This window comes from Plantactinospora sp. KLBMP9567 (assembly GCF_033446045.1).
Lineage (GTDB): Bacteria > Actinomycetota > Actinomycetes > Mycobacteriales > Micromonosporaceae > Plantactinospora.
Genome location: NZ_JAWQRR010000034.1, coordinates 1 through 114,411 on the forward strand (window position 1 = coordinate 1; position 114,411 = coordinate 114,411).

104 protein-coding genes, 2 tRNA genes and 6 pseudogenes (1 of these 112 only partly in view) are annotated in these 114,411 nt (G+C 67.7%); 62 read left to right on the top strand and 50 right to left on the bottom strand.

What is annotated here, in order from left to right:
* From R6Y94_RS25155 to R6Y94_RS25170, 4 genes are all read left to right on the top strand, one after another.
* Positions 1-435: glycosyltransferase (locus R6Y94_RS25155; protein WP_318398322.1), on the top strand; the 435-nt coding region annotated here is incomplete at its 5' end.
* Positions 432-1,457 (top strand): glycosyltransferase, encoded by a 1,026-nt coding sequence (locus R6Y94_RS25160; RefSeq protein ID WP_318398323.1) that lies wholly within the window; start codon positions 432-434, stop codon positions 1,455-1,457. The genes R6Y94_RS25155 and R6Y94_RS25160, both read left to right, overlap by 4 nt.
* Positions 1,458-1,536: 79 nt before the next feature.
* The gene (locus R6Y94_RS25165; RefSeq protein ID WP_318398324.1) at positions 1,537-3,018 is read left to right on the top strand and encodes a glycoside hydrolase family 130 protein; all 1,482 of its coding nucleotides are present in this window, start codon (positions 1,537-1,539) and stop codon (positions 3,016-3,018) included.
* Positions 3,019-3,296: 278 nt separating this feature from the next.
* Positions 3,297-4,523 carry a low temperature requirement protein A gene (locus tag R6Y94_RS25170; protein ID WP_318398325.1) on the top strand — a complete coding sequence of 409 codons (1,227 nt, stop codon included), beginning with the start codon at positions 3,297-3,299 and terminating at the stop codon, positions 4,521-4,523.
* 304 nt (positions 4,524-4,827) lie between these two features.
* On the opposite strand, the gene R6Y94_RS25175 is transcribed toward R6Y94_RS25170, so the two are convergent.
* The 5 genes from R6Y94_RS25175 to R6Y94_RS25195 form a co-directional block, all read right to left on the bottom strand.
* Positions 4,828-5,724, bottom strand: coding sequence for a hypothetical protein (locus tag R6Y94_RS25175; protein ID WP_318398326.1), 897 nt, complete (start codon positions 5,722-5,724; stop codon positions 4,828-4,830).
* A 236-nt stretch (positions 5,725-5,960) separates the two neighbouring features.
* A complete protein-coding gene (locus R6Y94_RS25180) occupies positions 5,961-6,560 on the bottom strand; it encodes a VanZ family protein (RefSeq protein ID WP_318398327.1) in 600 nt (199 codons plus the stop codon).
* Between the two features lie 327 nt (positions 6,561-6,887).
* A complete protein-coding gene (gene abc-f / locus R6Y94_RS25185; protein WP_318398328.1) occupies positions 6,888-8,525 on the bottom strand; it encodes a ribosomal protection-like ABC-F family protein in 1,638 nt (545 codons plus the stop codon).
* A gap of 367 nt (positions 8,526-8,892) precedes the next feature.
* Positions 8,893-9,936 carry a hypothetical protein gene (locus R6Y94_RS25190; RefSeq protein ID WP_318398329.1) on the bottom strand — a complete coding sequence of 348 codons (1,044 nt, stop codon included), beginning with the start codon at positions 9,934-9,936 and terminating at the stop codon, positions 8,893-8,895.
* 837 nt (positions 9,937-10,773) lie between these two features.
* Complete coding sequence (locus tag R6Y94_RS25195) at positions 10,774-11,790, bottom strand: NlpC/P60 family protein (protein ID WP_412102881.1); 1,017 nt, start codon at positions 11,788-11,790, stop codon at positions 10,774-10,776.
* A 735-nt stretch (positions 11,791-12,525) separates the two neighbouring features.
* On the opposite strand from R6Y94_RS25195, the gene R6Y94_RS25200 reads away from it, so the two are divergent.
* Genes R6Y94_RS25200 through R6Y94_RS25235 form a run of 8 tightly spaced genes read left to right on the top strand, consistent with a single transcriptional unit; the run spans position 12,526 to position 20,910 of the window.
* Positions 12,526-12,846 carry an NADH-quinone oxidoreductase subunit A gene (locus R6Y94_RS25200; protein ID WP_318398519.1) on the top strand — a complete coding sequence of 107 codons (321 nt, stop codon included), beginning with the start codon at positions 12,526-12,528 and terminating at the stop codon, positions 12,844-12,846.
* Positions 12,837-14,249 (top strand): hypothetical protein, encoded by a 1,413-nt coding sequence (locus R6Y94_RS25205; protein WP_318398331.1) that lies wholly within the window; start codon positions 12,837-12,839, stop codon positions 14,247-14,249. Before R6Y94_RS25200 ends, R6Y94_RS25205 begins: the two co-directional genes overlap by 10 nt.
* Positions 14,209-15,174, top strand: a complete 966-nt coding sequence (locus tag R6Y94_RS25210) for an NADH-quinone oxidoreductase subunit H (RefSeq protein WP_318398332.1) — start codon at positions 14,209-14,211, stop codon at positions 15,172-15,174. Before R6Y94_RS25205 ends, R6Y94_RS25210 begins: the two co-directional genes overlap by 41 nt.
* A gap of 9 nt (positions 15,175-15,183) precedes the next feature.
* Positions 15,184-15,747, top strand: coding sequence for an NADH-quinone oxidoreductase subunit J (locus R6Y94_RS25215; protein ID WP_318398333.1), 564 nt, complete (start codon positions 15,184-15,186; stop codon positions 15,745-15,747).
* Positions 15,744-16,049: an NADH-quinone oxidoreductase subunit NuoK gene (nuoK, locus tag R6Y94_RS25220; protein WP_318398334.1), complete on the top strand. Its 306-nt coding sequence runs from the start codon at positions 15,744-15,746 to the stop codon at positions 16,047-16,049. The genes R6Y94_RS25215 and nuoK overlap by 4 nt, the downstream gene beginning before the upstream one ends.
* Positions 16,046-17,980, top strand: coding sequence for a proton-conducting transporter membrane subunit (locus R6Y94_RS25225; RefSeq protein ID WP_318398335.1), 1,935 nt, complete (start codon positions 16,046-16,048; stop codon positions 17,978-17,980). The genes nuoK and R6Y94_RS25225 overlap by 4 nt, the downstream gene beginning before the upstream one ends.
* A 3-nt stretch (positions 17,981-17,983) precedes the next feature.
* The gene (locus R6Y94_RS25230; protein WP_318398336.1) at positions 17,984-19,492 is read left to right on the top strand and encodes an NADH-quinone oxidoreductase subunit M; all 1,509 of its coding nucleotides are present in this window, start codon (positions 17,984-17,986) and stop codon (positions 19,490-19,492) included.
* The gene (locus R6Y94_RS25235; protein ID WP_318398337.1) at positions 19,489-20,910 is read left to right on the top strand and encodes an NADH-quinone oxidoreductase subunit N; all 1,422 of its coding nucleotides are present in this window, start codon (positions 19,489-19,491) and stop codon (positions 20,908-20,910) included. Before R6Y94_RS25230 ends, R6Y94_RS25235 begins: the two co-directional genes overlap by 4 nt.
* A 186-nt stretch (positions 20,911-21,096) precedes the next feature.
* On the opposite strand, the gene R6Y94_RS25240 is transcribed toward R6Y94_RS25235, so the two are convergent.
* Complete coding sequence (locus R6Y94_RS25240; RefSeq protein ID WP_318398338.1) at positions 21,097-21,888, bottom strand: C39 family peptidase; 792 nt, start codon at positions 21,886-21,888, stop codon at positions 21,097-21,099.
* A 477-nt stretch (positions 21,889-22,365) separates the two neighbouring features.
* On the opposite strand from R6Y94_RS25240, the gene R6Y94_RS25245 reads away from it, so the two are divergent.
* Entirely contained in the window at positions 22,366-23,535 is a 1,170-nt protein-coding gene (locus R6Y94_RS25245) for a D-alanyl-D-alanine carboxypeptidase family protein (RefSeq protein WP_412102872.1), read from the top strand.
* Between the two features lie 20 nt (positions 23,536-23,555).
* On the opposite strand, the gene R6Y94_RS25250 is transcribed toward R6Y94_RS25245, so the two are convergent.
* The 4 genes from R6Y94_RS25250 to R6Y94_RS25265 form a co-directional block, all read right to left on the bottom strand.
* Entirely contained in the window at positions 23,556-23,837 is a 282-nt protein-coding gene (locus tag R6Y94_RS25250) for a hypothetical protein (protein ID WP_318398339.1), read from the bottom strand.
* A 5-nt stretch (positions 23,838-23,842) separates the two neighbouring features.
* On the bottom strand, positions 23,843-25,675 hold the full coding sequence (gene ltrA / locus R6Y94_RS25255) for a group II intron reverse transcriptase/maturase (RefSeq protein WP_318398340.1): 1,833 nt from the start codon (positions 25,673-25,675) through the stop codon (positions 23,843-23,845).
* 582 nt (positions 25,676-26,257) lie between these two features.
* On the bottom strand, positions 26,258-26,911 hold the full coding sequence (locus tag R6Y94_RS25260; protein ID WP_318398341.1) for an IS630 family transposase: 654 nt from the start codon (positions 26,909-26,911) through the stop codon (positions 26,258-26,260).
* A 465-nt stretch (positions 26,912-27,376) separates the two neighbouring features.
* Complete coding sequence (locus R6Y94_RS25265) at positions 27,377-28,075, bottom strand: IS110 family transposase (protein WP_318398342.1); 699 nt, start codon at positions 28,073-28,075, stop codon at positions 27,377-27,379.
* Here R6Y94_RS25265 and R6Y94_RS25270 point away from each other — a divergent pair.
* Together R6Y94_RS25270 and R6Y94_RS25275 are read left to right on the top strand one after the other, a co-directional pair.
* Complete coding sequence (locus R6Y94_RS25270) at positions 28,074-28,562, top strand: hypothetical protein (RefSeq protein WP_318398343.1); 489 nt, start codon at positions 28,074-28,076, stop codon at positions 28,560-28,562. The two genes, R6Y94_RS25265 and R6Y94_RS25270, sit on opposite strands and share 2 nt — an antisense overlap.
* Before the next feature lie 55 nt (positions 28,563-28,617).
* The gene (locus tag R6Y94_RS25275; protein WP_318398344.1) at positions 28,618-29,706 is read left to right on the top strand and encodes a hypothetical protein; all 1,089 of its coding nucleotides are present in this window, start codon (positions 28,618-28,620) and stop codon (positions 29,704-29,706) included.
* 190 nt (positions 29,707-29,896) lie between these two features.
* On the opposite strand, the gene R6Y94_RS25280 is transcribed toward R6Y94_RS25275, so the two are convergent.
* Positions 29,897-30,409, bottom strand: coding sequence for a DNA cytosine methyltransferase (locus R6Y94_RS25280; protein ID WP_318398521.1), 513 nt, complete (start codon positions 30,407-30,409; stop codon positions 29,897-29,899).
* A gap of 31 nt (positions 30,410-30,440) precedes the next feature.
* Entirely contained in the window at positions 30,441-30,896 is a 456-nt protein-coding gene (locus tag R6Y94_RS25285) for a hypothetical protein (RefSeq protein ID WP_318398345.1), read from the bottom strand.
* A 575-nt stretch (positions 30,897-31,471) separates the two neighbouring features.
* Between R6Y94_RS25285 and R6Y94_RS25290 the strand changes: the two genes are divergently transcribed.
* The gene (locus R6Y94_RS25290) at positions 31,472-32,269 is read left to right on the top strand and encodes a PPOX class F420-dependent oxidoreductase (protein WP_318398346.1); all 798 of its coding nucleotides are present in this window, start codon (positions 31,472-31,474) and stop codon (positions 32,267-32,269) included.
* Between the two features lie 187 nt (positions 32,270-32,456).
* Here R6Y94_RS25290 and R6Y94_RS25295 read toward each other — a convergent pair whose 3' ends face one another.
* Both R6Y94_RS25295 and R6Y94_RS25300 read right to left on the bottom strand, forming a co-directional pair.
* Positions 32,457-33,233 (bottom strand): tRNA(His) guanylyltransferase Thg1 family protein, encoded by a 777-nt coding sequence (locus tag R6Y94_RS25295; RefSeq protein WP_318398347.1) that lies wholly within the window; start codon positions 33,231-33,233, stop codon positions 32,457-32,459.
* Positions 33,234-33,240: 7 nt separating this feature from the next.
* Entirely contained in the window at positions 33,241-33,702 is a 462-nt protein-coding gene (locus R6Y94_RS25300) for an AAA family ATPase (protein ID WP_318398348.1), read from the bottom strand.
* Positions 33,703-33,828: 126 nt separating this feature from the next.
* On the opposite strand from R6Y94_RS25300, the gene R6Y94_RS25305 reads away from it, so the two are divergent.
* The gene (locus R6Y94_RS25305) at positions 33,829-33,999 is read left to right on the top strand and encodes a hypothetical protein (RefSeq protein ID WP_318398349.1); all 171 of its coding nucleotides are present in this window, start codon (positions 33,829-33,831) and stop codon (positions 33,997-33,999) included.
* A 277-nt stretch (positions 34,000-34,276) separates the two neighbouring features.
* Here R6Y94_RS25305 and R6Y94_RS25310 read toward each other — a convergent pair whose 3' ends face one another.
* The 6 genes and pseudogenes from R6Y94_RS25310 to R6Y94_RS25335 form a co-directional block, all read right to left on the bottom strand.
* Positions 34,277-35,530 carry an MFS transporter gene (locus tag R6Y94_RS25310; protein WP_318398350.1) on the bottom strand — a complete coding sequence of 418 codons (1,254 nt, stop codon included), beginning with the start codon at positions 35,528-35,530 and terminating at the stop codon, positions 34,277-34,279.
* A gap of 25 nt (positions 35,531-35,555) precedes the next feature.
* Positions 35,556-36,686 carry a DNA glycosylase AlkZ-like family protein gene (locus R6Y94_RS25315; protein WP_318398351.1) on the bottom strand — a complete coding sequence of 377 codons (1,131 nt, stop codon included), beginning with the start codon at positions 36,684-36,686 and terminating at the stop codon, positions 35,556-35,558.
* On the bottom strand, positions 36,679-37,377 hold the full coding sequence (locus R6Y94_RS25320) for a hypothetical protein (protein ID WP_318398352.1): 699 nt from the start codon (positions 37,375-37,377) through the stop codon (positions 36,679-36,681). Before R6Y94_RS25320 ends, R6Y94_RS25315 begins: the two co-directional genes overlap by 8 nt.
* An 82-nt stretch (positions 37,378-37,459) precedes the next feature.
* Entirely contained in the window at positions 37,460-39,319 is a 1,860-nt protein-coding gene (locus R6Y94_RS25325) for a YncE family protein (RefSeq protein ID WP_318398353.1), read from the bottom strand.
* 7 nt (positions 39,320-39,326) lie between these two features.
* Positions 39,327-40,904 (bottom strand): site-specific integrase, encoded by a 1,578-nt coding sequence (locus R6Y94_RS25330; protein WP_318398354.1) that lies wholly within the window; start codon positions 40,902-40,904, stop codon positions 39,327-39,329.
* Positions 40,901-41,155 (bottom strand): annotated as a pseudogene (locus tag R6Y94_RS25335) (site-specific DNA-methyltransferase); the annotation flags it as partial. The pseudogene R6Y94_RS25335 and the gene R6Y94_RS25330, both read right to left, overlap by 4 nt.
* Before the next feature lie 311 nt (positions 41,156-41,466).
* On the opposite strand from R6Y94_RS25335, the gene R6Y94_RS25340 reads away from it, so the two are divergent.
* Together R6Y94_RS25340 and R6Y94_RS25345 are read left to right on the top strand one after the other, a co-directional pair.
* The gene (locus R6Y94_RS25340) at positions 41,467-42,159 is read left to right on the top strand and encodes a response regulator transcription factor (RefSeq protein ID WP_318398355.1); all 693 of its coding nucleotides are present in this window, start codon (positions 41,467-41,469) and stop codon (positions 42,157-42,159) included.
* Positions 42,156-43,607, top strand: coding sequence for a HAMP domain-containing sensor histidine kinase (locus tag R6Y94_RS25345; RefSeq protein WP_318398356.1), 1,452 nt, complete (start codon positions 42,156-42,158; stop codon positions 43,605-43,607). Before R6Y94_RS25340 ends, R6Y94_RS25345 begins: the two co-directional genes overlap by 4 nt.
* A gap of 270 nt (positions 43,608-43,877) precedes the next feature.
* Here the strand turns inward: R6Y94_RS25345 and R6Y94_RS25350 are convergent, their stop codons facing one another.
* From R6Y94_RS25350 to R6Y94_RS25360, 3 genes and pseudogenes are all read right to left on the bottom strand, one after another.
* A complete protein-coding gene (locus R6Y94_RS25350) occupies positions 43,878-45,959 on the bottom strand; it encodes an MMPL family transporter (protein WP_318398522.1) in 2,082 nt (693 codons plus the stop codon).
* Positions 45,960-46,119: 160 nt separating this feature from the next.
* Positions 46,120-46,338 carry a hypothetical protein gene (locus R6Y94_RS25355; protein WP_318398536.1) on the bottom strand — a complete coding sequence of 73 codons (219 nt, stop codon included), beginning with the start codon at positions 46,336-46,338 and terminating at the stop codon, positions 46,120-46,122.
* Between the two features lie 30 nt (positions 46,339-46,368).
* Positions 46,369-46,627, bottom strand: a pseudogene (locus tag R6Y94_RS25360) (transposase); the annotation flags it as partial.
* Positions 46,628-46,751: 124 nt separating this feature from the next.
* Here R6Y94_RS25360 and R6Y94_RS25365 point away from each other — a divergent pair.
* Both R6Y94_RS25365 and R6Y94_RS25370 read left to right on the top strand, forming a co-directional pair.
* Complete coding sequence (locus tag R6Y94_RS25365; protein ID WP_318398357.1) at positions 46,752-47,189, top strand: IS3 family transposase; 438 nt, start codon at positions 46,752-46,754, stop codon at positions 47,187-47,189.
* 463 nt (positions 47,190-47,652) lie between these two features.
* Positions 47,653-48,882 (top strand): monooxygenase, encoded by a 1,230-nt coding sequence (locus tag R6Y94_RS25370; protein WP_318398358.1) that lies wholly within the window; start codon positions 47,653-47,655, stop codon positions 48,880-48,882.
* 238 nt (positions 48,883-49,120) lie between these two features.
* Here the strand turns inward: R6Y94_RS25370 and R6Y94_RS25375 are convergent, their stop codons facing one another.
* Entirely contained in the window at positions 49,121-49,786 is a 666-nt protein-coding gene (locus R6Y94_RS25375; protein ID WP_318398359.1) for a response regulator transcription factor, read from the bottom strand.
* A gap of 556 nt (positions 49,787-50,342) precedes the next feature.
* On the opposite strand from R6Y94_RS25375, the gene R6Y94_RS25380 reads away from it, so the two are divergent.
* A complete protein-coding gene (locus R6Y94_RS25380; RefSeq protein ID WP_318398360.1) occupies positions 50,343-50,567 on the top strand; it encodes a hypothetical protein in 225 nt (74 codons plus the stop codon).
* A gap of 372 nt (positions 50,568-50,939) precedes the next feature.
* Here the strand turns inward: R6Y94_RS25380 and R6Y94_RS25385 are convergent, their stop codons facing one another.
* Positions 50,940-51,266 carry a hypothetical protein gene (locus R6Y94_RS25385; protein WP_318398361.1) on the bottom strand — a complete coding sequence of 109 codons (327 nt, stop codon included), beginning with the start codon at positions 51,264-51,266 and terminating at the stop codon, positions 50,940-50,942.
* Between the two features lie 259 nt (positions 51,267-51,525).
* Here R6Y94_RS25385 and R6Y94_RS25390 point away from each other — a divergent pair, with 259 nt between their 5' ends.
* Positions 51,526-51,939, top strand: a complete 414-nt coding sequence (locus tag R6Y94_RS25390) for a hypothetical protein (RefSeq protein ID WP_318398362.1) — start codon at positions 51,526-51,528, stop codon at positions 51,937-51,939.
* 93 nt (positions 51,940-52,032) lie between these two features.
* Here R6Y94_RS25390 and R6Y94_RS25395 read toward each other — a convergent pair whose 3' ends face one another.
* Positions 52,033-52,317, bottom strand: a complete 285-nt coding sequence (locus R6Y94_RS25395; RefSeq protein ID WP_318398363.1) for a hypothetical protein — start codon at positions 52,315-52,317, stop codon at positions 52,033-52,035.
* A gap of 653 nt (positions 52,318-52,970) precedes the next feature.
* Here R6Y94_RS25395 and R6Y94_RS25400 point away from each other — a divergent pair.
* The 3 genes from R6Y94_RS25400 (at position 52,971) to R6Y94_RS25410 (ending at position 57,149) form a co-directional block, all read left to right on the top strand.
* Entirely contained in the window at positions 52,971-55,043 is a 2,073-nt protein-coding gene (locus R6Y94_RS25400) for a serine hydrolase domain-containing protein (protein WP_318398364.1), read from the top strand.
* Positions 55,044-55,116: 73 nt separating this feature from the next.
* Positions 55,117-56,457, top strand: coding sequence for a sensor histidine kinase (locus R6Y94_RS25405; protein ID WP_318398365.1), 1,341 nt, complete (start codon positions 55,117-55,119; stop codon positions 56,455-56,457).
* A 47-nt stretch (positions 56,458-56,504) separates the two neighbouring features.
* Positions 56,505-57,149: a response regulator transcription factor gene (locus R6Y94_RS25410; RefSeq protein WP_318398366.1), complete on the top strand. Its 645-nt coding sequence runs from the start codon at positions 56,505-56,507 to the stop codon at positions 57,147-57,149.
* Positions 57,150-57,823: 674 nt separating this feature from the next.
* On the opposite strand, the gene R6Y94_RS25415 is transcribed toward R6Y94_RS25410, so the two are convergent.
* Positions 57,824-59,101: an IS701 family transposase gene (locus R6Y94_RS25415; RefSeq protein WP_412102882.1), complete on the bottom strand. Its 1,278-nt coding sequence runs from the start codon at positions 59,099-59,101 to the stop codon at positions 57,824-57,826.
* Between the two features lie 151 nt (positions 59,102-59,252).
* Here R6Y94_RS25415 and R6Y94_RS25420 point away from each other — a divergent pair, with 151 nt between their 5' ends.
* The 5 genes from R6Y94_RS25420 (at position 59,253) to R6Y94_RS25440 (ending at position 63,019) form a co-directional block, all read left to right on the top strand.
* Complete coding sequence (locus R6Y94_RS25420) at positions 59,253-60,458, top strand: hypothetical protein (protein WP_318398367.1); 1,206 nt, start codon at positions 59,253-59,255, stop codon at positions 60,456-60,458.
* A 13-nt stretch (positions 60,459-60,471) separates the two neighbouring features.
* Positions 60,472-60,678, top strand: a complete 207-nt coding sequence (locus tag R6Y94_RS25425; RefSeq protein ID WP_318398368.1) for a hypothetical protein — start codon at positions 60,472-60,474, stop codon at positions 60,676-60,678.
* Between the two features lie 373 nt (positions 60,679-61,051).
* Entirely contained in the window at positions 61,052-61,495 is a 444-nt protein-coding gene (locus tag R6Y94_RS25430; RefSeq protein ID WP_318398369.1) for a hypothetical protein, read from the top strand.
* Positions 61,496-61,917: 422 nt separating this feature from the next.
* Positions 61,918-62,445, top strand: coding sequence for a winged helix-turn-helix domain-containing protein (locus R6Y94_RS25435; protein WP_318398370.1), 528 nt, complete (start codon positions 61,918-61,920; stop codon positions 62,443-62,445).
* Positions 62,446-62,461: 16 nt separating this feature from the next.
* Complete coding sequence (locus R6Y94_RS25440) at positions 62,462-63,019, top strand: transposase (RefSeq protein WP_318398371.1); 558 nt, start codon at positions 62,462-62,464, stop codon at positions 63,017-63,019.
* 195 nt (positions 63,020-63,214) lie between these two features.
* Here R6Y94_RS25440 and R6Y94_RS25445 read toward each other — a convergent pair whose 3' ends face one another.
* Positions 63,215-63,574, bottom strand: a complete 360-nt coding sequence (locus tag R6Y94_RS25445) for a nuclear transport factor 2 family protein (protein WP_318398372.1) — start codon at positions 63,572-63,574, stop codon at positions 63,215-63,217.
* An 86-nt stretch (positions 63,575-63,660) separates the two neighbouring features.
* Here R6Y94_RS25445 and R6Y94_RS25450 point away from each other — a divergent pair, with 86 nt between their 5' ends.
* Positions 63,661-64,512: a helix-turn-helix transcriptional regulator gene (locus R6Y94_RS25450; RefSeq protein WP_318398373.1), complete on the top strand. Its 852-nt coding sequence runs from the start codon at positions 63,661-63,663 to the stop codon at positions 64,510-64,512.
* Positions 64,513-64,811: 299 nt separating this feature from the next.
* Entirely contained in the window at positions 64,812-65,024 is a 213-nt protein-coding gene (locus R6Y94_RS25455; RefSeq protein ID WP_318398374.1) for a hypothetical protein, read from the top strand.
* 7 nt (positions 65,025-65,031) lie between these two features.
* Here R6Y94_RS25455 and R6Y94_RS25460 read toward each other — a convergent pair whose 3' ends face one another.
* The 3 genes from R6Y94_RS25460 to R6Y94_RS25470 all read right to left on the bottom strand — a co-directional run bounded on the left by R6Y94_RS25460 (position 65,032) and on the right by R6Y94_RS25470 (position 67,938).
* Positions 65,032-66,168, bottom strand: a complete 1,137-nt coding sequence (locus R6Y94_RS25460; protein ID WP_318398375.1) for a PucR family transcriptional regulator — start codon at positions 66,166-66,168, stop codon at positions 65,032-65,034.
* Positions 66,169-66,244: 76 nt separating this feature from the next.
* Positions 66,245-67,039, bottom strand: coding sequence for an ABC transporter permease subunit (locus R6Y94_RS25465; RefSeq protein ID WP_318398376.1), 795 nt, complete (start codon positions 67,037-67,039; stop codon positions 66,245-66,247).
* Positions 67,039-67,938 carry an ABC transporter ATP-binding protein gene (locus tag R6Y94_RS25470; RefSeq protein ID WP_318398377.1) on the bottom strand — a complete coding sequence of 300 codons (900 nt, stop codon included), beginning with the start codon at positions 67,936-67,938 and terminating at the stop codon, positions 67,039-67,041. Before R6Y94_RS25470 ends, R6Y94_RS25465 begins: the two co-directional genes overlap by 1 nt.
* A 466-nt stretch (positions 67,939-68,404) precedes the next feature.
* Here R6Y94_RS25470 and R6Y94_RS25475 point away from each other — a divergent pair, with 466 nt between their 5' ends.
* From R6Y94_RS25475 to R6Y94_RS25495, 5 genes are all read left to right on the top strand, one after another.
* The gene (locus R6Y94_RS25475) at positions 68,405-69,589 is read left to right on the top strand and encodes an NAD(P)/FAD-dependent oxidoreductase (RefSeq protein WP_318398378.1); all 1,185 of its coding nucleotides are present in this window, start codon (positions 68,405-68,407) and stop codon (positions 69,587-69,589) included.
* 135 nt (positions 69,590-69,724) lie between these two features.
* Positions 69,725-70,108: a DoxX family protein gene (locus tag R6Y94_RS25480; RefSeq protein WP_318398379.1), complete on the top strand. Its 384-nt coding sequence runs from the start codon at positions 69,725-69,727 to the stop codon at positions 70,106-70,108.
* Between the two features lie 222 nt (positions 70,109-70,330).
* Positions 70,331-70,714 (top strand): sigma factor, encoded by a 384-nt coding sequence (locus R6Y94_RS25485; RefSeq protein WP_318398380.1) that lies wholly within the window; start codon positions 70,331-70,333, stop codon positions 70,712-70,714.
* On the top strand, positions 70,711-71,274 hold the full coding sequence (locus R6Y94_RS25490) for a sigma factor-like helix-turn-helix DNA-binding protein (protein ID WP_318398381.1): 564 nt from the start codon (positions 70,711-70,713) through the stop codon (positions 71,272-71,274). Before R6Y94_RS25485 ends, R6Y94_RS25490 begins: the two co-directional genes overlap by 4 nt.
* Before the next feature lie 456 nt (positions 71,275-71,730).
* Complete coding sequence (locus tag R6Y94_RS25495) at positions 71,731-72,117, top strand: helix-turn-helix domain-containing protein (RefSeq protein ID WP_318398382.1); 387 nt, start codon at positions 71,731-71,733, stop codon at positions 72,115-72,117.
* A 433-nt stretch (positions 72,118-72,550) separates the two neighbouring features.
* On the opposite strand, the gene R6Y94_RS25500 is transcribed toward R6Y94_RS25495, so the two are convergent.
* The gene (locus tag R6Y94_RS25500) at positions 72,551-74,143 is read right to left on the bottom strand and encodes a carboxylesterase/lipase family protein (RefSeq protein ID WP_318398383.1); all 1,593 of its coding nucleotides are present in this window, start codon (positions 74,141-74,143) and stop codon (positions 72,551-72,553) included.
* Between the two features lie 216 nt (positions 74,144-74,359).
* Here R6Y94_RS25500 and R6Y94_RS25505 point away from each other — a divergent pair.
* Both R6Y94_RS25505 and R6Y94_RS25510 read left to right on the top strand, forming a co-directional pair.
* A pseudogene (locus R6Y94_RS25505) lies at positions 74,360-74,617 on the top strand (transposase); the annotation flags it as partial.
* Between the two features lie 411 nt (positions 74,618-75,028).
* A complete protein-coding gene (locus R6Y94_RS25510; protein ID WP_318398384.1) occupies positions 75,029-75,787 on the top strand; it encodes a hypothetical protein in 759 nt (252 codons plus the stop codon).
* A 730-nt stretch (positions 75,788-76,517) separates the two neighbouring features.
* Here R6Y94_RS25510 and R6Y94_RS25515 read toward each other — a convergent pair.
* The 3 genes and pseudogenes from R6Y94_RS25515 to R6Y94_RS45305 form a co-directional block, all read right to left on the bottom strand.
* Positions 76,518-76,772: a hypothetical protein gene (locus R6Y94_RS25515; protein WP_318398385.1), complete on the bottom strand. Its 255-nt coding sequence runs from the start codon at positions 76,770-76,772 to the stop codon at positions 76,518-76,520.
* Positions 76,773-76,891: 119 nt separating this feature from the next.
* A complete protein-coding gene (locus R6Y94_RS25520; RefSeq protein WP_318398386.1) occupies positions 76,892-78,211 on the bottom strand; it encodes a tetratricopeptide repeat protein in 1,320 nt (439 codons plus the stop codon).
* A 57-nt stretch (positions 78,212-78,268) separates the two neighbouring features.
* Positions 78,269-78,442 (bottom strand): annotated as a pseudogene (locus R6Y94_RS45305) (DNA-binding protein); the annotation flags it as partial.
* Between R6Y94_RS45305 and R6Y94_RS25525 the strand changes: the two are divergent.
* The gene (locus R6Y94_RS25525; RefSeq protein WP_318398387.1) at positions 78,435-79,463 is read left to right on the top strand and encodes a HesA/MoeB/ThiF family protein; all 1,029 of its coding nucleotides are present in this window, start codon (positions 78,435-78,437) and stop codon (positions 79,461-79,463) included. The pseudogene R6Y94_RS45305 and the gene R6Y94_RS25525 sit on opposite strands and share 8 nt — an antisense overlap.
* A 4-nt stretch (positions 79,464-79,467) precedes the next feature.
* A complete protein-coding gene (locus R6Y94_RS25530; RefSeq protein ID WP_318398388.1) occupies positions 79,468-79,923 on the top strand; it encodes a hypothetical protein in 456 nt (151 codons plus the stop codon).
* 494 nt (positions 79,924-80,417) lie between these two features.
* On the opposite strand, the gene R6Y94_RS25535 is transcribed toward R6Y94_RS25530, so the two are convergent.
* Positions 80,418-81,092, bottom strand: a complete 675-nt coding sequence (locus R6Y94_RS25535; protein ID WP_318398389.1) for a TetR/AcrR family transcriptional regulator — start codon at positions 81,090-81,092, stop codon at positions 80,418-80,420.
* A gap of 118 nt (positions 81,093-81,210) precedes the next feature.
* Between R6Y94_RS25535 and R6Y94_RS25540 the strand changes: the two genes are divergently transcribed.
* The 3 genes and pseudogenes from R6Y94_RS25540 to R6Y94_RS25550 all read left to right on the top strand — a co-directional run bounded on the left by R6Y94_RS25540 (position 81,211) and on the right by R6Y94_RS25550 (position 86,042).
* Positions 81,211-81,936: a DUF4386 family protein gene (locus R6Y94_RS25540; RefSeq protein ID WP_412102873.1), complete on the top strand. Its 726-nt coding sequence runs from the start codon at positions 81,211-81,213 to the stop codon at positions 81,934-81,936.
* A gap of 282 nt (positions 81,937-82,218) precedes the next feature.
* Positions 82,219-82,459, top strand: a pseudogene (locus R6Y94_RS25545) (IS1634 family transposase); the annotation flags it as partial.
* A 697-nt stretch (positions 82,460-83,156) separates the two neighbouring features.
* A complete protein-coding gene (locus R6Y94_RS25550; RefSeq protein ID WP_318398391.1) occupies positions 83,157-86,042 on the top strand; it encodes a tetratricopeptide repeat protein in 2,886 nt (961 codons plus the stop codon).
* 302 nt (positions 86,043-86,344) lie between these two features.
* Here R6Y94_RS25550 and R6Y94_RS25555 read toward each other — a convergent pair whose 3' ends face one another.
* Positions 86,345-86,944 (bottom strand): hypothetical protein, encoded by a 600-nt coding sequence (locus R6Y94_RS25555; protein ID WP_318398392.1) that lies wholly within the window; start codon positions 86,942-86,944, stop codon positions 86,345-86,347.
* Between the two features lie 79 nt (positions 86,945-87,023).
* A complete protein-coding gene (locus R6Y94_RS25560; protein ID WP_318398393.1) occupies positions 87,024-87,899 on the bottom strand; it encodes a nucleoside triphosphate pyrophosphohydrolase family protein in 876 nt (291 codons plus the stop codon).
* Positions 87,900-88,042: 143 nt separating this feature from the next.
* Here R6Y94_RS25560 and R6Y94_RS25565 point away from each other — a divergent pair, with 143 nt between their 5' ends.
* The 4 genes from R6Y94_RS25565 to R6Y94_RS25580 are packed head-to-tail and all read left to right on the top strand — an operon-like array spanning position 88,043 to position 90,466.
* Positions 88,043-88,288 (top strand): hypothetical protein, encoded by a 246-nt coding sequence (locus tag R6Y94_RS25565; protein ID WP_318398394.1) that lies wholly within the window; start codon positions 88,043-88,045, stop codon positions 88,286-88,288.
* On the top strand, positions 88,288-88,674 hold the full coding sequence (locus tag R6Y94_RS25570) for a helix-turn-helix transcriptional regulator (RefSeq protein ID WP_318398395.1): 387 nt from the start codon (positions 88,288-88,290) through the stop codon (positions 88,672-88,674). Before R6Y94_RS25565 ends, R6Y94_RS25570 begins: the two co-directional genes overlap by 1 nt.
* A 7-nt stretch (positions 88,675-88,681) precedes the next feature.
* Positions 88,682-89,656: an ImmA/IrrE family metallo-endopeptidase gene (locus R6Y94_RS25575; RefSeq protein WP_318398396.1), complete on the top strand. Its 975-nt coding sequence runs from the start codon at positions 88,682-88,684 to the stop codon at positions 89,654-89,656.
* 9 nt (positions 89,657-89,665) lie between these two features.
* Positions 89,666-90,466, top strand: coding sequence for a hypothetical protein (locus tag R6Y94_RS25580; protein ID WP_318398397.1), 801 nt, complete (start codon positions 89,666-89,668; stop codon positions 90,464-90,466).
* On the opposite strand, the gene R6Y94_RS25585 is transcribed toward R6Y94_RS25580, so the two are convergent.
* Positions 90,414-91,544: a nucleotide kinase domain-containing protein gene (locus R6Y94_RS25585; protein WP_318398398.1), complete on the bottom strand. Its 1,131-nt coding sequence runs from the start codon at positions 91,542-91,544 to the stop codon at positions 90,414-90,416. The two genes, R6Y94_RS25580 and R6Y94_RS25585, sit on opposite strands and share 53 nt — an antisense overlap.
* 78 nt (positions 91,545-91,622) lie before the next feature.
* Between R6Y94_RS25585 and R6Y94_RS25590 the strand changes: the two genes are divergently transcribed.
* Positions 91,623-91,937, top strand: a complete 315-nt coding sequence (locus tag R6Y94_RS25590; RefSeq protein ID WP_318398399.1) for a hypothetical protein — start codon at positions 91,623-91,625, stop codon at positions 91,935-91,937.
* Between the two features lie 131 nt (positions 91,938-92,068).
* Here R6Y94_RS25590 and R6Y94_RS25595 read toward each other — a convergent pair.
* Positions 92,069-92,263, bottom strand: a pseudogene (locus R6Y94_RS25595) (IS5/IS1182 family transposase); the annotation flags it as partial.
* 9 nt (positions 92,264-92,272) lie between these two features.
* On the opposite strand from R6Y94_RS25595, the gene xerC (R6Y94_RS25600) reads away from it, so the two are divergent.
* The gene (gene xerC / locus R6Y94_RS25600; RefSeq protein ID WP_318398400.1) at positions 92,273-93,445 is read left to right on the top strand and encodes a tyrosine recombinase XerC; all 1,173 of its coding nucleotides are present in this window, start codon (positions 92,273-92,275) and stop codon (positions 93,443-93,445) included.
* A gap of 281 nt (positions 93,446-93,726) precedes the next feature.
* On the opposite strand, the gene R6Y94_RS25605 is transcribed toward xerC (R6Y94_RS25600), so the two are convergent.
* The 3 genes from R6Y94_RS25605 to R6Y94_RS25615 are packed head-to-tail and all read right to left on the bottom strand — an operon-like array spanning position 93,727 to position 95,347.
* Positions 93,727-94,023: a hypothetical protein gene (locus R6Y94_RS25605; protein ID WP_318398401.1), complete on the bottom strand. Its 297-nt coding sequence runs from the start codon at positions 94,021-94,023 to the stop codon at positions 93,727-93,729.
* A 25-nt stretch (positions 94,024-94,048) separates the two neighbouring features.
* Positions 94,049-94,942, bottom strand: coding sequence for an IS982 family transposase (locus tag R6Y94_RS25610; RefSeq protein ID WP_318398402.1), 894 nt, complete (start codon positions 94,940-94,942; stop codon positions 94,049-94,051).
* Positions 94,943-94,966: 24 nt separating this feature from the next.
* Positions 94,967-95,347: a hypothetical protein gene (locus R6Y94_RS25615; protein ID WP_318398403.1), complete on the bottom strand. Its 381-nt coding sequence runs from the start codon at positions 95,345-95,347 to the stop codon at positions 94,967-94,969.
* 881 nt (positions 95,348-96,228) lie between these two features.
* Here R6Y94_RS25615 and R6Y94_RS25620 point away from each other — a divergent pair.
* From R6Y94_RS25620 to R6Y94_RS25645, 6 genes are all read left to right on the top strand, one after another.
* Positions 96,229-96,573 carry a hypothetical protein gene (locus R6Y94_RS25620; protein WP_318398404.1) on the top strand — a complete coding sequence of 115 codons (345 nt, stop codon included), beginning with the start codon at positions 96,229-96,231 and terminating at the stop codon, positions 96,571-96,573.
* Between the two features lie 402 nt (positions 96,574-96,975).
* Positions 96,976-97,866, top strand: coding sequence for a hypothetical protein (locus R6Y94_RS25625; RefSeq protein WP_318398405.1), 891 nt, complete (start codon positions 96,976-96,978; stop codon positions 97,864-97,866).
* Positions 97,867-97,951: 85 nt separating this feature from the next.
* Complete coding sequence (locus tag R6Y94_RS25630; protein WP_318398406.1) at positions 97,952-99,208, top strand: peptidoglycan-binding protein; 1,257 nt, start codon at positions 97,952-97,954, stop codon at positions 99,206-99,208.
* A 65-nt stretch (positions 99,209-99,273) separates the two neighbouring features.
* Positions 99,274-99,903: an ABC transporter ATP-binding protein gene (locus R6Y94_RS25635; RefSeq protein ID WP_318398407.1), complete on the top strand. Its 630-nt coding sequence runs from the start codon at positions 99,274-99,276 to the stop codon at positions 99,901-99,903.
* A 41-nt stretch (positions 99,904-99,944) separates the two neighbouring features.
* Complete coding sequence (locus tag R6Y94_RS25640; protein WP_318398408.1) at positions 99,945-101,138, top strand: ABC transporter permease; 1,194 nt, start codon at positions 99,945-99,947, stop codon at positions 101,136-101,138.
* Between the two features lie 373 nt (positions 101,139-101,511).
* Positions 101,512-101,868 (top strand): hypothetical protein, encoded by a 357-nt coding sequence (locus R6Y94_RS25645; RefSeq protein WP_318398409.1) that lies wholly within the window; start codon positions 101,512-101,514, stop codon positions 101,866-101,868.
* 531 nt (positions 101,869-102,399) lie between these two features.
* Here R6Y94_RS25645 and R6Y94_RS25650 read toward each other — a convergent pair.
* On the bottom strand, positions 102,400-103,419 hold the full coding sequence (locus R6Y94_RS25650; protein ID WP_318398410.1) for a CU044_5270 family protein: 1,020 nt from the start codon (positions 103,417-103,419) through the stop codon (positions 102,400-102,402).
* Positions 103,412-104,023: a sigma-70 family RNA polymerase sigma factor gene (locus R6Y94_RS25655; protein WP_318398411.1), complete on the bottom strand. Its 612-nt coding sequence runs from the start codon at positions 104,021-104,023 to the stop codon at positions 103,412-103,414. Before R6Y94_RS25655 ends, R6Y94_RS25650 begins: the two co-directional genes overlap by 8 nt.
* Before the next feature lie 166 nt (positions 104,024-104,189).
* On the opposite strand from R6Y94_RS25655, the gene R6Y94_RS25660 reads away from it, so the two are divergent.
* On the top strand, positions 104,190-104,396 hold the full coding sequence (locus tag R6Y94_RS25660) for an integrase core domain-containing protein (protein ID WP_412102883.1): 207 nt from the start codon (positions 104,190-104,192) through the stop codon (positions 104,394-104,396).
* A 168-nt stretch (positions 104,397-104,564) separates the two neighbouring features.
* On the opposite strand, the gene xerC (R6Y94_RS25665) is transcribed toward R6Y94_RS25660, so the two are convergent.
* From xerC (R6Y94_RS25665) to R6Y94_RS25675, 3 genes are all read right to left on the bottom strand, one after another.
* Entirely contained in the window at positions 104,565-105,632 is a 1,068-nt protein-coding gene (gene xerC, locus R6Y94_RS25665; protein ID WP_318398412.1) for a site-specific integrase, read from the bottom strand.
* Between the two features lie 586 nt (positions 105,633-106,218).
* Positions 106,219-106,291, bottom strand: a tRNA-Arg gene (locus R6Y94_RS25670).
* A 34-nt stretch (positions 106,292-106,325) separates the two neighbouring features.
* A tRNA-Ser gene (locus tag R6Y94_RS25675) sits at positions 106,326-106,416 on the bottom strand.
* A gap of 600 nt (positions 106,417-107,016) precedes the next feature.
* On the opposite strand from R6Y94_RS25675, the gene R6Y94_RS25680 reads away from it, so the two are divergent.
* Positions 107,017-108,555, top strand: a complete 1,539-nt coding sequence (locus R6Y94_RS25680) for a hypothetical protein (RefSeq protein WP_318398413.1) — start codon at positions 107,017-107,019, stop codon at positions 108,553-108,555.
* On the opposite strand, the gene R6Y94_RS25685 is transcribed toward R6Y94_RS25680, so the two are convergent.
* Positions 108,516-109,340: a CPBP family intramembrane glutamic endopeptidase gene (locus R6Y94_RS25685; RefSeq protein WP_318398414.1), complete on the bottom strand. Its 825-nt coding sequence runs from the start codon at positions 109,338-109,340 to the stop codon at positions 108,516-108,518. The genes R6Y94_RS25680 and R6Y94_RS25685 overlap by 40 nt on opposite strands.
* Before the next feature lie 217 nt (positions 109,341-109,557).
* Here R6Y94_RS25685 and R6Y94_RS25690 point away from each other — a divergent pair, with 217 nt between their 5' ends.
* On the top strand, positions 109,558-110,673 hold the full coding sequence (locus tag R6Y94_RS25690) for a globin domain-containing protein (RefSeq protein ID WP_318398415.1): 1,116 nt from the start codon (positions 109,558-109,560) through the stop codon (positions 110,671-110,673).
* A 91-nt stretch (positions 110,674-110,764) separates the two neighbouring features.
* Here R6Y94_RS25690 and R6Y94_RS25695 read toward each other — a convergent pair whose 3' ends face one another.
* On the bottom strand, positions 110,765-112,291 hold the full coding sequence (locus tag R6Y94_RS25695; protein WP_412102874.1) for a peptide deformylase: 1,527 nt from the start codon (positions 112,289-112,291) through the stop codon (positions 110,765-110,767).
* Positions 112,292-112,641: 350 nt separating this feature from the next.
* On the opposite strand from R6Y94_RS25695, the gene R6Y94_RS25700 reads away from it, so the two are divergent.
* Positions 112,642-113,421 carry an IucA/IucC family C-terminal-domain containing protein gene (locus R6Y94_RS25700; RefSeq protein ID WP_318398525.1) on the top strand — a complete coding sequence of 260 codons (780 nt, stop codon included), beginning with the start codon at positions 112,642-112,644 and terminating at the stop codon, positions 113,419-113,421.
* Positions 113,422-113,725: 304 nt separating this feature from the next.
* Positions 113,726-114,411, top strand: partial view of a class I SAM-dependent methyltransferase gene (locus R6Y94_RS25705; RefSeq protein ID WP_318398416.1) — the 5' portion only. It continues 25 nt past the right edge of the window; 686 of the gene's 711 nt are visible here — the first part of the coding sequence; the start codon lies at positions 113,726-113,728; its stop codon lies off the right edge, out of view.

Here is a 114,411-nt window from a genome sequence, read left to right on the forward strand (position 1 = left end):
CTGGGTGTCTCGCACGCCGTCGACTACCAGCCGGTCTACCACGAGGAGAGCGCGCTGGGCCGGTTGATCCGCTCCGCTGACGCCGTCGTGCTGCCCTACGACTCTCGGGAGCAGGTCACCTCCGGCGTACTCGTCGCGGCGGTCGCCGCCGGAGTCCCCGTCGTCGCGACGCCCTTCCCGCACGCCGTCGAGTTGCTCACCGACGGTCCCGGCCTGCTCGTACCCCACGAGGATCCGGCGGCACTGGCCGCCGCCATCCGACGGATCCTGACCGAACCCGGCCTGGCCAGCAGCCTCGCCGATCGCACCCGCACCAGGAGTTCGACACTCCGATGGCCTGCGGTGGCGGCCCGATACCACGCCCTCGCCGAGCGGCTCCTCACCGACAGGGTCCGCGCCGGTGGCTCGCCTGCCGTGACCGCCGCACCGGCATGACCGCAGCCGCATCCCGCGTGCCTGTGCCCGCGCCCAGTTTCGCGCACCTGGCCCGGCTGACCGACGACACCGGCCTGTTCGAACATGCCCGGAATGCCACCGTACGCCGCGAGCACGGCTACTGCACCGACGACGTCGCCCGTGGACTGGTCGTCACCAGCCGCGAACCCGATCCGCCCGACGCCGTGCTGCAACTCGCCGAGTGCTACCTGACCTTCCTCACCCACGCCCAGGACGACAGCGGCGCCTTCCACAACCGGCTCGGTCACGATCGACGCTGGACCGACGAGCCGGGTCTCGGCGACTGGTGGGGGCGGGCGGTGTGGGGGCTGGGTACCGCCGCCGCGCGCAGCCGCGCCCCGTGGATCCGCGACGAGGCCCTCGTCGCCTTCACGGTCAGTGCCGGTCGGCGATCGCCCGCGCCGCACGCAATGGCCTTCGCCGGCCTCGGCGCCGCCGAGGTACTGCATGGACAGCCGGACAACCGGGTCGCGGCCGACCTGCTGGTCGACGCCGCCGTCGCCGTCGGCGTCCCGACCGGTGACCCGGACTGGCCGTGGCCGCAGCAGCGGTTGACCTACGCCAGCGCCGCTCTCGCAGAGGTCGTCATCGCCGCCGCTGACCTGCGCGGCGACAGCAGGCTGCTCGCCGCCGGACTGCGGATGCTGGCCTGGCTGCGCGACATCCAGTTCGCCAATGGTGTGCTGTCGGTCATCCCGGTCGCCGGCTGGCGGCGCCATGCCCCACGAGCCCGGCACGACCAGCAGCCGATCGAGGTCGCCGCCCTCGCCGACGCATGCGTCACCGCCGCCGCCGTCACGGGCGACTCGGTCTGGGGAACCGGGGTGGGCCAGGCCGTCGCCTGGTTCCTCGGCGCCAACGACGGCGGCACGGCCATGTGGGACCCGGCGACCGGCGGCGGCTACGACGGCCTCACCCCGGATGGCCCCAACCTCAACCAGGGCGCGGAGTCGACCCTCGCGCTCATCTCCACCCTGCAGCACGGCCGGCGGTGGTCATGACTGGGAAGGCTGTTGAGCCACCTACCCCGCCACGGACCCGGTCGGCAGCTCCCGGCTCACCCCGCCGGCGCGAGTCGACATGACCGGACCGGACCTGGCCACCCGGCTCGACCTCACCCTCAACCCCGACCCGGCACGGGTCGTCGTCAAACTCTTCGTCCCCGGCGAGGACGCGGCCCTGGTACGCACTCGCGCCTCCGCGATCATCGAGCGCATCGCCCGCCTCGATGACGACGAAGCCGCCCGCCTGCTCCAGCAGACCCTGAAGCGCTTCGGCGGCCGGCACCACGATCTCGAGACCACTTTCCGGCACCACCACGACCTGGTCCACCACCGAATTCCCCTGACCAGCGAACTGTCACCCACGGCCCGTCTGCTCGTCGGCGCATACTTCAGCCACGAGTACGCTGTGGAAGCCGCCGCCCTGTGCAACCCGTCCATGGTGCCGCATCCGGATCAGACCGGCCTGGACCCCCACCGACTACGTGTCGCGGTCAGCCTGCGGCAGATCGGCGAGGGACACCTGTCGTCGATCGGCTTCGCTACCGCCGTACTCGGACCCGGGCACCGACTCACCGTCACCGACCGGTCGGGTCCGCTGGTCACCGGCCGCCGCATCAGCGCCCGGCACCGCAGGGACCTGCTCACCGCCGGACTCGCCGAGGAAGGCTGGGACAACGAAGTCTCCGCCACCGTGCTGGGACGCCTGCCCGAACGCTTCGACGACCACACCTTCGAACAGGTGCTGACCAGCCTTCCCACCGACCTGCTCACCCGCACCACCAGCCAGCGCACCCTCGAGCAACTGCGCCGTACCGCCTCGTCCAGCTACGCCGTGACCTTTCCTGCCGACGTCCCGCTCCAGCGACGGATCCTCTGGCCGGCCGCCCCCGCCGAGAACAACGGCATGGAGGACGCCCGCTTCGTCAGAACTACCGGCGACGACGGCGAATCGGCCTACCACGCCACCTACACCGCCTACGACGGCCGACGCGTCGCCGCCCGCATGCTCAGCAGCGACGATCTTCGCCACTTCCAGGTGACCCCGATGCGCGGGCCGGCATCCCGCAACAAGGGCATCGCACTGTTCCCCCGTCCGATCGGCGGCCGTCACCTCGCACTGTGCCGCTCGGACGGCGAAACCATCGGCCTGACCCGCCTTGACAGAGCCAACCGGTGGCAGCCTCCGGTGCCGTTGCACGCTCCGCATCGCGGCTGGGAACTGATCCAGGTCGGCAACTGTGGATCACCCATCGAAACCGAAGCCGGTTGGCTGGTACTCACCCACGGAGTCGGCCCGATGCGCCGGTACGCCATCGGCGCCCTCCTGCTCGACCTGCACCGGCCCGACCGCGTCATCGCCGAACTGCCCGGCGTACTACTCGCACCCGACGACACCGAACGCGACGGGTACGTGCCCAACGTCGTCTACTCGTGCGGCGGCCTGCTGCACGCCGGCACCCTGTGGCTGCCGTACGGAGCAAACGATGCCCGGGTCCGGTTCGCCGTCGTCTCCCTCACCGCCCTGATGGATGCGATGGACGACGTACCCGCACGGTAGATCGACGCGGGACAGAACTACCGGCATCACCTCGGCGACCGGCCCGCCCGAACCCGTACTCGAGTCCGGTGCTCAGGCATCGGTGACACCTGCACACCAGTGCCAGGAAGACGCCGGGGTAGATCCTCGCTGCCAGGGCTGACCCAAGACACGAAACCTCCTCCCTACCGTCGGTGACGGTCCGGCGGCGGCACCTTGCCTACGCTGGGATCGGAGGAGGCGTCCTGGCAGCTCATGATGTCGTTTGAGGGTATGTGGGCAGTTGAGAATCGACGCCGATGCGTGTCGGCGATGGTGCGATCGTCGACCGGATCAGGCATCCCGTGACGACCGACCGGGCGGTGGGGTTGGCGCGCCGAGCCGAGGGGCCGCAACGAGCAACCCTGTTGGAGCTGTTCCTCGATCTGGTGTTCGTCGCCGCGCTCGCCCTGACCTCGCAGAAGCTCGCCACCGACATGACCTGGGCCGGCGTCTTCCAGACCCTGCTACTGCTGCTGGCGATCTGGTGGGTCTGGTCGATCACCGCCCTGACCACCGACCTCTACCTACCGCAGCGGCCACCGATCTTCCTCATGACCATCTCGGTCATGTTCGGCACGATGCTGATGGTCGCCGCGCTGCCCGCAGCCTTCAGCCGTGACGGGTTGGTCTTCGCGGGCGCGTACGTGGCCATCCACCTTGGCCGCAGCCTCTTCCTGATCCCCGCGCTCCGGAGTCGGCAGGCACGTCGGCAGGCCGCGCGGTTCCTGTTCTGGTTCTCCGTCTCGGCCGTACCGTGGCTGCTCGGAGCCATCGTGACCGGCACCGCGCGTGGCGCACTGTGGACAGTGGCGCTCGCCCTGGACTATGGAGCGGCATGGCTTCGCTACCCCACCCCCTGGCTCGGTCGCGTCCCCAGGTCGCAGTACAGAATCGCGGCCGAACACCTGGCCGAGCGTTACCAGCAGTTCTTCACCCTCGCCCTCGGCGATCTCATCCTGGTCACCACGCTCACGTACGCCGGCTCCGGGTTCGCGGTCGACCGGACCGTCGCTTTCGTGGTCGCGTTCGCCACCACCGTGCTGCTGTGGCAGATCTACGTCCAACGCGCCGGAGCACTGCTACAGGCCGCCATCGAATCCTCCCGTGACCCGGGACGGCTCATGCGGTCGGCCCCCTACACCCACCTGCTCATGGTGGCCGGCGTGGTCGCCTCCGCCGCCGGAGCCGAAACCGTCATCCGGCACCCCAGCGGAGACACCACCTTCGGACTCGTCGGCGTCGTACTCGGCGGTCCCGCACTGTTCCTGGCCGGCCGGGCCCGATTCGAGTACGAGGTATTCAGCCGGATATCCCCATCCCGACTGATCGCGCTACTCGTGCTCGCCGTCGCCGTACCCGCGATGATGCATGTGCCGCCACTGGGAGTCGCCATAGTCGGTAACCTCGTCCTAGCCGGGATCGCCGCCACAGACCTCTTTCGCGCCCACGGTCGCTCACCCGAAGCGCCATCCCCCGCCCTCTGAGAACTCCTGAGGCAGTGATGTTGGGCGTATCCCGGATGCCGCACCGGTTTCCTGAGCGTACGGAGACGCTCGCCTCCGGGTGATATTTCGTGCGGACGAATCCCGCCACCGCGGGCCTGAGCCGCGGACTGAATGTGTTGGACGTCGTTTCACTCGAACTCACGACGGCGCCGGGGGGGGGCCCCCCGGGGGGGGGGGGGGGGGGGGCCCCCCCCCCCCCCCGGGGGGGGGGGGCCCCCCCCCCCGCCCCCGGACGAGTCCGTTCGCGTAAAGCCGGCCTCGGACGGACTCACCGAGGTCTTTGCTACTGACCGTAGGCCTTCGCGGTCCAGCCGAGCGAGCCGAGGGAGCCACCCTTGATGTCCGTGCCGACTCCGTCCGTCTTCTTGGCGTCGAAGTGCACGGAGGCCGCGCCGGCGGCGGTGATCCCGAGCAGCGGTCGGCCATTGGGGTGCGCGTCACAGTAGCCCGTGCTGAGGCTGGTGAAGGGTGCCCAGCCGCTCGCCCGCAGTACCTTCGAGGTGATCGTCGTCGGGGTGGCCCGGTTGATCCGCCACTCCTTGAGCTCCCCGTTGGTCTTGGTACCGATCAGCACGTCCACGGCGGCGCTGCCCGTTCCGCCGCTGCGCTCGTAGGTCAGGGTGTTGACCGCGTCCCAGCCGGAGGTGGTCAGCCTCACCGGCGACGAGAGCGTGAAAACGCCGTCCACATAGGTCTCGGTGTAGCGGTAGAGCGAACTGCCCGCCACGCGGTAGAGGTACGGCGACGCCGATGCGAGGATGCGGGTACCGGCAAACCCGTTCGCGAGGTGGCTGGCACTCATCGCCGTGATTCTCCAGCTGCCGTCGACCAACTCGCCCTGACGGCTCACCTTGTAGAGCCGGCCGTCGGTCGGATGGGCGGCGTACTCGGTGCTGCGGAAGATGGTGTCGTCACCGGAGCCGCCAATCTGCTGATGCGCCGACGGCACCCAGCCGAGATTGTCGTTGGCATAGGCCTTGGTGCTGGTGCTGCCGCCGGAGTACACGTAGCTGAGACGCTGCCCATCGGAGCGGTACGCCGCCGTGGAGACACTGCAGTCCGCCGGAACGTCACTGAGCGCCGCGGCCGCCGGCCCGGCGGGCACGACGACTCCGGCCACGACGAGACCGGTCGCGGCGACGGTCAGCGCGGTCGCGGCGGCCGCAATGGATCTACGCATAAGGGAGGATCCTCCAGGTAGGACGAGTTCGGGATGGCCGATGTGAGACGTCTGCCGTCTCGTCGTCCGTCACGAGTCGTTGATCATGACGGGAAATTCGTTGACTTGGCGATCTTCCCACAGACAAGCCAGGCTCGGACGTGGGGCCGGTGGCTGGGTACGTGCGGCGCGGGCCAGCGTGGTACATCCTTCGCTGAATACAGTGCTGGGCCGCTGACCGGCGTACCGTGGGCGACTCAGCGCCCCGGTGCCGTGGCCGGTCGACGTCGATCTGACGACGCTCTGGCCGCAGCGCGCCACCAGCGGCGCGACGCCAACGCGGCCAACCCGGCGCCGGCGGTGTTGAGCAGTACGTCGTCGACCGAGGACACCCGGTCCAGCCATAGGAGGTACTGCGCGGCTTCGACCAGAACCGAGCAGGCCGCCGCGAGCGCCAGGATCCGCGGTACCGACGCCAGCGCCGCGAACCGCAGCGGGGCGAGAAAGCCCAGCGCCGCGAACACCAGCAGGTTGCCGACGACCTGACCCGTCGCCGTCGACGGCCCCCCGTCGGTGAAGATCGTAAACAGATCCCGCAGCGGTACCAGGCTCACCCGACCGGGGACGGAGCCGGCCCGGTCGCCCGGCAACATGATCATCCATACCCACGGCACCGTCCCGTAGACGATGCCGACCTCGGCCAGCGACATCCGCCACGCCCACGCCGACGTGGTGCCGGTGCCACTCCGACGGCGTGCCAAAGCCCACACCGCCAGCGCGGCCAACGGCAGTACGGCCACCGTGATGAGTGCCACGCCAGTGAACGTGCCGACCCAGCCGTGCCACCCCTTGATCACGCCATCTCCGCTCCGTCCGACCGCGAAATCTACCCCGGCCCGCTCCTGCCCGGCGGCCGGCCCAGTCAACCGCTGCCAGGGCATGGACATGCCTCGACAGGGGCCCGTCCAACGCCACATCGCAACGTCCACACCCCGAGTACTCACCCGCCAGGGCTACGGGGCTACCACTGCGCCGAAGCGCTCCACCCGAACAGCCGGCCGGTCACGCCGGACCAGGAGCGGAGGCTGTGCCGCCGTTCGGGCGTGCGGGAGGGTCAGGGGCTCACCGGCACCGGTGCCGCTCCACGTCGGACGGCCCTGCAAACCGGGGCGGCCCGGTGCGAGTCAGTCGACGTCCGGGGGGCCGGTCTCCAGCAGGCGTCCCTCGGCGAGCCGCAGCCAACGGTTGACGTTGATCTCCGCAAGAAACCGCTCGTCGTGGCTGACCACCAGCAGCGCTCCCTCGTAGGCGCCCAGCGCGCTCTCCAACTGACCGACGCTGACCAGGTCGAGGTTGTTGGTCGGCTCGTCGAGCAGCAGTAGTTGCGGCGGCGGCTCGGCGCCCAGGACGCACGCCAGGGTGGCGCGCAGCCGTTCGCCGCCGGAGAGCACCCCGACCGGCAGGTGGGCCCGGGGGCCACGGAACAGGAAGCGGGCGAGCAGGTTCATCCGCTGCGCGTCCGGGGTCTGCGGCGCGAACGCGGCCAGGTTCTCCGCCACCGTACGGTCCAGATCCAACAGGTCCAGCCGCTGGGACAGGTAGGCGATGCGGCCGTCGGCCCGCTTGATCTGGCTACCCTCGGGCTCCAGGTCACCGTTGATCAGGCGCAGCAGGGTGGACTTGCCGGCGCCGTTGGGGCCGAGCAGGGCGATCCGCTCCGGCCCCCGGATCGTCAGGTCGACGCCGTCAGCGGCGAACAGGGACCGCTCGCCGTAACGGACCTGCATCCGTTCGCCGGTGAGGAGTGTGCGTCCGGCCGGTACGTTGGTGCCGGGCAGGACCAGCGAGATCTTCTGCTCGTTGCGCAACGCGCGCCCTGCCTCGTCGAGCCGGGCTTTGGCGTCGTTGACCCGCGAGGAGTGCATCTCGTTCGCCTTGCCCGCGGACTCCTGAGCGTCCCGCTTCATCGTACCGGCGAAGATCTTCGGCAGGCCGGCGTTCTTGAGGTTGCGGGAGGCGTTGCTGGCCCGGCGTGCCGCCCGCTCGCGGGCCTCCTGCAGCTCCCGCTTCTCCCGCTTGAGCTCCTGCTCGGCGTTGCGGACGTTCTTCTCCGCCACCTCCTGCGCGGCGCGCACGGCCACCTCGTACTCGGTGAAGTTCCCGCCGTAGAACCGCAGCTCGCCGCGGTCGAGTTCGGCGATGCGGTCCATCCGGTCAAGCAGTGCCCGGTCGTGGCTGACCAGTAGCAGGCAGCCGTTCCACTGCTCCAGCACGTCGTAGAGCTTGTGCCGGGCCTCGAGGTCGAGATTGTTGGTCGGCTCGTCCAGCAGCAGCACGTCAGGCCGCTTCAACAGCTGCGCCGCCAAGCCGAGGGAGACGACCTGGCCGCCGCTGAGGGTGTCCAAACGCCGGTCGAAGGCGAGCTCGCCGAGGCCGAGCCGGTCCAACTGGGCGCGGGTCCGCTCCTCGATGTCCCAGTCGTTGCCGATTGTGGTGAAGTGTTCCTCGCCGGCGTCTCCGGACTCGATTGCATGTAGTGCCCCTAGCAGCGGAGCGATCTCCAGAACCTCGGCCACGGTCAGGTCGCCGGCCAGCGGCAGGCTCTGCGGAAGGTAGCCGTGCACCCCCTGGACCGAGACGGACCCGGCGGTGGGCCGGTACTCCCCGGCGATCAGCTTGAGCAGCGTGCTCTTACCGGCACCGTTCGGCGCGACCAGCCCGGTACGGCCCGCACCGATCGTGAAGGAAAGGTTCTGGAAAACCGGGGTGTCATCCGGCCAGGAGAAGGTCAGGTTCGAGCAGACGATGAAAGGATCGGACATCGGGAAACAACCTCGGGTGTGAGGGCAGGCGGAGCCCAGCCGCCCGGCAGGGGACATGGTCTCGAAGCAACGACGACACGACCACGACGACGGCGCTCTTAGGCGCGGGCCGGTGGCGGATCACATGTCCGGTCTCACCCGGAGATGTCGTCGTCACCCACCATGTCTTGTCTCCCATGTTTGTCTGATCATTCATGTTCAGATCATTCGCGATCTACCGTAGCACCTGCGGAACTCGGCCGCCGGGCGAAGCCAGAGGTAGGGAGTTGGTTGGGGGAAGGGCGACCAACATGTGCGGCCGTCCAGCGGGTGGTCGGAGTTCCGGGCTTCTCGCGCCGTCCAACGTCTGCCGGCGGCTCGACCCGCGTCAGCGGTGCGCGGCACGGCGCCAGGCGTCGAGCAGTCGGCCGGCGGATCCGCCGACGGGGCCGACCGCGTCGGCGAGGACGGACTGGTCGGGCAGACGGGCCTCCCGGACGGCCAGCGGTGCCTGGTCGGCGGTGGCAATGGTGGCGGAGCAGACGGAAAGCAGGTAGTCCGGCACCGCCAGGGCCGGGTCGAGGCAACCGATGACCGGTGTGCCGACCGCGACGACGAGCGGGAAGACGGTGCCCGGGATCCCGATGGCCGCCTCCGCGCGGGCGGACGCCTGCACGGACGGTACGTCGCTGATCTCGTAGCGATCCCAGAGCGCGGGATTCTCGCGTGGATGTAGGCCGACGATGATCCGCTTGCCGGCCGCCTGTAGCCGGGCGGCGGCGTCCAGCAGCAGTTGGGTGCCCGGCGCCGCGCCGCCGGTCTGATCCGGATGGGTAACGCTGGTCAGCACGAGCACGGTGTCCGGCTGCGGGTTGCGTGCGGGCAGGTCGTCGGTCTGTGCCGAGCCGACGATCCGGATCGGACGGCGTGTGCCTAGATAGCTCGCGAACGCGCGCATCTCGGCCGGCGAGGACGAGGTGATGCTGTGCAGCCGTCGGCGTAGCTCGGCGGCACGTGGTGCCTCGGTCGGATTCAGGTAGGCGAGCGAGCTGGCTGCCAGAGGAAGTCGGCAAAATCGGGTGGCGGCGTCCACGGGCCAGTCGCCTGCGCCGGTGACCACGATCAGGTCGGCCCGGGGCGCGGTGTCCGGGGCGACCACGGGTACCGGATCATCGGGCTTGATCTGTGAGAGGTCGGGCACCAGCTGCGTCAGCTGGATTCCGCGACGTTCCGCCTCCGCGAGCAGGGGCTTGACATGGTACGTACCCCAGGGTTCGTTGGTAGCCACCAGCACCCGCAACCGGCGCTTCGCGGGATTGTGCCCGGCGGCCACGGCGGCGCTGCCGGTCGCGGCGAGCCCGGCGGCGCCCATAGCGCCGACGAGCAGTCCACGGCGGGTCAGCCGTGCGATGCGGCTGTCAGGATCGATCATGGGCCGAAATACTATTGGCCCTGGTCAACGGTGGAGTGAACATCGCCCGACGATCGGACCCCGCACCGCGTCCCGGTACGGATCGACAGCCGGTACGCCGATGACGGGGAGTCGACCGAGGTGTATTGGTCAGAGCCGGGCCGTTCGGTCGGCATGTGCGAGTCACCCGGGGTGGAACAGGCGCCGGATACTCGGGATCCTGTCAAGATCGTCGAGACGATCGGACAAGTTCTCCGCAACGGCGAGGCGGTCCACGACGGGCCCGAGGACCGCATGTCGAGCGGCCTGCCCGCTGGTCGCTGCGGCCGTGGTGGCCGCTGGGCGGCGGCACCGGCGAGTACGCCGATGAGGGTCTCCGGATCGAGCAGTACGGCGTCGATCTGGTCGGGGTCGACATGCTCCCGGCCCCTCGGAGACGCGCATCACCGACACCACCCGAAGGCGTCGCCGCGCCCATCGGGGAGGCGTCCCCGACCCATTGGGTTGATCGGGTCTTCAACTACCCGGCCCCAAAAACGGACATTGCGCTCGTAGCTCTTGATTTCATCGTTTAGTTACAAAATCATTCTCAACAAATAAAATTTCATCTAACCATGGACCAAGGGGTCAGAGATTCGAACTCTTCGCGGGCGCCTTCTTCGATCCTCTGCGCGCTGGTGCGATCGCCCAGCTCAGCAAGGCCACACGGAGCCCTGCACGTGGGCCACAGAGGTGACTTACACATGGCTCACATTGCCCCAGGGAAGACAGCCGGCAGACTATCTTCTGTGGTCAAGAAGGCGCGCCCGAAGGGATTCGCGTCCCTAACCATCTGATCCGTAGGCGTTCGTTCTGCGGTCAGGCCACTCGCCTGAAGCCCGCGAGGGGCATGTATTCGATGCTCGCAACCTTCACCGGCTGACCAGCCCGGGAAGCGTGCACCAGCTTGCCGTTGCCGAGGTAAATTCCGACGTGGTGCAGGTCTTCGAAGAAGAAGACCAGGTCTCCAGCTCGCGCCTCAGCTCGGCTGACCGATCTCGTCTCCTTCCACTGGTCGCCCGTGAAATGGGTGAGATGGATCCCCGCAGCTTTCCAGGCGTACTGGGTGAGTCCGGAGCAGTCGAACGAGTTCGGCCCCACAGCTCCCCACACGTACGGGTCACCCAACTGCTCGCAAGCCGTACGCACGGCGATGGCGGCCTTGCCGGTCACCGTGACCGGCGGACATTCTCCCACGTCGATGGTGAACGTCCCTCCGGCAGTCTCCCGCAGCCTCTCCAAGCGCTTAATCTCGCTGTCAATCTTTTTCTTCTTGCCTGCGAGTTCGGCGTCCTGACGCGCCTGCTGCCTGATCAGGGTGTCAAGCTTCGCCTTCTCCTCGTCGTATTTGCTCTTGACCGCGAATACGTCCGCGATCTGCTCGTGCTCCTGTCCCGCCAGATAGTTGAGCATGGTGAGACGTTCGGTCAGCGTTGCACGGTCGTCGCCGCTGACCAATGCGGCGGCTTCCGCTGCCGGACCGAGCTTGTAGTTCTTGGCAGCTAGCCCACCGATCCGGTCGAGCGCACCATCGACCTGCTGGGCAAGCGGCTTGATCTTGCGTTCCAGCTCGGCCGCCTTCTTGCGGTTCTTGACGAGCCCGTTGTGTACCTTGTTGTACTGCTCGATAACGGGCTCAAGCTGTTCCCACTGCTTATCGAGCTGGGCTTCGATCTCCTCGGGCGAGGGAGTCGCATGTGCCTGGACCGCAGGCGTGAGGCCGACACATATCGCGACCGCCACGAGGATGACCCCACGTAGCGTCCGGCGACCCGAACTGCGACGGCGAGGATGCGTTTGGCGTGGTGAAGAGGGCTGGGCTGTCACATCCGCCACCACCGGCACCGACTCCTTTGTGGTCGACCCCTGGGCTGCTTCGCAACGAGAGGACGGCGAAGACCAACGGACCTCAGGGTCGATGTCCCACCATAGGGAATCCCCCTGCGTGGGGCAAGCCAGCCTTGGATCCCCTGGACGGCGCAGAAGTGGCGCTGTGCCGATTCTCGGCAGTACGGTCCCGCTGACCCCGGTAAGGATGATCGCCTACCCGTTCGAGGTGGCCACGATCGTGGCCCTGCATTCCTTCAACCCCCGTCACGCCCATGGCTTTGCAAGGGCCCATCATGACCAGCGAGCAGGGTCTGACCATCCAGGCCACCAGGGTGATGTTCGGTAACGGTCGCGCGCCTTCACCTCGCGGTGCGGCCCGGCCTGCCGAGCGATCGACGAGGTGGAGAGCGGCGCAAGCGTTCGGCCGCACCGCTCGCCGCTGCCAGGCGGGATTCATGTGCGGGCAAAATCTCCGCTTTCAACACTCTAGTCTTGTCTGGCTGATTGACTGCGAGTTGTGTGTGAAAGGGGGATTCGACCCGGGGACGCCGGCACGGGCTCGTCACCTGCGCTGTGTGGAGCCTGGTCGGTTGCCGGGCCACCCGGCGCAGGCGGCGACCCCGATCAGGTCGTCGGTGGCGAGCATCGCGGCCGGCCGTGTTCGTCGCCGCAACGGGTGCGGTCGGGTCTCGGCTGCCGCGGCGTATCGGGGGATGTGCGGTGACGGCGCTGCTCGCACTGCTGGCGCTGGTAATGCTGGTGGTGGGCGGTGTCTACGGTGCGGCGCGGTTGGTGGCGTTGGCTCCCCGTGCGCTGACCGCGACGTCGTTCACCGGCGGTATTGCGCCGCTCGAGCACGCGGTCAGCCGATTCCATGTGCGTTGGTATCCGGTGGCGATGCTGTTCCTCGCGTTCGACATGGAAATGATCTTCATGTATCCGTGGACTCGGGTCATCTCGATCATGGGCGTGAGTGCGGTGGTGGAGATGTTCACGTTTCTGGCGGTGTTACTCGCCGGGGTGGCGTATGCGTGGCGTGAGGGCGCGTTGCGGTGGACCTGATCGGCGGGCTGCTGCGGCTGGCCGCGACACGCCCTCGTGTCCTGGTCGTGCCGATGCCGGGCGCGACCGCGGTCCGCGTGGCCGTGGAGGGTGAGTTGCGTCGGCGCGGCTGGCCGACCGCGGCGGTACCGGCCGAGGCTGGAGTGTTGTTCGTGACGGGCGGGGAGGTGCCGGGCTTCGCCGAGTTGTTGGACGAGGCAGAGCGGGGCATGATCCCACCGGCGTGCTGTGTGCGGGCCCGCCGGCCGGGTGAGGCGGCCGAAGCGCTCGACGCGGCCCGTCGGCACCTGGCGAACCTGGATGTCCAGCGCAGCGCCGCGCGTGCCCGCGCCGATGCGCGGCGCGGCGGCCCTCAGGATCGCGGCGCACAGCCGGCGGGTGGGTCCGGCGCCCCCGGCGGGCAGGACCGGCCGCACGGCGAGCCTCACCAGGGGCACGGTGAGCGCGGCGCGCACGACCCTGAGCAGGGCGGCGACCAGCATCAGCCAGCGGAGGACGCCGGTCACCACGGGCACGCGCAGCACGGCGGTACGGCGCACGGCCATGCCCGGCCGCCCGCGCAGCGCGGTGGTCACGATGGCCACGGCATGCACGGCATGGGCGGGATGGGGATGCCGGCGGGCTTGCCGATGGCCCGGCGGGGCGAGGATCGCGACGGCCTGCGGTTGGACCGGCTGCGGCTGCCGTTGGGCCCCATCCTCGCTGACTGGCCGGCGGGATTGCTGCTGCGGCTGACCGTGCAGGGTGATGTCGTCCAGCGGGCGGACGTGGAGACGGTGACCGGCTGGGACGGGGAGGGCGGGTCGTGGTGGACGGTGCCGTGGTGGCGGGCCCGGTCGGGTGAACCGGTCACCGTCGGCGAGGCGGTCCGGCGGCGTGCCGCTGCCCAAATGGACAGCCTGGGTCGGTTCTTGGCCGTGGCGGGCTGGGCTGACGCGGCCACCACGGCGCGGTGCCTTCGCGACGACCTGCTCGCCGGCACGCCGCAAGAGGTAGTGCGCCGACGGGTCGGCCGGTTCGCCCATCGCGTGGGACGTTCGTGGACACTGCGGTGGCTGACCCGCGGACTGGGCAGGCTGGACGCCGATACGGCCGCCGGCGCGGGGGTGACCGGGCCGGCGTTGCGGGCCGGCGGTGACGTGACGGACCGGTACCGGCAGTGGCTGGCCGAGGTCATCGAGGATGTCGCCGGTCTCGACGACGGATCGCCGCTCGACCCGACCAGTGCCGAGGGCCCGCGCGGGCGCCTCGACGGACGACGGCCACCGTCGGCTGCCCTGGTCGAGGTGCTGCCGGGGTTGCTGGCCGGTGCCGAACTCGCCGGGGCCCGGCTCATCGTGGCCAGCCTCGACCCGGACGTGGATGAACTCATCCCGCAACCTGTCGGGTCGGCAGGTGGTTAACCCGGCGCCGCTGTGGTCGGTGCTGCTCGCCCCCGTGGCGCTGGCCGGGTTCGCGGTGGCCGCCGTGACGGGAGACGCGGTGCTGGCCGGCCGCGCGACCGGCCGCCGGTTCGCCGTCGGCATGGCGGTGACGCCACTGGCCGAGGCGGCGCGGCTACTCGTCGCCCCGCCACGCACCACGGTGGCCCCGGACCGGCTGCTGTGGCGGTTGGGTGGGGCGGGCGTGGCGGTAGCGGCGGTCCTGGCGGTGGCGGTGGTGCCACTCGGGGACCGGGTGGTGGTTGATCTCGACGTGGGGGTGGTGTGGTTCAACGCGATGGAGGTGGTGACCTGGGCGGCGGTGTGGCTGGCCGGGTGGGGGCCGAACGCGTTGTTCCCGCTGGTCGGTGGGTACCGGTTCGTGGCGCAGGGCTTGGCCTACCAGTTGCCGTTCATGCTCGCGTTGATCACCGCCGCGACCGGTGCGCAGTCGCTGCGGATCGCGGACATCGTGGCCGCGCAACGGCAGCTGTGGTTCGTGGTGTGGATGCCGGTGGCGTTTCTGGTGTATCTGGCCGGGGTACTGGCGTTCAGCTTTCTTGGTCCGTTCGATTATCCAGCGGCCCGGGACATCGCCGGTGGGGTGCTGGCCGAGACGGGCGGCGTGGACCGGCTGATGCTGCTGGCCGGCCGGTGGCTGCTGTTGACCGCCGGGGCGGCGATGGCCGTACCGCTGTTCCTCGGCGGGGGCCTCGGCCCGTTGCTGCCGGCGTGGGTGTGGTCGCTGGTCAAGACGGTCGCGGTGTTGGCCGTGCTGGTGTACCTGCGGCGGCGGTTGCCGACGATACGCGCCGACCGCTATGTCGAGCTGGCCTGGGTCGTCCTGATCCCGGTAGCTGTGGCGCAGGCGCTGGTTCCCGCGCTCGTCGTCCTCGGCCGCGGCTAGGAGCCGGCTGTGGACGTTGTCGTGTTCTGGGTGCTGGCGCTGCTCGCGGTGGCCAGCGGGATCCTGGTCTTCCGGTTGAACTCGATGGCCCGGGTCACCTACGCGCTGCTGGCCTCGTTCCTGTTCATCGGCGGCGAGTTGATCCTGCTCGGGCTGAACTACCTCGGTGTGGTCGTCATCCTGATGATGGTCATGGAGATGGTCATCATGGCCGTTTTCATGATCGCGTACATGATGAACCCGGCCGGTCTGATGCCGATGTCGATGGTGCACAATCGGCGCGGCGCCTTGGCGATCAGCGGGGTGGTGTTTGCCGCCCTCGCCGCCGGCATCGCGGCCGTCCCACTGCCGGCGCCGACCGCGACGCGCCCGCCGGATCCGACGCTACAGCTGGGCGAGTCGCTGATGGGCGGGCAGATGCTGACCATGATGACGCTCGGTTTCGCCTTGCTCGCGACGATGGTGGCCGCCACGGTGCTCTCCACCGGGCGGGGCCGGTACGACCGGTTCGGTGAGGACCTGCAGCGGCGGATCCCGGATGATCCGGTTCCCGGCGGGGTGGGCCATCGGTGAGTCTGCAATGGTTTCTGCTGCTGGCTGCGGCGTTGTTCTCGATCGGCTTGTACGGCGTCCTGTCGCAGCAGTCCATCGTGATGATCATGATGGGGTTGGAGCTGATGCTCGGCGGGGTCATCGTCGCCGCCGGGGCGTTCTGGCACTTCCTCGCCCCAACTGCCGCGGCCGGTCAGGTGATCGTCGTGGTCGTCGTGGTGGCGATGGCGGTGGAGATGGCGATGGGGTTCGCCGTCACGACCGCGATCTTCCGGGCCCGTGAGGTGGACATGACCGACCAGGCGCGGGAGTTGAAGGGATGACGGTCCTGGCGTGGCTGCTGGTCGTGGTGCCGCTGGCCGCGGGAGGGGCGCTGGCCGTCGCCGGCCGCCGGGCCGATCGGGCCGCCCCGGCGGTGGGAGTGGTGGCCGGGATGGTGACGCTGGCCCTCGCCGGTGTCTCCGCGGTTTCGCGGCCGGCCACGTCGGCACCGCTGTTCACCGGTATCCACGCCGGTCTCCGGGTGGACGGCCTGTCCGCGGTCATGGTGGTGACCGTGGCCGCGGTGACCACCGCTGTGCTGCTGTTCAGCGTCGGGGACAGCGCACTGGCCGCTTCCCGGTTCTTCGGGCTCATGCTGCTGTTCGCCGCCGCGATGCTGATCACGGTCACCGCCACCACCCTGCCGCTGCTGCTTATGGGGTGGGAGGTCATGGGCGCCACCAGCTGGGCGTTGATCGGCTTCTGGTGGCGGCAGCCACGACGGGTTCGGGCGGCGAACACCGCGTTTCTGAGCACCCGGGCCGCCGATCTGGGCCTGTACCTCGCGGCCGGAGCCGCGCTCGCCGGCGGGGCTGCCTCGCTGCGCCTGGACGCCCTGCCGCACACGGCCGAGCCGTGGCTGACCGTGCTGACCGCAGGCATGGTTATCGCCGCGCTCGGCAAGTCGGCGCAACTGCCGCTGTCGTTCTGGCTGTCCAGGGCGATGGAGGGCCCGAGCCCGGTCTCGGCGTTGCTGCACGCGGCGACCATGGTCGCCGCCGGGGCGTACCTGCTGCTGCGGCTGCACCCCCTGCTGGCCGCCACCGGTTGGGCTGGGCCGGCGGTGGCGTGGGCAGGGGCGAGCACCGCGCTGCTGCTCGGGCTGGTCGCGATCGCCCAGACCGATCTCAAGCAATTGCTCGCCGCCTCGACCTGCGCACAGGTCGGATTCATGGTGCTTTCGGCCGGGGCCGGTGGCGTCGCCGGTGGCGTTACCCAGCTGGTGGCGCATGCGGCGACGAAGGCGCTGCTGTTCCTGGCCGCCGGGGTGTGGCTGACCGTCCTGGGCAGTACCGTGCTGGCCGACCTGCGCGGCGCGGCGCGCGTGCATCGGCTGGTCGGTGTCACGTTCACCGTGGGAATCGCGACCTTGGCTGGGCTGCCACCCCTGTCGCTGTGGGCCGGCAAGGACGAGGTGCTCGCCGCCGCGTTCGCCCGGCAGCCCGGCCTGTACGTGGCGGGGCTCGCCGCCGCGGTGCTCGCCACCGTCTACAGCGGCAAAGCCGCCTGGTACCTGCTGCGCTCTGACCCTGTCAGCGCCGAGGCTGGCCGCCGGGTCGGGAGCCCTGATGTCCCTGTCGTCACCAACGTCTCTCTCGTTGTGCTCGCCGCGGCAGCGGTGGTCCTGGGCGTGCTGGCCCTGCCCGGCCCGTCGCGGCTGGTGCGGCAGACCCTCGGCGTGCTGGGCGAGCCCGCACCTCTGGGTTGGCAGCTAGCCGCGTCCGCGGCGGTGGCGATCGTTGCCGCCGTCCTGGCCTGGCGGTGGACCGGCACCCGGGTCCCGGTGCCGTCAGTGGTGACCGGCTGGCTAACCCGCTGGCTGGACCTGGAACGCGCCGCCCACCTTCTGGTCGTGCGTCCCACCCTGGCGTTGGCGCGGGCGCTGGCCGCGTTCGACGACCGGATCATCGACAATACGGTGCGCCAGGCCACCCGCGCCGCCCTGCGGCTGGCGCGTGCCGTAGCCCGGGTCGACGATCGGGGCGTCGACGGCGCGGTGCGCCAAGCGACCCGCGGCGGGCTGCGACTCGCCCATACCGCAGCCCGGGTCGACGACGGCGGAGTCGACGGCATCGTCACCGCAATCGCCGCCGAGGCCCGCCGGCTCGGCCGGGCAGCCCGCCGGCCGCAGACCGGAGTGCTGCACCAGTACTACACGCAGCTCGTCGTGGCGCTGGCCGCGCTGGCCCTGCTTCTGCTGCTGGCCGGGTAGCCGATGCTCACCGCCATCACCTTCCTCCCGCTAGCGGTTGCCGCCGCCGTGCTGCTCGTGCCCCGCACCGTGGCGGACCGGCTGTTCGTCTGGATCTGGATCGTCACCGCCACGGTCGACCTGGCCCTGGTGGTCGTCGTCTGGGCGGTGTTCGACCCTGGCGGCGGGGTGGCGTTCGAGCAGGCCGTGGCCTGGATTCCGCAGGCCGGGGTCGGCTACCACGTCGGCGTGGACGGACTGTCCCTGCCGCTGGTCGCGGTGACCTGCGTGCTGTTCCTCTCGGTCGCCGTCTACTCGCTGCGCGAGACCCGGCGGGTCAGAAGCTACGTCGCGGTGTTCCTGTTCCTGCAGACCGTCTGTATCGGAGTGTTCGTCGCACTCGACCTGATCCTGTTCTTCCTCTTCTTCGACCTCGCGATCGTCGCGATGTTCTTCGTCATCGCCGGATGGGGTCATGGTCTCAGGGCCCGGGCAGCAGCGTTGAAGTTCTTCCTCTACACGTTCACCGGCTCCCTCGCCCTGCTACTCGGGTTCATCGGCCTGGCCCTGGCCGCCCGGCCGCACACCTTCGACATCGTCGCCCTCACCGACGCCAACCCGGTCGCCGGCCGCGACGGCTATGCCGCGCTGGTGCTGCTCGCGATCGGCGTCGGGTTGGCGATCAAAACCCCGACCGTTCCGGTGCACACCTGGCTGCCGCCCGCCCACACCGACGCACCCGCCACCGGGTCCGCCATCCTCGCCGGGGTACTGCTGAAGATGGGCACCTACGGTTTCGTCCGCATCGCCATGCCGATCCTGCCGGACGCCTGGCGCCGCTACGCCATCGTGTTCGTGGTCGTCGGCGTGATCTCGGTGATCTACGGCGGCCTCGTGGCGCTGGCGCAGACGGACTTCAAACGCATGATCGCCTACACGTCGGTCAATCACCTGGGCTACGTCGTGCTGGCCGTCGGCGCGGCCGGAACCTTGGCCGGCAGCGACGGGCGGGCACGCCAGCTCGCGGTCACCGGAGCGGTGACCCAGATGGTCAGCCACGGACTCCTCACCGGCGCACTGTTCCTGCTGGCCGGCGTCCTCTACGCCCGCCGCCGCCGCTACGATATGAATGCTTTCTCCGGCCTCGCCGCCAAGACCCCTCTGTTCGCCGGCGTCACTGCGGTGGCCGCCTTCGGCAGCCTCGGCATACCGGGACTGAGTGGGTTCATCGCCGAGTTCCAGATCCTCACCGGCAGTCTCGCCACCCAACCGGTCGCGACCGGGATCGCCCTGCTCGGCATCCTGATCACCGCCGCCCTACTCGTCTGGGCGCTGCAGCGGGTCTTCCTCGGCCCGCTGCGGACACCCGACGCGCCGGGCGCCGCCGCCGCGTTCCCCGACCTGCACCCCTCGGAACTGGTGGCGATCGTCGCGCTGCTGGTCCTGGCCCTCGCCATCGGCGTCGCGCCGAGGTTTCTCCTCGACGTAATCGAGCCCGCCAGCCGGACCCTCGTCGACCTGGTCGCCAGGTGAACCAGAACGTCGCCGCGCTCATCCCCGAGGCCGTCCTGGCCGCAGCCGCCGTCATCGGACTAATTGCCGGGTCGTGGCTGCCCCGCCGCCGGCAATGGGCCGTCCGCGCACTGCTCGCCGGAGCGTGCCTGATCGGCCTCACCGCGACCACCGTCAGCATCGCCGCCGACCGACCCGAGCTGGTGTTCGAGAACGCCTTCGCCATCGACCCGGCCACCAACGCCGGCCGCCTGATCGTGTTCGCGGCCCTGCTGCTCGTCATCTGCCTGTCGATCGACACCGTCCAAGCGCACAAGCGGGAGAGCGAGTTCTACGTCCTGCTCGCCCTCTCCGCCACCGGAGTCCTCGCCCTGGTCGGCGCCAACGACCTGCTCATGCTCTTCGCCGGCTACCTGCTCACCAGCGTCCCCACCTACGGCCTGGTCGGGTTCGCCAAAGACCACCTCGCCACCGAGGCGGCCCTCAAGTACTACCTGATCGGCGCGCTGCTGAGCGTGCTCATGCTGGCCGGTATCGCCCTGCTCTACGCCGCCGGCCACACCACCGGCTACGACGAACTGCGCCCCGCCCTCGCCGATGCCTCCTACCCACTGGCGGCGCTCGGCATCATCGGCGTGTACGCCGGACTGCTGTTCAAGATCGGGGGCGTTCCGGTGCAGTTCTGGGTGCCCGATGCCGTCGACGGCACGCCACCGCCGGTTGCCGCCTACCTGACCACCCTGCCGAAGATCGGTGGCCTGATCGCCGCCTACCGCGTGGCTCACCAGGCACTGCCGGCCAGCCAGGTGAACTGGCCCCTGCTCGCGGCCGTGCTCGCAGCGGCGTCCATGACCCTGGGCAACCTGGCCGCGTTCCACCAAACCTCCGTCAAACGCCTGCTCGCCTACTCCACCATCAACCAGGTCGGATACCTGCTCATCGCCGTCGCGGTGGCCACGCGCAGCGGCCTGGCCCAGCAGAGTCTGCTGTTCTACCTGGCCGCCTACGCCGTCACCAACCTCGGCGCGTTCGCCGTCGTCGCCCACCTACCCCACGCCTCACGCATCGACGATTACCGGGGCCTCGCCCACCGCCGCCCGCTGCTGGCAGCCGTGCTCGTCGTCTGTCTCCTCGGCCTGGTCGGCACCCCGCCGACCGCGGTGTTCGTCGGCAAGCTCGAAGTCTTCACCGCCGCGATCGACGGCGGCTACGGCTGGCTCGCTGCCCTGGCAGTCGCCAACACCATCGCCTCACTGTTCTACTACCTGCGCTGGCTCGTCCCCGCCTTCCAGCCCGCCCCGGACGATCGGCTCGCCGACCCGCTGACATCCGCCGGCCCCTGGTCAGCGCTGGCCGCCTACACCGCCGGTGCCGGAGCGCTCGTGCTCGGCCTGATCAGCGGACTCGCCCTGCCGCTGGCGGCCGGGCCACTTCGCTGACCGAACCATGGCCCGTACCCGGTGTCGACGGGAAGGGGAACATTCACCGGCGCGCGTGACTGGACACGCCGCGCTCCGTCGCGCCGCTTGCGGGGAGGCCGGTTGAGTGGACCGGCCTCCCCGGACCGCTGGACTCCACCGCGATGTCCGGCTGCCGTGGCCGGTCAAGGCGGCAGGCTGGTGTACTCAGGCGGAGTAGCCGCGGGTGCCGATCCAGTTGGCCATGTTGATCGTGCTCATCCAGTAGGTGGCGGGACCGAACAAACCCGACGAGTCCGACACCTTCACCATGCGCCCGTCATCGCTGTAGCCGACCAGGGCGATGTAGTGGCCGCCCGGGAAGTCGTGCCACACGCCGTCGGCGTCCGCCGCGCCGCCGACGCTGTTCGCCACGACGGCATAGCCGTTGCTGATCGCCCGCACGACATCGGCCTGGAGTCGATCCATCTGTGCCGGCGTCGCATCCGAGCCGGGGATCATCGTCGTGCGGTACACGTCGGCGCCGACCATGTCATTCAACACCCGGGTGGTGTCCTCGGCCGAGTCGGTGCCGTTGACCGTGGTCCGCAGCCCCTTGGCGAGCTCGTCCTGACTCACGTCGATGCCGCGAGCGCTCAGGGCGTTACGTACCGCGGCGGGCCCGCAGTAGTAGAAGTTGGGCTGGTACTCGAACGAGGCGTCGAGGACCTTCTCGGCCGGAGCGTCCGGCGTGGCCGGCTGCGACGGGCTCTCCTCAGGCGTCGCCGCGCTGGCGTCGGGGCTGGCCGGCGCCTCGGTGTCCGGGTCGGGCGCGATCGCGCCCGTGACGAGCGATTCCGAGGTGGCCCGAGCTACCCCCGGAGCCGCCGGCTGGTTCAGCAGAGCACCAGCAGTCGCGGCTGCCGCAGCTACCGCCACCGCAGCAGACAACAGACCCACCTTGTGTACCCGACGCAGCGCACCGGGTCGAAACGGATTACGAATGCGTTCTTCAGTCATCACGGTTCCTCAGTTCGTTTGATGGCAGATCGATGCAGTCGCCCCTTAAAAGATTCACCCCGAGGTGCGATGGGTCCCCGGCTCGCTGGTCGCGATTAGGCGAGCCCGACTCGGCGTCATCGGATTAGATGACTAGCAACCGAATCGGACGCGACGACGCTACGAGCCGTCTCCTCGGTTGCCAAGCGCCGACAGCGACGGTGTGACCAATTGCATTCACTTCCGCTGGATGACGTGCCTTCGCTTGGGAAACCGGACAGCGGTTCAGAAACGTGACGGGCGTGAACTGTCGGTGGATTGTTGCGAGGCGTGTCGTTTCGAGCTGCCCAACAGGGGTAACGTCCTCGGATCGGCGATTCCGGACGGAGACTCCCGCCACGAGGTACCACAGGTTCCGCGCCTGAAATCCGCCCGCCCCCAGGGGAGACTTGGCCAACCGCGACCACACTTCCCCCGTTTCCGCCTACGATTTCTCAGGTGACCGCCTTCCGTTTGGTTGCTGTTGCGTTAGGCGCTGTGCTCGTTGTGCCGAGTGCGGCGGTCCTGCCGGAAACATCGGCGATGGCCGCGCCGTTCGTGCCCTGCCCATCTGTCGAGCCGACGGCGCCTCGACCTGCCACCCCGTCGCCGCCGGCGGTCGACCCGGCCCGGCTGTCGATCGGCGGGGAGGCACTGGCGACCTCGGGTCTGGCCATCCCGCCCGGTGCACCGGTGGCGCCGGCGGTGACGGCCACCTCGTGGGTCGTGGCCGACCTCAACCGTGGTTCCGTCTTGGGCGGATGCGGCCCACACGAGAATCGGACGCCGGCCAGCGTGCAGAAGCTCCTGTTGGCGGCGGCTCTCATGCCCCGTCTCGACCCGGCGCAGACCGTCGAGGTGACCCGGGCGGACCTGGAGGATCTCGACCCGGCCAGCTCGGTGATGGGGGTGGTCGAGGGCGGTCGGTACTCGATCGAGAGCCTGTGGTTGGGGCTTCTGCTGAAGTCGGGCAACGACGCGGCCAACGTCCTGGCACGCATCGGCGGCGGGTCCGCCGGCAGGCCGGGCGGGGTCCAGGCGATGAACGACGAAGCGGGTCGGCTGCACGCGAACCAGACCCACGCCGCCACGCCCTCAGGGCTCGACGGCCCCGGCCAGTTCACCAGCGCGTACGACCTCGCACTGATCGCGCGGGCGACCTTCACCCGCGAGGACTTCCGGCGGTATATGGCGACCAGGGTGGCGGAGGTACCGGCACAGCCGGGAAGGCCGCCCTTCCAGATCGTCAACGACAACACGCTGTTGGACCGGTATCCCGGCATGCTGGGCGGAAAGACGGGATTCACGCAGCTTGCCCGGCAAACCTACGTTGGTGTGGCCGAACGCGACGGCCGACGCCTCGCGGTGACCCTGCTCGGCGCGGAGACCGCGCCGCTGGGGAGCCTGGGCGAGGCGATAGCCCTAATCGACTGGGGTTTCGCTCTCCCTCCCGAGGCGACCGTCGGCCACCTGGTCACGCCCGCAGACGAGCACTCATCCTCGCAAGCCCCGCTGTGGATCGGTCTCGGCGTTGGCCTACCGCTGCTAGCCCTGATCGTGGCGGCTGTGTGGTGGTGGAGCCGCGCACGTCGAAGAGTCGGTGCCGCAATTGACGGTCAACGGTCCTAGTGTCGTGTAATTGAGATCTTTTACTTGTCGTTGTTGGTGAGGAGTTTGCGGACCTGGGTGTGGACCCAGCGGACCTTGGCCAGTATCTCGTCGGGGGTGGCGGTCCAGACGAACGGTCTTGCGTCGGTGTTCCAGGCGGTGACGTAGTCGTTGATCGCCCTGGTCAGGCGGGTGACGGAGGTGAAGGTGCCGCGTCGGATGGCCTGCCGGGTGATGATTCCGAACCAGATCTCGTCGGGTAGCCCCGGCGCATTGCTGCGCCGGGGCCCCCTCAGAACCGGCCGTGCCCGCTTTCCGGGCAACCGGCTCAAGCAAGCCCTGAAGGCTCGCGGGTGGGTGAAAGTGCTGGATTGCTGCCGTTGCCGGTGATCCGGCGGTGGCAGTGGGTGTGTATGAGGCGGTTGGCGACGCGTTCGTCCGGTGTTCCCGCTCCCCAGACGGTGACCGCGTGTCTGCGGACCGCTTTGCGGGTCGCGGTGAGCCATTGTTCCCACTCTTGCGGGCTTCGCGGCTCGTGGTCGGCGTGTAGCAGCAGGTCTCGGCAGATCGGACATCGTCCTTGCTGGGCTCGTAGGAGCCGTTGCGTGGTGGTGTCCACCGGGAGATTGCTGCGGCGACGCCGCCGGGTCCAGTAGTCGGTCAGGCACGGGTCGTCGGGTGACGCCGTCCCTGCGACCATCCGGTGCCGGACGATCGGAGTCCAGGCGAACTTGCGCAGGTAGTAGCTGGTTTCCCGGCTCCCGAATACCCACCTGTCACGCCGGGACGAGTTGAACTCGCCGAAGTACCGGGCTGTCACCCAGCGTCTCGACTTGTTCGCGCGGGTGAACCTGGCCCACTTGTAGACCAGCTTCCACGCATGGGCATCCAGCGCGTTGAACACACGTTTGGACACCCCGATCCGGTAGTAGGCGCACCATCCGTTGATGATCGGGTTGAGCTTACCGATCACCGCGTCGGCGTTCGAGCCACGAAGGGCCCGCACCTCCACGGACAGGCGCTTGCGGATCCGTCGCACCGCGTCGTTGCTCGGCTTGGTCAGCAACTTGCCGTTCGGGTAACGGCGAATGTTGAACCCCAGAAAGTCCACGCCCTCGGACAGGTGCGTGATCCGGGTCTTGTCCTCGTTGAAGACCAGACCCCTGGGCGCCAACCATCCGACCAACGCCGCCTTGACCTGTTCGGCTTGCTCACGGGAGTGACACAAGGCGATCAGATCGTCGGCGTAGCGGACCACCACCGGGCAGCCGTTCATCGTCTTCCCGGCACGGGTGCCGGTGACGTGGTAGCGGACCCCGGCGGCGGTCTCCATGCCGTGCAGAGCAACGTTCATGAGCAGCGGACTGATCACCCCACCCTGTGGAGCACCCTCCTCGGTGGGGGTGAACCGGCCGTCTTCGACCACGCCCGCTTTCAGCCACTGCCGGACCAGTCCCCGCCCGGGGAACAAGCCCAGCGACCGGCGGATGTGGTCGTGGTCGAGCCTGTCGAACGCCGCTGCCAGGTCGGCGTCGAGCACCCATAGCCGTTTGGCGTCGGTGCGGTTCGACGTCGTGTGGATCGCCACGATGGCGTCGTGGCAGCCACGACCCGGCCGGAAGCCGTAGGATTTCGGCTCGAACCGGGCCTCCCATTCGGGTTCCAGCGCGTTGACCGTCACCGCTTGCAAAGCCCGGTCAGCGATCACGGGAATCCCGAGGCCGCGGCGGCGGCCGTTGCTCTTGGGCACATACACGCGCTTGACCGGCAAGGGTGTCCACGGCTTGGCGTCGTGCTGGATCCAGTCGGCCAGTTCGGCCTTCTGCGACCCGGTCACCACGACCTGCCGGTCCACCCCGGCCGTCTTGCGGCCAGCATTGCGCTCCGTCACTCGTCGCACCGCCACCAGGACGTTGCTGCGCGAGCGGAGCATCAACTTCTGCAAGTTCCGGACCTTCCTCAGGTCCCCGTCCCGCGACGCCGCGAAAATCCGCTGCCGTAGCCGCCGTACGTTGTCCTCGCAGGTCCGCCAGTCGATGGCGGCCCAGCCAGCACGATCGTCCTCCGGTCCGTTCACGCCGAGAGCCGCCATCGCCAGCGCGAAGGCATGAGCCGTCATCGTGTCTAACTTGCCCTTCGGTTCCGAAACTTTGGCCAGCACAGACTCCGCAGGCTCACCCGACCCGCGTCAGCGCCCTTTCAGGCCAGGGCACCAGCCCTTATCCGGCCGGTTATCCGGTGACCGCCGGCGGAGGAGCCAGCATCGTCGTCCCGGTTTCCCGCTGCCTTTCGGCCACCGGCATTCGCTTCTCGGGTCGTCCTGCGCCCGCTGGGACATCGTCCACCCTCACAGGCGGCCTACCAGCCGAAACACTCTCCGTCTGGACCCCATCGGGGTTGTCACGTTCCGCATGAGACAGATACGACCGGGTAGGACGCCCTCTGAACCCCGGGGACGGTGGTGCGCTCCCGCCCGCCTAGATTCCTCCGAACGGCACCTGCCGCCTTGCAACGGCTGGCCCCTGTCTCCCGCTGGCGCGTCCCATCAAGCGGAAGTGCCTATGACGAGGCGTCATCGAGGATTCACTTGCGTTCACCCGTCCGGTCTTCCCCAGCCGGTAACCCCTGGATGGAACAGGCGTCCTTGGGCCTTTCCCCGGGCTTCGCACCCCGCAGTTACCCGCGACGCACGCCGAGGCGGGGACGGTCCTTACGCACGGGACCGGACACTACATCCGCGACGTCACGCCGCACCTCCTTCGATGAGTGTCGCTGTACTCATGCGACTTGCGTGTCGCACGATCATGTTCAGCCACGATGAGCCGGTGGGGGTGAAGTGGAAGATGACCCGAGGATGGTGGGCGAGCCAGGCTTTCACCTCGTCGCTGGTGTGGGTGGACAGGTTGTCGACCACGACGTGCAGTTCGCGGTCGGGGTAGGCGGCGGCGACGGTTTTCATGAAGGTCAGGAACTCGCTGCCTCGTCGTTTGGGGAAGCAGCGGGCGGTGACGTGTCCGGTGGCGGCGTCCAGGGCGGCGAGCAGATTCGTGGTGCCGTGCCGGACGTAGTCGTGGGTGCGTTTCTCGGTGCGGCCGAACTCGATGGGCAGTATCGGCTGGGTCCGGTCGAGGGCTTGGATCTGGGTCTTCGTGCGCCGTGAGGCGCTGGTGCGCCGTGAGGCGCGGATAACCGAGGGAGGTGTGAGACCTCTCCGCGTGGTCGTCGCAGCGGCCGGGTGGGAGTTGGGCGCAGCCTGATCCGGGAGACGCCGGGGAGGGTGGGAGCAGCGTCGACAAAGCTGGGACGGTCCGGGACTGCCAGACGGGTCGGGTCCGGCGAACGAGATCAGACGGCATACGAGAGGAACCAGCGGTGTAAAGCTCCGTAAGCGCGGCACCGACTCAAATCTGGCGGATATGGGTCGGGGTGTAGTGCACGGCCGTCCGGTATGGATGGTCGACTCCGAAGCCGGCTAAGCGCGTCGGTGGGGAGGCCATGGTGAATGTCTGCGGCGTAACCGTGGCGATGCTGCCGGGGCAAAGTTGGGTGCCAAGCTGATCGATCGGTTGTTCGTGAACACGGGAACCGTTGCGCGCCGTTCCTGGCGTCCGGACGCCATCCGGGTGCGTGGGATAGGCCCGTCGTCGGCCGATGGAGCGCAACGGGGCGGAGGCCTCGTAGTAGTCCGAGCGTGTTAATGGCACGCACATGGCGAAGGGGGCCAGCAAGTCAGCAGTGTAGGTACGGGAATGTCAGGAGATTCGCTGGTGAATACCGACGAGCTGGAGTCGGCCCTGATGCGGGCCGAGTTTCGGGTACTGAAGATCCAGACGAAGCTGCATCGTTGGGCTCGTGGTGATCCTCACCGACGGTTCGACGATCTGTTCAATCTTGTCGTCGATCCCGGGTTTCTGCTGGTGGCCTGGGATCGGGTGCGGCATAACAAAGGGGCGCGTACTGCCGGGGTGGACGGGGAGACAGCCCGGTACATCGAGGCGGTGCGTGGAGTGGAAGGATTCCTCACCGAGCTACGCGAGAACCTGAAAGCTTGTGCCTTTCGGGCGGTGGGCAGGTCGTCCTCGCGCAGCGCGGCGCGGGCGACGGCCAGGGCGTCGATCGGGTCTGCCTTGCCGTAGGTGCGGGCGGCGTCGCGGGCGTTGGCCATGAGTCTGGGTGGTACCCGGACGATGCGTTCGCCGGCGGCGAGCAGATCGCGTTCGAGGCGGCGAGTCATGTTGCGGCAGTCCTCCACCGCCCAGATACGGTCCTTGCCGTGCCCGGCCGCCCAGCGCAGCAGCGACAGGTGGTCCTTGCTGGTTGTTTCGCACATCTTCGTGGCGAGTTTCCGTCCGTTACTGTCGATGATGACGGCGGTGTGGGTGCGCTTGTGCGCGTCGATGCCGTGACCACCATGAGAGTCGTGTCTCCTTGACCGAGGGGGCGCGGGACCGGTCGGTGGGCATATCCCAGTCGGGCGCTGGCACGCTCCTCTCAAGCGATGCCGGCCGGTCCTCGGTGTCCGGCGGGCCGCAATATTTACCTGCTGGCATGCTTTGCCCATGCTCGATCGCCAGTGGCTCACCCAGGACCAGCAGTTCGCTCCTGGCAGGGAACTGTTCCGCTGCAGCCGTCAATTCGCCGTCTGGGCCTACACCGTCAGCCACAGCCAACTCCTGCTGCGGGCGCGGACGACCGGAACCGACGGGGGTCGGCAGACACGCATTGATGTGCTCTTCAAGCCTGTCGAGGCGGTGAAGACCCGGATGGAGTACCGCGACGGGCTGGTCATCCGGTGCGCCACCACCGACGAACGCGACCGGATCCTGGCCGACGCAGGCTTGGCGGGTACGAATTTCAGGGTGTTCGTGCTGCCGACCTCTGATGGGATCGACCATGTCGTCGTCATGGGTGTCGGGTGGTGCGAGGACGAGCAGGAAGATCGCGAGCCCAGTTCTCTGGCGTTCTTCGTGCCCGCTACTGATCCCACCCGGGTGCTGCCCACACCGGAGCCGGTCCCCTGGAGCACCCTTCAGATGGAGCGCTGGTGAAGCCGGATCTGGACCGCTCACCTCGACGCGCTGGGCGCGTCAAGACGAGGCGAACGTGACGGCGCTGGATTTCTTCGTCGATGTGGTGATCCGTGGCATGGTTCTCGGCGTCGGAGCCGGTGATCCGCCTGACGAAATGGCCAAGGTGCTGGGATCCGGGTACGTCGAGGACCTACGGCGCACCACCCTGCGACGCGACTACGGCCTGGTCGAGTTCTCCTGGACAAAGGGACGCGATGGCACCGCTTGGCGCCCCGGCGGCTTCGTTGTCCAGGTACACCGGCTGACCGCGTTGCCCGTCACCACACCGTTCGACCGGTACGGGTCGTTCGATCAACGGCTGCGGTTCGACGAGTTAGCCCGCACGGTCGCCGCGCTGCATCGGCTGGAGGAGATTACCCGCGAGGCTGACGGCCCCACCTACCGTCGGTACTGGCTTGCGGACCCGCAAACCGTCATCTTGGTCGTCGCCGACAGCGCGGACGGTCGACTTTCGGCTGGCGACGTGTGGTCGATCGCCGTCCCGTCCACAGCCGCCGGCCGGCCCGACGCACGCAGCCAAGCCATCGACGACCAGTTGGCCCACATGCTGCGGCTGTCCGACACCGACCGGGCCGACTGGCTCCAGCGCAACCAGCCGGCCGCGGCTCACGTCAACTGGTGGCTGGCATTGCTCCGCACGCTCGACCGGAAGATCAACAAGGCGGACCGGCCGATCCAGGTGCGGGCGGACTGGGTACGGCTGAAGCTGTGGCTGCTGCGCTGGACCAGCGATCAAGGTGTCTTCAACGCCTACGAACACGCTCAACGGATGGCGTACTTCCGCGCGATGTTGAAGGACCTGGACATCGACCCGCGCGCGCTGGTGCCCTCTGCCGACGAGATCGTCCGGGACTGCCTGGCGGCCATCCCGGTCAGTCTGGACGAGGTGGCACTCGTCGACCACCCATCGGCGCTGCGCCAACTGAACCGGAGTCAGATGTGGGCGTCCCGTCAGGCCAAGAACCTGATCAACGCGGCACAGTACAACCTGGACGACGTCGGCCCCTTCTGGGACTTGACCAAACCCATAGGGACACCCCCCGGCGCAGAGCGGGAACATCGAGGTAGCTCTTCTGGATGGGCAGTGGATCGCCCAGGCTAAGTCCGACGCGCGGACGGGCGACGGTAGGCGTGCGGCCCATTGGCGCAGGCCGGGCCGGCGGGTCGCCCCTGGTGACGGCGAGCGGTTCGATCCGTACACCGTCGCGGTCGGGGTCGGCAGCAGGCCGTGCCGGGTGCCCGTCGGTTCGACCAGGTCGGGCAGCCCGTACTGGTGGCCGGGGCCCTTGCCGTCACGGGCGCACGGCGTCGGCAACGTCGGCACCCCCTCGGTCTGAGGGAGTAGCCAGCAGGAACAGCCTGTCCCCTCGGTGTGCTGCCCCGATGTCGGATGCGCGAAGGCACGTCCAGCTCGTGTCGTACCCGATCTCGGCCAGGTCGGCCTGGACGACGTCAAGTCCTCGGGTGAGGAGCGCGGCCACGTTCTCCACGAACAGGAGCGGCGGTCGAAGTACGCGAACGGCCGTGGCGACGTGCTTCCAGACGCCGGAGCGCTCGCCGGTAATACCGACGCGCTTTCCGGCGTTGGAGATGTCCTGGCAGGGAAATCCCGCCGTGAGGATGTCGACCGACTCGACCCGGCTCCAGTCGACAGTGCGGATGTCTCCCCGAGGTTCGGGGCCTCGGGCCAGTGGCGGGCCAGGACGGTGCCGGCGTGCCGGTCGGTCTCGGCGTACCAGGCGAGTCGGCCGCCGAGCACCAGCTCGACGGCCAGGTCCAGTCCGCCGTACCCGGTGCAGACGGATCCGATCCGCGGGCCGGTGGTGTGCTCAATGCTCACGCCACCTCCCCGCGCCCGGTGTCTGCTGTGGCCGGCTCGTCGTGGGGGCAGGTCCACGGCCCGCAGCCCGGCACATCAGCCGGCTGCGGGCGTGGACGCAAAACCACCTCATCGAGCGGAATCCGCGCCCTGTGCAGGAAGAACTGCCCCTGCAGCGGGTGCCCATCGGCGTCGGCTCGCGCGGAGCCGTTGCGGATCGCGTGGTCGAACGCGACCGCATCCGCCCACTCCTGCGGGCTGTTCTCGCGCAGGGAGAGCCAGAAGCCGTCGTCGTGGTATGGGCACCCCACGCACGACGACTTCGGGGTGTCCCCGAGCCCCTGCTCCGCGAGGTAGCGAAGGCAATCGGTCCGCCGCCAACCGAGATCGAGCAGTGGGTGGACGTTGCGCATGTAGCCGACGTCGGAGTCACGGGCCCGGCCGATCTCGTCCAGGCTGATCCCGATCGCCATCTCCGCCTGGACACCGGCCGGTATCCGGGTGTGACTTTCAGCTGTACTTGTCACCAGCGGTAGGGGCGAGCTGGGGTCAAGGACGCGGCTGTCAGCGATAGTTGCCACGGACGTTGAGCGATAGCTGTCACCTGTCGAGCTTTTGAGAGTTGTTGTCACCGTCTCGGCGCGTCGTGTGCTAGGCAACGATCTGATTCGATGTTGTGATGGCGTCGACCGAGCATGGCCAAGCTGCGTCTGATCAAGTGCTTGCCTGACCTCCGCCGCGTCGGGCCGGCGGCCGGGCCAGCGCGCCGACAGCGTCGGGCTGCAGCGGCAGCGGTCGACGGATCGGACCAGGCGGCCGTCACAATCGCCCGCACTGGATCGTCCATCCTGAAAGGGCCGCACCATCCGCCCGTTGCGGCAGCCCGATTCCGGTTGTTTGGCAGCCGCCGATGCGGGTAGCGCGAAGTGAGGAGGCGACAAGCATGGATTCGCCAGATCGGGTCAGCACGACCGCGACCGTGGAGCCGTCCGGCATCTTCACCACCGCGGTCCAGGTCGCTGCCGGAGTACTGACGTTCGCCGCCGGCGTGTGGCTGCTGGCCTGGCCGGACTCGTTCGCCGAGTTCGCCGGCTTCGAGCCCCACCAGCACTTCGGACACGATCTCGGCGCGTTCAACCTCGGCATCGGCACGACGCTGCTGCTGGCGGTGCCCTGGACCGACGCGGCGGCGGTGACGCTGGCCGGCTTCTTCGTGGGCAACACCGCCCACACCATCAACCACGTCGCCGATCTCGACGTCGGCGGCCACGGCCGCGACCCGTGGATCCTGGCGCTGGGATCGGTGCTCGTGCTCGCGGCACTCGTGTTGCGGATGCGCCGGCTCGGCTGGGTCGCCGGTACGGTGACCACGACTGCCGCGGTCCCGGCGCTGGCCCCATTCGTCCGTCAGAAGACGATCCTGTTGACCAGCTACCGCCGTGACGGCAGGGCGGTCGGCGCCCCGGTGAGCGTGGTGGTTGACGGCGACCGCGCCTACGTACGCAGCCCCGGCGCCGGCGGCAAGATCAAACGGATCCGGAACAACCCGCTCGTCGAGATCGCTCCAAGTACCGGGTCAGGCAAGGTGACCGGACCGGCCGTCCGGATGCAGGCCGGTTTCCTCGACGGCGCCGAGTTCCGCCATGCGGGCCGGCTGCTGCGGCGCAAGTATCCGGTGCTGCAAGGCGTGTTCGTTCCACTGCTGCATCGTCTGGGCCGCGCCAAGTTTGGTCGAACGGTCCATCTGGTGCTGACCCCGATGACCGGCCAATCGGCTCAACACCAGACGCACGCTCAACTCGGGGCGGGGACAGCCGGCACGTCGGCCCGCAGTGGCCGCGCCTGACCGGCTACCTGCACACACTGGTCGCGGCGCCTGCGGCCTGGACGAGCAGGTCGTTGACCTGGCAGCGCTACCAACCGCTGACCATCACAGCCACACACTCATAAGGATCATGCGGCCAGCTATCGCCGGTATGGGGAAGGTGCAAGCCCGCCGTCGCAGCGCCGTCGAGTTGGCGATGGCATAGGCGTCAAGACGGCTCAGCCGGTACCGGGTTGGTGTTGCCGCAGCGGCTCTGGATGAGGTCGCGGTATGCGGCCTTCATCGGCAGGTCTCGGTCGATCGTGATGCGTCGCCGGGTGGCGGTGACCTCGATCTGACGTATGGGGTCGTGGCCGGGTCGTTGGTAGGTCTCCCACCACAGTCCGATGCCGCGGCGCTGCCAGGTGGGCAGGTCGTTGAAGTTGATGTCGTGGCGGAACAGCAGTTCGTTCTTGTCCGCGGTGCTCGCATGCTCCAGCGCGGCAGTGGCCTGCTGGCGGGACTGACCTGCTTTACGGAGGGTCCAGTAGCACCACCCGTTGAGGGCGCAGCGTGCCGCATCGGCCTGCCGCCAGGAGAAGTAGTCGACCACGTCAGGTACACCGACCCCTACCCATAGCCGGGAGTCGAAGTGCGCCGGTTCACCGACGGCGTGCGTGAACGCCGCCGTGGCGATCCCCGCCGAGATCGACACGAGCTTCTCCACGCCGCGACCGAACAGGTCGAAACTGGGGTCGAAGAGCACCGAGATCTCGTCGCTTTCGGTATAGGCGTAACGGCCGCCCAGTTCGGTCAGCACGGTCTCCGCCGTGGTAACCATCAGATCGCTGAAGCGGGCGTCGAACGGCTTGTCGAAGCGCTGCTCGGTGAACCGGGAGAACCCGCGTCCGTCCAGCCGAATCACCGTCCACGCACCTGGCAGAACGGTCAGTTCGTGAAAGTACTCGCGGGCGCGCTGCGCTGCCTCGAACATGTCGGCGTCCACCGGCGACTCAGTCCTCCTCGTCCATGGGCCGAACGTCGAAGCCACCCACGCCGTCGAAGCAGACCAGGTAGAGGCGGTCGAACCCGTCGGCCCGCGTGGGTGCTCGAAGCTGTCTGAGCGTGGCATACAACCCGACGTCGGGTACGCGGGCCCGGCCCTCGCGGATGGCGTTGCGTTGCCGGGTCGCAGTCAGGTCCGGCGGAAACCAGTACCCCACCGGCGCCGCACCGTGCGCCCGGGCGACCTCGATGAGCGGCAGCCACTCATCCGGCGATGGGTTGGTGTTGTCCACCGCCACGCTGCGTCCCGCGGCGAGGGCCTCGCAGATCAGCCGCAGCTGGCGGCGTTGCCGGTCCCGCGCGTTCGGGAAGGCGTCCTTGCTTACCACTACGTGATCTGCCGCCAACACCTGCCGGCAGAACGTCGATTTCCCCGACGCCTGAAGACCGATCATGATGGCCACCTCCATGTTCTCGCCTCCCGGCCCGAGTCTGCCCAATCATGTTCGAGCTCTCCATGGCATTGATGCATAGAAAGTGGCGCGCTCGTACGGCGTGCAGGCTGCTGCCCGTGCCGACGTCTCGGCGGCGGGCTGGTGCCACCGGCAGACCTGGGCGCCTCGGACGGCGGCGAGGAGTTGAAGGTCACCGTTGGCGAGCCCGCGATGGGCCGGTGGCAGGCGGCGCTGGAACTCGACCCGGAACCGGTCGTGGTGGTCAGCGGTGAAGGCAGACATGACGAACGACGTTCGCCCGGTGACAACTGACGCTGAAAAGTGACAACTACCGCTGACCGTCACACCGGGCCGGATGCGGGTAGCCGAGCCGGCGTCGCACCTCCGCCTTGCTGGGTTTGTTCTTGTATTCGGAGGTGCTTATCTGCACTTCACTCGATTGGTTGAATGCTTGCGTTGTATAGAACCGCCGGTGACGAGAGCCGAGTGCTCGCCAGAGCGCAAGCCGCATCCGAGACGGCCGGGCGGGGCCCTTACCCCCGGCCGCTGGTACGGGCGACTCTCGTCGGCCTGGGACTTGCCTTGGTAGCTATTCCTGGGCAGAGGTTTGCAGTGTTGTGGTGCTCGGCTTGGTTGACGGGCCTCGGGGGATGCGCCAGACGAAGATCGCTCCGGCGGCGGTGATCAGGAACAGTCCGGCGACCACCAGGGTGGCGGAGGCGTTGGCAAGGGCTAGGCCGCAGGCGGCCGAGCCGAGTCCGGATCCCATGTTGTAGCTGGAGCCGATCCAGGCGTTCGCCTCGACCTGGCGTTTCTTGGACAGGTGTTCGTCAACTAGGAGGTAGGCCACGACGAACAGGGGTGTGACGGCGGCGCCGGCCAGGGCCACCGTGCCGTATGCCGCGGGTGTGGTGGCGGTCAGCGCCACGGCGATGGTGGCGGCAGCGAGGTAGGCCGCGATGAGGAAGTACCGGATTCGCAGTGGCTTCTCGGTGTGGATTTTCCCGTGGATGAGTCCGCCCACGGCGCCGCCGACGGAGAAGACGGCGAACAGGTAGCCGGCTGAGGTGATGTCGCCGGTCGCGGCAGCGATCGCGGGCAGGATCACACTGATGCCGCCGGCGAAGATGCCCAGGCTGGCGATGGGCACGATGATGCCTTGTCCGACGGCGAGGCGGATCAGGCTGCGCCGGTCGGCGTGCTTGGGTGTGTCGGGTTGTAGCGGTGGCTGGTTCGCGTCCGGAACCGGGTTGGGTGGGGCAGCGGGGACGGCCATCAGAATGGCGATAGCGGCGAAGTAAATCAGGGAACCGGCGATCACAGCGGCTGCGGGTGAGGTCAGGGTCATGGCGGCGGTGGCGACCAGCGGCGCGACGATGAAGGTGATTTCCTCGACGATGGAGTCGACGGAGTGGACTTGGCGGAGCTGGTCTTTGTTTGTGACCGCGCCGGACCACCGAGCCCGCAGGGCGGCGCTGACCGGCGGGGCGGTGGCGCTGCACGCGGCGACCGCGACCATGGCGGGGATGGTCCAGTGCGCCCAGATCAGCGCTGCGGTGGCGGTGGCGCAGCCCGCCTGGATGACGGTGAGGGCGATTAGGGCGGCGGTGCCGTGCCGGTCGACCAGGCGGCCGCGCCGCGGTCCGGTCAGGGCCGTGGCGAGCATGAACACTGCGGCGGCCGTGCCGGCGATCGCGAATCCGTCCTGCCGGGCGAAGGCCACCACGAGCGCGAAGGGCAGTATCCCGCCGGGCAGCCGGCCCAGCGCGCCAGCGGCCAGCAGGCTCGGTACCCGTGGGGTGCGCAGCACCGTCCAGTAGCCCGACGTGGCGGTGGTCGTCATGCTGCTGATCTCTCCTTCGGGTGGGCTAGCGGACGGGAGCTGCGGCGGCGAGGGCTGGCCAGCTGTGGGAGTCGACGGTTGCCTTCGCCCACTGCGCGGCCTGTTCAGCGGCGAGGCGCAGAGCTGGTAGCGCCTCCGCGTCGCGGATTTGCACGCCTTCGACTTGGGCCACGCCGTTGGTGCAGCGCAGGGCGACCCGCCCGACGATCTGCCCGTTGTGCAGTACCGGCAGTCCGAAGTAGCCGCATTCGCGGCGGTCGGGCGGCAGATACGCCTCGAGCTTGTAGGCGACCCCGAACAGTCGCATCATGCGGGGCCGGTGCCAGATCAGCGAGTCGAATGGCGACAGCGCCGTCAGAGCCGGAGCAGGAGCGGGGGTGGTGTCGAGGTGGTCTGCCGTGGTGAACGCCGGTGCCTTCCAGGATTCGACCGCCACCGGTACCACGTCGGGCAGTTGGGGCACGATCCGGGCGACGAGCCGGCCGGGCAGCCGGAAGTAGTCGGCGATGTCATCCGCGGTCGCGACGCCGAGCGCGGCCAGCGCGATCTGGCACAGCCGTCGTAGGCAGGACTCGTCGTCCAGGTCGTCGTGCCGCACCTCTGCCGGGATGACGCCGGTGGACGGGGCGTACTGTCTCATCCACGCCTGGCGGCGCACGCAGGCCAGTTCACCCGTGGCCAGCAGCCATTCGGCGGCCCACTTCAGTGGGGAACTGCGGTCCCAGCCGCTGCCTTGCGAACCGCCTAGGTCCCGAACCGTGACAGCGCCGCTGTCGTCGATGAGATTGCGGACGTGGGTTACCGCTTCGGGCTGGATGGTGGGGCCGGTCCAGCGGCCGGCCTGGAATTGCCGCCGGCGGAAGGCGAACAGAGGCCAGAACCGCAGCGGCACGAAACACGCCGCGTGGGCGTAGTACTCGAACGCCAGTGGCGCGGGTGCGTCCGTGCCCAGCGCGGCCTGTGCAGGATCGGACGGAACCCCACGCGTGAGTAGAACCAGTTCGTGGGAGCGGCGTACTACGTTGATCGTGTCGATTTGGATGCAGCCCAAGTCTTCGAGCAGTGCCCGGGGGTCGGGCGCTGACCCCGCCGGCGGGGTCAGCCGTTGTGCTGCGATCGCGAGCACCTGGGCATGCTTGAGGCTGATGCTAGGCATCCGACTCGCCTTCCTCAATGGCGTCCGGGTACGTTGCGCGGGCCCGGAGACTGTCGGCGTGCAGCAACACCAGCCGTGCGATTTCCTGCCCGCGGTGCACCGTCATGGCCTCGGTGGGTCGGATCGCGATGGCCGCAGTACCCGCGACTACCATCTTGTCGCACACCGTGCTCGACAGGATCCCGACCGGTACCTGTATGCCCGTTTCGGTGTCGGGTGGAAGCACCAGCAGAAAGTACCCGCGCGGAATCTGCACAGTCCAGCCGAGCCGCCACTCCACGGTGCCCTGCCCGTTAGGCAGGAACATGTTCTCCCAGTGGCCTTTGACCGACCGGTACTGGTACAGGTGCAGCCAGGCGGAATCGGATACCGCCAGCGCCGTGCCTTCCCGCTGCCACAGTTCGCTGGCGCCGGCTGCCGTCGCCGCGGCCTGCGGATCGTTCCCCGACTCCACCTCCACCTGCTCCAGTGGGGTGAACGCGACATCCACCGGACTGCACACCCGCCACCCCAGCTCCTGGCCCATCGTCCACGGCGGGCAGAACTCCGGCGCACGGTCGCGGCGTACCCACCGGAACGAATCACGCAGCAACGCCGACTCGGCCTTGGCGCGCTCTCGGTCCACCCGGGCAGCGCGAGGCGCAAGCGCCCACGGGTACGGCGCAGCGAAACTCACCGACACGCTGGTCATCCACTATTCCTATCCGACAGGGACGCTGGCCCCCGCGCAAGCATGCGCGGGGGCCAGCGTCGCCGATCTTCCGTGAGATGGGTCAGGCCGGGGCGGGCTGGGTGCCCGTTAGGGAGGCGGCGGCCCGTTCCAGCCGATCACTGTCGAACGCGACCCGATCGGGGTTGAAGATCGCCACGCTGCACGGCCCGTGCCCGACCGGTAGGTGCTCGTAACGCGGCTTGCTGTCTTCCGATGCCAGGTCAACGCCCTCAAGGTGCACCACGGACAACGAGTGAGCCACCACGTCGGGAACGTCCGGGTCGTCGAAGATTCGCGAGAATGCCGCGCAGTACACGGTGTTGTCGGTCTCGTCGACCGCGATGCCACGCGGCCCCGGTCCCACCGGGATGGTGCGCGTAACCTCCAGCTTTTCCATGTCGATCACCGCGATTTGGGACTTGCGCTCGAGGGTGACCAGCGCGTGTCCGTTGTCCGGGGTGAACGCCACTGCGCGGGCACCGTCGATCGGTACCGGGACCCGGGCGATGACCCGATCGGTCGACAGATCGATGACCGGCACGTCGGCCACCGAGTTGCAGGCCACGAACAGCCGGGACCCGTTCCGGTCGATGTTGACGCTGTATGGATGGGTGTTTTCCCCGATCCGAATGCGGGCTACCTCTCGCACCAAATCCGGCCGGTCCTTGGCCAGTCCAGATAGGTCCAGCTTGGCGATATACCCGGATCCCCAAATCGACACGTACGCGAACTGGCCGTCCGCCGATATGGCCATGTGCCGCGGGTCGCGGCCCACTGCCACCTGGCACAGCTCCCGGCGACTTTCCAGATCCACCACCGACACAGTGTTGGAGCCTGAGTTGGAAGCCAGCAGGTACCGCTCGCCCGGGACGATGCCCAACCCACGAGGCCCGAACCCGACCGTGATCCGCGCGACCTCCCGCCGGGTCAGGGCATCCAGCTCTGAGACGGTGTTCAGGTCGGTCTGGCCGGGGTTGAGCTGCTCGATCCGGCACCAGAAGTTCCTGACCAGGTTGATGACCAGCGTGGTGAGCGTCGAGTAGTCCGAGTCCGCCCGCCGGCGGGTGAGATATTCGATGAGTAGCTGGCGTACGGCCGCGTTCTGGATCGGGTACCGGTCGACGAGTTCGGTGACGGTCTGCTGGCCCCGCAGCATCGCTTCCCGCATCGTCTGCGGGATGGTGGGCGGGAAGTGGCCCATGCGGTGCAGGACGTTCCAGGCGCCGCGGCAGATGAACCGGTTGGCGACCTTCTCGCCTGGGTGCAGGATGGCGCGCGCGGCGCGGTTGTCGTGCGCGTGGTGCAGCAGCGACTCCGGGGTGACGTCGGCCAGCGCGACGCCTTGGACAGTGAGCAGGCTGCACATGTCGGCGATCGCGTCGCTCTGGTGCTGGTGCGACATCGGATGCGCCTTCACGTGCTTGACGTACTCGTCCAGCTGCGGATCGTTCTGCGCGGCGACGAACAGGATGTTGTAGCTGTTGAACGGATGCCGCCGGAACGCCAGCAGGCTCGGCTGGATCGCCCGGAGGCAGAACAGTTGCCGCACGCCCAGCGACAGTCCGTAGGTCGCGCTGCGGCTGGCGTCCAACGACGCCGCGCCGAACTCACCGCGGCCCAGGGGGCTGGCGTCCCACCGCTGCTGCCACGTGCCGTCAGCGAACTCCGCCAGGTAGTCCAGCACCTCCCGGGCAGCCGCCTGCCGCTGCACCCGGCTTGGTCGGGTCCCCGGACCGAACGAGCCGGCAAGTTCGGCGAGGGATCTGGCGGCGGCGTGGGCGAGGTCGCCGAACGGCCGCGGCGGGACCGCCGCGACCGCGGCAGCGGCCGGCATGGCCCCGGAGACGAACCGGCTGGCGAACCCGAGTTCCTCGACGTAGGGGCCGTGCCGGTGATGGCGGTGGCTGTGGGCAGTGGTCACGTTCGTCCTAGGCACCGAACACCACCTGGACGTCGGCCGGGTCGTAGCCAGGGCTGTAGGTGGTCTGCGGCCGGGGCTGGCTGTAGTGCTCGGCGAGCTTGTCGAACAGCTCCTCGACCCGGGTGACCAGGTAGCGGCCGGTGACGCGGATGTCGGCGTGGCGCAGGATCGACTGGACCTCGGTGAGGGTGAGCTTGCCGCCGTTGGCCATCCGGGCCGCTGCCGTGTGGCGCAGGTCGTGCAGCGTCCAGTTGGTGCCGAGCCGCTGATTGGCCCGCTGGAGGATGCGCCGCAGCGCGGAGTACGTCAGCGGCTGGACACGACCACGCCGGGTCCGCCATACCGGCTCGTCGGCGGGCGGGATGCCGTGCTCGTGGAGGTAGCTGACCAGGTAGAGGAACGCCTGCGGCGACGCGGGGATCACCTGGCGTAGCCGGGTGCCTTTGGAGATCACCCAGATCCGTTGGCCGGCCCAGTCGATGTCGGCGAGCGTCACGCCGAGCAGTTCGGCGGCGCGGGCACCGCTGGAGACGAAGAACTCCATCAACGCCCGGTCGCGGTCACAGCTCATCGCCGCGAACAGCTCGTCCCACAGCGTGTCCGGGATAGAGCGGGGCGGCTGGTCGGGCACCCGCTGCCGCAGCCGTGCCCGTCGGTGCTGCCGGGTGACCTCCAGCGGACTGCGATGTGCCAACGCGCGCCGGCGCTGCGCGGCGGCCGGGACCGGGTTGACGACCGGCCCCTGGCCGAAGTGCGCGTGGTAGGTGTAGAAGCCGCTGACGACACTCAGCGCGTGGTTGATGGTCCGCGGCGCGTAGCCGCGACGAAGGCTCGCCTTTCCAGTCCGCGGGTTGACCGCGCCCGGCTCGGACGCGTCACCGGCCGTGCGGCGACGCTGCGGGTTGTCCGACGCGCGTAGCCACGCCGCCAACACCGCAACCTCGGTCTCGGTCGCTTTCTCCCACGCCACCTCCAGCAGCCACAGCAGCCGGAACCAGCGCAGCAGACCGAAGCCGTAGCTGCGGCAGGTCAGCGGGCTGCAATCGCCGATCGCCAGATCACGCAGGTAAGCGGTGATCGGTTCAATCTCGACGCCAGCAGCGTCAACGACAACGACCGGCGGGTGCACTCGGTCGCTCAGCGCGAGCGAGCCGACGTTGGGAAGGCCGCACCGGCCCTCTACGAGCAGACTCCGTAGGTCCACACCAAACTCCTTGATCACAGGCAGGAACACTGTGACCAACGAGGGATAAATGGTGCAGATAACACAACATTGCCGTCGGGCCATGCCCCGCTCGCCGCGCGGGCCCAAGGTGAACAGGGGCATCGAGGCGAAGCGGTGCGCCGGGTCGAGCGCGTCGGCCCGGATGTCTCCGGTGCTGACGCGCACGACCTCGATCCCGGCCCGTTCGGCGATACCGGTCAGGCGGTTGAGATGTCCGTAGACGGCTGAGGGTTCCCAGCGCGTGTCGGCGAAGATCGCCGCGTCGAATCGTGGAATCCTGCCATGGGCGGCCAGCAGCAGGAGCGTGGAGCTCTGTACTCCGGCGCCCAGGGACAGGTAGCGGTGGGTGAGTGCGGTCACGCAACCACCCCGGTTCCTTCTTCTTGCGACGCCCCCTTGGCGAAGATCAAGACGTCTTCGTGGGCGATGAGATGCATCGGCACCCCGGACGAGCAGGCCTTGCGGACCTGCTGGAGCTGGAAGAAGCTGGGGCGGGCGACGAGCTGCCCGTCGCGGACGGCCGCGAGCAGCGCGACGCACCGCTCGATCGGGACGAGGCCAGCGCGGAGGCCGGCGGCGATGACGGCGCTGGGCAGGTCGACCAGCTGGCCCGGCTGGTGAAGGCTCGGGGCTGGCAGCAGCCGCAGAAGGCTCGGGGCTGGCAGCAGCCGCAGGATGATGAGGGTTGGGCGCGGGAGCCACCTGGGGACGCCGAGCGCCCGTGACCGGCGTGGAGGATCTACTGTCTGGTTGCCGGGTGCGATGCTGGTCATCTGGTCCTCCCCCTGCTCATGAGCCGACGGTGGGTTAGGTATCCGTAAGAGCGCGGTCCCCAGCGACGCGCTAATCCTGGCCTCGGGTTGATCGGGGACAATGAGCGGCAAAAGCATCGACTGTTAGGGGGCGGGCCGGCGTGCGGATCATGATCGCGGATGATGACGCGGCCATCCGTGAGTCGCTGGAGCGGGTGCTCCAGGTCGAGGGTTACGACACCCGCACCGTCGCCAACGGTCTCGCCGTGCTCGACGTGGTCGGTGGGGCCGGTGGGGTCGGTGGTGACGCGTTGGATCTGCTGATCCTCGATGTGATGATGCCTCGCCTCGGCGGGTTGGAGACCTGCCGGCGGTTGCGGGCGGCGGGTCGGGATCTGCCGGTGCTGATGCTGACCGCCCGGGATCAGGTCTCCGACCGGGTCGCGGGGCTGGACGCGGGCGCCGACGACTATCTGCCCAAGCCGTTCGCCACCGAGGAGTTGCTGGCCCGGGTCCGGGCCCTGCTGCGCCGCCACACGCCGACCGACGGGGAGTCGCAGATCCTGTCGTTCGCCGACGTCCGGCTCGATCCCGACAGGTTCGAGGCGTGGCGGGGCGGGCGCCCGCTGCATCTGACCCGGACCGAGTTCTCCCTCCTGCAGGTCCTGATGCGCAACGCGACCCGGGTCTTGACCCGAGACGCGCTGTTCGAGGCGATCTGGGGCTTCGACATGAGCACCACCGCCAACAACCTCCAGGTGTACGTGAGCTACCTGCGCCGCAAGATGGAGGCCGAGGGTGAGCCGCGACTGATCTACACGCTGCGCGGCTTGGGGTACACGTTGCGGGAGACTCCCCCGTGAGCAGGCCCGCCGGCCGGGAACCGCGACGGCTGACCCGATGGTGGCGCCGGCGGTCCCTGCGGACCAGGCTGACGGTGATCGCGGCGACGGCCATCGCGGTCAGCGTGTTCGTAGCCTTCCAGGTGGCCAGCGAGCTACTGGGCTGGGAGCTGCAGGACACCGCCGAGAATCAGCTACGCGCCGACTCCCGCGTCCTGGCGACGGACGCGGAGCGCGCCGGTCTGGCGCAGGTCCAGCTACCGCCGTATCCCGGATCCGGTCGGCTGGTGCGGGTCATCCTGCACGACGGCTCGATCCGGACGCCGGCCGGTCAACCCGCGCTGCCTCCGGTCAGCGAGGACGCCGGGCGCGTGGTGCAGGGCGGGTTGGCCGACCTGATGGAGTCGAACGACAGTGACGAGGACGGCTACCTCATCTACACGCTGCGGGCGGGCGGCGGCGCGGTCCAGGTGGCCCGCGTCGCCGACGACAGCCCGATCAACCGGTTCGGGTTGGGCATGCTGCTGATCGGGCTGCTCTGTGTGGCCGGGGGTGCCCTTGTCGGGCGGACCGTGGCGCGGACCGGGCTGGCGCCGATCGACCGGCTGACCGCCGCCGCGGTACGTGTCGCGCACACCCGGGATCTCGACGCCGACATCCCGGATGAGGGCGGTGGGGAGATCCGGCGGCTGATCCAGTCGATCAACGACATGCTCGCCGCCCTCCGGGACTCCCGGCGGGCGCAGCGGCTGCTCGCCGAGGACGCCGCCCACGAGCTGAAGACCCCGCTCACCAGCCTGCGAATCAACGTCGAGCTGCTGATCCGGCTCGATCGGCGCGGCACCCTGGACAGCGCACTGCCGGCGGAGAGCCGGACCCGGCTGCTCAACGATCTCGGCGCCCAGGTGGCCGAGTTGAGCACCCTTGCCGCCGAGTTGACCGACCTGGCGCGCGGTGACGTCAGCGACGAGAGCGCCGAGGTGCTCGACCTCGCCGACGTGGTGGTGGCCGCCGTGACCCGGGCGCGTTCCCGTGCGCCCGACATCGAGGTCGCGCTCGACGTCACGTCCGTGTGGGTGAGCGGGCGTCCCGCTGCGCTCCAGCGGGCGGTGCTCAACCTCATCGACAACGCCGGGAAGTGGTCTCCCGCGGACCAGCCGGTCCAGGTCCGGCTCGTCGCCGAGGGCGCGTCGGCGGTGCTCGAGGTCGACGACGCCGGGCCCGGCATCGACGCCGCCGACGTGCCGCGGGTGTTCGACCGGTTCTACCGTGCCGACAGCGCCCGGGCGCTGCCGGGATCCGGCCTGGGGCTGTCGATCGTGCAGCGGGTCGTCGACGCCCACGGCGGCCGGGTCACCGTCGCCCGGTCCGCACGCGGTGGCGCGCTGCTGCGGGTCAGCCTTCCGGCCGCGGCCCCGCCCGCCCCGATCGCGCGGCTCACTGCCGGGGAGGACACCGCAGTGCGCTGAACCGCCCCGGCGGCGCGGCGCAGGACGAGGGACGGCGGCCCTCGAGCATGGCCCCGCGCGGCTCACCGTCGGGGCAGGACACCACGGTGCGCCGACCCCAGCCCCGGCCGCACGGCGCAGGACTAGCGGCCCACCACCGGGCAGGACACCGCGATGCGCCGACCCCAGCCCCGGCGCGTGGCGCAGGACCAAAGGGGCGGCGACCGTCGGGCCCATGAAAGATCCGGGACGGGCCTGAGCCCGTCCCGGATCTCGTCCGTGCCGCCGCGCTCACCGTTGCAGCGCGGGCTCCTTATCGTCCACGAGCGGCCGTTGACCGTCCGGCAGCTCCACCGGTCGGGACAGCCGGCTCGGCCACCACATCCGCCGGCCGATCAGCAGCGTAAGGGCGGGCACCAGGACCGACCGCACCAGCAGGGCGTCGAGCAGCACGCCGAAGGCGACCAGGAACCCGACCTCGATCAGCATCACCAACGGAAGTGAGGCGAGGACCGCGAACGTGGCCGCGAGGACCAGGCCTGCCGAGGTGATGACGCCACCGGTGGCCGAGAGGGCTTTGAGCATGCCCTCTCTGGTGCCGAGACGCACGGTCTCCTCCCGGGCCCGGCTGGCCAGGAAGATGTTGTAGTCGACGCCGAGCGCCACCAGGAACAGGAATGCCAGCAGCGGCACCGAATAGTCGACGCCCTTGAACCCGAGGATCGTTTCGAAGACGAACACGCTGCCGCCGAAGGCCGCGGCGAATGAGACGATCACGGTCGCCATCAGGATCAGCGGGGCCACGATCGCTCGCAGCAGCAGCCCGAGGACGATCAGGACGACGGCGAGCACCAGCGGGATCACCAGCTTCTCGTCGCGGCTGGTGGTCACCTCGGTGTCGAGGTTCTCCGCACTCGGCCCGCCGACGATCGCCTCCGCCCCGTTCACCGCGTGCACGGCGGTGCGCACCCGCTTGATCGTGTCGTACTCCGCGGTCGTGTCCGGCGCGTCGGTCGGGAACACGGAGATGTCGGCCCAGCCTCCGCTGGTCTGGCCCGGGATGGCCTCTGCCACGCCGGGAGTGCGCTTGACGATGTCGAGCACCCGCTCCTGGTACGCCGGCCGCGTGAAGATCGTCATCGGCTGGCCGCCGAGCTCCGGGAAGTGCTGGCGGAGAACGGTGAAGCCGGTGACCGACTCCGGCGCGGACAGGAACTGGTCCTGCTCCCGCAGGGCGCCGGTGTTGCCCGCCAGCCCGATGGCGAGAACACCCAGGATTCCGAGCGAGCCGAGCGTCGCCACCCACCGGCGGCGGCTGATGGCGGTGCCGAGCCGTCCCCACAGCCCCGGCTTCTCCTCCACCGCCGCGCTGAACCGCGGGATGGCCGGCCAGAAGATCCGCCTGCCGAGCACCACGAGCACCGCCGGGAACAGCGTCAGCATGGCCACCAGCGCGCACAGGATGCCGGCGGCGCCGATCGGGCCCAACCCACTGGTGCTGTTCAGGTCGGCGACGAGCAGGCAGAGGAGGCCGGCGATCACGGTGGCCGCGGACGCGACGATGGCCGGCGCCGCGCCGCGTAGCGCGTGGACCATCGCGACCCGGACGTTCTCGTGGTGGTGCAGTGTCTCCCGGTACCGGGCGATGAGCAACAGCGCGTAGTCCGTGCCGACGCCGAACACCAGGATCGTCAGCAGCGCCGAGTTCTGGTCGTTGACCACGATGCCGAAGCCCTTGACGAGCAGGTAGACGGTCGCCATCGCGGTCAGTGCGGCCGCGCCCACGGCCACGAGCGGGATGAACCACAACACCGGGCTGCGGTAGGTGAGGATCAGCAGGAGCGTGACGACGACGACAGTGGTGAGGAAGACCTGCAGGTCGATGCCGTCGAAGACGGCGTCCATGTCGCCGTCGACCGCGGCCGGGCCGGTCACGTCGAGTTCCAGGCCGGCGGGGCGGTCCTTCGCGGCCTCACGCAACGGGCCGACGATGGTCTCCGGTCCGCCGTAGGCCGTGCTCACGTCGAGGGTGAACAACATCGCCTTGCCGTCGGTGGAGGGCATCGTGGGTGGGCCCTCGCCTTCGCCGTCGCCGCCGGGCGCGGTCGTCGCCTTCGGCGGGTACCGCTTGGCAAGGGTGTTGTAGTGGCGCTCGACCGTCGCGCGGTCGGCGTCGGTCATGCCGCCGGCGCGGTGGTACACGAAAACGAACGTGTTGTCCTCACCGCCGGGGAGGCTGTCCTCCAGCACCGCCACCTTGGTGGACTCGGCACTGGCCGGCAGGGTGTCCACGGCTCTGTCGGTGGTGACCGAGCTCAACTTCCCACTCAGCGGCACCATCACCGCCGCCAGCGCCACCCACAACCCAATCACCAACCACGGCACCCACCGGCCCGCCAACCGACCGGCCGGCGCTTTCCCGGGCGGCGCTGCGTTGACTGCCATCACTATTAGCCTCCTACATACGGGTTACATCGCTTATCTGGTGCCTGCTTCGTACCGAGCGAACCTGAGACGACTGTTAAAACGGCGCTCAGGCCGGTTGGCCGAACCAGGTGCCCAGCGCACGCACCAGCGTGGTGGCGTCGAGGTCCTGCCCGAAAGGCAAGGCCCAGGCGACGCAGCCGTCGGGCCGGATCAGCAACGCCCCGCGGCGGCGGGGCCGTCGAACTCCACTGCGGACAGCCAGACTCACCCCGAGCCCGTGCACGTACACGCCGTGCGGCGTGTAGTGGAATCCTGGCCACACCATGTCGACCACCGCGCGCTGAGTTCCCGGTGGTTTCGGGTGGAGGTTCCGAAACCCGCGACGGACCCGCGCCGGAGTGAGCCTGCCCTGTCGCGCGGGTGGTTCCCAGGGACGGCGTAAATCGTCGGTCAGGTGCCGGGCGAGGCGTAGCTGGGTGTGCGCGGCAGCCGAGGGCCTGTTTGATCATGCGAAAGGTGTGTTCCAGGTCGAAACGGCGCAAGAATGCCTGCCAGAGCCGGTCCACGTCGTCGGGTGCGGCGCCGGTGCGTGACGACCACGGCCAGACCGGTTTCGAGATACTCAAAGCCGCGAGCGCGTTTCGCTGCGGAGTGCGACCCGACCCGGCAACGGTCATGAGGTTCATCGATGAACACCGTGACCAGTTCGCGGTCGCTCCCCTGCTCAGGGTCCTAGACGTGGCCGAGTCGACCTCCTACCAGTGGGTCGAGCAGGCCGAGCGGCCGTCTGACCGGGACCTGGTCGACCTCGGGCTGATCTCCAACATTCACCAGATCTGGGAGGCGTCCGGCCGCACCTATGGCGCGGACCGGGTGCACCGGCGGCTGCGCCGCGACGGGATCCGGGTCGTCCGTAAGCGGGTGGAGCGGCTGATGGCTGGGCAGGGCTGGCAGGGTGCGTTCCTGCGCCGGGACTGGCGTGGTGGCTCCACCCGGCAGGATCCGTGGCACACGCCGCCGGATCTGGTCAATCGCAACTTCACGGCAGCGGTCCCGAACCGGCTGTGGGTCGCTGACGCCACCGAGCACCTGCTCAGCGACGCCGGCGTCGACATGGCGGACCTGGTAGAGGCCGCGCCGACTGGTCGGAACAACGAGGAACACGGGGCAGCCTGAGTTCCTCGATCGGGGATGCCCGCACGCTACGTTAGCCTTCGGAATACCGAAGACGAGCAGGTAGGAGTTGCTCAAGTTACACAAGGAGGAACCCGTTCGGCGGACACGGCCTTCTTGTCCACAGGCTGTGGACAAGCTCGATGCTGCGGCGGTTGTTCGCTGCCCAGCGCGACGATGCGCTGTTGGCGAAGCCTTGCACGGCCCCAAGCATCGACGCCCAGGCGTCGAGACCGGCATGGCTCTGAACGCGATCGGCGGTTCCAGTTGTAGCTGGGAGTTTGGCTCCCGTCCATCGCCGACGGACTTTCGTGGGCGTGACTTCGGGCCTAGTTGCGACGGGCCTTGATTCTCGTGCGGGTGTCGAACGGCGCTCCGGAGAGTAGTACCGTGGTACCACCTCCCTCCCGATGATGACGACCGCAGTACGACGAAACAGGACGGAATCGGGCCTAGCGTTCAGGCTATGAGGAAACCTGACAGCCCACTGTGGAGGTTCGGGGCGGCCACCATGGCGCTGGCGACAGCGCTCGCTGTCGTCGCCGCCTGCGGGTCGGATGCCGACAAGAGCGATGCGCCCGCCGCGGCCGGCTCGCACAGCGCGCACGCGGGCGGGTCGTCGGCTCCACCGCTGCCGCTGCGCGCCGGTGAGCGGTTCGTCGACCTGAAGATGGCTGAGGCGTACACGCCCGCGCCGCCGGAGGGCGGCGGCACGGACGAGTACCGGTGCCAGGTGATCGATCCGGGCCTGACCAAGGCGGCGTTCCTGACCGGAACCCAGTTCACGCCGGAGAACGTCGCCATCGCGCACCACGCCATCGTGTACGCGGTGCCGCCGGGCGGCGCTGCCGCGGTGCGCGAGCAGGACGCGAAGACTCCCGGCCCCGGCTGGCAGTGTTTCGGCGGGACCGGCGTGGACGGCGCCGACGTGGAGGGCGACGACGAGGGCGCCGACCCGGGCGCGGCGTGGGTGGACACCTGGGCGCCGGGCGCCACGGAGACGCTGCTCGACCAGGACGCCGGCTTCAAGCTGGAGCCGGGCAGCCTGGTCATCCTCCAGATGCACTACAACCTGCTCGCGACCGACGGCAAGCCGGGCGGGTCGGACCGCTCGGCGGTGCGGCTGCGGCTGACGGACGGCACGCCGCAGACCCGGGAACTCGAGACGTGGTCGCTCGACGCGCCGATCGACCTGCCCTGTGCCGCCGACGGGTCGGGTCCGCTCTGTGACCGGGCGGCCTCGATCGCGGACGTGACGAAGCGGTTCGGGCCGGATGTCGGCGAAATGGCGGACCGTCAGGTGGAGGAGTGCAACCAGGGCGGCGCGCCGAAGCCCGGTGACACCCAGACCTGCGATCACGAGGTGGAGGAGCCGGTGACGCTGTTCGCCGGTTTCGGTCACATGCACATGCTCGGGCGGGCCTTGAAGGTCGAACTCAACCCGGGCACGCCGAAGGCCAAGGTCGTGCTGGACGTGCCGCAGTTCGACTTCGACAACCAGCGGATGGTGAAGCTGCCGTCGCCGGTGGAGATCGGTCCGGGGGACACGCTGCGGGTGACGTGTACGCACGACGCGGGGCTGCGCAAACGGGTGCCGCAGCTGAGCAAGCTGCCGCCGCGCTACGTGGTGTGGGGCGACGGCACCAGCGACGAGATGTGCATTGGCATCATGACGGTCTCCCCCCGCAAGTCCTGACGAAGCGTCGAACGTGTGTGAGCTCACTGAGGTCAACAAGCCGAAAAACAGCTCTGAGCTCACACACGTCCGCGCTGAACTCACACCCGTGCGGCGTCGTGGCGGTCGGACGGGCGGTGACGTGGGCGGCTGCACGCGGACCCGGCAGCGGAGCGGTCGATCACGCGGAGCGGATCGGCCCGGAGCGGTGCGGCTGGGAACCACGGTCGCGCCCCCGACGGACGCGCGAGATGAAGCGCTAAATCGGCCGGGTGAGTCTCAGGTCGTAAGCGAGGATGACGGCCTGGATCCGGTCTCGTGCGCCGATCTTGGCGAGGACCCGCCCGACGTGGGTCTTCACCGTCGACTCCGACACTGTGAACCGTTGCGCGATCTCGCCGTTGGTCAGGCCGTGGCCGATGGCGACGAGGATCTCGTGCTCGCGTCCGGTCAGGGAGTCCAGCCGGGGATCCTCCCGCACGGGCCCGCAGAGGTCATCGTCGAGCCGGTCGGCGAACGCGTCGAGCAGCCGCCGGGTCAGCGCCGGCGCGATCACCGCGTCCCCGGCGGCGACGGCCCGGATGCCGGCCAGCAGCTCTTCGGGGCGGGCGTCCTTGAGCAGGAAGCCGCTCGCCCCGGCCCGCAGCGCGGCGAGCGCGTACCGGTCCACGTCGAACGTCGTCACTACCAGGATCCGCGAACGCCCACCGGCGGCGACGATGCGCCGGGTGGCCTCGATCCCGTCGACGCCCGGCATGCGGATGTCCATCAGCACCACGTCGGGATGCAGCTCGGTGATCCGCCGAACGGCCTCGGCGCCGTTCTCGGCCTCGCCGACGATCTCGGTGTCGGGGGTGCTCTCCAGCAGCATGCGAAACCCGAAGCGCTGCAGCGGCTGGGCGTCCACCACGAGCACAGTGATCATGAATGGCTGCCTTTCAGGGTCGCGTGGACGGCCCAGCCGCCGTCCGGTGCGGGGCCGGCGCTGACCGTGCCGCCGTAGAGGGCGGCGCGTTCGGCCATGCCGGCGAGGCCGAGACCCGCGTCGCCCGGCGATGCCTCTTCATACCGAGCGAACCTGAGACGACTGTTAAAGCGGCGCTCAGGCCGGTTGGCCGCCGGCGCGTGCCCTTCGCGGCGGTCGAGCGGTGGCAGACCCGCTACCTTCCGGTCTTCGCGGTCTGGGCCTGGGCCGTGGTGCTCGCCTTCCCGCCGCTCTTCGGCTACATCTGATTCCAATCTCGACACATCCAGGGCTTCCGGCTGGACCCGACGCTTAACGCGGCCCGGGATCATGTCCAGCAGCCTCGCTGGACCCGTACCGGCACACACCGGCGTGAGGTCGATGATCACGGTGAGGTACTTGTCCCCGCGGCGGGTGTGGCGCCACACTGCCGCGCGGGTCTCGTGTGATGCATGAGGCCGAGATCCGACGGGTTTCGGTGTCCTGTCGGATGGCCTTGACGCCTGGCATCAGCCTCATGGCTGTTGACCCTGCTGCGCTGCACGGTGATCATCAGGCGATGTTCGCGGCGTTGCCGGCGGATAGCACGACGATAAGCAACCCGAACCTGCAGCGTCGGCTCGGCTGGGACTCCGACCGCTACTTCCGGGCACGTGACGGGCTGGTCGACATGGGCCTGGTCGTGCGGGGTCGCGGCCGTGGCGGTGTGGTCCGCCGACTGCTGCCCGAGACAGTGAGCTGATCTCAGCGACGCGAATGTGTTGCTTGGGTGCGACACGGGCGAAGGTGTCGGAATGGGATGGGATCAGCTCACTGGACTAGACCATGACACTCGAACGGGAGACCACCTACGCCGGCTACGCCCGAGCCGCCGTACACGCCAAGACCCTCATGGCGGAGCATTACGCCCGCGGAGACACCGACGAGTTCGATGACTCGCACAGCCCAGCGATGATCAGTGCTCGTCCAGTCGCTCCAACGAGCCCATCTCATCGGTTCGTACCCGGCGGCGGTGATCACCTCGGGCCGATGACGGGGATCGCGGGCGTGCTCGCGATGCCACCGCGCCCATCCGACGAACGACTGCTTGGCATCACGATTCCACTTGCCGGGGTCACGCTCCTCGAGCCGGTGCCAGCGGCACCTGGTCGTCGACGTCGATCAGGCACGCCGCGATCCCGTCGAGTTCGGTCGCCGAAGGACTCGCCAGCACCTCGCCCAGGGGCGACTGCCCGGCCAGCAACACGTCGATGCCCCGCGCTTGGTAACGCAGGAAACGCTGGATCCACTCCTCCATGCTGCGCTGACGCCATCGGGTGTCCGCGCCGTCAGGAACGCCGATTTCGTCGAAGTCGTGCACGATGAGTCCTTCAATCTCCGCAGACGCCCACACCACCGTGCTCTTTCCAGAGCAACTCGAACCAGCGACCGTCAGCAACATCCCGATAGTTTGCCAATGATTCTGTCCGAGGCACGACCGCATTCCCAATGTGGGCACCGACTTCGACGGCGGGCCACGGCAACATCCGCTGGGGCCGCCACCAGGCGCGCCACGCCAGCCGGAGACGTCATGCTCCGTGGGTGGCCTCCGGCGGCGGCCGACGTCCTGAAGTGTCGATGAGCGCACACCCGATCTCGGTACGGGTTGCTTCGTTGAGGACTTGGTCGACGGACCGGCGGCTGTGGGGCACCATATGCCCATGAGCTTCGATCTCGTCGTACTTGCGGTCGACCCGAGCGCGACCGATGTCGCGGTACGGGCTATGGCGGAGCGCTGCCGAAGCCTGCATCACCCCGAGGGCGAACTGGACGAACGCATCGTTGGGTTCTACGAGAACCTCCGCGTCCACTACCCGGATTTCCCGCCGTACGCACACGACTCCCCGTGGATGGACATGCCGCTAAATGTCGGCATCGACCACGTCAGCATGCATCTGAGCTTCAGTGAACGCAGCACGCCCGCGTTGCAGTTGATTGACCGACTCGCCCGCCGATACGACCTCATCATCTACGATCCTCAGGGCGACGAGGTCACGCGACCTACGGACGTACGAGCGCCGATGGATCCCGCGATCGTGGCGTTGATCGAGGAATTGCGGGCGCCGGACCGTTGACCGCCAAGTGGCCCCGACAGGCTGGATGCGGACGACGCAAAAGATCTTGACTTACGGATTTGCCGCCTTCCGGGCGTGCTGACCAGCAAGCCGTCACGCGCTGTCCGAGTACCAGATCCGCTCGAACTCGGCACCCGTGATCTCGAAGCCACTCCAATCCTCATCCGAGTCGTAGAGACTGGCTTGGCCGAGGCCTCCGTAGCGGTCTTCGCCTGATCCGGGCCCATAACGAAGGACATGTCCTGCGTCGTACACCTCGATCTGGCGGACGGGCCAACCGTCATCGCCAACCTCGAAATACCAGAGCGAGCGGCCCCGGTCGTCGAACTCATCGCCTCTGGTCTCGTTCCAACGCCGGCGATAGAAGCGGTTCGGCACGGCGACAGACTACTCTCACGCGGCATCCTATTCTGCCGCGATCCGATCGATACGTAGCGTAGTCACGCCTCGACGGTGGCCGCCTGGTCGGACGTGCCGACGAGGCTGCATCGTCAGACCCGTAGTCCGATGATCTTGCAAAGAGTGACGGAGTCTGGGGACGTCCCAGTTGTGCTCGGCTGGCCCGGCCACATACCCGCAGGTCCCGCTGTACGTCGAAGGTCGTGGATGTCCGTTGTCATTGTGCGACTGGCCGAAATCCATCCGGGTCCGGAAACGTCCGTGACAGTTCCTCGGTGTCCGAGCACCCGTGGTGCCGCCACTTGTTGCCGGCGTGCGCGCCGTGTCATGTTCCCCGAACTCTCCCGGTGCCGCCGCGTGTCGGTGCCGTCGATGGTGCGTCGTCCCGCGCTGGATCGGACGTAGGGTCGAGGTCAGGAGGTACGGCAATGGCGAGGTCAACAGGCGCGCCGGCTGGTTCGCGGTACGCCGATCAGCGGCACTACGTCGTTGCCGCGAGCCTGGCCGATCTGCGGGGCCGGTCGGCGGTATGGTCCGGCTTGATCGCTGGTTGAGCCTCCTACTTAGGTCGTAAGTCGAGTGTGGTCCTGCGCCAGATGGCGCGGCGGCGCCGCTGCAGCAGGCTTTCGGGTATGAGCCAGAACGATGCACCAGAGCAGACTCCTTCCCGGTCGTACCCGTCCCGGCCGGCATTCCGCCTGCGGCGTCTCGGTGCCGCCCTGGCAACCGTGGTCGTCGTCGGGGCGGCCGTCGTCGGCTGCGGTGCCGGTGCCGCGCAGGAGCCGGCCCCGACGAGGGACGCCCCGGCAGCAGCCGTCGAACCGGGCGTGCTGAACGCCAGCGACGTGAACGCCTGGCTCGACGAGATGCTCCCGGCCGCGCTGGAAGCCAATGACATCGCCGGGGCAACGGTCGCCGTCGTCAACGACGGTGGGACCGTCACCACCCGGGGGTACGGCCACGTCGACACCGGCGGCGAGGGCACCGAGCCGGTGCCGGTCGACCCCGAGCAGCACCTGTTCCGGATCGGATCGGTGTCGAAGCTCGCCACCGCCACCGCCGCGATGCAGCTCGTCCAGGACGGCCGCGTCGACCTCGACGCCGACATCGCCGGCTACCTCGATTTCACCATCCCCCGCAACTTCGACGAGCCGATCACCCTGCGGCACCTGCTGACCCACACCGCCGGCTTCGAGGAGCGGATCGCCGGCCTCATCGGCAAGGAAGGCACCCAGGCCGACCTACGCGACGCTCTGGTCACCGACCCGCCGGAGCAGATCTACCGGCCGGGCACCGTGCCGGCCTACTCCAACTATGGCAACTCGCTCGCCGGATACATCGTCGAACGCGTCAGCGGCATCCCGTTCGAGGAGTACGTCGACCGTAACGTCTTCGACCGCCTCGGCATGACGTCGTCCTCCTTCGCCCAGCCGCTCCCCGCCGACCTGGCAGGCCGCGTTTCGAACGGGTACGACAACGCGTCGTCCCCAGCCGGGTACTTCGAGATCGTCGGCACCCCGCCCGCCGGGTCGATGAGCGCCTCGGCCCCGGACATGGCCCGCTTCATGCTCGCCCACCTGGGCGAACCGGTCGGCGACACCCCGATACTGGACAAGCCGACGCTCGACCTGATGCACCAGCCAGCGCTCGACGCCACCACGCTCGGCACCCTCGCGGGTGCACCCCGGATGACCCTCGGGTTCTTCGACGAGAGCCGCAACGGCCGGCGGATCATCGGCCACGGCGGCGACACCCTCTACTTCCACACCCACCTGCAGATCTACCCGAACGAGGGCGCCGGCCTGTTCATCTCGCTCAACAGCACCGGTACGTCGTCCCTGGCCAACCACCAGCTTCGACAGAAGCTGACGAAAGCCTTCGCCGACCGCTACTTCCCGGCGGTGCCCGGCGCGGCGGCGAACAACGTGCCGGCGACCGAGCTGGCCGCCCCGACCACCGACGCCTCGGGCACGGCCGAGCGGGCCGCGATGGCCGCCGGCACCTACGAAAGCTCCCGCGCGATCGAGAGCAACTTCCTGACCCTGATCGGCCTGTCCGGGCGTACCACGGTGAGCGTCCGCGATGACGGCCGGCTACTGCTTGAACCGCGTCCGATGTCCGATTCCGCCGCCGTCTACGAAGAAATCGAGCCCTGGGTCTGGCGCGAGGTGGGCGGGCAGGAAACGATCGCGATGCGAGCGGTCGACGGCCAGGTCGAAGTGATCGGTTTCGACTCCGCGTTCGCCCTGGTGCCCGTCGAGACCGCCCGCAGCACCTATCTGGCCATCCCGGTGATCGTCGGCTCGGTGGTCATCCTCCTGCTCACCGTCCTGGCCTGGCCGATCGGGGCGATCGGTCGCCGGCTGCGGCGACGGGCACCACGTGATCGGGCTGGACGCACCGCGCGCATCCTGAGCCGCGTCGCCGTCGGCTGCGCCCTGCTCGCGGTCGGTGGCTGGGTGGGAAGCCTGGTGCTCATCATGGGCCTGGAGGATCTCTCCACCGTCTCGTTGCGGAACGTGCAGGTGGCCCAGCTGATCGGCCTGCTCGGGGTGATCCCCGCAGCGGTCCGGCTGGTGGACGACGTCCGCCGGCGGGTCGGCTGGTCGCGGACCGCCGGCAGCGCCCTGGTCCTGCTGGCCCTCGCCGGTACGGGATGGTTCGCCGTCGAGTTCATGCTGCTCTCGCCGAACATCTCCTACTGACGGTTTCGACCGATCCCTTCCCGACCCACCCCTCCCGATCCGTCTCGATCTACGAGCAGAGGATGCTGACACGGTGAACGATCACATCGGGGGCGGCCCGGTCACCGCCGAGCCGACCGATCCGGCGGACCAGCCCCGGCTGACGAAGCGGGTGGACGTACTGCTCGCCAACCTCGGAGTGACCGGGCCGTTCGCCCGGGACTGTCTGCTCGCGGCCTGCGTCGCCGGGCTGACGTTCACCTTGATGGCAGTCCCGTTCTGGGTCGTGACGCCACCGGGCGAAATCGTGCTCGACCCGGTGCAGGCCTGGCTGCTCGTCGCTCTCGGGGTAGGGCAGGCGCTGCTGCTCTGCCTGCGCCGGGTCCGCCCGCTGCTCTGCCTCGCCGGTATCGTCGGCCTTCAGGTCGCCATGATCGCCCTGTCCCCAACAGACGCGACGATCCGGGGGCTCGCGCCGTTCGTCGTCGCGTACACCATCGGGGTTCTGCTGCCGGCCAGGACGGCGTTCGTGCTGGTCGGCGCGGCGGTGGCGGTCGAGGCGACAGCGGCGTTCGGCATCGCCGCCGTGACGACGCCGGACCTTCTGCTGTCCGCTGCCGGCCCCGCCGGGTCGAGCGCGCTGTCCAATCTCGCCGCGGTCGTCGTCGGCAACTACGTGGCGACCCGCCGACGCTACATGCAGCTGTTACGCCTGCAGGCCGCCGAGGCGGTCCGGGCCCAGCAGGCGAAGGTGCAGGCCGCGATCGGCGCCGAGCGCGCCCAGATGGCTCGGGAACTGCACGACGTCGCCGCCCACCACCTATCCGGCATGGTGGTGCAGGCGGCGGCGGTCCACCTGCTGATCGACCGGGACCCGGACGCGGCGAAGGCCGGCGTGGCCTGGCTCCGGGCCCAGGGCAAGGAAACCCTGGAAAACCTGCGGCTGGTGGTCGGGGTGCTGCGCGGCACCCCGGCCGACGGCAACGGCGGCGGCGACAAACCCGGCCACAATGGCGAAGGGAGCGTTCCGGTGCCAGGGCTGGCCGTGCTCGACAACCTGGTCCGGACCGCTCGGGACCTGGGCACGCCGGTCGAGTTCGTGGGCGAGGGGTGGCCGCGGCCGGTGCCGCCGATCGCCGACGTCGCTCTCTATCGGATGGTGCAGGAGTCGCTGTCCAACGCGCGGCAGCACGCGCCGGGCGCGCCGGTTCTGATCACGCTGCGCTACCTGCCGCGGGAGGTATCGCTGGCGGTGGTGAACGGTCCGCCAGCGCGGCGTCCCGAGCCGGCGGCGCGCACCAGCAGCGGAGTCGGGCTGATCGGCATGCGGGAACGGGCGCAGTTGATCGGCGCACGTTTCGCGGCCGGGCCGACGACCGAAGGCGGCTGGTCTGTCGCAGTGACGCTGACATCAAAGGGAGGTGACCCGTCGTGACCGGTTCTGGGACTGAGGCTGAGGCTGGCGCTGGGACGATCCGAGTAATGCTGGTCGACGACCAGGCGGTGGTGCGGGCCGGTTTCCGGGTGCTCCTGGCGCAGGCGGACGACATCGAGGTGGTGGCGGAGGCGTCCAGCGGATCGTCCGCGGTGGCGGTGGCTGCCCGGCTGCGTCCCGACGTCATCTGCATGGATGTCCGGATGCCCGGCGGTGATGGGCTCACCGCGACCCGCGAGATCCTCGCCGACTCGCCCGAGTCTCCGCCAGCCATCCTGGTGGTGACCACGTTCGACCTCGACGAGTACGTCTTCGGCGCACTCGAATCCGGGGCCAGTGGCTTCATCCTCAAAGACTGCGAGCCGGAGGACCTGATCGACGCGATCCGTCGGCTGGCGAACGGGTACGGTCTCGTCGACCAGGTCGTGACCCGCCGGGTGATCTCGGAGTTCGCCCGGCGGCGACCGGCGGCACCGCCCGAGTCCGCGGCGGCGCACCAGCTCACCCCGCGCGAAGCCGAGATCGTACGGTTGCTCGCCAAGGGTCTGTCCAACAACGAGATCGCCGAGGAACTCTTCATCGAGACCAGCACGGTCAAGTCACACCTCGGGCGGGCGATGACCAAGATCGGCGTACGGGACCGGGTGCAGACCGTGGTGTGGGCGTACCAGAACGGGTTGGCCCCGAGCTGACAGTCGGTCGAGGACGGGGAGGGTGACGCCGGCGTGCAGGTAGAACCTGTAGATCGCGTCCCGCAACTCCCAGGCGACCCGCGCGGTCGCCGGCAAGACCCCGGTCAAACGCACGACGTAGAGGACGAACCAACGCTCGCAGCCGAGGAGCGGGTTGTGAGGCGGTACCGCCTGCTCGGTCGAATGGCGACCCGCTACGGACGCAAGGAGAATCAGGGCACGGTGAGCCGATACGACGCCCGACTCATGCGGGCCGTGCTACACCGCCTAGCCTGCCCTGCCCGGCTACGTCATCTGTGAGCCTGTACGACAAGTACGCCAACGACGGCAAGGGCAGGCGCTACCAGGCAATCCACGCCTGACATCCGGCCTCGTATGGGGGCTACCTCGCCCGAGTTGCCTGGGCGCTGCCACGCGAGCCAACAGGATTGACGATCAAATATTCCATGTCATCTAATCGACAGACGGTCCACTTTGCGGAAGGATGCCCTCTAGCCTCTGCGCGTGAGCATCCTGAGTCAGATCATCCCGGGGATCCGTGACGCGCGGACCCCGTCAGCTATTGGTGCTCTGTGGGCCATCATTGTTTGGCTTGCCTGTTCCTTTGCCCCAGCAGAGGTGTGGGAGAAAGAGTTCTTTGCGACGGTAGCTAGTACGGCAGCCGCCGTTCGTGATCATGGGTGGAGTTCGAGGGTGAGTCGGCGGGCGTAGTGCGCTCGCCGGGCTCGGGCCTGGTGTCGCCGTCGCCATAGTGACCAGCGCAAACGGTGGGCGATGCTGCGGATCGGCGTGTTGATCAGGACGTTGATCAGGCGGCGGATCTCGTTGACGGTCAGCCGGATCATGTCGGTCTGGTCGGGTGGCTGGGGTGTTGCGGCGGCGCAGATCGCGAGGATGGCCAGGGCGGCCAGGGCCAGGGTGGTGAAACGGTGCCAGGACTGCCAGCGGCGGACCTGGTGCTGGTCGAGGCCGACCTGCCCTTTCGCGGCCTGGAACGATTCTTCGACGGTCCAGCGGATCCCTGCTACCCGCACGAGTTGGGCAATGGTGACCGGGCCGGGCGCCCAGCAGCGGTAGAACGCCAGCTCGCCGGTCGTGGTGTTGCGGCGGATCAGCAGACTGTGATGCCCGCCGTCGTCGGGATCGTTGTCAGTGGTCACGTCGGCGAGCCAGGCCCAGTCGTAGAAGCGGGGGCCTTTCGACCCGTCACCGGCGCTGCGTCGGGTCCACGTCGTGGCCGGGAGTTCGGCGGCCACCTGGTCGGCGCGGCGGCGGGTCTTGCCGCCGTCGAGGGGCACGAGGTGGTCGCGGGAGACCGCGAGGACGTAACCGAGACCCTGTTTGCGCAGGCGTGCGCGCAGGACGGTGTTGTTGCCGTATGCCTCGTCCGCGGCGACCCACCGAGCCGGTACCCGCGCCTCAACCGCTGCGGTGATCATGTCGTCAGCCAGCCGGGAGCGGGTCGCGAACCCGACGCTGTCGGGGACACCCGCCTGTTCGCAACGTTCACGGTCACTGGTCCAGGACTCGGGCAGATAGACCCGTCGGTCGATCAGGGTGTGCCCGTGCCGGCCGGCGTAGGCGAGGAACACGCCGACCTGGGCATTCTCGATCCGGCCCGCGGTGCCGGTGTACTGGCGCCGGACGCCGACCGTGTGCACGCCCTTCTTCAGGTCACCGGTCTCGTCGACCACAAGGACGCCGTCGGGGTCACCGAGCCGGTCGACCACGAGAGCACGTAGGTCGTCACGGACCAGGTCAGCATCCCACCTCGTCCGGTACAGCAGCCGCTGCATCGCGTCCGGCCGGGCGTGGCCGGCCCGCTCGGCCAGCTGCCAGCACGTCTTGATCTCGATATCGGTCAGCAGCGCGGTGACGAACCCGGCCGCCGCCCGGCGCGGCTCCACTCGCGCGAACCGGCCCGCGAAACAGCCGATCACCTGGTCCGATATCTGCCGCCACCGGGCAGCGTCTACGCTATGGCCCGCGGCCACCGCTGCTTCGAATGTTGTGTCCACAACGCACAGACGATCATGCGGTGGCCGCACCTGTTCCGGCAGGACCCGAGGTCACCTCACGAACGGCGGCTGCCGTACTAGTCAGGTGGGTAAGCTGCCGGTCGAGGTGCTGATTGGCGCCGTGGCGTTCATCGTCTACCTCGTCGGTGTTGTGATGCAGTCGATTGGTGAGGCAGTCACGCGCTTCGCCATGCCTGCGTTTTTTGCGGTCTGTGTATTGCTGGCGCTTCTGGCGATAGTCCAGGTTCTCGCCGAAGCGATCGTTACGCTAGCCGCGATCGCTACCGTGACTCTGATCTTTGCCTCGTTACTTCGGCGCCGCCGGCTCAAATCTAGCGGCTTCTGGACAGTGCTGGAGGACACGGCTGTGGAATCCGCGCGGCGGATTTCCATTCATGCGGAGCGCGCCTGGCGTGGGTACCGCACGTCCAGAGAGAATCACCAGGCGATCTTCGAGGAGCTTACCCTTGAGGCGCTCGAAGAGTATTACGACGCGAATCCGACGTTCCTAGAGGAGAAGGTGCGAGAGCTGACGCATTCGTCACTTCATCACGCCGCACTAGCTGTCGGCCTCACCCTTGAGGAGGTGTATGCGGAGGTTCCACAGGACGAACCGTTGCCGCCTAGCTTGAAGTCTCTAGCCGACTTACGTCAACACCTCGCAGATCCGGATAGGTACGATAGCGGCGTTCGACTGGCACTGCTCAAGAAGCTCAATCGGGAGCGGGACGCCCGCGTGGCGCTGACGCAGGTCCTGGAACTCTCAGCGTATCGGGACTGGTTGCGGCGGCGTCTTGAGCAAGCGGACCATGAACTGAGGTCTGCGAAGCCGGAACTCTACCTCGACTATGACCGGATGCGCGCAGAAGGTGAGTTCAGGTCAGGAATCTCATTCCCCTTGGCTGCACTGATTGCAATTGCCGCCTACAAGTGGCACCTTCTGTTCAATACGCACGGCCCCATGCAGATACTGTGGGCGCTACTCGTGTTCGCGCTCGTGGTCTGGGTCGTGGTGAACAACGCGGGATCCCTGCAGCAGGACAATGCCAGGCGGCTGTTGTACTCCGCCGTACGGAACAAGACGATCCAACTATCGCAAGAGTCGCCATTCGGGGAGCCGATATTCGTGTTTCGTCCGCCGCCCGAGGTGAGACGCTCACCGACGATTGGATCTGCGGTTAGGCGACGGATTCGCTCCATCGTCCGCAAACCGTTGCAGCGAGTCTTTCCCGAACTTTCTCAGGACAACAGCCAACCACCCGCTCCGGCGCCGCCATCCTTGCAGAACTAACCGACACGTCAGGATGTCGCCGTCCGACCTCGTCGCGACTGTGCCTTTGCCTGCTGGCGAGGTCAAGCCGGCGATCTGTCGCGGGTTCGCCGACCGCTACTCCACCCAGGCACTACAGGTGATCCAGCGGCTCTTCGGCTTCATCGAGGTGGACCCCCCTCACGAGCCGGAAGGCCGCGCGGGCGCACCGGAAGCAGCGGCGGCCAGCTCCACGGACTGAGGCAGGACCGGTCGGACCCAAGACGGAGAACGAGGTGGGGGGGGGGGGGCCCCCCCCCCCCCCCCCCCCACCTCGTTCGGAGTAAGAAACATGCCCCTTTTGCGTTTCCAAACCCGGTGTCGGCGTGCAAGGGTCCACATGACGACGGAGCTCCGGATGGCCGACCTGAGTTCCCCTCGTCATTCAGGTGGGGTGCTCCGTCCGGCTACGCTCGGTTACCCCATCGCAGGCGCGCGCCCGGATCGCGGCATGACAGGACGTGTAGCGCACGCAATCATGATCCATAATGGCTAGCGTGCAAACCGCCCCCACCGGCGCAACACCTCGTCGGACTGTTCACCGGCGGCTGCGCTCGCTGGCTGCCCTGGAATTGATGAACATCCCACTGCAAGGTTGGGTATGGTTCGGCCTGGTCGGGCTACCCGCTACGGGAGCCAACCTGGTCGGCTTCGGCCAGTTTGCGCTACTGCTGATCGAGGGCGCCGCGTACTGGGTGGCCAAGCTGCATCAGATAAGCGTTCGCCGAGGACACCTTCCGGTGTTGGCGGCCTTTCGCGCGGCCCGCATCGTCAACCCGCTACTCCTGGCCGCTGGCCTCGTGGCCACTGGACAAGCCGCCGCGATGGATCCTGGGCGCACCTCCTGGCCAGGACTTGCCTTCGCACTGTTCGCAGTCCTGGAGCATGTCAACTACTTTCACGTCCAGCTCATGCATGACACGCCCGCAGACCTGCGCCGACTGCGGTCGGTCGGGCTGCGTACCTCACACCTCGCCCGCGACATCGCGCGGTCCGCGGCCGATACATCTGTGCGATAAAGACCTGACGTCACGAAGGACCGGGGCGACCGGCACACCGGGACTGTCTCGCGAACAGCACCTCTCTGTGTCATCCATGAAGGAGTGGGGTCGGTCAAGTCGGGGGTTTTGGGCTGGTTGGTTCGGTGTTGAGGGTGGGCGTGGGCATGTTGGTGTGCCGCCTCCTGTTCGGTGGCGGTGATGGTGTGGGGTGTGGTCGTGTTCGCCAGGTTCCGGGTGATGCCGGAAGGGCAGGCCGAGGGCTCGGCTGCCGGTCATCCATCCGCCCCGCCAACGGGGGCATGGTGATTTACGACCGTGACCGGACGGAGCCGTTCGTGTTGCGGTCCTCGGTGACGCTTTGCCTGACGCGCGGTCGGTGGCTACTTACAGCGGTTGAATGGCTGGGGTCTGGTCCGGTCGATCGGATGTGATCAACCACTATGGACGGCTGGTCGGTGTCGGTCTATGCCTGTGGTGTGAGGTACGCCGATAGTGGTGGCCTGTCCGCTGCGGGACGGGCCAAACGGGAACAGGTACGGATGCAGGCGGCGCGGATGTTCGCCGTGGATGTGCCAGTGACGCAGGTCGCGGCCCGGTTGCGGGTGTCGACGAAGTCGGTCTACCAGTGGCGGCGCCGCTGGCGTGCGGGTGGGATGACCGCCCTGGCCTCGACCGGGCCGGGTGGAAACGTCTCCCGGCTCTCGCCGGATCAGGTTCTGCGGCTGCGGGCCGAGTTGGACCTCGGCCCGGCCGCGCACGGCTGGACCGAGGACCAACGGTGGACCCTGGCCCGGGTCGCTACGGTGATCGGCCGGCTGTTCCACGTCTCCTACACCCTGCGTGGCGTGTCCTACCTGCTGCACCGCATGGGCTACACCCCTCAGGTGCCCAAACACCGGGCCGTCCAGCGGGATGAGGACGCGATCGCCGACTGGCGGGCCACCACCTGGGCCAAGGTACGAGGCTAGCGGCGGCGACCGGAGCGTGGATCGTCTTCGAGGACGAGGCCGAACAGACGCTGCGCCCGCCCAGGGCCCGCAAGGGCCACACACCCGTCGTGCGGGTGTCGGGCAGGGCTCGGGCCGGGTCTCGATCGCCGGACTGATCTCCTACAAGCCCGGCCAGCGCGGCCACGTCTTCTACCGCCTGCGCGTCCACCACAACCGTAGGGGCGAGCGCCGCAGCCTGTCCGAGGACGACTACGCCACCCTGATCACCGCCGCGCACCACCGGCTCCACGCCCCGATCATCCTGATCCGGGACGGAGTCAACACCCACACCAGCACCGTGATGCGCCAACTCACCGCCGCCCGCCACCGGTGGCTGACCGTGGTCCAGCTTCCCGCGTACGCACCCGACCTCAACCCCGTCGAGGGCCTGTGGTCAACGATGAAGTCCAGCCTGGGCAACCTCGCCGTCACCAGCGTGGACCACCTCGCCGCGATCATCCGCAACCGACTCAAACGCGTTCAGTACCGACCCGACCTGATCCCCGGCTTCCTCACCCAGACCGGACTCAACCTCGAACCGGAACCGCTATGACCGAAACAGACCCCAGACTTTCAACCGCTGTAGCTTGCCCGGCTCGCCACCAGAGGCATCAGACACGAAGTGCGACCACCCCGGCCAGCCCGGTGCATAACATCGACGCTGACAGCTGGCGTATCGGCACTGACACAGCACCGATCATGCCGTTCATCTGCGGAAATACCAATGCACGCAGGTACGGCTGGAGTACTAGGACGGCTCGGGAACCGGCTGGACGACATCCCAGTGTTCGACGATCTGGCCGTCCACCAGCCGCCAAATGTCGACCACAGCGACACCGCGCTCGTCGTCGCGGGTGGCCATCCGGTAGTGCACGACGACGTGTTCTTCGTCGGCGACGATTCGCTTCAGCTCCAGCTTCGCATCCGCGACGGGCGCGGTGGCGATGAAATCGACGAACGCATCCCGGCCAGAAGGGTTGCCCGGGCTGTGCTCGATGAAGTCTTCGTGCAGCAGGGTCCGCAGCACCTCGATGTTGCCGGCGGCGAACTGTTCGAACCCGTGCAGCACCACGCTCTTGTTGCGCTCCGCAACACTCACATCAGTCATGCGGTGACGATCGCAGCCGCACCTCGCGTTGTCGATGACATCACTGGTAATGGCGGCAATGGCGGCATCGGAGTAATACTCGCCATGTGTCTGATCCCGAGAGCGTCGGCCACCAGTTGCGCAGGTGGCGTCGGCAGCGCAACCTCAGCCAACTCGACCTGGCCATTCGAGCCGACATCTCGACCCGGCACGTCAGCTTCGTGGAAACCGGCCGCACGATACCCAGCAGCGGCATGGTCCTGCGCTTGGCCGAGCACCTCAACGTGCCGCCGCAGGGGCGAAACCGCCTGCTGGTCGCCGCCGGACACGCTCCGATCTTCCGGAGCCGGCCACCCGACGACCCAGACTTCGAACGGGTACGCGCAGCGCTGCGGCGGATCCTGCGAGCCCACGAGCCCTACCCGGCGGCCGCGCTCGACCACCGATGGAACGTCCTGCTCGCCAACACGGGCTTCGACATCCTCCTCGAGCAGGCCGACCCGGACCTGCTCCGAGCACCGATCAACCTGATGCGGCTCGGCTTCCACCCCAAGGGCCTCGCACCGCGCATTCGCAACCTCGCGCAGGTACGCGCACACCTGCTGCCCAGACTCCACCGCCAAGCCGCGCAAACGGGAGATCGGCGTCTTCACGAGCTGTACGAGGAACTGCGATCCTACGGACCGCACGAGGAGCCGCAGCCGCCAGACCTGTCCGACATCGCGCTGCCGATTCGCCTGGACCACTGCGGTGTCGAACTGTGTTTCGTCAATACCATCACGACCTTTGGGGCCGCATTCGACGTCACGCTCGATGACATCGCGATCGAGACGTACCTGCCCGCCGACGATGCGACTGCGCAACACTGTCACCAGTTGGCCCGAGCGCACGCATCCGCCGGAACCCATTCGGGCACTCCGACGCGAACAGCGATCGGCGGACTACCAGATCATATGTAAAAGGGTCTGTAGATCAAACGGCTCTGCCTTACGATTAGCGGTAACAGACAGTAGTGGCGTCGCTCATGCCACTGTGACGCTCTGAGGGCCAAGGCGTTGGGTGGCCGGTCCTCCGGCGGAGGGCTTCATCGGAAATCGGCTGTCCCTATTCGCTCAGATCATATCGGTTTGGGGCGCATCGCTGACCGGGCACCTGGTCCACTACTGTCGGCTACCACCGGAAGTGCGCCAGAACCGAAATCTCAGTCCCTGCTTCAGCCGATTCTGCTCGTCGGGGTGGCCTTACCACCGCCGCGCAGGTGTTTCCGGTCCGCTACGTCGCGCTCGTCTTCGACAAGGCGGGTGATGCGACGCGGGGCATCGACGTGAAGGTGTTCATCGAGGCGGCTCAGCAGGTCTTCCCGAGGCTGCTGCGCCCGCTGGTGATCACGTGGTTCGCGTTGGTGACCGCCGGCTCGGCGTTGGTGATCATCTTGCTGGCGGTTCCGTCGGCGTACGCCTGGTTCCGGTAGGGGGTCCTTATGGTTCGGTGGGCCACTTGAGTAGGCGGGCGCCGAGGACGGCGGCTTGCAGGGTGAAGCGTTGGGTGGGGTCGTCGGGGTCGTAGCCGGTGAGGTGGCGGACCCGGTCGAGTCGGTAGGCGACGGTGCGGGCGCTGATGTGTAGTTGGCGGGCGGTGGCGGTGGTGTTGCCGTGACAGGCGAAGAAGGCGGTGAGGGTGTCGAGGATCGGGGTGGCGCCGCCGCGGGCTTCGGTCAGTGGCGCGAGGACGGTGTGGACGAGGTCGGTGATGGCGGCGCGGTCGCGGAGGAGGACGGGGAAGACGAGCAGGTCCGCGGCGCGTAGGACGGGGGTGGTGAGGCCGAGCCGGTCGGCGAGTTGCAGGGTGTCCCGGGCCTCTTCGTAGGACTGTTGGACGCCGCCGGGCCCGGCATGGGGGCGGCCGACTCCGATCTGCCAGCGGCTGCCGGTGCCGAGGGCGCTGAGGAGGTGGTGGGCCACTTCGCCGGTGGTGCCGCGGAGCGCGCCCGGGGTGATGCAGATCAGCAGACCGTCGTGGGTGGTGGTCAGGATGTTCCGACTGCCGAATCGGGCGGCGAGCCCCGACTCGACATGCTCGACCACCGGGTCGGTGAACGGCGTGTCGGCGCGGGTGACGGTTACCTGGTGCCGGCCGGCGAGTTGGACACCGAAGCGGTGGGCGCGTTCGGCGAGCCGACCGGGGTGGGCGTGGCCGTAGAGCAGGTCGTCGATGAGTTCGCGGCGGGCGGCGTGGTCGCGGCGGGCGGCGTGTAGCTGTGAGCGTTCGTATCCCTCCGCGGCGGCGTCAAGCAGGCGCCGCGCCGCGCTCCATACCGCAACGGCCGCAGCGCGGGCGGCGCTGGGCGTGGATGCGTTGGCGAGGCCGGGCAGTCTGGGCAGTATCGCCTCGGCGGCGTGCAGGTAGGCGCCGGTGAGAGCGCGCAGGGTGATGTTGAGGTCGGCGGCCCGCTCGCCCTGGCGGCGGCACGCGTCGAGGTCGGCGCGTCGCGGGCGCCGGCCGGTCGCCGCTGCGGCGGCGACGGCGTCGAGGTAGCCGTGGAGTAGTTCGGCCGGCACGCCGGTGGTGGCGTCAGCCAATGGGCTGGACGGCTCGTCGCTCACAGCGGGCTCCACGGCGAGAACTGTATGGTCACGGGCGGTTTGGCTTCGTCCGGTGCCGCCGTGCGACCGCCGGCACCGGACGAGACCGTCAGACGGCGAGGTCGCGTCGCTCGAACGCTACGGCGGCCACCCCGACAAGGACGGCGATGGTGCCGGCCAGGACAAGGAGGTAGCCGACGTGGAAGCCGGTGTGTAGCGGGTCGGCGCCGAGGTAGTAGTGGAACGGTGACAACCAGCGCAGCGGGCGGAAGGCATCGAACTGGTTGCCGAGGGTGTGCAGCAGGTACGTGGCAACGGCGACGCTGCCGGTGGTGGCCAGCACGACGGGACGGCGTCCGACGAACGCGCTGACGGTCAGGGCGAGGGTGCCGAAGCAGAGCCCGACGAGCAGCAGGCCGAGGGAGGCGGCGCTGATCCGGCTGGCACCGACGTTCATCTCCAACCCGGCGGCGAGGGCAAGGACGAGCAGCCAGGCGACCGCGCCGACGGCGACCACGGCGGTGGCGAGGGCTACGAAGCGTTGCAGGACGAACCGGCGGCGGCTGATCGGGTTGGCCAGCAGCAGGTCGAGCACCCCGGCGTCCTCCGGGCCGGCGATCGCGCGGGTGCCGAACACGGTCGAGGCCATGATCAGCAGTAGTGGTACGAACACCGTGTAGATGACGGCCTGCAGGTAGCCGGCGCCGCTGGACAGATCCTGGAACCCCAGCGCGGTCTGCATCCCCTGCGGGATGCGCTCGGCCGCGGACTCGGCGGCCTCCGGATCGCCTTTGAACTGGGACCAGGAGGAGACGTAGATGGTGACGAAGACGCCGACACCGATCATCCAGCCGGCGACCGCTCGCCGGTAGTCGCCAAGTGATTTGCGGATCAGGCTGGGCATCACGACGTCGTCTCCTCGGACTGGTGGTAGTAGCTGAGGAAGGTCTCCTCCAGGTCGGGTTCGGCGCTGATCAGGTCGACGACGGTGTACCGGCCGAGTGCCTTGACCAGCGGGTCGAGTTGCCCGTCGACGGTGCAGCGCAGGACCGGTCCTTCCACGCTGACGTCGGTGACGCCCGGCAGACCGGTGAAGTCGGCCACCGGCGGCGGCTCAGCGAAGTGCACCTCGACCTGGCGGACGGCCCGTTTGCCCAGCGATTCGATCCGTTCGACGGCGACCAGCCGGCCGGCGCGGACGATACCGACCCGGTCGGCCGCCGTCTGCACCTCGGCGAGTACGTGTGAGGACATGAACACCGTCTGCCCGTTGGCGCGGGCCTCGCGGACCATCTCCAGGAATTCCTGCTGCATCAGCGGGTCCAGGCCGGTGGTCGGCTCGTCGAGGACCAGCAACTCCGGCTCGTGCATGAACGCCTGCACCAGGCCGACCTTCTGTTTGTTGCCTTTCGACAGGCCGCGGACCCTGCGGGACAGGTCCAGTTCCAATCGCTCCGCCAGCTCCGCGATGCGGCGGGCGGAAACGCCGCCACGGGCGTCGCCGAAGAATCGCAGCAGCTCGGCCACCCGTTCCCGTCCCTCGAACGACAGTTCGCCGGGGAGGTAACCGATCCGGCGGCGGGTGTCGACGCCATGGCGGGGAACGGCGCCGAGCACCGTGGCGGTGCCCCGGGTGGGCCGGATGAAGTCCAGCAGCAGCCTGATCGTGGTCGTCTTCCCGGCCCCGTTCGGGCCGAGATAGCCGAACACCTCACCCGGCTGGACCTGAAGATCGAGATCTTCCAACCCGCGGCGACTGCCGTAGAACTTCGTCAAGCCCTGGGTCTCGATCACCGCTGTCATGACGCACCTCCTCCCTCGGCTGGCACGGTGCGGAACAGTGACCTGTCGGCCCTGGCGGGCGTGCGGCGGAACTCGACCATGCCGGCAAGCCTCAATCTCACCCTCGCGACTTTCCAGTGCGATGTCGTGACAGGTGAGAGGGCCGTTTGTTGCCGAACTTCGGCAACGAACACTGTCGACATTCGCCCTGCTTTGGCCATCGGCCGTAGGCGGTGTATTAGCAGTGCGTCGTGCATCTGGGCAGGCCGGCCTGCGCTACACCAACCGCAAGGACTGACAGAAAGTCACTCCCGCGCTGCGGCGGATCTACACCGCCTCGAGTGCTACCGCGGCCCGCTTCGGAGTGTTCGCCGCCGGGACTCCGCGTATCGAGCCCACGCCTGTGGAGTGGCCTGCCTCACACGTTGTCAGCACGAAAGAGGACGCGGTGTCTTGAGGCCGAACCCCTGGAAACGGAGGAGCCACTATGACGGGGAACATTGAGGTGGTCGTGGTCGGCGGCGGGTACGCCGGTGTCATGGCGGCCAATCGCCTGATGCAGCGGGACGATGTGGCTGTAACGCTGATCAATCCGCGTCGGACGTTTGTCGAGCGGATCCGCCTGCACCAGGTGGTAGGCGGGTCCGACGACGCGGTCGTCGACTACCGAGAGGTCCTGGCCGAGGGCATCCGGCTGGTGGTCGACACGGTGACCCGGATCGACGCGACCAAGCACAGCGTGACGTTGGCGGCCGGCGGCACGGTCGGCTACGACTACCTGATCTATGCGGTAGGCAGTGGCAGCGCCGTCCCGGGCGTGCCCGGAGCAGCTGAGTTCGCCTACCCGATCGCCACCCTGGACGATGCGCAGCGGCTGCGGCCAGTCGTCGACACCGCTCCCACAACCGCGCCGATGACAGTTGTCGGAGCCGGTCCGACCGGCATCGAGACCGCCGCCGAGCTGGCGGAGGCCGGCCGTACCGTGACCCTGGTATGCGGCAGGGTACTCGGCCCGTACCTGCACGCCCGGGGTCGGCGCTCGGTCGCCAGGCGGCTGGCCAAGCTCGGGGTGACCGTCCTCGACGGCCCCGACACGAAGGTGACGGCGGTGACTCGCGATGCCGTGCGGCTCGTCGGCGGCCGAGAGGTGCCGAGCACGGTGACCATTTGGACCGCCGGGTTCGGCGTGCCGGACCTGGCCGGCCGCAGCGGGCTGAGCACCGACGCGCTGGGCCGCATGCTTACCGATGAGACGTTGACGAGCGTGGATGACGCGCGCATTGTCGCGGCCGGGGATTCGGCGGCCCCGTCGGACCTGCCGTTCCGGATGAGCTGCCAGGCCGCGACGAGGATCGGTGCGCATGCGGCCGACACGGTGCTGGCCCGGATCGCGGGTGAGCATCCGGCGCCCATCAACCTCGGGTTCTTCGGCCAGTGCATCAGCCTGGGGCGTCGCGCCGGTATCTTCCAGTTCGCCTCCAAGGACGACACCGCGAACGGGTTGTACATCGGCGGTGGCCCAGGCGCGAAGCTCAAGGAGTTCGTCTGCCAGCACACCGTCAAGCATCTGGCGAACGAGGCACGCAAACCCGGCTCACTCACCTGGGTCAAAGACGACAAGCGCCAGGAGTTGCTGCGGGCCAAGCGCGGCGAGGCGCCGGTCACCCGCTGACCGGCCGGCCTGGGCCAGACATCGGCGATCCCCGCTCGAACGGTTACCAAATACCGAGGGTGTCCCATTGGAGTTCCGCCCGTGCCGGATGGTTCGCAGACACCGAAGTCACTAGGCGAGGCAAGGAGAGAGCACGTGAACCTCGTTCTTTGGATTGCTACCGGGCTGCTGGCAGCAGTCTCCCTAACCGGCGGCATCACCAAGACGTTCGTACCCAAGGGGAGATTGACTGCGCTCAATGGCGGGGAATGGACCGGGCACGCCAGCGTCGGCTTCATCAAGACCATCGGGTTCCTCGAGATCCTAGCCGCGGTTGGCCTGATCCTGCCCGCCGTGCTCGACATCGCACCGTTCATGGTGCCGGTGACTGCCGTCTGCTGGGTACTGCTCATGGCCGGCGCGGCGATCATCCATAGCCGCCTCGGTCAGTTCAAGTTGGTGATGGTGAACCTGGGCTATGTCGCGATTGCAGCCTTCATCGCGTGGGGTCGCTTCGGCCTTGAGCCTCTCACCGGCTGACGAAGATGTGCCGCTGGCGGGGTGGTTTCGGGTTGGCGCGGGTGATCCGAAGCACGGACCGCCCCGGCGGTGGTTCGGCCGGATTGACCGGCTGCTCGCCGGTCAGAACACACCCGGCAGGCCGGGTCAGGGTACGACCGCGGTGTCGCCGGTCCTGCCAGAACCAGAACGTCGTCAGCAACACAGCCAGCTTGGCCAGGATCACGTTGATGCTGTTGATGCATGCTCGAAGGCTTCGGTAACCAGGCCACCCGCGACAAGAAGGGTCGAGATATGAGCCACGCCACTGACCCGGCGACCGACGCCTTCGTCGCCCACCGTAACCTGCTCTTCACCGTCGCGTACGAGATGCTCGGATCGGCGGCCGATGCCGAGGACGTACTCCAGGAAACCTGGCTGCGGTGGATCAAGGTCGACGCGGAGCACGTGCGCGACCAGCGCGCCTACCTGGTCCGGATCACCACCCGGCAGTCGCTCAACCGGCTACGCGCGATGAAACGCCGTAAGGAGACGTACGTCGGCCCCTGGCTGCCCGATCCGCTGCTCACCGCGCCGGACGTGGCCGAGGACGTCGAACTCGCCGAGAGTGTGTCGATGGGACCATGATCGTCCTGGAGACACTGTCGCCGACCGAGCGCGCCGTCTTCGTGCTGCGTGAGGCCTTCGGTGTCAGCTACGACGAGATCGCGGCCGCCGTCGGCAAGAGCCCGGCGGCCGTCCACCAGATCGCGCACCGTGCCCGCCAGCACGTCGACGCCCGCCGCCCCCGCCAGGTCGTCACCCCAAGCGAGACCCGGGCGGCTCTGGCAGCGTTCCAGCGCGCGGTCGAAGCCCAGGACCTGCAGGGGCTCCTCGACGTGCTCGCCCCTGACGTCGTCCTGGTAGGCGACGGCGGCGGCGTCAAGCAGGCCGCGCTGCGGCCGATCATCGGCGCCGAGAGGGTGGTCCGGATGTTCTTCGGTGGTCTAGGCAAGGTCGAAGGCACGCTCACCGGCGAACCGACCATGGTCAACGGCAATTCCGCACTCCTCGTACGCCTGAACGGCGAAGTCGACGGCATTATGGCGGTCCGTGTCGAGAACGCCCGTATCACCGGCCTCTACTATGTCCGCAACCCAGAGAAGTTGACCCGCGTCGAATACGAGATTCCGCTCACCCTGAGATGAACGCCGGCGTCGGAACAACCCTCCTGGGAATCAGGTGCAACGCCGAGGTAGCGCGCTGCGGCTGGTCGCTGCGGCTGGTCCGCGCAGGCTTCAGCCGGACCTGGCAGGGCAGCAGTGACGGGGTTGTTCAGGTGCGTGAGTCGCGGTGTTGGTATTCGATGGCACCTGTGACGGCGAGGCGTCGGTTCCGCCTGAAAACTGACCATGTGGTTCCGCTTGGCTTCGAGTTCTCGTTGCAACACACCTGATCATGTGGGGCGTGGTGATGGGGAGGCGTGGCCCAAACGTCGGTTGGAGCTGGAGTCGGAGTACTGGCGGTTACTGCTGTCCGGTGTCGGGACGTTCGAGGCGTGCCGGGTTGTGGGGATTGGGACGGGCTACTGGTGGCGGGCGGAGAACGGCGGCCGACCGCCAGCGCGGTTGGCAGAGGCATCCCGGTCGTCGAGGTACCTGTCGTTGTTGGAGCGGCAGCGGATCGCCACGCTGCGGCGGCAGGGTATGTCGGTGCGGGCGATCGCTGCCCAGCTCGGGCGGGCGCCGTCGACGGTCAGCCGGGAGCTGCGTCGCAATGTGGCTGCGCATGATCAGGATTACGACGGCGACCTGGCCCATGCTCGGGCGCGGGAACGCGCTCGCCGATCTCGCCCGGGGCGGCTGCTGACGGATTCGCTCTTGCGTGCCGCCGTGCGGGCCAAACTCGAACTGGAGTGGAGCCCGGAACAGGTTGCCGTCTGGTTGCGGACCCAGTATCCGGACCAGCCGGGTTGGCATGTCTGCCACGAGACGATCTATCAGGCGTTGTACCACGGTGGCAGGGGCGGGTTGAGCCGTGAACTGACCTGACGGCTCCGTAGCGCAGGCGGCGCGGGCACGAACGTCGGGCGCGGTTCGTCGCGCCAGCGCTGCTGATCGAGCACCGAGGTGTGTGAATTGGGACAGCGATGGCCGCGACGCCCGGCAAACGACGGGACGGTGGCAGGTCGCCGGGATTACCTCCTTTGGACATCGCCCCTCAGGGCCTCGACCTGCTCAGCTCCGAAGGAAACCGGGGTGCGCGTATCCGCCAGGCACACGCCACCTACGCCTGAATGGCAAAGGGTGTCCAACGGTGGCGGCCCATCGAACAGGAGGATTCATCGGCGGCCACGCCATCGTGGTCGACGCCGCCCTCGGCGGCCGGGGCATATCCGGGCGTCGAACGATGGTGCCGTGCGGTCAGTGGTTGGAAGGGATAAGTACGGCGCGTTCCGCAACGTCGCCGCTGGCCTGCGCGTGGCTACAGTAGGCCGAGCTTCTCGTCCGGAAAGCTTTCCCAGGCGAGTCGTTCTGCGGAAAATGGATCCTCCACCACTTGCGGACGGTAGTCGAGAAGCATCGTCCGTCGCTTTGCCCCGTACGTCGGCCAACGCCCGGTCCGGCTGTTCGAGGGGTTGCCGGTATGGGCGAAGGCCAGCCAGGCGTCCTGGATGCTGGCGGACAGCGCGTCGATCGCTGGGCCGGTGCCGTTGAAACGCTGGTCGTAGGTCCCGAAGACGAGTCCCAGGTCGAGCGCGTGGCAGCAGCCCAACAGGCCGTCCAGGATCGGGGCTGGATAGGTGCCGAGGAAGTGGTAGGCGGGGACAGGGTGCTGCCGCTTGGCCTCCACGATGCGTAACGTTGGCATCCGAACCGCCCGGTCGCCCTCGATCGCCATGTGCAGGTCTAGTGGGCTGGTCCAGCCTTTTCCTCGGGCAGCCATCAACGGACGGTACGTGTCAATCAGCCGCTCGACATGTTCGGTGGGGATGAGGATTCCGAGCCGTTGGACGAGTTGCTCCTCGGTCATCGGGGGCAGCACGCTGTGCCCCATGGCCAGTCGGTGTTCGTCGAGCTGCGATCCGGCGAGCAGCGAGACCTCGGAGGAGGCGCCGTTGCGGATCGCGTCGATGGGCCGTTCGAGCAGGTTGACCCCGTCGATGACGGGAAGGTAGTGCATCGCGCCGAGGTGTGGGTCGACCTCCGCCATGTGCTGCACGATGGCGGACGACGCCTCGACCATCCGTTGCGGCGTGAGCGCTCTGATCGCCTCCACGTCACTTGGTCTGATGTTGAGGGAGTTGAGGTAGATCTCGGCTATGAGCATTGCCCGCTCCACGGTTTGCGCCGTGTGTCCGGCGCTGCTCTGCAGGATCACTCGACGGAACATGCCTCTGGCGGGCGGGGAGGCCATCAGGAACGCGCAGTCCACAGAGCCCGCTGACTGGCCGAAGACCGTGATGTTGTCCGGGTCGCCGCCAAACGAGCCGGCGTTTTCCCGCACCCATTGAAGTGCGGCAATCAGGTCGAGTCGGCCCTCGTTGCCGGTCGACGGGATCCGGCCGCCGGTCACCTCGTTGAGGTTGAGATAGCCGAGCGCGCCGAGCCGGAAGTTGACCGTCACGACGACCACGTCCCCGCGGCGGGCCAGCGAGCTGCCGTCATAGTTGGGCTGTCCGCCGGAACCGTACTCGAACCCGCCGCCGTGGATCCAGAACATGATGGGCCGGCGGGCGTTGTCCAGACCCGGCGTCCAGACGTTGAGGAACAGGCAGTCTTCGCTGCGTTCGCCGGGCACTGTCAGGTACGCCTCGGCGAACTCCGTGGGCGACTGTCCATGTTGCGGCGCGACCGCGCCAAAGACCTTGGCTGGCCGTACGCCCTTCCACCGCCTCTTCGGCTCCGGCGGTAACCACCGCCGGTCGCCGACTGGCGGCTCGGCGTAGGGCACACCACGGAAGACGAAGAGCCCCGCTTCCTTCGTCCCTTCCAATTTGCCGCAGGTGGTGCGAATGATCGGATCGGTTCGGGAACTCGAGTTTGAGGCCGCTGCGGCGGGACCCAAGGTCGTCACCAGCGGGACGGCAAGACCAGCCCCGAGAAGCGTTCTCCGGTTGATACCGAAGTGCTCCCCTTCGACAGTGCGCGGCAGTGATGTGCCGGTCCTCGCAGCCGCACGGCGAAACGTAACCATACCGACCACCCTCGCCCCGCCTTTCTCGTCGTTCTAGGTCGACGTCCTGACACAGGCCGGGGGTATTTCTTGCCGAACCTCGGCAACAAGGAGCGGTTCCTGGCCTACCGGTCCGCCAAGGGACACGCCCTGATCGACCGGCAGTTGTACCTTCCGTCGTCGTGGACCGACGACCGCCAGCGGTGTCGGGCGGCCGGGATTCCGGGCGAGGTGGAGTTCGCCACGAAGGTGGAGATGGCCCGCATCATGCTCGGCCATGCCCTCGATGCTGGGGTGCCCGTGGGTTGGGTGACGATGGACGAGGCGTACGGCCAGTCGAAGTCGCTACGGGTGTGGCTGGAGGACCGGGACGTACCCGGCAGCCTTGGGGGCTCTCAAGAGACGGTCGAGGTGGGCGCGAGTAGCCACGGCAGCGGCAACGGGGGCGCTCCACCGGCCGCCGTCGTCGGCGAACGGTATCAGTCCGGCAACGAGACCAGCCGACCATTCCCCTTCCGTGTAGCCGATATGTCGCCGCATCTGTTCCCGAGTCAGGGAGGTTGAGCGGTCCTTTGGGGCGGGCGTCGACGTGGGCATCTGGAACGACTCCTTGGCACAGGGCGAGGTTCCTAGGATGTCGGACGGAGGCGACGTTCCAACAGGTGCGCAGGCCGCAAATTCGCAGCGAGCCGGCAACCAGAACGTGCAGCTTCTATCACAGAGCAGCGCTAGTCGTCTACACGACAGCTGCGTGACCGCTCGCCTGCCGCCGTCGATAATGCCCGCGTGGACGAACCCAGCTCTCTATACCGGTTCGGCAGATCGTGGAACGCTCGGCCCAGCGGCCTCTACGTCCCCCAAGGCCATGACCAGCCACCACCAACCATTCCGAGTAAGGAACGACACAAGGTCACCGACTGGCTTCAAGGCCTCGGCACAATGGTTGCCGCTGCCATCGCCGCCCTCGCTCTCCTGGTCGGCGCGGAAACCCTGCAAGACCAACAGCAGATCAACCACGACCAACTGGCTTTCAATCAAGAGAGCCGCAAGCGGTCAAAGCAGCGATATATATCTCGTGTGTCGTGGTGGCCCGAGTATGTTGCGGGAACAACGACAGTCCGAATCCAAAATAGGGCGCCCGTGCCACTGAACGACGTGGAATTGGAGGTTCGGTTCCCGGAATCCATCACGAACTCTGTGAACGGGTGGCCTGCCGAGTTTGTGAAGCGATACCCGTCATACTCCGCTGTACCACCCTGCTCCACCGTCACGCTAACTATACTTTCAGAGGCTGAAGTAGTTCCCCCTGGTCCGATGTACGAATCTGCTGTCGACGCCCCGCCTGACCCAATGGTTGGAACCATGGAAGCACTTTGGGTCGACGACTACCAGGGCACATGGAAGTTGACACCCGGTGCGGCCGCCGAACTGTTCGACTTCCCTCCTATCAGTGAACGGCCTCCATCCGAGGACGACAGCCACAATGGAATGATGCGAGAGCAAGAGGTCAGGCAAGAGGTGCCTGATTGTGGCGAAGATGGCTGACGGCTGCCCTCACTCGCAACCGTTGAGGTCGCCTCGCCCGTACCCCTCGCAGCATTCCGGCCGATGCCCGCATACCCGCAACTCCCCGCCCTTGAGCCTCTGGTAGTCGCCGGTCCGCTCGTACACGCACACCCGCCAGACCAGCGCCGGCTGGGTGCGATGAGACTTTTTCTGGTAGGAGGGGAGATGCCCTACGTTCCGGTGGCGGGAACTGCCAGGTGGCTGGACTGCACGGCCACATGCTTCAGTTCAAGGCTGCGCGCCTCTGCCAAGACCTCCTCGTGAAGCGCCGCGCCGACTCCACTGCTGCGAACTCAGACACCCGTACACCGACTGCAGCGGCTGAATAGCTGGGTCTGCTGCGGTCGAAGTGGTTGCGATCCCAAAATGATTCCGGTCTGGGCGAGGAATTCGAGGATCAGGTCCGGTCGGTACTGGACGCGTTCGAGCCGGTTGCGGATGAACGCGGCGAGGTGCTCGACATTGTCGACGGCGAGGTTGCCAGGCCGACTTTCAGGGGCGACCACAGGCTCTTGACCGGGTTGATCCGTACCCTTGACCCTTCAGCAGCAGCGCCGGACGGCCCTCTACCACCAGGGCGCACTGCTGCCGTCGCCAGGCTAAGGGTCGGGTGGCCGGAGGGAGTCTCACCCTCCGGCTCCCACAGAACCGTGCCTAACGATCTCTCGTTACACGGCTCTTGTCATCCTGATCACCAGAACGTCGGTGTCTATGCCCAGTGAGCGAAGAGCCTGGGGTACTGGCGGGTGATGCGGTGCCAGCACTCGTGGGCCTTCTTGAACTTCCGGAGCCGTTTGAACTTCTTGCGGATCCAGCGCATCAGGTAGGCGTTGATCAGCCCCTGGGGCAGGTCAGCCTTCAGCGCCGTCCACCGTCCGAGCCGAGCTCCAAGGGCACCGACACCGGCGAGTGCAGCCAGCAGTCCGGCACACCACACGGCCATCCGCAGGATCCGCGATGCCACCGCCACATCATCGCGTAGCGATTCGATCACCGCGACGCTGTCCCTATTCCGATCACCGACCGCGCGGCATCACTCGGGCTGACTGGCCACCGCCCGGCCGAAGAGGCCGCCACCCGCGGTCACGGTCGAGGAATCTGGGTAGCACCTCGTTCCTTGATCTGGTCTCGAATCGCCGCTGCCCTGGTGCGCGCGCTTTGGGCGGCTGGATGCTCACCGTTCACCTCGAGGGCCGCAGCGAGGCTTGTGAGTGTCTCCGCCTCGTCGTACCGGTCACCAAGCTCGACCCGTATGTCTGCCGAACGCTGGTAGTGTGATATGGCCCGGTCTAGCTGTCCGCTTTGGTGGAACAACTCGGCCAGGCTAGCTAGAGTGGTTGCTTCCCCGTCCCGGTCGCCCGGATCGGCGCACAGCTTCAGCGCCTTTTGGCAGTGGATCAGGCCCTCCTGGTGATTGCCGAGCTTTCCATATGTGCGCCCGATGTCGTTGAGCGCCCTTGCCTGCCACGCCTGGTCACCGAGATCCCGATACAGGATCAGCGCGCGCTGTGCATGCTCTAGAGCCTGCTCCTGAACGGCCTGCCAGCCGAAGAGCCTCCCGAGCATGAGGTGAGTGTGCGCCTGGCCGGTCAGGTCGCCGAATTCAGTGAAGAGGGCAAGGGCTCGCTGGTAGTGGGTATGGGCGTCCGGGTAGCGCCGCAGTCGGATGTGGGCACTGGCCAGGATCCGATGGGCACGGGCTTCCGCTCGTCGGTCGCCGATTCGCTGAGTGGCTGCCAATGCGGCTTGGCCCGCCTCAGCCCACCCACGCCAGTCGCCGCTTCTGAACAGGAACGTGGTCAAGCTCCAGACGAGTTGGTAGGCGTAGGTGTCGAATGTGTGTTGCACCGCGAGCCGTACGGCCTCGAGAAGGTTGGGTCGCTCGGCGAAGAACCAGGCCATAGCCTCTTGGTGGCTTGCAACCGGTTGGTCGATGACTCCGGACACTGACGGCTGGTCGCCTAATGCTTCCCAGTTTGGATCGAGGAACTGGTCGGCTACCCGCGCGGTGCGCAGGTAGTGAGTCAGCATCCGTTCGACGGCTGCCCGGCGGTCATTAAGGCCGAGTCCGTCAGCAAGGTCGGCTGCGTATGCACGCAGCAGATCGTGAGAGGTAAACCGGCCGACAGAGTGTTCGGCGAGCAGACTCGCCCGGGTGAGTTCGGTCAGCAGCAACTGTACCTCGGACAAGGGCTGCCCGGCCAAGCTGGCAGCGGTCGGGGCGGCGATGTCCGGGCCTGGGTGCAGGCCAAGCAGCCGGAACAGCCTCGCCGCCTCCGGCGTAAGTGCTTGGTAGGACCACGAGAACACCGCCCGCAAATCGGTGTGCGGATCATCTCCAACTAGGGCGTCGAGGCGTTGGCGCGTGCCGGCTAGCTTGCCCGCCAAGGCGGCTAGCGGCATATGTGGTTGTGTGGCGGCCCGAGCCGCGACGATGGCTAGGGCGAGAGGTAGTTGCGCACAACGGGCAATGATCTCCTCGGCAGCGCGCGGTTCGGAGGCTAGCCGGATTGGTCCAAGCCGGCTAGCCAGCATCTGTCTGGCGTCCTCGGGCGTGAGCAGGTCTAGGGCGATCAGTCGCGCCCCCTCCGTGGCGATAAGTCCGGTAAGCTGGTTTCGGCTGGTGATGAGCACCAGGCAGCGGGGTGAGCCGGGCAGCAAGGGTCGGACTTGCTCGGTATTGTGCGCATTGTCGAGTGCCGGGCTCTCTGAGTCAGGCTATGACCGGGACGCTCTTCTTGACGACCTGGCGGCCTGCACGTACATCAATAGGAAGTTGCGGGCCCGACAAATTGAGCACGATGCGAAGGCCGCAGGAGACACCTGGGACGAGGCGACTGACGAGAGAGCGCCCCTGTTCACGGCGATGCTTGTCGGCACTCCGTCTCGGCGGTTGGAGGGAGGCGGGCGCCTGGCCCACCTGGCCGCGTGGAAGCTGGACGCTCTGAGCGCGCAGGTTACCGACCTGTTCGCGCGGATCTGCGACCTGCGGGTGTCTAGAGAGTCTGCCGAACTTCAGGGCGAGGTCCGCGACCTGGCCTTCGGCCTGTTCGACTCCTCACCGATCGCCTGGATGCAGGTCATGGAAACGCGGCCGGAGGTAACCCAACGCCGCGACCTGGGCACCCCGTCGAGCTGGCTTGCCGGCCGACGCGTCTTGGTACTCGGGGCAGGCGCGCTGGGGGCGCCGGTCTCGGAGTTCTGCGTTCGGGCTGGCGTGAAGGAATTGACCGTTGCCGACTACTCCGTAGTGAATCCGGGGATCCTGGTCCGGCAGCCGTACACCGACGCCGACATCGGTCTCGGGAAGGCACGCGCGCTTGCAAGGCGCCTGTCCGCCATCCGTGATGACCTTGATGTCACGCCGTCATACGGGAACGTGCGGTCCGGGTTCTTCGCGCCGGGCCAGGACCTGGGCGCGTTCGACCTGGTCATCGACGCGACGGCTGACGCGTCGGTCCGCTCCAACATCGAGTTAGCCCGAAAGGCCGCCGCCGTACGCCCACCGCTGGTCACGATGGTCATCGGACACAACGCCGAACGCGGTCTGGTCACCACGAAACGCGGTGGCCGCCTCAGCCGCGTTCCCGGTCCTCTTGCCCCAACTGAACCGCACCTACACTTTCACTCGAGCCGACTGCAGCCAGCACACTGAAACGATGTCGATGACTGACGGAGGTGTTTACGACAACCTCGGCGTCAGTCCGCTGCTCCCGGGACGGTCAAGGCAACACACCAGTCACGTGTACGACCTCGACTACATAGTCGCGGTTGACGCCGGCCCAGGCCGGACGGCGCCTCGGGCACCGAACTTCATGCTGGGCAGACTCAAGCGGAGCTTCGAGATTGCCCACACGCGCAATCAGGACGGCTCCCGCGCTCGGGTCCACGAACTGGCAGCAGCGGGGCACGTAAAGGGATTCGTGTACTCCTACCGGATGGATGACAGCCGCCTCCCAATCCCGATCGCGGACCTCGTCGAACGCGGACAGGTGGCCGCGTACCCGACCAACTTCGCCCGGATGGCACCCGCGGACCTGCAGGCCGTAGCCATCCGTGGCGAACAACTCACGCGCACCCTTATCGAGTTCTACTGCCCTCAGCTCGGGACTTGAACGCCCCGCTTGCCCAGCTTTCCTTCATCCTGATCGAGCTACGTGAAGTTGTTCGCCACGAGTTTTCTGATCTGCGTGACACCCGACTTGGCTCACGACGCTGCGATCTTGGCGATGCCGGGATCGTGACCTGGGGTTTCGTGGGTTTGCCGCGGCGGGTATGCACACTAAGCCGGGCGCTCAGGGGCCGTGGAGAGGCGGTGTCTCCAGCGTGCACACTAATGCCGAGTTGAGCGAGCGTCGTGGAGGATGTGAGTCGTGGACGCCCGGATCGACCTTGACGAACCGGCTCTCCGTCTCGATCGGCTTCGACCCCAGTGGGAGTGCACCGCGACGGTCGGCCCCTTACAGAGGTTGCCGCGGATGTCGTGGGAATCGAGGCGGCGGTACCCTGCCTGAGGCTCGCCGAGTGGTGGAGGCACCGTCCTTCTTGGTGCGGCGTTTGCGGAAAGGATCTGCCGTGCAGAGGGCCGCGCGACGGTTCGTGAGCGTGGCTAGGCGGAGGCTCTCAGGGGCTCGAGGGCGGCCAGGACGAGGTCGAGGCCGAAGGTGAACTCCTCCGCCGGGTCGTAGCCGGCAGCGACGAGCGCCGCGGCCGACTCGTTGAGGTAGGGGAACTCCTCAGGAGGAAGCTGGGGCAGGAAGACGTCCTCGGTCATGTCCGCGAGCTCGTCGGCGGTGTCGAACGGCAGGCTGGCTTCCTGCAGGGCGAACCCGTAGACGTAGCTGTCGAGCAACCAGTTGGCGTGCGTCGCCATCACGACCGAGAAGCCGGCCCTGCGCAGGCAGGCGGTGACCGCTTCGCGGTGGCGCAGGTTCGCGGGCCCCGGCGATGTCCGCGACTCCATCAGGCCGATCGCCCACGGGTGGCGTGCGAGAACCTGCCGGGCGGATGCCGACCGCCGTCGCATCGCCGACTGCCAGTCGGTCTGCTCGGGCGGGAGCTCGATCTCCTCGAACACTACGTCGATCATGGCGTCCAGCAGCTCTTCCTTGCTGGCCACGTAGTGGTAGAGCGACATCGCGCCCGCGCCGAGGACGCCGGCCAGCCGGCGCATGCTCAGCCCGTCGACCCCCTCGCGGTCGGCGAGCCGGATCGCCTCGACCACCACCCGCTGCTTGCTCAGCCCCGCGTCCGACGCGACCTGGCGTTGCTCCCTGGTGGCCACAGATCTCCTCGCTCCCTCGCACGGCTTGACAATCGTACGTCGTACGCCCATAGTACAGCGTACGACGTACGGTGTACGAGCCATCATGGACCAGCTTAGGAAGCCGGAGAAGCCTCGAATGAGTGCGGCAGCGACAACGACGGGTACCACCCCGACCCGAGCGCTCCGAGAGCGGGTCGTCGGCGCGACGGCGATCGCGTTGACAGCGTCGGTGGCGATCCAGAACGCGGTGGTGGTCTGGGCCGGAGCGCCCGCCTACGGGGACCCGATCAAGGAGGTGCTCGCATTCCACGCAGAGAACCGGTTCGCGGTCGCGATCGCGGTCGGCCTGGAGGCGCTGAACCTGCCGCTGTTGCTGGGGTTCGTGACCGGTCTCCACGGGCTCGTCGGGCGCCGCGGGGGTGCGGGCGCGGACTGGTCACGCCTCGCGGTCGCCGCGGGCGCGACTCTCTCGGCGGTCTTCGCGCTCTACGCCGTTCTGTGGAACGGAGCCGTGCTGTCCGCCGGCGAGCTCGCTGAGCCGAGCCCGGCGTTCGAGCTCGCCTGGCAGCTGCATGCAGCAGCGTTCGCGCTGGCACTGCCGGCGCTCGGCACCACCTTCATCGGCGCTGCGCTGGCGGCGCATACGAGCGGGCTGACGCCGCGGTGGCAGCGTCTGCTCGGAGTGGCCGGGGGATGCCTGCTGCTCGCCGCCGGGGCGGCCAACCTCGCGATCGCGGACGGCTCGGCGTTCCTGTTCGTGGGGATGCCCGGCTACGCCGCCTGGCTCGTGTGGCTGCTCGCGACCGGCGTACGGCTGATGCGCGCTCGAACAGCCGACCGTCCCGACAACGCGTCGGCCTAGGACGAGGAGGAACGAAGGCCCTGTCACACCCGGATGTTCATGCCCGCAAGCAGTTCGCAGAGTCAACACGGACCCGGCCGCCCTGCGCCCGGTTCTCGAAGGTGAGATCGGGGAAACTGCCGGATTTCCCGGTCGTGATAGAGCATCGACACAGTCGCCTAGCCGCAGCGCCCGAGCCGGCGCGAGTCTGCGGAGGGTCCTGCCCGCCTGGCTCGTCCCTGGCCACCGGCCGATGTCCACCGCGTTGGCCCCTTGCGTGCTGAGTACCTCGTCAAGCCCCCACGGCCGATCTACCACCACAGCCGCGAGTTCGATCGAAGCACACCCGACCATCGTGCTCGCAGCCCTGGCCGTGTCCCGCTGGATCGAGAACACCACCGGCTGGAGCATCAAACGCTTCGTCACCACCACCCGCCGCTACCGGACGATCGAGGTCCAGGCAGGGCCGCACACCATCACCGCCGCCGACCCCATCCCCGACGACCTCCGCGCCGCACTCGACGCGATCCACGACACGCACTAAATGAGCCAAGTCGGGTCGTCGAACGCGGACAGGTGGCCGCGTACCCGACCAACTTCGCCCGGATGGCACCTGCGGACCTGCAGGCCGTAGCCATCCGTGGCGAACAACTCACGCGCACCCTTATCGAGTTCTACTGCCCTCAGCTCGGGACTTGAACGCCCCGCTTGCCCAGCTTTCCTTCATCCTGATCGAGCTACGTGAAGTTGTTCGCCACGAGTTTTCTGATCTGCGTGACACGAACCCTCATCTCCTGCTCGATAACCATGTTCAAGGCTGGCGCCGGGTTCGCCCGGCAGAGAGCTTTAGCGATTCTCGCCTTTGCCTTGGGGAGCGGACGACCGCCCAACCCGCCACGTTAAACGACGTTGACGGCTCGTACGTCTCACTCGATCACCCGAGACCGACGGATTCGAGTGCACCGACCCGATGGCTACTTCTTGAAGCATCGGAGGAAGTCCGTGGCCGGCTCCTGCCAGCCTTCGGCTGGGACGTCACCCTGCGGCGCGGGAGGGTCGCTCGGTCATGTCCTATCGATCTTGGTGGCCTAAATGATCGAACACCTTGACGGCTCGCTCAGAGCATGGACCCTCCTTTATTGACGAATACTGCCAATGTTCCGGGCCTGTGACCTTGGAGTCTCGATGGTTTGCTGAGGGCCGTCGAAAATGAGTGACCTTCGCCAAGGCAAGGTCGTCCGGTGGTGTGGGAGGGCGTCGTGACGGGTGGCACGGGGGTGTTCATCAGTCACACCTCGGACATGGCCCGGTATCCGGACCAAGCGGTGTCGTTCGTGCGGGCGGCGATCGACGCGGTGAACCGGGCGCGGCTGGTGCCCGTGGACATGGCCTACTTCGCGGCCCGCGACGGCCTACCCGCCGTCTACTGCCAGGAGCAGGTCCGGGCCTGCGATGTGTACGTGGCGGTGGTGGGGTTCCGGTACGGGTCGATAGTCCCGGGCGCGTCGGTGTCATACACCGAGTTGGAGTTCCTGACGGCCACCGAGGTCGGGCTTCCCCGGCTGGTGTTCCTGCTCGACGAGCCTCCCGATCCCTCTGCCGGGTTGGTTGACGCGGACCGGTCGCGGATCGACGCGTTCCGGACCCGGTTAGCTGACGCGGGCTTGATCCTGCGCACGTTCTCCAGCGTGGACCGGCTGGAGTTCGAGGTGTTCCACGCCCTCACGGAACTCAACCTGCATAGCAGCCGCGGAGCGGCGCGGGACACTCTGCCGGCAGCGCAGACAATGTTCGTGGGTCGGAATCGTGAGTTGGACCGGATCACTGCTGCGGTAACCGGCACTGCCTCGGGCAGTGGTGTGGTGGCAATCCACGCCATCGACGGCATGCCCGGCATCGGTAAGACCGCGCTCGCGCTACAGGCCGCGCATAGGCTAGCGGGCCAGTTTCCAGATCGGCGGCTGTTCGTCGACCTGCACGGTCACACTCCCGGACACGAGCCCACCGAGCCGGCCGACGCCCTCGCCGACCTGCTGCGCGCCGACGGCCTCGACCCTCGCCAGCTCCCCGACGGAGTGCCGGCCCGTTCGGCCCTGTGGCGCGACCGGATGAACGGCAAACGCGCCCTGCTCGTACTCGACAACGTACGGTCCACGGCGCAGGTACGGCCACTGTTACCCGGCTCCAGCAGCGTGCTGGTGCTGATCACTTCCCGGGTCCGGCTGGCTGACCTACACGAGGCCATCCAACTCAACCTGCGGCTACTGTCACCGCATGAGGCGTCGACGATGTTCCTCCGGCTGGTTCCCCGCGCGGCAGCCGAACCTGACGCGGTCGCGGAGCTGGTTGAGATATGCGGATTCCTGCCACTGGCAATCGGAATCATCGCGAGCCGGCACGCCAGCCGGCCCACATGGACGATGACGAACCTGCTCACGGAGTTGCGGGCCAGCGGGCGGGTGTTGACTGTCAGGGGTGAGGACGCCACGGTACGGGCCGCGTTCGATCTTTCCTACCGGCACCTGCCGCCCGACCGGCAGCGGTTCTTCCGGCTCCTCGGGCTACACCTCGGTGTCGACATCGACGCCTACGCTACGGCCGCCCTCACCGACACCGCCCTCGACCAAGCCGCCGATCACCTCGACGAGCTGTACAACGACCATCTCCTAGAGGAAACCGCACCCCGCCGCTACCGGATGCACGACCTCATCCGCACCTACACCCAGACCCTTGCGATCACCACCGACCCGCCCGAAGTACGCGACGGGGCAGTGGAACGGCTGCTCGACTACTACCAGCACACCGCGAGCCGCGCCGACCGCGTAATCGCCCGCTACACCCGCCCCTCAACCAACAGGACGATGGCGCCAGCCGCTGCGCCGGACCTCAACGGTTGGGATGTCGCCGCCGATTGGCTGCGCACCGAACGGACGAACTTGCTCGCCTGCCTGAACCACGCCACGGCCCGCAACCGGCACCAACGGGTTGTCGACCTCACCGCTGGCCTCACCAATCTGCTGCGCAACGATGACCCCTGGACGACCACGATTGACCTGCACCAGCGTGCCGCCAATCACGCCGCGCAGATCGGCGACCAGCTGAGTCAAGCCAACGCCCTTACCGACCTCGGGGCCATGCGGCGTCTGACCGGGGACTATTCGGCCGCAACTCAACTTCTGCTTGAAGCCTTGGACCTCTACCACACGCTCGACGAGCGACTTGGTCAAGCCAACGCCCTGCACCGATTGGGACTCGTTCGGCGACTGCTCGGCGACTACCCAGGCGCAACCCATCTACTACAACAAGCCCTAAACCTGCATCGCGCCGTCGGCGACCCGCTCGGTCAGGCCATCGCCCTTCGCGCGTTGGGGCTCGTCAGGTGCCTGACCGGGGACTACCCGGGCGCAACCGACCTACTACAACAAGCCCTAAACCTGCACCGCACGCTCGGTCACCGAGTCGGACAGGCCAACACCCTTCACCGACTAGGGCTCGTCAGGTGCCTGACCGGAGACTACCCCGGCGCAACCCACCTACTACAACAAGCCCTAAACCTGCACCGCGCCGCCAGCGACCCACTCGGCCAAGCCAACACCCTCCACCGACTAGGGCTCGTGCAACGGCTGCTCGGCGACTACCCAGGCGCAACCGACCTCCTGCATCAAGCCATGGATCTCTACCGGACACTCAACTCCCAACTCGGCCAGGCGTATACCCGCACAGACCTTGGAGCAGTGCATTACCTCACCGGCGACCACCCTGCCGCCGAAAACCTACTCCAGCAAGCAATAACCACACTCCGCGCAATCGGCGCCACGGGCGACGAGGCCGAAGCCCTCAATCACCTCGGTATCCTGCGCCGACTCACCGAACGCCCCAACCACGCCCGCGCACTGCACCAGGAAGCGCGCACCATCGCACACCACCACGGTCTTCGCCTCGAGGAGGCGCGCGCACTGGAGGGCATAGGCCGCGCCACCGCCGATCTCGGCGACATCGCCTCCGCCATCGTCCACCTACGGCAGGCACTGGACCTATACCAGGCACTCGGCGTCCCAGAAGCCGCTCAGGTGGCAACCGCTCTCAACACCCTCGACCCTTCAACTCCTGAGTTCCCCCCGCTTTGATGGAGCAGATGCCGGTGACGCCGCAAGCATGGCGACAGCCCGACAGTTGCTGGACATCTTGCTGCCCTCGGCTGGCGACGACCAACTTTAAGGAGTGAGTCGCCCCAGCGGTACACGGTCACGTGGTCCACCTCAACGCCCCGCTCACAGTGGCAGAGAGGGCTGTCAGTTCCGTCACCTGAGCGATCTCGCCGTACTGCCGCAACCAGACGCAGCGGATATAGACGCTGGCCTATCGCGCCGCCGTGCCCCGGTTGCATCGGTCGCCGGGACGGCATCTTTGCCGTTCGCGGAAGGAACGGTCAAGGATGAACCTTGGGCCTTGCGCGCCATGTCTCGACGAAGCTGTCCCAGTCCACGGGTTCCGCTTCGCGCACGGCACCAAGGAGCGCGGTCGTCGCACCGATCAGCGCTCGGGCGAGTTCGGCGCGTTCTCCAAACTCGGCCGGATCGGGCTTCCGGCGAACCAGGCGCTCGAGTCGTTCGTACGCCGCGATGGTACGCCGGGTCGTCTCGCCGAGATCCGCCGCTGGAGTCGCCAGTGGGGTGGTATCGAGCGTTCGCAGGAGCCAATCAAGCGCGTCGGTTCCGTCACTGCGAGGGCGCGCTTCCAAGGTCGGATTGGCGCCGAACAGGAGTCGGTCGACCTTTGGGTCCTGGTCCGCGAGGAAGGTGAGGTACTTCAGGCTATACACGAGGAGGTCCACGACCGTGTCGATCAGGCTCTCGTCTCGACTCGTCTGCGCGCCGTTCAACACGACTTCAAGCCGGTCGACCTTCCGGGCGATGTTGGCCATGATGGAGATGAGTTCGCCGCGTTTCTTCCACGAGTTGCCGTAGGCCGCGTCCTTCTCACGATGCAGGTTCGAGACCGCGTCGATGAACTGGGGGATGGTCGTCATGGCCTGCCTCTCGGTTGTCCGGTGCGAGTCTGTCTCTCCGGGATGGCGCGGTCCGCTTAACCGGCCGGTGGCTGAAGCGCTACGGCTGCAGGACGCGCATGTCTCTGCGCCGCATGTCGACCTCTACTGTCCCGCCGTTGTTCTTGGTGAGTTCTCGCCAGCAGCGGTAGCCCACCATGATCGCCTTTTCCCAGTCAGCTGCCCGGTGGCTGCTGACCTCGAGGTGCGACGTCATGCTGGTGACGGTCTGGAGTAGCTCGTTGTCGACGTGCTGGACGTCTTCGAAGAAGCCGTGTTGCGAGGCGTAGGAGAAGACGAGCGCGGACACGCCTTCTTCGATGGCAATCGCCCTACCGCCGTCTTCGGCCTCGTCGATCGACGGGGTGCTCTTGCGCTTGCGTTTGAGCAGGGATCGCATGACTGGTGACCAGCCGAGTACGGCTAGGTGGGCGAGGTGGAAGGCGTCGTGGTAGCGGTAGTCGTCTTCGATGTGGGATGCGTCGGTGAGCGGGTCCCCTACTGGCTTGCCCTCGCAGGTCAGGGCGATGACGGTCCGGCTGTCGCTGGTGCGGTGGGTGGGTGTGAAGGTGAAGCGGGCGAGGCGGGGAAGCTGCTCGTGTGGTGGCGCGCCGTCATCGAGCAGGGACTGGTCGGAGCTGGATGGTCGCCACCGGTCTTTGGCCTTCTCCAGGCTGGCGGCGGCGATGTCGTCCAGGTCGAGGTCGAAGCTGTGGGCGAGGGCGGCCACGTACCAGAGGACGTCTCCGAGTTCTTCCCGGAGGCGCTGCTTGCCCAGTTGGTATCCAGGGCCGTCGCGGAGGCGTTTCTTGTAGGCGGTGGCGACTGAGCCGGCTTCGCCGAGGAGCCCGAGCAGCGGGACCAGGACGGGGTCCTGGTCCTCGTTGGTCCTCTGCCGGGTCCTGACGGCTGCCTGTTGGTAACGACCGAAATCCACCGTCGACCTCCTGTCGGATCTCTCGACACCGCGTCTGGATATCCGACACGGGCTGTCGTATGATGACACACAGCCGTCGGATATGCCGACACCTTTAGTGGGGGTGCACCACGAGCAAGCATGACGTAACGGTGGGTGGTTTGGTGTCCGCGATCATCGAAGCACTCGCCGTACGCGCGAACAAGACTCCTGAAGAGATGCTGACCGAACTTGAGGCCGGTGGGCAGGAGCTACCGGTCGACTCCATCCTCATCGCCGAGATCTTGACCACGATCGAGGCCAAGTACCAGGTACGCATCGCGGCGGACGCGGAGGCCGCGCGGTCGACTCGATCGGTCTGGACCTTCGCCGAGACCGTGCGCCGCGCCATCGAAGAAAGCGACCACTAATGGATCAAGCCAGTCCTCGCCAGCCCGATCTCGAACTCGTCCAACTCGGTGAGCGCCTGAAGAAGACCCGAGAGTATCTGGGCATGTCGCAGCAGTACGTTGCCCACAACACGGGCATCCCCCGCACCGCGGTCAGCGACATCGAAAGGGGCAACCGCCGGGTCGACAGCCTCGAACTGAAGAAGCTCGCCCGCCTCTACAGCCTGCCGGTCAGCTACTTCCTCGACGAGCAAGAGCAGGCCGACGCCGGCGAACACGCCCTGGCAGGACTACCCCGAGCACTCGCCGGCCTGACCGACGGCGACAAGGCGGAGATCCTGAGATACGCCGAATACCTCAAGTTTAAGCGCATCGCCGAACAGTCAGACCAGAACGACGAGCGGTAGGCGGACGGTGAACTGGAACGTCGCCAACGCGACGGCGATGCTGCGCGCGCCGCAGGTCCACCGTGATCTCGGCATCGACCGCTCCGGCTACGTCGACGTCTTCGCCGCCTTGCGGACGGCCGGTCTCGACTGTCACGCCAGGAAACTGCCCCGCCTGTTCGGCTTCTACTTCTCCCCCGCCGACAACGGTCCCGCGGTCCTCCTCAACGCCAACCTCAACGAGACCACCCTGCGGCACACCGCCGCGCACGAGTTGGGCCACCACGTCTTCGACCACGGCAGCCGCGCCGACACCGACCTGGACGTCGCAGGTGCCCTGCCCGGCCGGGCCTGGACGCCCGAGGAGAAGCAGGCGGAGAGCTTCGCCGCGTGGTTCCTCATGCCCCCACCAGCGGTGGAAGCCGCCATGCGACGAGCAGGCATCACCCGGTTCGATAGCCCCGAGCAGGCGTACGAACTCGCACAGTGGCTCGGCACGTCGTACGCCGGGACGGTGCGTCACCTGGGACGGCTACGCAAGATCAGTGGAAGAGTCGCGGCCAGTTGGAGCCGCATGGCACCGGGGCGTGTCCGGACACGCCTGTATGACGGCGCGCCCGCGAGGTCGAGGGTGCTGACGGTACGGCCGCAGGCCCACGGCGGGCTGCTGCACGTCTCCGCCGGAGATGTCATCGTCCCGCTGCTCGCGGGGGCGATCGACCGGCTCCCGGTCGGTCTACGGCTGACGGCCGACACCAGCGTGCGACCGGGCAACGTCGAGCCGGCCGGCCCCGGTGTCGTCGATTTCGACGACGCTGATCGTCTCGCGGTCGAAGTCACCGACCAGTTCACCGAAACGTCCACCCTCGAACTTCAGGTATCCGGACACGACGAGCCCTTCACGATCACGCTGCTGCCCACTCCCCGGCGGTTCGGGGTCGACAAGGTATGGACCGCCCAGCAAGACGACGACGCATCAGGTTCAGGCACCGACGATCAGTGAGGAACCTTCATGGACACCTTCACCGTCTCCGGACCCGACATCTCCGCCGCGTGGATTCGCGCCTGCAGGGCGCTCGATCAGCTACCCGGCCGCCGCGCGTATCACACCGTGGTACGCATCGAGGATCCCACCTCCGACGACCCGAGGGTCAGGTCACGGCTGGACCGGATACTGACGTCGAAGCAGAAGCAGCCGGTCCGCACGGTGGCGAACACAATCTTTCCCGCCGCGCTGGCCCGATCCGCTAAAGATCACGACACGCTCGTCGCCCGATACCAGGACGCTTTCCCCACACTCAAGCGGCTGCACCGCGGGAACCAGCTCGGGACGTACTTCGACCGGCTGATCAACTACCCGGGACCTCGCGGAAGAAATGACCAGCTCGCCTTCATCATCGGGCGGCTGCGGCAGCAGCAGGAGACCCGCGGCCCGATGACCGCGTGCTACGAGGCCAACCTCGTCAGTCCCGCCGCCGATCATGACCGGGGAGCGGTCGCTGTCTCGGCACCGGTGCGTGTACCCGGAGTGGACAACGGCATCATGCAGTTTCCGTGCCTGAGCCACTGTTCGTTCCAGCTTGACCGCGCGGGTCGGCTACACCTCACCGCGCTCTACCGCAGCCAGTACATGGTCGAACGCGCCTACGGCAACTATGTGGGGCTCGGCGAGTTGCTGGCCTACGTCGCGGAACGTAGTGGACTCCACATGGGCAGGCTGACCGTCGTGGCCGGGTATGCCCAGATCGACGGCGGGTTCATCACCAAAATCCGACCGCTTCTCGCGGAAGCGACGACGCCGCTGGCTGCCTGAACACGTACGTCGACGTGCCGGTAGAGGCGGCCACCCCGGACGGTCCACTGTCGTTGATGCCCCACTTCGGGGGAAACCACGCCGGCACCGGCTCGGACACCGGTTGAAACTTCTGCTTGATACGCGTGCGGCCGCTATGCCCGGCGATCTCCGGATGGGCGACACGGGCGTACTTGTCGACCTCGCAGAACAGGTTCTGGCAATCGATGAGCTGCAATGGCCGCCCCTCAAGCCTGACGAAGCCCAGGCCGAGACGGGAGAAGTGCTCCTCCTGGTGGTCGGCCATGTATCGGATCACGTCCGCCTCGATACCGATGGCGGCGGCGCCGAAGCACTTCCGGATGCCGTCACGCGCACCGGGGCCAGGCACCACAAACTCCATCTCGTCGTAATCCAGCACTGACGAGTAGTTGAGGTCGATCAGGTACTGGTAGGCCAGGAAGTCACCGATCGCCGGGTACTCCCGCAAGACCTCGAACGCCACACGCATCGACCCCGCGTCGCGTACCCGCGCGGCAGCCTTGGTCTTCATCATCATCTCGATGAGACGCAGATGGTTACTGTGTTTCCGGTCCTCGCCCAGCGCCGGCGGCGGCACCACATAGGCGGCCGAGTAAAGCCGCTCACCTCGAGCGAAGGCATCGCCTAGCACCTGGTCGTACCGGGTGTAGTCGTACCCCTGCCAGCTGATCCCACCGAACGCGTCGACCAGCAGCCGCCAGGTCGAGATCCGGTTGAACACCTTGAACAGCAGGGTCCGGAAGAAGACCTCCTCCGGTTCCTGGGAGCCCGCGTACGAGACGTCGCGGATGAGGTACTGGCTGACACGGTCCGCGGCACGGAAGCAGTTCGTGAAGCGATGCTGCCGGATGATCGGGTCGGACGTCCACGGCCCCGGAACGCCACGACGCCTCGCCTCATAGACGGCTTGACGAGCCGCCGCGAAACGCCAGTAGGTGTCGAAAACGACCGTCGGCCGCAACCGTCGACCACCCACCACGATCTCTGACGGCAGGGCCTCTGTCGACGCGGGACCAGCCACCTGGACATCATCCAGGAGACAGAGCTGGTCAGGCATCTGCCCAGCCGGCGTAGCTATGGTCATCTACTCCGCCCCTCGTGACGCGAATCGCGTTACGTGTCTCATACTACTGGTATGCAGTCCGATCTGCCTGAACTCAGAAGGCGAGTTTCGGCTGCCGTCTTCGGCAACCGCGCGGCAGCCGAAGTGATCGGCGCGATCGAACAGCTCACTGAGGCCGGGGAACCATCAGTTACCACTCGAATGGTGGCCAACACCGCAGGCCTCGGCGACAGCGTGGTCCGACCCGTCATGATTCGACTCGAGGCGGCGGGAGTGGTCCAGGCACAGGCAAGACCCAACGGCCCCCGGTCCCCGCTGCACTACCAGGTCCAACGGGGTGAGCTCTGGATCGCCCTCACCGCGCTCGTCAAGACCTTGCCCCACTAGTAGTGCTTTGTCATGATCTGATTGGGTAACGGGGTTTCCGTGTGGGGAACCGTGTTTTGCAGGTGGGGCAAGCGCCGGCCAGGCGGACGATTAGGTGTTGCAGGTGCCGGATCGCGCGGCGATCTGTACGTGGCGTGGTAGCGGACGGCGAGCTTGTCGAACCGGGTGGCCACGGCCCGGTGGCGCTTGAGCTGGTTGATCCCGTACTCGGCAGCGTGGCGCTGCTTGTAAATCTCCAGGTTGAACGCCGGTGGTCGGCCGCTCTTCGACCCGAGCTTGCGGCGGTGGGCGTCCTGGTCGGCCTTGCTGGGAATGGTCGCCTTGATCCTAACTGGTTGTCGACCAGGACTCGGATCCGGCCGACGACCCGGACGCACTACACCCGGGATGTGGAGCACTTCCTCATCCCGCACATCGGCCAGCTGATCCTCGGCGAGTTGACGTCGCGGCAGCTCAACACCGCGTTCACGCAAATCGCGTCGACGCGGAACCGGTCCGGGCAGCCGCAGACCGCCTGCACACTGCAGCACGTCCACACCACCCTGCGGGCCGCGCTCACCGGAGCGGTCCGCGAAGGGCTGATCGCCGACAACCCGGCCCGGCGGGTAGAACTACCCGCCCGCCCACGCCCGCAGGCCCAGGTGTGGACCGAGGCCCGCGTCGCCGAATGGAAAGCCACCGGTCAGCGACCCACCGTCGCGGTCTGGACACCCACCCAGCTGGCGAGCTTCCTCGACTACGTCCGCGACGACAACCTGTTCGCCCTGTGGTGGCTGATCGCCCTACGCGGGCTGCGCAGGGGTGAGGCCGCCGGCCTGCGCTGGACCGAGGTCGACCTCCATGGAGGCCAACTGTCGGTGGTGCGGCAGCGGACCACCGCCGGCTACGACGTACACGAAGGTCCACCAAAGTCGACGTCCAGCCGGCGGACTGTCGCCCTGGACCAGCACACCGTCCGGGTACTGCGCCAGCACCGCGACCGGCAACACCAGCGGCGCGCCGCACGTGCCGAGGCTGGCGGGGTATGTCACGACAGCGGTTACGTGTTCACCGGCCCCGACGGGCTGCCGATCCACCCCGGCTACCTCACCCAACGGCTACGGCTCCTGGTCAATCGGGCGGGGCTGCCTCCGATCCGGCTGCACGACCTGCGGCACGGCGCCGCCACCCTGGCATGCGCCGCCGGCGCCGACCTGAAAGCGGTCCAGGACCAGCTCGGCCACGCCACCATCGTGCTGACCGCCGACACCTACACCAGCGTCCTACCCGAGTCGCAGCGCGCGGTAGCCGAAGCCACCGCACGCCTCGTCCTCGACGCCGGCAAACCCGGTGAAGAGATCCGACGTCAACTGCGCCACGGCCGGGACACACCGCAGGAGCCTGCGGCCGCGCAGGAGCGGCCGGCAGGTGGATGCCGGCCGCGCTGGAGGCCGTCTCGGGCTGCGGGGGCGGCCGGGCTTCGGGCTTCGTACCGTCGCCGGGCCGGTCGGGCACACGGATCCGGTTGACCGTACGCGTTCCTCGGACCCTGGCCGTTCTGGCAACGGTGGTGCGGGAACGTGGGTGTGCGCCGTAGGGCCCCGGTCCCCGGTCGCCAGGCCGTGACCGGTCTTGCCCAGTCCCGTACGCCGTTCGGCGGTCCAGCTAGAACGGCATGTCGAGGTCGGGCCTGCGGTTGATGGGGGTCCAGGTTTCGTCCTCGGGGGCGGGCGTTTTCATGGCGATGATGACCTCATTGACTTGAGCGCGTTGGGCGGCGATCGCAACGACTTGCTCGGTGCCTCGCGGGTCAGGAGCGGGTGTTGGAGTACGTGACCTCGAATCCCCCGCGAGCACCGGTTTGCAGGGCGTCATCGTCGATCGCGACGCGGAGGTAGTCGGCGGGCAAGTACATGCCCTTGAGGACGAACCGGTCACGGGGTGTGAAGTCGGTGGTCTTGACGAACTTGAACCAGAACGGGCTGGGGGCAAGCCGCCAGTCCCGGGAGTTTGCGGGCGTCTGGGGTCCGAGATTCATCCGGCCGAGTTGGTCGACCAGTCCATCTCGGTTGCGGTGTGTCGGCAACACGATGCGTGCGGTGGCCATCTAGACGAGTAGTTCCGAAATCCGGTCAGTGGTCGTAGGCGATCAGTGACCAGGTGACGGGTGCGCCGGTCTTGTTGTTGTGCCAGATCACGGCTGCCATGGCCAGGAGACGCTGAGCCACTCGTACCGCGACACCGGCGAAGGTCCGTCCGCTGTGTTCTTCCAGGTCAAGCTGGCCCTTGAGGGTGTCGTTGACCGACTCGATCAACTGCCGGACCTTCTTGAGCACCGGCTCGCCGTAACGGGCCTTCTCCCGCTTACGGGACGGGCGCGGCAGTTCGATGCCCCGCGTGGCCAACTGCCGCTCGAACGGCCTGGAGGCGAAACCCTTGTCGCTGATCAGCAGGATCCCGTCGCGTTCGGCGATCACGCCCGCCTCGACCTCCAGCATCGCCGCGAGGACCTCCCGCTCGCCGATCTTCGGGTTGGCCAGGGCCCACAGGATCGGCATCCCGGTCGGTGTGCATACCAGGTACAGCCGTAAGCCCCAGAAGAACCGGGAGTGGGAGGCACAGTAGCCGTACCCGGCCCACCCGGCCAGGTCCGAGCGTCGCACGGTCGGGCGGGACATACCGCACGGTACCGGGGTGGAGTCGACGAGCCAGTGGTTGTCGAACCAGAAGTCACTATCACGGGCCAGGTCCCGGATCGCCTTCTTGATCAGCGGCAGGGCGGCGCGGAGCCGTTTGTTGTAGCCCGGCCGCTGCGGCGGGTACGGGAACATGCCGGCCAGGTGGATACGGGCGTAGCGGATCCAGTGCGCCTCCGAGCGGGCGCCGAGCAGGACCTGCGCTACGGACAGGCAGACCAGTTCGGAGTCGGTCAGCAGTGGTGGCCTGCCCCGCCACCGGGGTGTCCGGATGCTGTCGTCGATCTTCACATAGAGTGCGGTCAAGAGGGTGTCCAAGTCTTGCGTCACAACACGATCTTGGACGCCCTCTTCTCATGCCCAGACATCGACCTTTGACTTCGGAACTACTCGTCTAGAGACCCTTGCCCTGCATGAACTCGCCGACCTCGAGCCACTTCCGATCCCCGAGGCGGGTAGATTCCCGGGCTGGAAGGGCCAGGCGGCCCACGGCGCGTCGACGGCGGCCTTCAGCAAAGGTCCGTCCGCCAGGGGCGCGTAGTCCCGCAGCCGCTGGGCCGCGGTCTCGAACCAGCGGGTGACCTCGTCTTCGATCCGGGCGATCAGCGCGAGCAGTTCCCGGATCTCCTGGGCGTGGGCGACCACCGTGTCGGCGACCCGGTCGAGGTCGTCCGCGACCCGGTCCGCCCGGGCCCGATCCTGCGCGACCCTGTCCCGGTAGGACTGCCTCGACACCGACACCTACACCTACCGCGCCGGTCGGCCACGCCGCTCGTGATCGGCGGCCTGCCCCCGCACCTCGCCTGCCCGGGTGCGTAGGCGCCCGGCCGGCCGGTTCGTCCGGGTCCCCGTACAGTCCCAACACCGCTGCCCTCTCAGCGTCACCGCCGCCACACCTCGGGTTTGTCGTACGCGTACAGCGAACAGACCATCGCTGTCCGTCAGAGCGGCAGGCTTAGCGTGCCCCACGGGGCTATCGGTTCGCAACCCCTACGGCGAGGTGACACGTCGACACCGACCGCGCGACCCGGTCCGAAATCCACAAAGGACGAGTGCCGAAGGCGGATCATTCAACAACCGGGTCATCTGTCGTCGAGCATGACGAAGCCGCGTCGGTATAACGTCAGCCAGCGTTTCGGACCTGGGTGCCGGTTCGACGAGCAGCGCGGCGAGTTTGGTCGTTTCCCTGGGCATCGTGGAATTCGGCAGGGAGAACGATCGCCGGGAAAAGCCACTTGGCATCCATCTTGGGTCATGCGGCATGAAGATCAAATTAGATGGACGTCGTCGCCGGAACCGTCGGCGGGGGCCCGCTGCGACCCCGCCGCCACCGCACGTCCGTGGCCTGCGCCTTTGCTGCCATCCATCACACAGAACCACCCCGCATCCGAGGTCAAGCGCGAACATCCCCCCGGCCCCGGGAGTTCCCCGCAACCCACCCCGTACCGCAATCCCATGGTTCAGTAGCAGGTGTGGATTGATCTAGCAACTAGATCGCCTGTTGCATTGGTCACAGTTGATAGAAGAAGCCCAAGGCCATCGATGACTGTTAAGGTTCCGTACTGGGTACCCGACGATTAATCGGCAGACTTCAACGAAGAGATCGGGGATCAAGCATGATCAGACGTGCATCAAGGATCGCGTTGGCTGCCACGTTCAGTGCGATTTCTGCTGTGGCTTTCGCTGTTCCGGCCCAGGCCGATCAGGTTGACCTCTTCGAAAACCCCGGCTTCAGCGGCGGCTACGACTACCGGACCACGCCGGACACCATGTTCTCCAACAACACATTCAACAACGGGCACGCCTTGGACAACGCAATCTCGTCTGTCGTCAACTTCGGTTCGACGGCCCGGCTGTGTACTGGTAACAGCTACACCGGATCATGCTTCAACCCTCCCCCGAACGGCGGCGGGAACCTGAACGCAACCTTCAACGACCAGTTCTCCTCCATCACCTTCTAGGTATCGTTGACCGGATAGCGGAATCCGCTTAGCGCTACGGGGGTAAGGCGCGCTTAGTGAGTTTCGGTAAGGTGACGGTTTAGCGGGTGACATGCGAGTGTGACGGCGACGTCGCTGATGTGGCGTGGGGTCCCGACTGACGGAAAGAGTTCCGAGCGGTTCTTTTTCCGGGGACTCCACGCCTGTACCCAGCACCGCTAGGTTGGCATGGCCTGCCCGTGTCACCCGCAACAACAGCTCCCCATCAGTAGAATTAAGGTACTCGGTCGACGATCTTCGCTAATCGCGGAGGCGGCACCACCTGGTGTTTCGATTGACCAGCAGACCTCACGAGAGGCACTCACTCATTGTGTCTCCGGACGCACTGCCTCTCTTACGGACGCCGAAATAGGGTAGACTTGCATGAAGATATCGTTTGCCGCCATCACAAAAGCGCTACCCCCGCTGCTCGTCATGGGAGTTCTCGCTGGCGGATGTTCCAGCGCGGCGAAGACAACAACGGCTGGCGAACCCGAAATCACACAACTCCTCGACGTCAGTAGCCTTGCAAACTTCTCTTTCCCGCTTGACCCATATCGGAGTTTGCCATGGCAGGATGGCGCCATCCAGCAAGCCGAGCATCTATTGGTGGAGCGTTGCCTTCTGCCCTTCGGGCTCGAGGCCCCTACGCCGGCGAAGCTCATCCCTGTACGGGACATCCACGTCGAACGTCGGTACTCGCTCGTACCGGCAGCTGATGCCGCCCGCTACGGCTGGAAGATGCCACCGAAGGCAGATCAGCCCGATGACAAGCCTTCAGAGGAGTTGTTGTCAGGTGAAGTCAAGGCAGTTTTGAGTGGCCGAGGCCCATCCACATACAATGGACGCGCCGTTCCCAAGGGCGGGTGTTATGGCGAGGCGCGACGAACTCTCGGTACAGATATCGATCCTGAGCGGCTTACAGACGATCTCGATTTCCGGGCACTCGATATGACGAAACGTCACAGCCGAGTCGTCGCGGCAACCCGGCAATGGAGTTCATGTATGAAGTCCGCCGGATTCGACTACTCAAGTCCCGAGAACGCGGTCGCTGACCCCATGCTACAAGGGGAGACGACCTCAGAGGCCGAGATCAGAGTAGCGAGCGCTAGCGTCGACTGTGCCACAAAAGCTGACCTCCTCGCCATCAGCCTTACCGTCGATGTAGCGTATCAGGAACGCCTGCTCGAGGAGAACGCGTCGACGCTCGCAGCCATCAAGGACGCCCGCGAAAAGGCACGTCGAAAGGCGTCGGAGATTCTCAATGGGGGCTAGGCGGGGCGTCACCGCAGATGGCTCCCCGCTCGCCCGCCGCCGCCGCGTGGTGATGATGGTAGCTATCAGCGCCACATTATTGTCGGTGGCCGGTCTAGCTGCGTCGTCGATGATTCAGTCGCCGCAGCAAGCCGTGGCTGACGCGAGAGGCCCGGGTCCCACCGTGCTAACCGCAGAGGTCGAGCACAGGACGTTGACGGACACCGTCATCATCCGTGGGTCGGTGGCTGGGAGTCGCACAGTCGAGGTGCAGCCGGCCACCGTTGAGGGGCGGACGCCCATCGTCACTGCGGTGCGCATCAAGGTCGGCGCGTCCGTCGCGGCTGGCGACGTCGTAATGGAGGTTTCAGGACGTCCGATCATCGCTCTACCCGGAGTTAAACCCGCCTACCGCGACCTGTTGCCGGGGTCGAAGGGCGAGGATGTCAGACAACTCCAAGCAGCGTTGAGGTCGCTCGGGTACAAGCCGGGGAAATTAGACGGTGTGTTCGGACCGGGAACGAAGAACGCACTCGCCGACTTTTATGTGGACCTGGGGTTCGAAGCCACCACTACAAGCACAACAGATGAGTCGGCGATCGCGGCCGCTGAGGACGCCGTCGTCCAAGCCGATCGGGCCGTCGAGGACGCGCGGGATGTTCGGGCCAGGGCCAAGCAGGCCGCGGTCGGAACTACCTCGAAGGCGTTGGCTAGAGCGGAGGAGGACGCGCTGCGCGCACGGCGACACCTAGCCGAGCTCGAGAGGGTGAGTGGGACGATGTTGCCTCTCTCCGAGGTCGTCTTCCTGCCTGCGTTCCCAGCCCGTGTTGAGAAGCTCTCGGCTCAAGTTGGTGCGACAATCAAGGAGGCGCCCCTGGTTTTGTCGAGCGGCGACCTCGTGGTAAACGCCTCGGTCAACGCCGTGCAGCGGCAGAGATTGAAGGTCGGTATGCCGACGAAGATTGATTCGGAGGCCTCTGAGGGAACGAACTCGGGCAAGATATCGGCCATAGGTGAGTTGTCGGCTTCTTCCCCCGACGGCGGGTTCAGTCATCCGGTGACCATCAAGCCAGACGAACCACTACCGTCGAACTTGAGTGGCCAAGAGGTGCGGCTGTCGATAGAGACAGCGACAACAGGTGATCGGGTCCTCGTCGTTCCGCAATCGGCTGTGTTCTCAGTCATCAATGGATCCTCCGCAGTTCTACGTCAGGACGCTCACGGCCCCCTGACAAAGATCATTGTTAGCGTCGATGCTAGCGGTGACGGATACACGGCGGTCACTCCAGCCAACGAGGGACACCTGAAGCCGGGTGACCGTGTGCTGGTAGGTGATACATCTCTGTTTCCGGATCTGCAATGACCCAAAACAGCCCGCCTTTGGTGGAACTCTGTGGCGTTGCGATGACATACGCGGGCCCTCCTCCGGTGGACGCTTTGAAGGCCACCGACCTCAAGGTGGCTCGGGGCGAGTATGTAGCCCTGATCGGACCTTCTGGCTCCGGGAAGTCGAGCTTGCTCAACATCATTGGGCTGCTTGATCGCCCGACGCAGGGGACCTATCTGCTGGACGGGAGGGACGTCGATCGGCTTTCTGAAAGCGCGCGGGCGGCCGTTCGTGGCTACAAGATTGGCTTCGTCTTTCAGGCGTTCCATCTACTGTCACATCGAACGCTGGAAGACAACGTTGCCCTCGCAATGCTGTACCGGGGTACACCGCCTTCTGCTCGCCTTTCTACTGCCCGCGCCGCTCTGCACCGGGTCGGGCTCGGGCACCGTTCCGGCGCATTGCCGACCCAGCTTTCGGGCGGAGAACGACAACGGGTGGCCATTGCACGTGCCGTGGCCGGCGAGCCACCGCTGTTGCTTTGCGATGAACCCACCGGCAATCTCGACAGTCGAACGGCTGATAGCATCATGAATCTCATCACGGATCTTCACCGTTCTGGCCTAACAATTGTAATGATTACGCACGACCTGGACATCGCGGCGCGTGCGGGGCGAGTGGTCTCGATCCGAGACGGTAAGGTCAGAGAGGGTTTGGTGAGTTCCCCGTGAAGAGGCAGCCACCGTCAGGCCAAGAGAAGTCAAGGTTCGGCGTGCGTGACCTACTTGCGGAGTCGCTCGCCGGAGTCTTACAACGTCCTGGCCGCACGGTGCTCACCATGCTGGGCACGGTCCTCGGCGTAGGCGCATTTGTCGCGGTTCTGGGGCTTACCAGTACGGCCAGCGGTCAAATTAGCGAACACTTCAATGCACTGGTGGCGACCGAGGTTGTCGTCAAAGGCGCAGACAATCCCGACACAGTCACGGGAGACCTGGCCTTCCCGGAGGATGCTGACGGACGGGCCGAGCAGTTGCGAGGTGTACGGCGTGCGGGCCTTGTCTGGCCGCTTCCTGAGAAGCTCACCAAAAGCTTGCGCGGCTCATTGCTGCCTGGGACGCGTTCGGTTGAGAATCTGCCTGTGCTGGCTGCGTCGGCAGGGTTTCTCCCAGCCAACCGGCCCACTGCCTGGACGGGACGCCTCTTTGACCGCGGACACGAGGATCGCCGAGACCGGGTTGCTGTTCTCGGTGTCGGTGCCGCCCGGCAACTTGGCATCTATTCAATCGCAGGTATGCCGGCCATCTTTGTCGATGGCGTCCCATTCGCTGTCATCGGTGTCTTGCAGGACGTCGACCGCAACACCGAACTGCTTTCCGCTGTTGTGCTTCCAAGCCGGACTGTCGAACTCCTCTGGGGCAAGCCGGAGGCGACGAACTCCGTCATAATGCGAATCGACACCGATATGGGCGCTGCGGCAACCGTAGCCGGTCAGATCGCCGTTGCCCTACGCCCGGATGATCCGATGCTGTTTGCCGTGGTGCCGCCACCTGATCCACGCCAACTACGTGATTCGGTCGACTCCGACCTTGACGCCTTCTTTCTCGTCCTAGCAGGAATCTGCTTACTCATCGGAACGATTAGCATCACGAACACCACGTCCGTCGCGGTACTGGAGCGGCTATCAGAAATCGGCCTGCGCCGCTCGCTGGGCGCCCGCCCTGCACATATTGGAGGACAATTCTTAACTGAGGCGGCGATCGTCGGCACCATTGGTGGCCTCATCGGTACTGCCCTTGCAGTTCTTGCCGTGGTTTCCGCAGCAGCCGCTCAACGCTGGACGCCTTTGCTCGACCCTTGGTTGGTGTTACCCGCCCCGTTACTCGGTACAGTGATTGGCGTCCTGGCCGGGATCTATCCGGCTATGCGCGCTGCCAGCGTGCAACCGGTCAGTGCGTTGCAGCGCTGAGACTCGGAGCGCTACGTCTGCGGTGACCGCCCCAAGCGTTGGCTTGCGGCGGCCTTCAGGCGGCAGCTGTAGCGCGCAGGAGTTTTCCTTTGTAGAGAATCTCGGGCGCCCGTCTCGAGAGTAGGGCCACAGCTATTAGCGGCCGGCTCTGCTTGAGAGATCGCGTCTTCCATCGTCGCAGCTCGTCAACGCCTGGCGCTCATTCAGGGAAAACTTGGCGCCCGTCAACCCCCGCAACACAATAGGGCGAGCTATGTGGCGGTCATCACAAGTATTTTGGTAACCGAAGTCGATCGATGACTGTTAGTTTCTATTTATGGGCGCCCGACAGTTTTCCGTCTTGTCGACTCACGAAGAGATCGGGGAATCGAGCATGATCAGACGTGCATCACGAATTGCGCTTGCCGCTGCCCTTGGTGTAGCAACTACGGCGGCTCTCGCAATCCCTGCCCACGCAGCCCAAATCAACCTCTTCGAGAATGCGAACGCCAACGCCGGCGGCGGAGGGTTCGACTACAGGACCACCCCCGACAGCACCTTCGCCAACAACACGTTCGACAATGGTAACCCCTTGAATGATGCGATTTCGTCGGTCTTCAACTATGGCTCGACGGCAAGGCTGTGTACCGGCTTCGACTACACGGGGTCCTGCATGGCCAATATCCCCAGTGGCGGTATCATCAACTTGAGCACCGGCCTCAACAACGCCTTCTCCTCCATCAACTTCTAGCTGCCAGGTTCGTCGTCGGAAGCCCTGAGCAAGCAGATCAGGAATTCGTTGAGGCGGCCTACCGGCAGTCGCCGTCTGGACTTGATTAATTGCTCGCTCGCAATGCGATAGGCATTTGGGTGCCGCTAGTACTTCAGCCATCTGAATACTAGCGGCACCCAGTGTGTGACCGACCTCGCGAGCCTTTTCGCCGGGCTGACACCTGCATTCAGCCTCATTGTTATCGCTCTACCCCTTTGGGTGGCGAAGTAGTGACATTCCGCCACCCTGCCCAGGACCAGTCTCACAAACCTCACCCAACAAGGTGCAGGACACCCGTTGGCCGGTGGCCCTCGTAGCCCGGCTACGCTCCGTTCACGTGATGAGGTCGCTTTCGTCGCGGCTGTCTGCTGTTATCAACGCAACGTTCGTCGGGCGAGGGATCCTGCGGCTGTCGGCGTCGCGAGACTCCGGAGGGCCCTACCCAGCTCGACCTGACGGTGCCCTTCGCTACTAACGACAACTCCGATCGACGGACAGGGAAGTCGAACGTCATGGGATTTGACGCGCCTGGTCGACGATGGCGATCCTCGTCCGGGAAACGGCGCCCACCACCTCGTTCAGTGCGGGCCTCGGGCCCTCCTGGGGGAACCACCGCGTTCCGGGTGCGGCCGGTCCGGGGTTCGACGCTGGGCCCACCTTGACCTCGCGGGCGCCCAGATACTCGTGGGTCGTTGCGTCGAAGATGAGTTCCAAGCGGAATCCGTCGTTCGTGACCGCGACGGCGACGCCGGGCCTCCCTGCGGGGTCTACTGCACCCGGAAGCATCTCGACGCCCGAAATGGTCGCGAGCGTGTCGAACACCGCAGCCAGCGCCTCCGGGGGCACGTACCCTTCCTGGATGAGGTCGCCGGCCCGCCTGAACATCCACGGTCCGACGGGGCTGTCACCCGGGCTGTCCGCCGCCAGGTACTCGCGCATCGCGTCCTTTTGGGTAGGAAGGGATCCTAGATACGCGGGCACGCAGTCCGGCCCCGGGCGTGAGCAGGAGGCGCCCAGCACCACGTGAAGGTCGGGCAGTCCCTGGTGGCCGGGGTCGTAGGCCTTCTCGTCGAGCCACCCGTCGCGAGTGCCGTCCACCGATTTCCATGCCTGTCGGTGCTTACGGACCGGTGGAACGTAATTGTCACCGTCGTACCCTTGGAATGCGACGACGGACTCGACATACACGAACTGGTCAGGTCGGGGGGTAACGGCGGGTGTCTCTCGCGCCTGCGCGGCAGCGAGCTGCAGCACCATACGGGCATCGGCTGGCGGACCGGCGACGTCGGGACCGGGCTCGCGCTGGTCGACGGTCGCGAGCCCGACGACGATGGCAAGCGCCAAACCGGCCGCTGGCGCCAGCCGCCACGCCCACCGGGTCGTCAGTCGTGCCCGGCGGACATGGTGTGACGGCGCTGTTGCCGGGGTCGTGGCCTCGGCGAGGAGTTGGGCCCGGGCGCGGGCCATCGCGTTTGGTCCCGCCGACGGCATGTCGGCACGAAATCTGTTCATAAGGTCAAGGTCACTCATCGTCACTCCCGTTCATAAGGTTGAGCTCTGGATGGTCGCGCAGTGCCTCGCGGATACGGCGGCGAGCGCTGTGTAGCCGAGACCGGACCGTGCCGACCGGGATGCCGAGGGCTCGGGCCACCTCCGGGTAACTCAGCTGCGCCTGACCGACGAGGGTCAGCACCTCCCGCTCCCGGACGGACAGGCGGGCGAGCACCGTGGCGAGCTTGCGGACGTGGTCCTCGGCGGCGACGCGGGCCAGTACCCCATCGGTGTCGTCGAGCACGGGATCGAGTCCGGTGCGGGCGAGAGCACGGTACTGGCGCACCTCCGTCCGCTGTTCTCGATGTAGAAGATTGGCGGCGATCCCGTACAGCCAGGGACGGGCATCGGTCTGCGAGACGTCGTAGCCCTCCCTCCTACGGAACGCCACCAGGAACGTCTCCCCGACGAGATCGTCGGCGACCGAACGACCGATCCGGCGGGCCAGATACCGATGAATGGCCTCGGCATGCCGGTCGAAGATCTCAGCGAACTGCTCCGGCTCAGTCCAGGAGGACCGGATCAGCTCGTGATCGCCGGCCATACCCGTCATGTCCTCGATATGAACCACACCTGCTGTCATCGCCACCTCGGGGGACACAGCGCGGCCCGCTCGCCGGCCGCAGCATCTATTGGATGGGTCATCGGCTCTCCCCTGAGGGTGTCGGAGTCTGTCACCCGTTATTGCCCGATCGAGCCAAACCAGTTCGGTTGCTCAGGCTTCCGCCATCCGGGTTTGCCGACCAGCCCTGGCCGAGGCGTTCTTCGCCACCCTCAAGCGTGAGCTCGACGTCGACCACCGCCGTTGGGCCACCGAGACCGACGCCCGCCGCGACGTGTTCCGGTGGATCGCCTTCTACAACCACCGGCGCCGCCACTCCGCGCTGGGTTACCTCAGCCCCGCCGACTACGAACAAACTCTCGGCCCGACTACCCTGCACCCGATCGCGTCATAACCCGGTGTCCACATCCCGGGGGAACCTCGACACCACCATCGGCCGACAGGCGGTGGCGAGCCACCCGGCCAGCCGCGTCGACACCGACTGACTCAACACCGCCCGGCCGACGCGGACGTGCGCCTCCTCGCCCGCGCGATCTCGAAATGCGCGATGACGCCGGCCGTGTCACGCCTGGGACGCGCCCTCCAGCGACATACGGACCTTTGCGTGGGACAGCAGCAACGCCGCGGTGGCCCGCACCGCCTCCTTCGCCATCTTCTTGAATATGTAGATGTAGGTTTCCGCCGTGGTTACCGGGCTGGCGTGCCCCATGTCGTGCTGGATCATCTTCAGGTCAACCCCAGCGGCCGAGGCCAGTCCGGCAGCGGCGTGCCGCAGGTCGTGCAACCGCACCGGTGGCAACCCGAGTTGCTTGACCAGCTTCGCGAACCGGCGGGTCACCCAATCGGGGCTGACCGGGCGGCCATTCGCGTGCACGAAGACCCGTCCGTTCGGGGTCACCCCGCCGTTACGGCGCCGCTGCTCGTGCCACAACTCCCACAGCAGCTTCACGGTCGCCTCGTCGAGAGCCAGGGTTCGCACCCCGGCCGCCGACTTGGGCGGACCGATGTGCTCTCTCCCGCCGATGACGATGACCTGTTCCCTGATCGTCAGCTCCCCGGCGGCCAGGTCGATGTCCTCCCAGCGCAGGCCCGCCATCTCGCCCCGACGTGGGCCCCGCAGCGCCACCAGCCACCACAGAACGAACATCCGGTCGTCGCGTACCGCCTCCAGGAACTGCGCCAGGTTGTTCAGGTCCCACACGGCCACCCGCGGACGCAGGCCGGTCTCACGCCAGACCGCCTCGTGCTCGTCATCCCAGACCACCGCATGCGGACGCGCCCCGTTCGGTAGCCGCAGGTTCCGGGCAGGGTTGTAACCGACGATGTCCTGCCGTCTCGCCTCCGACAACGCGCTGCGCAGGACGGCTCGAATCCAGCTCACGCTGCCCGGCGAGATCAGCCGGCCACCACGTACAACCTGGCGAGAGATCGCGTCCATCGCCCGCTGAACGGTCTTCGTGCGCAGCTTGCTCAACCGGAAGTAGCCCAGGTGCGGGATCAGGTACTTCTCCACGATGCTGCGGTAGTTGAGCACCGTCGTGGGCCGCAACCGGCCCTCCAGTTCCGACAGCCAGAAGCGCAGCCAGCGTCGCACCGTCCACGTCCGCCCCACCGCCTCCGGCCCCGGCACCTGCGCCAGCTCCCAGCAGGCCCGCTCCGCCTCAGCCAGGGTGGCGAACCCACCCCTACGCGCCCGTTCACGACCGCCGTCAGGCCCGGGTACCTGCAAAGAGAAGTACCAGCGGCCGTGGCGGAAATCTGCCAGCCGAGCACAGCCGGCCCCGAACTGCTTACCGGTCACTTCGTCACGGCAACCGCACCGTCGGTATACCCGACCCGGCCCCTCGGAGACGCGCATCACCGACACCACCCGAAGGCGTCGCCGCACCCACGGGGGAGGTGGCCCCAATCTCTTGGGCAGATCCGGTCTTCAACGGTCCGGCCCCAGGGACGGACATTACACTCGTAGCCTTTGATTTCACCGTTTCGCTGCAAAATCTATCCCAACAGTTAGATATGCATCTAACTAAGGACCAAAGGACTAGAGATCGAACTCTCTTTCGCACGCACCTTCTCGATCCGCTGCTCGCTAGTGCGATCGACCAGCTCAGCGGGGCTACACAGAGCCTTGTACGTGGGTCACAGGCGTGACTCACACGTGACTCACATCGCGCCAGGGAAGATAGCTGGTGGGCTATCTTCCCTGTTCAAGAAGGCGCGCCCGAAGGGATTCGAACCCCTAACCTTCTGATCCGTAGTCAGATGCTCTATCCGTTGAGCTACGGGCGCAGTTGCCGGGCCAGTCTACACACCAACCTCAGCGCGGAGACTCCGGGATTCGAACCCGGGAGGGGCTTTAAGACCCCAACCGCATTAGCAGTGCGGCGCCATAGACCAGACTAGGCGAAGTCTCCCTGTGGTCCCACCAGACCACGTCGGTCGAGGATACAGGGCAGCGACCCGGCGGGGCAAAGCGACTTCCCGGGCAGACCCCGACCCGCCCGGGCCGGCCCCGCCACGCCCCGCGCGGCCGGCGGCACGACCTCCGCCGATTCCTGTTCGGTGCCGATCCGCCACCGAGACTAGGCTCACGTGCTATGGAGGAGCAGTCGCCCACCGAGCCGCCCCGCCGCCGCCCGGAGCCGAAGTCGACGCACCGCTCCGGCCCGACCAAGGCCGCCTTCGCCTCCGCTCCCGACCCTGAGACGGAGACGGCCGACCAGTCCCCGGCTCCGCCCCGCCCGCGCGCTCGTAAGACCCCTCCGACAGTGCTCTTCCAGCCACCGGCTGAACCGGAGCCGCTGCCACCCGGACGGCCTCCCGCCCGCACCGCGCAGTCGTCCGGAGCAGTCACGCAGCCGGATCCCGCCACACCGCCGTCGGCCACGGGGCGGGCCGACCGGGTTCCGCCGGCCATGGCGACGCCGACCCGCCCACAGACCGCCGACACCGCCCCCACGTCCGACGCCCCGGCCCCGGCCCCGGCCCCGGCCCCGGCAGGAGGATCCGACGAGGTGAACGCAGCCGGAACGGCCGTCCCGGCAACCGATCCGGCCAACCCCGCGGGCGCGGAGCCGACCGCCGACACCGCCACGCAGAGCGTGGCCGGAACGGGGGCCGGGTCCAAGATCACCGCCAAGAAGGCCGGCCCGGCGAAGAAGACGGCCGCCAAGAAGACCGCCGCAGCCAAGAAGACCGCCGCAGCCAAGAAGACCGCCGCAGCCAAGAAGACCGCCGCAGCCAAGAAGACCGCCGCAGCCAAGAAGACCGCCGCAGCCAAGAAGACCGCCGCAGCCAGGAAAGCGACCACCACGACCAAGGCGGCCGCGAAGAAGACCAGCACCGCGAAGAAGGCCACCGCTGCGGAGAAGGCCACCGCCGCGAAGAGAACCACCGCCGCGAAGAAGACCGCCACCAAGTCGGCCGCCGCGGCTACGGCGGCCGACACGGACTCCGGCGAGAAGACGGCGGTACCGTCCACCGCCGCGCCGGGAACAGCGACACCGTCTCCCAGCCCCAGCCCCAGCGGCTTCACCAACAGTGCCGTGAGTGAGATCACGGCTCCCGCCGATGCCGACACCGTCGAACCGACCAGCACGGCAGGGCCGACCCGCCCAGTCCAGGAGGAGACCCACGTCGGCGAGCCCGGCGCTCAGGAAGCCGGAGCCGATTCCGCGGCGAGCGGCACACCGAGCGAGTCCACCGGCATCGGTACGTCGTACCCGGTCGGCACGCCCAACGCGATCGTCCCGGCGGATCGGGCGGCTTCGGGGCGTACTCCTGGACCGCAGGCACAACCGTCGACGATCCGGCAGATTTTCGACCACCCCGGCTACGCACCCGAACTGCTCGCCCTGGCCGCGGTACGCGGGCTCGGCCCGGAGGCCGGGGCCTGGGCGGCCTGGGTCCGGGCCGCCTACCCCGGTGCCAGCGCCGAGGGTCTGGTCCGACTGGCCACCCGGCGGTACGTCCGACTCGCCGCCGCCGGTGGGGCCCTGTCTACGGCGACCGGGATGCTCGCCCCGCTCGCCGAGCTGGCCGCCGTCACCTGGGCGCAGGCCGGCCTGGTGCTGCATCTGGCGGCCGCGTACGACCATGATCCGAGCCGACCGGAGCGGGCCGCCGACCTGCTGGTACTGACCCGGGTCCACCCGGACGTGCCGAGTGCCCGGGCCGCGCTGGCCGCCGCCGAGGCGGCGATCACCGGCCGGCGGGAAGATCCGCGACCGGCCGCCGACGACGGTTCGACGGAAAACGTCGACGCGGAACCGGGCCGGCTGACCGAGGCGGGCTGGCGGCTGGGTGCGCCGATCGTCGCCCGGACCGCGAACTGGCTGGCGCTGCGGCTCGCCGTACGGCGGCTGCCCGGGGCGATGACACTGGCCGCCGCGATGCTGAGTTCCGCCAACACCGAACGGCTCGCCGCCCGGGCAATCGGGTACTACCGCTCGGGAGCCGGCTGGTCGGACGCTGCCGGGCGTCCGGCGGTGACAGTCGGAGGCGAGTCACCCGACTACAGCCAGTCGAACCACTCCTCGGGCAGCAGCGCGTAGCCGACGAAGGCGACCACGTCCAGCAGGGTGTGCGCTACCACCAGCGGCAGCACCCGCCTGGTACGCAGGAAGAACAGCGCGAACACCACGCCCATGACCGCGTTGCCGACGAACGCGCCGAAGCCCTGGTAGAGGTGGTACGAGCCGCGCAGCAGCGCGCTGGCGGCGATGACGGCGCCGATCCGCCACCCCATCTCCCGCAGCCGGGTCATCAGGTAGCCGACCACGACGACCTCTTCGAGGATCGCGTTCTGCGCGGCGGAGAGGACGAGCACCGGGACCGCCCACCACAGGTCGGGCAGGCTCGCCGGGACGACGTTGGCGTTGATGCCGAGCTGCGCGGCGATCCAGAAGAGGCCGAGCCCGGGCAGCCCGATCGCGGCGGCCAGCGCCGCGCCCCAGGCCAGGTCCCGGCCGGGCCGCTGGCCGTCCAGGCCGAGCACCTCCCGGGCACCCCCCGGACCCTGCTCGGGCAGGGCGTCCCGGGCGAGCAGCCCGTCGCGGTCCAGGGTCCGGTCCCGGTCCATCAGGTGTACGGCGAGCAGCACCGGCACGAGGGCGAAGAAGATCCCGAGGAGCTGATACGTGAGGTCGAGCCAGGGTCGCGCCGACTGGGAGGCGTTCAGCGTGGCGTTCTGCTCGGACAGCGGCCGGTCGGCGGTGAGCCGGGCGACGATGGTGACCGCCGAGTAGACGGCGGACTGCCCGAGGGACAGCCCGAGGACCAGGAGCACCTCGGTGCCCAGCACGCGGCGGGAGAGCGGGCGGGCGAGATCAACCGTCACCCGACAACTGTGCCCGATCGGGCCGCCTGGCGGGAGCGTCCGCACCGGTGTCCCTGACCCGACCACCCGGCGGAGGGGCGGCTCCGCCCGACGTCACAGCGGGGGAGTCGGTTCTCCGACAAGAGGCGATAGACCGTCAATCGCACATTCTGTGCGACCGGCACTGACTCACGGTATTCATTCTTATCCGCGCAGTGGCCCCGACCGAGAAGGTGTCATGGACAACCTCGCACAGCTGTTGAAGGAGAGCTGGACCCTCGTCGAAGATCGGCGGGACAAGGTCGCGGGATACTTCTACGCCCGGATGTTCCTGTCCGATCCCGCCCTGCGCACATTGTTTCCGGTGCAGATGGAGAGCCAGCGGGACCGGCTGCTGGAGGCGATCGTGACCGCCGTCCAGACCATCGACGACCCCGAGAACTTCGACGAGTACCTCCGCTCGCTCGGCCGCGACCACCGCAAATACCACGTCAAGCCGGAGCACTACGACACCATGGGCGCCGCGCTGCTGGCCGCGCTGCCGGAGGTCGCGGGCGAGCACTGGACCGTCGAGTACGACCAGGCGTGGCGGGACGCGTACCGGGTGATCGCCGAGCGCATGCAGGCCGGCGCGGCCGACGACCCGAACCCGCCGTTCTGGCACGCGGAGGTGATCGGCCACGAACGGCGGGGCAGCGACATCGCCGTACTGACCTGCCGGCCCCTCCAGCACCACCTGCCCTACCGGGCCGGCCAGTACGTCAGCGTCGAGGTGCCGCGCTACCAGCCCCGCCTCTGGCGGACGTACTCGATCGCCAACGCCCCGCGCGCGGACAACACCCTCGACTTCCACGTCCGGGCGGTCGGTGCCGGATGGGTCTCCAGCGCCCTGGTCCGCCGGGTCAAGGTCGGTGACCTGCTGCGGGTGGCCGCCCCGATGGGCGCGATGACGCTGGACCGGTCCTCCACCCGGGACGTGCTCTGCGTGGCCGGCGGCGTCGGGCTCGCCCCGATCAAGGCACTCGCCGAGGAACTGGCCGGATACAACCGCATTCGCTGGATGCACGTCTTCGTCGGCGCGGCCGGGCGCGACGACCTGTACGGGCTGACCGAGCTCCAGGCACTCGCCGCGCAGCACCCGTGGCTGTCGGTCATCCCGGTGTGCGGCGCGGATTCCGGCTTCGACGGCGAACGTGGCGAGATCACCGACGTCTTCGCCCGCTACGGCCCGTGGACCACCCACGACTGCTACGTCTCCGGATCGGCCGCCCTGGTCCGCTCCGCGCTCCGCACGCTGGCCGCCGACGACGTGCCCCCGGAGAACATCCGGTACGACGCCTTCGGCGACCTCTAGACACCCTCCCTCTCCCCCCAAGCCGGGTCTCCGTGTCCTACCCGTAGGGCACGGAGGCCCGGCTCCCCTTTCGGGGGTCGGCCGTCCGCGCTCAATAGCGCCAGGGGTTGCCGGTGTCCCGGTACTCCTCGATCGGCACCAGTGGGACCTCCGGGTCCATCCGGTCGACGTAGAGCCGACCCTCCAGGTGGTCGATCTCGTGCGCGACCAGTCGGGCCATGGCGAGTTCGAACGACGTGATCATGCGCTTGCCGTCCCAACGCGCGTGCTCGACGTCGAGCCGCAGCGGCCGGGCGACCAGGCCACGGAGATCGAACAGGGAGAGGCAGCCCTCGTACTGCTCGTCGGTCTCCAGCGCGGCGTCGACCACCCGGGGGTTGAGCAGTACGACCGGTTCGGCGTCCCGGTCCGGTGGGCGTACCACGGCGGCGGCCCAGGGGAGCCCGATCTGCGGTGCGGCGAGCCCGACCCCCTTGCTGAACGGGTGCAGCTCGTCGAGGCGTTCCAGAGCGACCCGGAGCCGGGCCACCACGTCCCGGGCGTTGGCGTCGTCCCGGGGCAGGTCGAAGTGCCGGGCCGGCTGGCGTAGCAGGTCCGCGCCGAGCTGCACGATGCCGGCGGCCCGCATCCGGTCACTGGCCCGGCCCTCCGCCGATTCCGGCGACGCGGCGGCGGGTGCGGCCGGCTGGGCCCGGTAGCGCCACTCCAGCCGGTACCGGGCGTTCAGCGGCGGGTCGTCGGTCGACCACTCGAAGAGCGCCCGGCCGCCCTCGTCGTGCCGGACCAGTGGCGTACGCAGCGGCCCCTCCTCGGCCGACAGCGACGTCTCCACGCCCCAGACCTGCGGCTCGAGGTCGAGCGGCAGGTCGAGCCGGAGCGCGAGCCGACGGGTGGGCAGCCGTACGGCGCGCTGGAACCACTGCCCCCACTTGTCCTGGTTGACCCGGTAGGAGTATTCGGTGGTGACCCGCTCGCCCGGATACAGCGGGAACCGGCCGTCGCCGTTTTCGAAGAGCAGCCACACCTCCTTGAAGGCGTCCCGGTCGTGCTTCTTGCGCCACTCCATCGGCTCGCGGCTGCCCTGGTCGTCGCAGAACGCCTGGAGGTCCAGCTCGGCGAAGGTCAGCGGGTTCTCCCGGTGGTGCCGGTTGGACCGGGCAGGGTCGTTGGGATAGCGGTCGACGGCGATCCGCACGAGGTAGCGGGTGACCGGCTCCGTTCCGGCGTTGTAGAGCGCCCGCCGGATCACGCAGCGGTACGCGCCCTCGTGGTAGGCGAGCGTGGCGGTCTCCTGCTCCACGATCAGTCCGGTGCCGGGCGGCATCCACTGCTCGGGCACGGGTGGGTCGCGGTGCGCGACGGCACTGGAGCGGGCCTGCCGCAGTTCGTCGTACTCCTGGAAGCGCTGCCAGATCGCTCCGGCGGCGCCGAGTACGGCCTCCGCGCGCCGGGCGAAGTCCTCGGTCGGCCGGTGCCGCCGGCCCTCGACATGGCTGACGTAGGAAGGGTCGAACCCCATCCGGGCCGCGAGCTGTTTCTTGGTCATGCCCCGCTCGACCCGCCGGCGGGAAAGCTCGGCCGCGAACGAGTCGGCAGCCCGCTCGATTGGCGTGGTCATCAGGATCCTCTGGCCGGGAATCTCAGTTTGCTGGCCGAGCCGGCCAGTCTGACAGAACTGGCGCGTTAACGACAATGGCTTGACATTCCGGTCTCCGTGGATGATCCTCCACAGCCCAACTCCCGATCCCAGTCAGATCCGCGACGTGTCGGGGGAAACATCCCGGGAAGACACCCCGGTACCCCCAACTCTGGTTAGCCTTGCCTTAGTAGGCTAGGGTGACGTTCGGTTGTCAGACGTGGGGGGTTGATCCAGGTGGTATCGAGGCAGACCAGTCCGGCTGCGGCCGTCGTGCCGTCCGCCTGCCCGCCCACCGGAACGCCACGAAACGGCGACCCAGCGTGACCGTCCTGATCGGCGACCGGGCCGCCGCACCACTGGCCCCGGTGACCGCCACGCTGCGCGCCGCCTTCGGCACCGACGAGCTGCCCGGCCTCGCGACCGGCCTGCTGGTCTCCGACGAGACCGGCTGGGCCCCGGCCACCGAGCTGGTCGACGGCACCCGGCTGCCCGAGCTGCTGGCCGTCACCCGGCACCGCTGGGGCGCCACCTCGCACACCGCCGCCGCACTGGCCTGGAAGTCCTACACCTACTGGCTGCTGCTGCCCGTGGTGCTCGGCTGGGCCTCCGCGCGCCGGGTGCCACTGCTGCGCCCGGACGACGTACTGGTCAGGTTCGAGGACCATCGGCCGCTGCTCACGCTCGGCATGCGCCGCTCCACCGAAATCGCCGTACTTCCCTCGGACCCACTGGCCCTCTCCGGCCTGCCCGAGGTGCGGGTCGTACTGGGCGAGGCCGAGCTGCTCGCCGCGCTGCGCGCGTCCCTGCTCGACGCGCACCTGACCCCGATGCTCGACTCGCTGCACCAGCAGGTCCGGGTCGGCACCCGTACGCTGCTCGGCTCGGTCGCCTCCGGCGTGGCGCACGGGGTACTGCGGGCGGCCGACACGCTGCCCGGCGGCTCCGCCGAGACGATCGGCGCACTGCTCGACACCCTGGGCGTGGCGGACCTGGTCGACCTGGTGCCCGGCCCGACCGGCGAACTGACCGTCCAGCGCAAGACCTGCTGCCTGGCCTTCACCCTGCCGCAGCCCAAGGTGTGCGCGGGTTGCTGCATCCGCACCTCCTGAGCACCCGTCCGCCGCCGAACCGGGCTCCGCCACCGCGGCGATCCCGGAGCGTCACCGTCAGCTGACGGAGCGTGGCGAGTCGACCAAGGGATCGACGCTGGACTGTTATCGCCCTGACATGCCGGGCGTACCTCCTCGGGCTATGTTCGGGAGGTCTGTAACGAAACGCCCCCGAACTGGTCACAACCGATGCCTGAAGTCACGAGTTCGGCTCGCACGAGTGCCCCAATTTTCCTACGGTCGTCGTAGATGGTTCACTCTGTCGGTCCAGTGCAGGTCGAGTCAGAGCGTGAGGGATCTACGCATGGCAGAAATAACTGGAGATCAGCGTATTCAGGAAGAGGTGCTCGAGGGCCTGGCCACAGCCGTCAACCACCGACGCTGGTTCGTCGAGCTGGCTCTCCCCTACCTTGGCGACAATCCGATCGAGATCGGTAGTGGCCTGGGGGACTACGCCATCGAGTGGGCACCGTTCCTGGAGCGGTTCACCGCGACCGAGGCTGACCCGGACCGGCTGGTCGCGCTCAAGGAGCGCCTCGCCAGCGAGCCGACCATCGAGGTGCGGCAGATGCTGCTGCCCAACACGGAGCAGGGCGACTACAGCGCCGCCGTCTCCTACAACGTGCTGGAGCACATCGAGGACCACGTCGGGGCGCTGCGCAGCATGCGCAATCTGGTACGACCCGGCGGGGCGATCGTGCTGATCGTGCCGGCCTTCGAGTTCGCGATGAGCCCGGCCGACATCGCCACCGGGCACGTCCGGCGCTACACGAAGAAGACCATGCGGGCCGCCCTCGAAGAGGCGGGCCTGGAGGTCGAGACGCTGCACTACGCCAACGCGCTGGGACTGCTCGGCTACTACATGGCGACCAGCGTCTTCCGGCTGATGCCCAAGGAAGGGCCGATGGTCAAGGTGTACGACACCCTCGTACTGCCGGTGACCAAGGCCGCAGAGCGGGTGGTCCGCCCGCCGTTCGGCCAGTCCGTCTT

What these genes read in the sequence shown, in the direction of transcription:
- R6Y94_RS25555 (WP_318398392.1), bottom strand. Translation starts at nt 86,944, where the DNA reads ATGACGACCATCCCCCAGTTCATCGACGCGGTCTCGAACCTGCATCGT.
- R6Y94_RS25385 (WP_318398361.1), bottom strand. Translation starts at nt 51,266, where the DNA reads ATGTTGCTGACGGTCGCTGGTTCGAGTTGCTCTGGAAAGAGCACGGTG.
- R6Y94_RS25530 (WP_318398388.1), top strand. Translation starts at nt 79,468, where the DNA reads ATGTCGATGACTGACGGAGGTGTTTACGACAACCTCGGCGTCAGTCCG.
- abc-f (WP_318398328.1), bottom strand. Translation starts at nt 8,525, where the DNA reads ATGTCCGATCCTTTCATCGTCTGCTCGAACCTGACCTTCTCCTGGCCG.
- R6Y94_RS25690 (WP_318398415.1), top strand. Translation starts at nt 109,558, where the DNA reads ATGGACAACCTCGCACAGCTGTTGAAGGAGAGCTGGACCCTCGTCGAA.
- R6Y94_RS25655 (WP_318398411.1), bottom strand. Translation starts at nt 104,023, where the DNA reads ATGACAGCAGGTGTGGTTCATATCGAGGACATGACGGGTATGGCCGGC.
- R6Y94_RS25160 (WP_318398323.1), top strand. Translation starts at nt 432, where the DNA reads ATGACCGCAGCCGCATCCCGCGTGCCTGTGCCCGCGCCCAGTTTCGCG.
- R6Y94_RS25190 (WP_318398329.1), bottom strand. Translation starts at nt 9,936, where the DNA reads ATGATCGATCCTGACAGCCGCATCGCACGGCTGACCCGCCGTGGACTG.
- R6Y94_RS25315 (WP_318398351.1), bottom strand. Translation starts at nt 36,686, where the DNA reads ATGCCTAGCATCAGCCTCAAGCATGCCCAGGTGCTCGCGATCGCAGCA.
- R6Y94_RS25165 (WP_318398324.1), top strand. Translation starts at nt 1,537, where the DNA reads ATGACCGGACCGGACCTGGCCACCCGGCTCGACCTCACCCTCAACCCC.
- R6Y94_RS25485 (WP_318398380.1), top strand. Translation starts at nt 70,331, where the DNA reads ATGCTCGAAGGCTTCGGTAACCAGGCCACCCGCGACAAGAAGGGTCGA.
- R6Y94_RS25410 (WP_318398366.1), top strand. Translation starts at nt 56,505, where the DNA reads ATGCTGGTCGACGACCAGGCGGTGGTGCGGGCCGGTTTCCGGGTGCTC.
- R6Y94_RS25285 (WP_318398345.1), bottom strand. Translation starts at nt 30,896, where the DNA reads ATGGCGATCGGGATCAGCCTGGACGAGATCGGCCGGGCCCGTGACTCC.
- R6Y94_RS25270 (WP_318398343.1), top strand. Translation starts at nt 28,074, where the DNA reads ATGCTCGATCGCCAGTGGCTCACCCAGGACCAGCAGTTCGCTCCTGGC.
- R6Y94_RS25210 (WP_318398332.1), top strand. Translation starts at nt 14,209, where the DNA reads ATGAACTCATCCCGCAACCTGTCGGGTCGGCAGGTGGTTAACCCGGCG.
- R6Y94_RS25375 (WP_318398359.1), bottom strand. Translation starts at nt 49,786, where the DNA reads ATGATCACTGTGCTCGTGGTGGACGCCCAGCCGCTGCAGCGCTTCGGG.
- R6Y94_RS25645 (WP_318398409.1), top strand. Translation starts at nt 101,512, where the DNA reads ATGATCAGACGTGCATCACGAATTGCGCTTGCCGCTGCCCTTGGTGTA.
- R6Y94_RS25470 (WP_318398377.1), bottom strand. Translation starts at nt 67,938, where the DNA reads ATGACAGCGGTGATCGAGACCCAGGGCTTGACGAAGTTCTACGGCAGT.
- R6Y94_RS25490 (WP_318398381.1), top strand. Translation starts at nt 70,711, where the DNA reads ATGATCGTCCTGGAGACACTGTCGCCGACCGAGCGCGCCGTCTTCGTG.
- R6Y94_RS25520 (WP_318398386.1), bottom strand. Translation starts at nt 78,211, where the DNA reads ATGCCGCTAGCCGCCTTGGCGGGCAAGCTAGCCGGCACGCGCCAACGC.
- R6Y94_RS25175 (WP_318398326.1), bottom strand. Translation starts at nt 5,724, where the DNA reads ATGCGTAGATCCATTGCGGCCGCCGCGACCGCGCTGACCGTCGCCGCG.
- R6Y94_RS25380 (WP_318398360.1), top strand. Translation starts at nt 50,343, where the DNA reads ATGGCTGTTGACCCTGCTGCGCTGCACGGTGATCATCAGGCGATGTTC.
- R6Y94_RS25425 (WP_318398368.1), top strand. Translation starts at nt 60,472, where the DNA reads ATGTCGCCGTCCGACCTCGTCGCGACTGTGCCTTTGCCTGCTGGCGAG.
- R6Y94_RS25435 (WP_318398370.1), top strand. Translation starts at nt 61,918, where the DNA reads ATGGACGGCTGGTCGGTGTCGGTCTATGCCTGTGGTGTGAGGTACGCC.
- R6Y94_RS25230 (WP_318398336.1), top strand. Translation starts at nt 17,984, where the DNA reads ATGCTCACCGCCATCACCTTCCTCCCGCTAGCGGTTGCCGCCGCCGTG.
- R6Y94_RS25265 (WP_318398342.1), bottom strand. Translation starts at nt 28,075, where the DNA reads ATGGGCAAAGCATGCCAGCAGGTAAATATTGCGGCCCGCCGGACACCG.
- R6Y94_RS25620 (WP_318398404.1), top strand. Translation starts at nt 96,229, where the DNA reads ATGATCAGACGTGCATCAAGGATCGCGTTGGCTGCCACGTTCAGTGCG.
- R6Y94_RS25390 (WP_318398362.1), top strand. Translation starts at nt 51,526, where the DNA reads ATGAGCTTCGATCTCGTCGTACTTGCGGTCGACCCGAGCGCGACCGAT.
- R6Y94_RS25445 (WP_318398372.1), bottom strand. Translation starts at nt 63,574, where the DNA reads ATGACTGATGTGAGTGTTGCGGAGCGCAACAAGAGCGTGGTGCTGCAC.
- R6Y94_RS25465 (WP_318398376.1), bottom strand. Translation starts at nt 67,039, where the DNA reads ATGCCCAGCCTGATCCGCAAATCACTTGGCGACTACCGGCGAGCGGTC.
- R6Y94_RS25540 (WP_412102873.1), top strand. Translation starts at nt 81,211, where the DNA reads ATGAGTGCGGCAGCGACAACGACGGGTACCACCCCGACCCGAGCGCTC.
- R6Y94_RS25355 (WP_318398536.1), bottom strand. Translation starts at nt 46,338, where the DNA reads ATGGTGTGGCCAGGATTCCACTACACGCCGCACGGCGTGTACGTGCAC.
- R6Y94_RS25340 (WP_318398355.1), top strand. Translation starts at nt 41,467, where the DNA reads ATGATCGCGGATGATGACGCGGCCATCCGTGAGTCGCTGGAGCGGGTG.
- R6Y94_RS25695 (WP_412102874.1), bottom strand. Translation starts at nt 112,291, where the DNA reads ATGACCACGCCAATCGAGCGGGCTGCCGACTCGTTCGCGGCCGAGCTT.
- R6Y94_RS25320 (WP_318398352.1), bottom strand. Translation starts at nt 37,377, where the DNA reads ATGACCAGCGTGTCGGTGAGTTTCGCTGCGCCGTACCCGTGGGCGCTT.
- R6Y94_RS25430 (WP_318398369.1), top strand. Translation starts at nt 61,052, where the DNA reads ATGAACATCCCACTGCAAGGTTGGGTATGGTTCGGCCTGGTCGGGCTA.
- R6Y94_RS25580 (WP_318398397.1), top strand. Translation starts at nt 89,666, where the DNA reads ATGGACACCTTCACCGTCTCCGGACCCGACATCTCCGCCGCGTGGATT.
- R6Y94_RS25570 (WP_318398395.1), top strand. Translation starts at nt 88,288, where the DNA reads ATGGATCAAGCCAGTCCTCGCCAGCCCGATCTCGAACTCGTCCAACTC.
- R6Y94_RS25605 (WP_318398401.1), bottom strand. Translation starts at nt 94,023, where the DNA reads ATGGCCACCGCACGCATCGTGTTGCCGACACACCGCAACCGAGATGGA.
- R6Y94_RS25300 (WP_318398348.1), bottom strand. Translation starts at nt 33,702, where the DNA reads ATGGAGGTGGCCATCATGATCGGTCTTCAGGCGTCGGGGAAATCGACG.
- R6Y94_RS25370 (WP_318398358.1), top strand. Translation starts at nt 47,653, where the DNA reads ATGAGGAAACCTGACAGCCCACTGTGGAGGTTCGGGGCGGCCACCATG.
- R6Y94_RS25310 (WP_318398350.1), bottom strand. Translation starts at nt 35,530, where the DNA reads ATGACGACCACCGCCACGTCGGGCTACTGGACGGTGCTGCGCACCCCA.
- R6Y94_RS25170 (WP_318398325.1), top strand. Translation starts at nt 3,297, where the DNA reads ATGCGTGTCGGCGATGGTGCGATCGTCGACCGGATCAGGCATCCCGTG.
- R6Y94_RS25475 (WP_318398378.1), top strand. Translation starts at nt 68,405, where the DNA reads ATGACGGGGAACATTGAGGTGGTCGTGGTCGGCGGCGGGTACGCCGGT.
- R6Y94_RS25625 (WP_318398405.1), top strand. Translation starts at nt 96,976, where the DNA reads ATGAAGATATCGTTTGCCGCCATCACAAAAGCGCTACCCCCGCTGCTC.
- R6Y94_RS25225 (WP_318398335.1), top strand. Translation starts at nt 16,046, where the DNA reads ATGACGGTCCTGGCGTGGCTGCTGGTCGTGGTGCCGCTGGCCGCGGGA.
- R6Y94_RS25650 (WP_318398410.1), bottom strand. Translation starts at nt 103,419, where the DNA reads ATGAGTGACCTTGACCTTATGAACAGATTTCGTGCCGACATGCCGTCG.
- R6Y94_RS25585 (WP_318398398.1), bottom strand. Translation starts at nt 91,544, where the DNA reads ATGCCTGACCAGCTCTGTCTCCTGGATGATGTCCAGGTGGCTGGTCCC.
- R6Y94_RS25240 (WP_318398338.1), bottom strand. Translation starts at nt 21,888, where the DNA reads ATGACTGAAGAACGCATTCGTAATCCGTTTCGACCCGGTGCGCTGCGT.
- R6Y94_RS25525 (WP_318398387.1), top strand. Translation starts at nt 78,435, where the DNA reads ATGAGCACCAGGCAGCGGGGTGAGCCGGGCAGCAAGGGTCGGACTTGC.
- R6Y94_RS25400 (WP_318398364.1), top strand. Translation starts at nt 52,971, where the DNA reads ATGAGCCAGAACGATGCACCAGAGCAGACTCCTTCCCGGTCGTACCCG.
- R6Y94_RS25590 (WP_318398399.1), top strand. Translation starts at nt 91,623, where the DNA reads ATGCAGTCCGATCTGCCTGAACTCAGAAGGCGAGTTTCGGCTGCCGTC.